This is a genomic window from Marinobacterium lacunae (assembly GCF_000705555.1).
GTDB classification, from domain to species: Bacteria; Pseudomonadota; Gammaproteobacteria; order Pseudomonadales; family Balneatricaceae; genus Marinobacterium_D; species Marinobacterium_D lacunae.
The window spans coordinates 287,748-376,880 of sequence record NZ_JMQN01000013.1 but is presented as its reverse complement, the minus strand read 5'-3'; the positions used below and the strand labels follow the sequence as shown (position 1 = coordinate 376,880).

At 59.3% G+C, this 89,133-nt stretch carries 85 protein-coding genes and 1 riboswitch (1 of these 86 cut by a window edge); of the genes, 46 read left to right on the top strand and 39 right to left on the bottom strand.

Annotation, left to right across the window (positions count from 1 at the left end; translation table 11 throughout):
- A partial coding sequence (locus ADIMK_RS04585; protein WP_036184114.1) for an amino acid ABC transporter substrate-binding protein occupies positions 1-682 on the bottom strand: 682 nt, incomplete at its 3' end.
- A 395-nt stretch (positions 683-1,077) separates the two neighbouring features.
- Here ADIMK_RS04585 and glnE point away from each other — a divergent pair.
- On the top strand, positions 1,078-3,984 hold the full coding sequence (glnE, locus tag ADIMK_RS04580) for a bifunctional [glutamate--ammonia ligase]-adenylyl-L-tyrosine phosphorylase/[glutamate--ammonia-ligase] adenylyltransferase (protein ID WP_036184111.1): 2,907 nt from the start codon (positions 1,078-1,080) through the stop codon (positions 3,982-3,984).
- 69 nt (positions 3,985-4,053) lie between these two features.
- Here the strand turns inward: glnE and ADIMK_RS04575 are convergent, their stop codons facing one another.
- Positions 4,054-5,049 (bottom strand): branched-chain amino acid aminotransferase, encoded by a 996-nt coding sequence (locus ADIMK_RS04575; protein ID WP_036184109.1) that lies wholly within the window; start codon positions 5,047-5,049, stop codon positions 4,054-4,056.
- 289 nt (positions 5,050-5,338) lie between these two features.
- On the opposite strand from ADIMK_RS04575, the gene ADIMK_RS04570 reads away from it, so the two are divergent.
- Genes ADIMK_RS04570 through ADIMK_RS04535 form a run of 8 tightly spaced genes read left to right on the top strand, consistent with a single transcriptional unit; the run spans position 5,339 to position 13,281 of the window.
- Positions 5,339-6,229, top strand: a complete 891-nt coding sequence (locus ADIMK_RS04570) for a mitochondrial fission ELM1 family protein (RefSeq protein ID WP_036184107.1) — start codon at positions 5,339-5,341, stop codon at positions 6,227-6,229.
- Positions 6,226-7,524, top strand: a complete 1,299-nt coding sequence (gene tviB / locus ADIMK_RS04565; protein ID WP_036184104.1) for a Vi polysaccharide biosynthesis UDP-N-acetylglucosamine C-6 dehydrogenase TviB — start codon at positions 6,226-6,228, stop codon at positions 7,522-7,524. The genes ADIMK_RS04570 and tviB overlap by 4 nt, the downstream gene beginning before the upstream one ends.
- Positions 7,525-7,526: 2 nt before the next feature.
- Positions 7,527-8,822 carry an O-antigen ligase family protein gene (locus tag ADIMK_RS04560; protein ID WP_036184103.1) on the top strand — a complete coding sequence of 432 codons (1,296 nt, stop codon included), beginning with the start codon at positions 7,527-7,529 and terminating at the stop codon, positions 8,820-8,822.
- A 5-nt stretch (positions 8,823-8,827) separates the two neighbouring features.
- Complete coding sequence (locus tag ADIMK_RS04555) at positions 8,828-9,919, top strand: glycosyltransferase family 4 protein (protein WP_036184272.1); 1,092 nt, start codon at positions 8,828-8,830, stop codon at positions 9,917-9,919.
- Complete coding sequence (locus tag ADIMK_RS04550; protein ID WP_051692459.1) at positions 9,912-10,685, top strand: hypothetical protein; 774 nt, start codon at positions 9,912-9,914, stop codon at positions 10,683-10,685. The genes ADIMK_RS04555 and ADIMK_RS04550 overlap by 8 nt, the downstream gene beginning before the upstream one ends.
- 6 nt (positions 10,686-10,691) lie before the next feature.
- The gene (locus ADIMK_RS04545) at positions 10,692-11,393 is read left to right on the top strand and encodes a sulfotransferase family 2 domain-containing protein (protein ID WP_036184099.1); all 702 of its coding nucleotides are present in this window, start codon (positions 10,692-10,694) and stop codon (positions 11,391-11,393) included.
- A gap of 45 nt (positions 11,394-11,438) precedes the next feature.
- Positions 11,439-12,230: a hypothetical protein gene (locus tag ADIMK_RS04540; protein ID WP_197027471.1), complete on the top strand. Its 792-nt coding sequence runs from the start codon at positions 11,439-11,441 to the stop codon at positions 12,228-12,230.
- Positions 12,220-13,281, top strand: coding sequence for an ELM1/GtrOC1 family putative glycosyltransferase (locus ADIMK_RS04535; protein ID WP_036184097.1), 1,062 nt, complete (start codon positions 12,220-12,222; stop codon positions 13,279-13,281). Before ADIMK_RS04540 ends, ADIMK_RS04535 begins: the two co-directional genes overlap by 11 nt.
- Here the strand turns inward: ADIMK_RS04535 and ADIMK_RS04530 are convergent.
- From ADIMK_RS04530 to lpxL, 3 genes are read right to left on the bottom strand one after another with little or no spacing between them, the layout of a single operon-like run.
- Positions 13,247-14,329, bottom strand: a complete 1,083-nt coding sequence (locus ADIMK_RS04530; protein WP_197027470.1) for a glycosyltransferase — start codon at positions 14,327-14,329, stop codon at positions 13,247-13,249. The two genes, ADIMK_RS04535 and ADIMK_RS04530, sit on opposite strands and share 35 nt — an antisense overlap.
- Before the next feature lie 13 nt (positions 14,330-14,342).
- Positions 14,343-15,155, bottom strand: a complete 813-nt coding sequence (locus ADIMK_RS04525; RefSeq protein WP_036184094.1) for a hypothetical protein — start codon at positions 15,153-15,155, stop codon at positions 14,343-14,345.
- A complete protein-coding gene (lpxL, locus tag ADIMK_RS04520) occupies positions 15,152-16,084 on the bottom strand; it encodes an LpxL/LpxP family Kdo(2)-lipid IV(A) lauroyl/palmitoleoyl acyltransferase (protein WP_036184265.1) in 933 nt (310 codons plus the stop codon). Before lpxL ends, ADIMK_RS04525 begins: the two co-directional genes overlap by 4 nt.
- A gap of 145 nt (positions 16,085-16,229) precedes the next feature.
- Here lpxL and msbA point away from each other — a divergent pair, with 145 nt between their 5' ends.
- Positions 16,230-17,987: a lipid A export permease/ATP-binding protein MsbA gene (msbA, locus tag ADIMK_RS04515; protein WP_036184093.1), complete on the top strand. Its 1,758-nt coding sequence runs from the start codon at positions 16,230-16,232 to the stop codon at positions 17,985-17,987.
- 12 nt (positions 17,988-17,999) lie between these two features.
- Positions 18,000-19,271 carry a lipid IV(A) 3-deoxy-D-manno-octulosonic acid transferase gene (gene waaA, locus ADIMK_RS04510; protein WP_036184090.1) on the top strand — a complete coding sequence of 424 codons (1,272 nt, stop codon included), beginning with the start codon at positions 18,000-18,002 and terminating at the stop codon, positions 19,269-19,271.
- Positions 19,272-19,274: 3 nt separating this feature from the next.
- Here waaA and ADIMK_RS04505 read toward each other — a convergent pair whose 3' ends face one another.
- Together ADIMK_RS04505 and cyaY are read right to left on the bottom strand one after the other, a co-directional pair.
- The gene (locus tag ADIMK_RS04505) at positions 19,275-20,282 is read right to left on the bottom strand and encodes an NAD-dependent epimerase (protein ID WP_036184088.1); all 1,008 of its coding nucleotides are present in this window, start codon (positions 20,280-20,282) and stop codon (positions 19,275-19,277) included.
- Positions 20,283-20,400: 118 nt separating this feature from the next.
- A complete protein-coding gene (cyaY, locus tag ADIMK_RS04500; protein WP_036184086.1) occupies positions 20,401-20,727 on the bottom strand; it encodes an iron donor protein CyaY in 327 nt (108 codons plus the stop codon).
- A 177-nt stretch (positions 20,728-20,904) separates the two neighbouring features.
- On the opposite strand from cyaY, the gene lptM reads away from it, so the two are divergent.
- Genes lptM through ADIMK_RS04475 form a run of 6 tightly spaced genes read left to right on the top strand, consistent with a single transcriptional unit; the run spans position 20,905 to position 25,463 of the window.
- Positions 20,905-21,018, top strand: coding sequence for an LPS translocon maturation chaperone LptM (gene lptM, locus ADIMK_RS21920; RefSeq protein WP_156042786.1), 114 nt, complete (start codon positions 20,905-20,907; stop codon positions 21,016-21,018).
- 8 nt (positions 21,019-21,026) lie between these two features.
- Complete coding sequence (gene lysA / locus ADIMK_RS04495; RefSeq protein WP_036184083.1) at positions 21,027-22,283, top strand: diaminopimelate decarboxylase; 1,257 nt, start codon at positions 21,027-21,029, stop codon at positions 22,281-22,283.
- A gap of 2 nt (positions 22,284-22,285) precedes the next feature.
- A complete protein-coding gene (gene dapF / locus ADIMK_RS04490; RefSeq protein ID WP_036184080.1) occupies positions 22,286-23,116 on the top strand; it encodes a diaminopimelate epimerase in 831 nt (276 codons plus the stop codon).
- Positions 23,113-23,814: a DUF484 family protein gene (locus ADIMK_RS04485; RefSeq protein WP_036184078.1), complete on the top strand. Its 702-nt coding sequence runs from the start codon at positions 23,113-23,115 to the stop codon at positions 23,812-23,814. Before dapF ends, ADIMK_RS04485 begins: the two co-directional genes overlap by 4 nt.
- Before the next feature lies 1 nt (position 23,815).
- On the top strand, positions 23,816-24,724 hold the full coding sequence (gene xerC, locus ADIMK_RS04480) for a tyrosine recombinase XerC (protein WP_036184075.1): 909 nt from the start codon (positions 23,816-23,818) through the stop codon (positions 24,722-24,724).
- A 4-nt stretch (positions 24,725-24,728) separates the two neighbouring features.
- Positions 24,729-25,463 carry an HAD family hydrolase gene (locus tag ADIMK_RS04475; RefSeq protein WP_036184072.1) on the top strand — a complete coding sequence of 245 codons (735 nt, stop codon included), beginning with the start codon at positions 24,729-24,731 and terminating at the stop codon, positions 25,461-25,463.
- A 9-nt stretch (positions 25,464-25,472) separates the two neighbouring features.
- On the opposite strand, the gene ADIMK_RS04470 is transcribed toward ADIMK_RS04475, so the two are convergent.
- From ADIMK_RS04470 to ADIMK_RS04425, 10 genes are all read right to left on the bottom strand, one after another.
- Positions 25,473-27,335, bottom strand: coding sequence for a methyl-accepting chemotaxis protein (locus tag ADIMK_RS04470; protein ID WP_036184069.1), 1,863 nt, complete (start codon positions 27,333-27,335; stop codon positions 25,473-25,475).
- Positions 27,336-27,392: 57 nt separating this feature from the next.
- Complete coding sequence (hemW, locus tag ADIMK_RS04465) at positions 27,393-28,535, bottom strand: radical SAM family heme chaperone HemW (protein WP_036184067.1); 1,143 nt, start codon at positions 28,533-28,535, stop codon at positions 27,393-27,395.
- Positions 28,532-29,140, bottom strand: coding sequence for an RdgB/HAM1 family non-canonical purine NTP pyrophosphatase (gene rdgB / locus ADIMK_RS04460; RefSeq protein WP_036184065.1), 609 nt, complete (start codon positions 29,138-29,140; stop codon positions 28,532-28,534). Before rdgB ends, hemW begins: the two co-directional genes overlap by 4 nt.
- A gap of 6 nt (positions 29,141-29,146) precedes the next feature.
- A complete protein-coding gene (locus tag ADIMK_RS04455; RefSeq protein ID WP_036184063.1) occupies positions 29,147-29,599 on the bottom strand; it encodes a DUF4426 domain-containing protein in 453 nt (150 codons plus the stop codon).
- 17 nt (positions 29,600-29,616) lie between these two features.
- On the bottom strand, positions 29,617-30,207 hold the full coding sequence (gene metW, locus ADIMK_RS04450) for a methionine biosynthesis protein MetW (protein WP_036184061.1): 591 nt from the start codon (positions 30,205-30,207) through the stop codon (positions 29,617-29,619).
- Positions 30,197-31,387: a homoserine O-succinyltransferase MetX gene (gene metX, locus ADIMK_RS04445; protein ID WP_051692454.1), complete on the bottom strand. Its 1,191-nt coding sequence runs from the start codon at positions 31,385-31,387 to the stop codon at positions 30,197-30,199. Before metX ends, metW begins: the two co-directional genes overlap by 11 nt.
- Before the next feature lie 110 nt (positions 31,388-31,497).
- Positions 31,498-31,797 carry a DUF167 family protein gene (locus tag ADIMK_RS04440; protein WP_036184059.1) on the bottom strand — a complete coding sequence of 100 codons (300 nt, stop codon included), beginning with the start codon at positions 31,795-31,797 and terminating at the stop codon, positions 31,498-31,500.
- Positions 31,798-31,800: 3 nt separating this feature from the next.
- Positions 31,801-32,343 carry a YggT family protein gene (locus tag ADIMK_RS04435; RefSeq protein ID WP_036184057.1) on the bottom strand — a complete coding sequence of 181 codons (543 nt, stop codon included), beginning with the start codon at positions 32,341-32,343 and terminating at the stop codon, positions 31,801-31,803.
- Positions 32,344-32,441: 98 nt separating this feature from the next.
- Positions 32,442-33,281, bottom strand: a complete 840-nt coding sequence (proC, locus tag ADIMK_RS04430) for a pyrroline-5-carboxylate reductase (RefSeq protein ID WP_036184054.1) — start codon at positions 33,279-33,281, stop codon at positions 32,442-32,444.
- A 15-nt stretch (positions 33,282-33,296) separates the two neighbouring features.
- Complete coding sequence (locus ADIMK_RS04425; RefSeq protein WP_036184050.1) at positions 33,297-33,995, bottom strand: YggS family pyridoxal phosphate-dependent enzyme; 699 nt, start codon at positions 33,993-33,995, stop codon at positions 33,297-33,299.
- An 87-nt stretch (positions 33,996-34,082) separates the two neighbouring features.
- Between ADIMK_RS04425 and ADIMK_RS04420 the strand changes: the two genes are divergently transcribed.
- Together ADIMK_RS04420 and ADIMK_RS04415 are read left to right on the top strand one after the other, a co-directional pair.
- Complete coding sequence (locus ADIMK_RS04420; protein WP_036184047.1) at positions 34,083-35,117, top strand: type IV pilus twitching motility protein PilT; 1,035 nt, start codon at positions 34,083-34,085, stop codon at positions 35,115-35,117.
- Between the two features lie 22 nt (positions 35,118-35,139).
- Positions 35,140-36,303: a PilT/PilU family type 4a pilus ATPase gene (locus ADIMK_RS04415; RefSeq protein WP_036184044.1), complete on the top strand. Its 1,164-nt coding sequence runs from the start codon at positions 35,140-35,142 to the stop codon at positions 36,301-36,303.
- A 65-nt stretch (positions 36,304-36,368) separates the two neighbouring features.
- Here ADIMK_RS04415 and ADIMK_RS04410 read toward each other — a convergent pair whose 3' ends face one another.
- The 10 genes from ADIMK_RS04410 to metK all read right to left on the bottom strand — a co-directional run bounded on the left by ADIMK_RS04410 (position 36,369) and on the right by metK (position 46,549).
- Positions 36,369-37,643 (bottom strand): dihydroorotase, encoded by a 1,275-nt coding sequence (locus tag ADIMK_RS04410; protein WP_036184041.1) that lies wholly within the window; start codon positions 37,641-37,643, stop codon positions 36,369-36,371.
- Positions 37,644-37,657: 14 nt separating this feature from the next.
- Entirely contained in the window at positions 37,658-38,671 is a 1,014-nt protein-coding gene (locus tag ADIMK_RS04405) for an aspartate carbamoyltransferase catalytic subunit (protein WP_036184039.1), read from the bottom strand.
- A 21-nt stretch (positions 38,672-38,692) separates the two neighbouring features.
- On the bottom strand, positions 38,693-39,202 hold the full coding sequence (pyrR, locus tag ADIMK_RS04400) for a bifunctional pyr operon transcriptional regulator/uracil phosphoribosyltransferase PyrR (protein ID WP_036184037.1): 510 nt from the start codon (positions 39,200-39,202) through the stop codon (positions 38,693-38,695).
- A complete protein-coding gene (gene ruvX / locus ADIMK_RS04395; RefSeq protein ID WP_036184035.1) occupies positions 39,183-39,659 on the bottom strand; it encodes a Holliday junction resolvase RuvX in 477 nt (158 codons plus the stop codon). The genes pyrR and ruvX overlap by 20 nt, the downstream gene beginning before the upstream one ends.
- Before the next feature lie 14 nt (positions 39,660-39,673).
- A complete protein-coding gene (locus ADIMK_RS04390; RefSeq protein ID WP_036184033.1) occupies positions 39,674-40,246 on the bottom strand; it encodes a YqgE/AlgH family protein in 573 nt (190 codons plus the stop codon).
- Between the two features lie 54 nt (positions 40,247-40,300).
- The gene (locus ADIMK_RS04385; RefSeq protein WP_051692452.1) at positions 40,301-41,260 is read right to left on the bottom strand and encodes an energy transducer TonB; all 960 of its coding nucleotides are present in this window, start codon (positions 41,258-41,260) and stop codon (positions 40,301-40,303) included.
- 7 nt (positions 41,261-41,267) lie between these two features.
- Positions 41,268-42,221: a glutathione synthase gene (gene gshB / locus ADIMK_RS04380; protein ID WP_036184029.1), complete on the bottom strand. Its 954-nt coding sequence runs from the start codon at positions 42,219-42,221 to the stop codon at positions 41,268-41,270.
- A 20-nt stretch (positions 42,222-42,241) separates the two neighbouring features.
- A complete protein-coding gene (locus tag ADIMK_RS04375) occupies positions 42,242-42,970 on the bottom strand; it encodes a 16S rRNA (uracil(1498)-N(3))-methyltransferase (protein WP_036184027.1) in 729 nt (242 codons plus the stop codon).
- A gap of 62 nt (positions 42,971-43,032) precedes the next feature.
- Positions 43,033-45,198 carry an EAL domain-containing protein gene (locus tag ADIMK_RS21225; RefSeq protein ID WP_081849655.1) on the bottom strand — a complete coding sequence of 722 codons (2,166 nt, stop codon included), beginning with the start codon at positions 45,196-45,198 and terminating at the stop codon, positions 43,033-43,035.
- A 160-nt stretch (positions 45,199-45,358) separates the two neighbouring features.
- Positions 45,359-46,549 (bottom strand): methionine adenosyltransferase, encoded by a 1,191-nt coding sequence (gene metK / locus ADIMK_RS04365; RefSeq protein WP_036184025.1) that lies wholly within the window; start codon positions 46,547-46,549, stop codon positions 45,359-45,361.
- A 264-nt stretch (positions 46,550-46,813) separates the two neighbouring features.
- On the opposite strand from metK, the gene tkt reads away from it, so the two are divergent.
- The 8 genes from tkt to ADIMK_RS04325 all read left to right on the top strand — a co-directional run bounded on the left by tkt (position 46,814) and on the right by ADIMK_RS04325 (position 58,990).
- A complete protein-coding gene (tkt, locus tag ADIMK_RS04360) occupies positions 46,814-48,808 on the top strand; it encodes a transketolase (protein ID WP_036184024.1) in 1,995 nt (664 codons plus the stop codon).
- Between the two features lie 88 nt (positions 48,809-48,896).
- On the top strand, positions 48,897-49,916 hold the full coding sequence (locus ADIMK_RS04355) for a type I glyceraldehyde-3-phosphate dehydrogenase (protein ID WP_036184022.1): 1,020 nt from the start codon (positions 48,897-48,899) through the stop codon (positions 49,914-49,916).
- 65 nt (positions 49,917-49,981) lie between these two features.
- Positions 49,982-51,148: a phosphoglycerate kinase gene (locus tag ADIMK_RS04350; RefSeq protein ID WP_036184020.1), complete on the top strand. Its 1,167-nt coding sequence runs from the start codon at positions 49,982-49,984 to the stop codon at positions 51,146-51,148.
- Between the two features lie 78 nt (positions 51,149-51,226).
- Positions 51,227-52,291: a class II fructose-bisphosphate aldolase gene (gene fba / locus ADIMK_RS04345; RefSeq protein ID WP_036184018.1), complete on the top strand. Its 1,065-nt coding sequence runs from the start codon at positions 51,227-51,229 to the stop codon at positions 52,289-52,291.
- A 115-nt stretch (positions 52,292-52,406) separates the two neighbouring features.
- On the top strand, positions 52,407-53,279 hold the full coding sequence (locus ADIMK_RS04340) for an EamA family transporter (protein ID WP_036184016.1): 873 nt from the start codon (positions 52,407-52,409) through the stop codon (positions 53,277-53,279).
- 117 nt (positions 53,280-53,396) lie between these two features.
- Positions 53,397-54,782, top strand: coding sequence for an HD-GYP domain-containing protein (locus tag ADIMK_RS04335; RefSeq protein WP_036184014.1), 1,386 nt, complete (start codon positions 53,397-53,399; stop codon positions 54,780-54,782).
- A 25-nt stretch (positions 54,783-54,807) separates the two neighbouring features.
- Positions 54,808-55,863, top strand: coding sequence for an efflux RND transporter periplasmic adaptor subunit (locus tag ADIMK_RS21220; RefSeq protein ID WP_051692447.1), 1,056 nt, complete (start codon positions 54,808-54,810; stop codon positions 55,861-55,863).
- Positions 55,853-58,990, top strand: a complete 3,138-nt coding sequence (locus tag ADIMK_RS04325; protein ID WP_036184012.1) for an efflux RND transporter permease subunit — start codon at positions 55,853-55,855, stop codon at positions 58,988-58,990. Before ADIMK_RS21220 ends, ADIMK_RS04325 begins: the two co-directional genes overlap by 11 nt.
- A gap of 109 nt (positions 58,991-59,099) precedes the next feature.
- Here the strand turns inward: ADIMK_RS04325 and ADIMK_RS04320 are convergent, their stop codons facing one another.
- Positions 59,100-59,285 (bottom strand): RSP_7527 family protein, encoded by a 186-nt coding sequence (locus ADIMK_RS04320; protein ID WP_036184010.1) that lies wholly within the window; start codon positions 59,283-59,285, stop codon positions 59,100-59,102.
- A gap of 94 nt (positions 59,286-59,379) precedes the next feature.
- On the opposite strand from ADIMK_RS04320, the gene gcvA reads away from it, so the two are divergent.
- Both gcvA and ADIMK_RS04310 read left to right on the top strand, forming a co-directional pair.
- A complete protein-coding gene (gcvA, locus tag ADIMK_RS04315) occupies positions 59,380-60,324 on the top strand; it encodes a transcriptional regulator GcvA (RefSeq protein ID WP_231517000.1) in 945 nt (314 codons plus the stop codon).
- 14 nt (positions 60,325-60,338) lie between these two features.
- Positions 60,339-61,058, top strand: coding sequence for an alpha/beta fold hydrolase (locus tag ADIMK_RS04310; RefSeq protein WP_036184008.1), 720 nt, complete (start codon positions 60,339-60,341; stop codon positions 61,056-61,058).
- A 50-nt stretch (positions 61,059-61,108) separates the two neighbouring features.
- Here the strand turns inward: ADIMK_RS04310 and ADIMK_RS04305 are convergent, their stop codons facing one another.
- On the bottom strand, positions 61,109-61,750 hold the full coding sequence (locus ADIMK_RS04305; protein ID WP_036184006.1) for an NAD(P)-dependent oxidoreductase: 642 nt from the start codon (positions 61,748-61,750) through the stop codon (positions 61,109-61,111).
- Between the two features lie 110 nt (positions 61,751-61,860).
- Here ADIMK_RS04305 and ADIMK_RS04300 point away from each other — a divergent pair, with 110 nt between their 5' ends.
- The gene (locus ADIMK_RS04300) at positions 61,861-62,748 is read left to right on the top strand and encodes a LysR family transcriptional regulator (RefSeq protein WP_036184004.1); all 888 of its coding nucleotides are present in this window, start codon (positions 61,861-61,863) and stop codon (positions 62,746-62,748) included.
- 84 nt (positions 62,749-62,832) lie between these two features.
- Here ADIMK_RS04300 and ADIMK_RS04295 read toward each other — a convergent pair whose 3' ends face one another.
- From ADIMK_RS04295 to ADIMK_RS04285, 3 genes are all read right to left on the bottom strand, one after another.
- The gene (locus ADIMK_RS04295) at positions 62,833-63,345 is read right to left on the bottom strand and encodes a P-loop NTPase family protein (RefSeq protein ID WP_036184000.1); all 513 of its coding nucleotides are present in this window, start codon (positions 63,343-63,345) and stop codon (positions 62,833-62,835) included.
- Between the two features lie 208 nt (positions 63,346-63,553).
- On the bottom strand, positions 63,554-64,783 hold the full coding sequence (locus tag ADIMK_RS04290) for a cystathionine gamma-synthase family protein (protein WP_036183996.1): 1,230 nt from the start codon (positions 64,781-64,783) through the stop codon (positions 63,554-63,556).
- 158 nt (positions 64,784-64,941) lie between these two features.
- A complete protein-coding gene (locus ADIMK_RS04285) occupies positions 64,942-65,868 on the bottom strand; it encodes a LysR family transcriptional regulator (RefSeq protein ID WP_036183992.1) in 927 nt (308 codons plus the stop codon).
- A gap of 117 nt (positions 65,869-65,985) precedes the next feature.
- Here ADIMK_RS04285 and ADIMK_RS21910 point away from each other — a divergent pair, with 117 nt between their 5' ends.
- From ADIMK_RS21910 to ADIMK_RS04275, 3 genes are all read left to right on the top strand, one after another.
- The gene (locus tag ADIMK_RS21910; RefSeq protein WP_156042780.1) at positions 65,986-66,159 is read left to right on the top strand and encodes a hypothetical protein; all 174 of its coding nucleotides are present in this window, start codon (positions 65,986-65,988) and stop codon (positions 66,157-66,159) included.
- A 34-nt stretch (positions 66,160-66,193) separates the two neighbouring features.
- Entirely contained in the window at positions 66,194-67,117 is a 924-nt protein-coding gene (locus tag ADIMK_RS04280) for a sodium-dependent bicarbonate transport family permease (RefSeq protein WP_036183989.1), read from the top strand.
- Positions 67,118-67,306: 189 nt separating this feature from the next.
- Positions 67,307-68,170, top strand: a complete 864-nt coding sequence (locus ADIMK_RS04275; RefSeq protein ID WP_036183986.1) for a PA4780 family RIO1-like protein kinase — start codon at positions 67,307-67,309, stop codon at positions 68,168-68,170.
- Positions 68,171-68,180: 10 nt separating this feature from the next.
- On the opposite strand, the gene ADIMK_RS04270 is transcribed toward ADIMK_RS04275, so the two are convergent.
- The gene (locus ADIMK_RS04270; protein ID WP_036183983.1) at positions 68,181-68,534 is read right to left on the bottom strand and encodes a hypothetical protein; all 354 of its coding nucleotides are present in this window, start codon (positions 68,532-68,534) and stop codon (positions 68,181-68,183) included.
- A 156-nt stretch (positions 68,535-68,690) separates the two neighbouring features.
- Positions 68,691-69,461, bottom strand: a complete 771-nt coding sequence (locus ADIMK_RS04265) for an EAL domain-containing protein (protein WP_036183981.1) — start codon at positions 69,459-69,461, stop codon at positions 68,691-68,693.
- A gap of 222 nt (positions 69,462-69,683) precedes the next feature.
- On the opposite strand from ADIMK_RS04265, the gene ADIMK_RS04260 reads away from it, so the two are divergent.
- The 8 genes from ADIMK_RS04260 to ADIMK_RS04225 all read left to right on the top strand — a co-directional run bounded on the left by ADIMK_RS04260 (position 69,684) and on the right by ADIMK_RS04225 (position 80,887).
- Positions 69,684-72,548 carry an HD domain-containing phosphohydrolase gene (locus tag ADIMK_RS04260; RefSeq protein ID WP_036183979.1) on the top strand — a complete coding sequence of 955 codons (2,865 nt, stop codon included), beginning with the start codon at positions 69,684-69,686 and terminating at the stop codon, positions 72,546-72,548.
- A 46-nt stretch (positions 72,549-72,594) separates the two neighbouring features.
- The gene (locus tag ADIMK_RS04255; RefSeq protein WP_036183977.1) at positions 72,595-73,167 is read left to right on the top strand and encodes a DNA-J related domain-containing protein; all 573 of its coding nucleotides are present in this window, start codon (positions 72,595-72,597) and stop codon (positions 73,165-73,167) included.
- Between the two features lie 156 nt (positions 73,168-73,323).
- Complete coding sequence (trkA, locus tag ADIMK_RS04250; protein ID WP_036183975.1) at positions 73,324-74,697, top strand: Trk system potassium transporter TrkA; 1,374 nt, start codon at positions 73,324-73,326, stop codon at positions 74,695-74,697.
- 15 nt (positions 74,698-74,712) lie between these two features.
- The gene (locus ADIMK_RS04245; RefSeq protein WP_036183972.1) at positions 74,713-76,161 is read left to right on the top strand and encodes a TrkH family potassium uptake protein; all 1,449 of its coding nucleotides are present in this window, start codon (positions 74,713-74,715) and stop codon (positions 76,159-76,161) included.
- On the top strand, positions 76,161-77,609 hold the full coding sequence (locus ADIMK_RS04240) for a sensor histidine kinase (RefSeq protein WP_051692445.1): 1,449 nt from the start codon (positions 76,161-76,163) through the stop codon (positions 77,607-77,609). The genes ADIMK_RS04245 and ADIMK_RS04240 overlap by 1 nt, the downstream gene beginning before the upstream one ends.
- Entirely contained in the window at positions 77,606-78,307 is a 702-nt protein-coding gene (locus ADIMK_RS04235) for a response regulator (RefSeq protein ID WP_036183969.1), read from the top strand. Before ADIMK_RS04240 ends, ADIMK_RS04235 begins: the two co-directional genes overlap by 4 nt.
- Before the next feature lie 67 nt (positions 78,308-78,374).
- Positions 78,375-79,367 carry a serine/threonine protein kinase gene (locus tag ADIMK_RS04230; protein WP_036183966.1) on the top strand — a complete coding sequence of 331 codons (993 nt, stop codon included), beginning with the start codon at positions 78,375-78,377 and terminating at the stop codon, positions 79,365-79,367.
- 56 nt (positions 79,368-79,423) lie between these two features.
- Positions 79,424-80,887, top strand: a complete 1,464-nt coding sequence (locus ADIMK_RS04225) for a helicase HerA-like domain-containing protein (RefSeq protein ID WP_036183963.1) — start codon at positions 79,424-79,426, stop codon at positions 80,885-80,887.
- 61 nt (positions 80,888-80,948) lie between these two features.
- Here the strand turns inward: ADIMK_RS04225 and ADIMK_RS04220 are convergent, their stop codons facing one another.
- Together ADIMK_RS04220 and dbpA are read right to left on the bottom strand one after the other, a co-directional pair.
- Positions 80,949-81,281 carry a YegP family protein gene (locus tag ADIMK_RS04220; RefSeq protein WP_036183960.1) on the bottom strand — a complete coding sequence of 111 codons (333 nt, stop codon included), beginning with the start codon at positions 81,279-81,281 and terminating at the stop codon, positions 80,949-80,951.
- 162 nt (positions 81,282-81,443) lie between these two features.
- Positions 81,444-82,823: an ATP-dependent RNA helicase DbpA gene (dbpA, locus tag ADIMK_RS04215; RefSeq protein WP_036183956.1), complete on the bottom strand. Its 1,380-nt coding sequence runs from the start codon at positions 82,821-82,823 to the stop codon at positions 81,444-81,446.
- A 165-nt stretch (positions 82,824-82,988) separates the two neighbouring features.
- Between dbpA and ADIMK_RS04210 the strand changes: the two genes are divergently transcribed.
- Positions 82,989-83,444, top strand: a complete 456-nt coding sequence (locus ADIMK_RS04210; protein ID WP_036183954.1) for a c-type cytochrome — start codon at positions 82,989-82,991, stop codon at positions 83,442-83,444.
- Positions 83,445-83,450: 6 nt separating this feature from the next.
- Here the strand turns inward: ADIMK_RS04210 and ADIMK_RS04205 are convergent, their stop codons facing one another.
- Positions 83,451-84,101: a 2OG-Fe(II) oxygenase gene (locus tag ADIMK_RS04205; protein ID WP_036183951.1), complete on the bottom strand. Its 651-nt coding sequence runs from the start codon at positions 84,099-84,101 to the stop codon at positions 83,451-83,453.
- Positions 84,102-84,206: 105 nt separating this feature from the next.
- Between ADIMK_RS04205 and ADIMK_RS04200 the strand changes: the two genes are divergently transcribed.
- Positions 84,207-84,641, top strand: coding sequence for a 3D domain-containing protein (locus ADIMK_RS04200; RefSeq protein ID WP_231516999.1), 435 nt, complete (start codon positions 84,207-84,209; stop codon positions 84,639-84,641).
- A 103-nt stretch (positions 84,642-84,744) separates the two neighbouring features.
- Positions 84,745-85,221: a peroxiredoxin gene (locus tag ADIMK_RS04195; protein WP_036183945.1), complete on the top strand. Its 477-nt coding sequence runs from the start codon at positions 84,745-84,747 to the stop codon at positions 85,219-85,221.
- 56 nt (positions 85,222-85,277) lie between these two features.
- On the opposite strand, the gene fghA is transcribed toward ADIMK_RS04195, so the two are convergent.
- A complete protein-coding gene (gene fghA / locus ADIMK_RS04190; RefSeq protein WP_036183942.1) occupies positions 85,278-86,135 on the bottom strand; it encodes an S-formylglutathione hydrolase in 858 nt (285 codons plus the stop codon).
- A gap of 76 nt (positions 86,136-86,211) precedes the next feature.
- Complete coding sequence (locus tag ADIMK_RS04185; protein WP_036183939.1) at positions 86,212-87,321, bottom strand: S-(hydroxymethyl)glutathione dehydrogenase/class III alcohol dehydrogenase; 1,110 nt, start codon at positions 87,319-87,321, stop codon at positions 86,212-86,214.
- Between the two features lie 183 nt (positions 87,322-87,504).
- On the opposite strand from ADIMK_RS04185, the gene ADIMK_RS04180 reads away from it, so the two are divergent.
- Together ADIMK_RS04180 and ADIMK_RS04170 are read left to right on the top strand one after the other, a co-directional pair.
- Entirely contained in the window at positions 87,505-88,410 is a 906-nt protein-coding gene (locus tag ADIMK_RS04180; protein ID WP_036183937.1) for a LysR family transcriptional regulator, read from the top strand.
- A 71-nt stretch (positions 88,411-88,481) separates the two neighbouring features.
- Positions 88,482-88,722: riboswitch (cobalamin riboswitch) on the top strand.
- Between the two features lie 118 nt (positions 88,723-88,840).
- Positions 88,841-89,133, top strand: the 5' portion of a protein-coding gene (locus tag ADIMK_RS04170; protein ID WP_036183932.1) for a TonB-dependent receptor domain-containing protein. Its footprint extends 1,537 nt past the window's final position; only the first 293 of its 1,830 coding nucleotides appear in the window; its start codon is at positions 88,841-88,843; the stop codon falls past the right edge of the window.

The window sequence follows — 89,133 nt, the reverse complement described above, 5'->3', positions numbered from 1 at the left end:
GCGGCTCTTTGGAGATCACCTCGGGCAGTGCCACCACGGAGTCCGGATCCTGCATGCGGGTACGCAGACCGTAGGCCTGTGACAGGTCGGTGGTGAAGGCATCGCAACGACCGGTATCGAAACTGGTGGCGGCCTGTTCGTTGGTGTCGAACACCACCGGGGTGTGCTGCAGGCCGTGGGTGCGGAAGTAGTCGGCCATGTTCAGTTCGGTGGTGGTACCGGACTGTACGCAGATGGTGGCGCCATCCAGATCCTTGACGCTGGTCAGGCCCAGATCCTTTTTGACCAGGAAGCCCTGACCGTCGTAGTAGTTGACGCCGGCGAAGTTGATCCCGAGCTGGGTGTCGCGGGTCAGCGTCCAGGTGGTGACACGCGAGAGTACATCGATCTCACCGGATGCCAGCGCAGTAAAGCGCTCCTTGGCGTTGAGCGGGGTGTACTTGACCTTGCTTGCATCGCCAAGCGCGGCCGCCGCCACGGCACGGCAGACATCCACGTCCAGACCTTTCCAGTTGCCCTGCTCATCGGGTACGGAGAACCCGGGTACACCAGAGGTCACACCGCACTGCACGTAGCCGCGTTCTTTGACAGCATCCAGCGTGCCGTCGGCCTGTGCCTGACTTGCGACGCCGGCCAGTGTGACCGAGAGAGTAGCGGTGGCTAGTAAGGTTTTTCTCAACATTATGTACGTCCTCATTGGTGAGTGTTTTCTCCAGGCCTCTATGCAAAGGCTTGGGTATCCCTTTAATTGACTGTTTGATCAAATAGCAAAACCTGTTCCAGACCGGCAAGGAGATCAGCCTTGCACAAGAGCCTCCTCTCCAGCTGAACCCTGTTCAGTGCCATTGAGGTTGGCGTAGCGGTCAGGTTGTCGGTTGTTATATGTGTAGTCGGAAAATAACAAAACAGCCAGATCTTCAATGACTTCTGTGTGCCTCAACGTTATGTGAGAGGGTGCCCTGCGCAACGAACATGCCCTGTATAGGCGCTTTTTGCGCACTTTTGGTGCACCTGTTCGTTTCTGCTGCTTCTGGTTTAAAGTAGAGGGTAAATCAAGGCTTTCAGGAGATCTGCCTCATGTTTGATCCACACCACGCGTCTGTACCGGCCGGCTTGCATGCCTGTCTGGAGCGTAACTGGAAGCGGGTCACGTCTGCCGTGGAAGGGGTGGCTGGCTGTTCCCAAGCGCTTCTGGATGATCTGCCGGCGGTATTGATCGGCAGCGACTATGTGAGTGAACAGCTTGAACGGCATCCGGATCTGCTCGCGGCGCTGGTCAGCAGTGGCGAGTTGGCCGAACCGTACCGCACGGGCCAGATGCGCCAACGTGCGTCAGCGGCACTGGAGGGTTGTGATTCGGAGGCTGAGCTGCATCGCCGCCTGCGTCTGTTCCGGCGACGTGAGATGGTGAGGATCATCTGGCGTGACCTGAGCCGACGCGCGGATCTGGCGGAAACCACCCTGAGCCTTTCGGAGATGGCCGATGCCCTGATCGACCTCACCCTTGCCTGGTTGCACGACGACGCAGTGAAGCGCTGGGGACGCCCGATGGGACCGGATGCCGCGGGGAGTCCAGTTGAGCAGCATATGGTGGTGTTGGGCATGGGCAAGCTTGGCGCGTTCGAGCTAAACCTGTCGTCTGATATCGACCTGATCTTCACCTACCCCGAAAACGGGGAGACCGACGGCAGTAACCGCACCCTGTCCAATCAGGAGTTCTTTACCCGTGTTGGCAAGAAGCTGATTCAGGCACTGGATAACACCACGGTCGATGGCTTTGTGTTCCGCGTCGACATGCGTCTGCGCCCGTTTGGCAGTGTTGGGCCGCTGGCGTGCAGCTTCGACGCCATGGAAACCTATTATCAGGACCAGGGGCGGGAGTGGGAGCGCTATGCAATGGTCAAGGCCCGTGTAGTGGCCGGTGATCAGGTTGCCGGTGCCGAACTGCTGTCACTGCTGCGTCCGTTCGTCTACCGCAAATATATCGACTTCAGTGCGTTCGAATCCCTGCGCGAGATGAAGGCGTTGATCAACCGGGAGGTCAAGCTCAAGAACCGGGATCAGAACGTCAAGCTCGGTGCCGGGGGCATCCGTGAGGTGGAGTTTATCGCACAAGCGTTCCAGCTGATCCGTGGTGGACGTGACCCGCGCCTGCAGCAACGTGAACTTAGCGCGATACTGCCGCTGTTACCCGATTGTGTGGGTATGCCGCAGGAGGTGGTCGAGGAGCTGCTCGCGGCCTATCGATTCCTGCGCGATACCGAGCATGCATTGCAAGCGTTGGCGGATCGCCAGACGCAGGAGTTGCCTCAGGATGAGGTGGCTCAGGCGCGACTGGCCTTTGTGATGGGCTTTGACAACTGGAGCGACTTTACGCAGACGCTAAGTGCACACCGCCAGAGCGTGTCACGGCATTTTGCCGAGGTGATCGCGCCGGTTGAACAGGAGCAGGCGGGCAGCGATCAGGAGCAGCACAGTGCAGATTGGCACGCCCTATGGGATGCAGAGCTTGAGAGTGAATCGGGTGTGCAATATCTCAGGACCCTGGGTTTCGAAGACCCGGAGCGTGCCCTGCAGCAACTGCGGAATCTGCAGCAACTGCGCACCGTCCAGATGTTGCAGCAGGTGGCTCAGACGCGGTTGCAGGCGGTCATGCCGAGACTTCTGCCGATGGTCGGGCGTACCGAAAACCCTGAAGTGACGCTGGAAAGGGTTCTGCTGCTGGTTCAGGCGGTACTGAGGCGCTCGGCGTATCTGGTGCTGCTGCATGAAAACCCCGGGGCGCTGAAGCAGCTGGTGCGCTTGTGTTCCGCCAGCCAGTGGTTCGCCGATCAGATCTCCCGCCAACCCGGTTTGCTCGATGAACTGATCGACCCGCGCACCCTGTTCACGCCGCCCGACAAAGCTCGGCTGAATGATGAGCTGCGTCAGTTGCTGGTTCGCATCCCCGAAGAGGATACCGAGCAGCAGATGGAGGCGCTACGCTACTACAAGCATGCGCATGTGTTGCGCGTGGCCGCGTCCGATATTACCGGTGCCCTGCCGCTGATGAAGGTCAGCGATTACCTGACCTGGCTTGCCGAGGTAATACTGGATGCAGTGCTCGAGATCGCCTGGCGCGATATGACCGCCAAGTACGGTGTTCCCCAGCGGGTAGCGGGAGAACCCTGCGATCCGGATTTTATTATCGTGGGCTATGGCAAGCTCGGCGGTATCGAACTCTCCTACGGTTCGGATCTCGATCTGGTATTTGTCTACGAAGCCGATGGCAACCTGATGACTCAGGGCGGACAGCGCGAGCTGCCCAATCCCGTGTTCTTCACCCGCCTCGGGCAGCGCATCATCCATATCCTGAGTACGCTGACGCCCTCCGGGCAGCTGTACGAGGTCGATATGCGCTTGCGACCCTCGGGCAATTCGGGGTTGCTGGTCAGCTCGCTACAGGCGTTCGAGCAGTACCAGCAAAACGATGCCTGGACTTGGGAACATCAGGCACTGGCACGGGCCCGCGTGGTCAGCGGCAGCGACCGTTTGAGCGAACGGTTTGCCGCGGTGCGTGAAGCGATCCTCGGGCGAGAGCGGGATATCGAGGCGCTGAAGACTGAAGTGCGTGAGATGCGCGAAAAGATGCGGCAGCAGTTGGGGACTTCCGCGGCGAAAGGGGGAAGCGAGTTCAACCTGAAACAGGATCGCGGCGGTCTGGTCGATATCGAATTCATGGTGCAGTACCTCGTACTGGCCCATGCCCACCGATACCCCTCGCTGATGCGCTGGAGTGATAACATCCGGATGCTGGAGTCTATCGAGCAGGAGGGGCTGCTCTCGCCGGAGCAGGCCGAGGAGCTGCGCGAGATCTATAAGGCCTATCGGGCCTTCAATCATCGTCAGACCCTGCAGAACCAGCCTACCGTGGTCAGTGGTGACCAGCTCAGCGAATACCGTGAGCGGATCAGTGGTTACTGGGCCGACCTGATGGAGCACTGATCGGCGCGAACAGGGATCAATAAAAAAGCCGGGCACAAGGGCCCGGCTTTTTCATAATGGCGCTACCGGTCAGATATCGCGCAGCCAGCCGAATTTGTCTTCGCTGCGGCCCCACTGAATGTCGTTGAGTGCACGGCGCAGTTTCAGGGTGGTCTCGCCGATTCCGCCGTTGCCGACGTTGTACTCTTTACCGTTGTGAATCAGTGTACCCACCGCCGTCAGAACAGCCGCCGTGCCGGACAGAGCGGCTTCGCAGCCGGGCTTGCCTGCGCGCTCGAGCAGCTCGTCCACGGACAGCTGACGCTCGGATACCTTCATGCCCATGTCCCGTGCCAGCGTGAGAATGGAGTCGCGGGTCACGCCGTGCAGGAAGGTGGAATCCAGCGCCTTGGTGATGATTTCGTCACCGTCGATCAGCAGGAAGTTGGCCGCGCCGGTTTCCTGAACATCGCCACCGGGGCAGAACAAGACCTGATCGGCCTTGAATTCGGCGCGTGCCTTCATGGTCGGCTGCAGCGCGCCGGCATAGTTGCCACCGCTCTTGACCATGCCCATGTGCGGCGGGCAGCGCATATTTTTGTCATCGATCAGCAGGCGCAGGGCGCGATCGCCGCCGGAGAAGTAATCGCCCACCGGGGAGAGCAGAACATAGAAGCAGGACTCCAGTGTCGGTACCGCGGCCTTGCCGATGGCGGGCTCTGTACCGATATGGGTCGGGCGGATGTACATGGATCCCGGCGGTTCCGGCACATCGGAGGCGAAGCGTGCGACGATGGAGGTGATCATCTGAGCAGCCTGCTCCTGATCCAGCTTCGGCAGGGCCAGCAGTTCAGAGCTCTGTGCCATGCGGGCGATGTTGCGGTCCATGCGGAATATCTTCACCGACCCGTCTTCGTGACGGAAGGCTTTCAGCCCTTCGAAACAGGTGCTGGAGTAGTGCAACACATGAGCACCCGCGTGCAGGTTCAGGCTGTCGCTCGGGACGACCTTGCTCTCGCTCCAATTTGAACCATCAAACCAAGAGATCGCCATTTCAGGCATGAAAACGGAGCCGAACGCGGACATAGCAGACCACCCTACCTACACAGTGAACGGGACGGAGCGCCGGACTCGGCAGCAATAGCCGGCAGCGCACGCACAAACAAGAGAGTAGATTGTATGCATCCACAGCAAAAATGGAATTGCTCAGTGTGGAAATAGTGTTCTGCTGTTCGCTACTAACAGGCGCTCATGTCGAATTTCGTGCCTGTTCCGGGCACGACCAGAGTGCCGGAATATCCAGCACAGGCGGAATTGTTTATCATGGACAGGCTTGAGATAGCGGCACGCAGGCGGCGGAGATTTAGGGGTAGAGTTGGCGCAGATTCTCATCATCGGTGACGGTAAGGCCGGCCATCGCAATCAGTCGCTTGGTCTGGCGGAGGCGTTACTGCGTCTCGGCGTCAGTGCGGAGATTCGCGAGATGGCACCGTTGTCCCGTCGAGAGGCATTAGTCGGTCTGATAACCGGTCGCTGTGCGCGATTGCCTGTTGAACCTCCCGCTTTTCTGATTGGAGCCGGCCATGCGACACATCTGACGCTGCTGGCGCTCAAACGTATCTGGGGTGTGCCCGCCGTCGTATTAATGAAGCCGACACTGCCCACGGCCTGTTTCGATCTGTGCCTTGTTCCAGAACATGACTCGCCTCCTGTGCGCGCCAATGTGGTCGTAACGCAGGGCGCGCTGAACCGCATGCGCCCCGGGCAAAAAGTACCGGGTAGCGGCATGATACTGATTGGCGGCCCATCGAAAGGCAACGACTGGGATGAAGTCGGGCTGCTCGATCAACTCCGTAGTATCATTGCGCACAGTGCGGATACCCGTTGGTGTCTGACGACGTCTCGACGCACCCCCGAGTCGACCCTTGCTCAGCTGCGCACCCTCGATTCGCTCGAGGTGGTGCCGGTGGCGGCGACCGGCGATGGCTGGCTGCCAGAGCAGCTAGCCATAACGGAGCAGTGTTGGGTCAGTGAAGACAGCGTTTCGATGGTTTACGAGGCACTGACAGCCGGCTGTGCTGTCGGCACACTGACCGTGCCCTGGCGCCGCACCGGACGGTTGTATCGGGGGCTTGAGTCGCTGGTGCAACAGGGTGTTATCACACGTTATAAACCGGGCCAGCCGGTTGAGCTTGCTCGGCCCGCCACGGAGTTCGACGAGGCGAGTCGATGTGCCGAATTGATTCTGAATAGAGGATGGTTATGAGTCTTCCCACACAGGGCCAGGTTTCATTGGACGGGATAAAGATTGGCATTATCGGCCTGGGTTACGTCGGCCTGCCGCTGGCTGTCGAGTTCGGCAAACACTACCCGGTCGTCGGTTTCGATATCGATCTGGATAGAATCCGCGAACTGAATGCCGGGCATGACGGTACGCTCGAGGTTGATGACGAGGAGTTGCGTCAGGCGACACAGTTGAGTTTCAGTGCCGATGTGGATCAGTTGAAGGGCTGCAATGTCTATATCGTGACCGTCCCGACACCGATCAACGGCCAGAAACAGCCGGACCTGACACCGCTGATCAAGGCCTCGGAAACGCTGGGGCAGGTCATCGCCAAAAACGATATCGTGATCTACGAGTCCACGGTGTACCCCGGTGCCACCGAGGAGGATTGCATCCCGGTCATCGAACGCGTGTCGGGGCTCGTCTTTAACCGTGATTTCTTTGCCGGTTACAGTCCCGAACGAATCAACCCTGGTGACAAGGTACACCGCGTTACCACGATCAAGAAGGTTACCTCCGGCTCGACGCCCGAGATTGCAGAGCGGGTCGATCATCTCTATCGCACCATCATCACCGCCGGCACGCACAAAGCCAGCAGCATCCGTGTGGCAGAGGCGGCTAAGGTAATCGAGAACACCCAGCGCGATCTCAATATCGCGTTGGTGAATGAACTGGCGATTATCTTCAACAAGCTCGGTATCGATACCCTCGAAGTGCTAGAGGCTGCCGGTACGAAATGGAACTTTCTGCCTTTCCGTCCGGGTCTGGTGGGGGGGCACTGCATCGGTATCGACCCCTACTATCTGACCTACAAGGCCCAGTCTGCGGGCTATATTCCCGATGTGATTCTGTCCGGGCGGCGCATCAACAGCAATATGGGCGCCTATGTCGCCGATGAGATGGTCAAGGCGATGCTCAAGCGCCGCATACATGTGGCCGGCGGGCGGATTCTGATTCTCGGATTGACCTTCAAGGAAAACTGCCCGGATCTGCGCAACACCCGGGTTGTGGACATCATCCTTGCCCTGAACGAATACGGCGCCGATGTGGATGTGTATGACCCCTGGGTCGACCCCAAGGAGGCCGAGGAGGAGTACGGCATTACGCCGCTGAAGGAGATCGAAGCGGGCCGTTATGATGGCATTGTGCTGGCGGTGGCCCATCAGGAGTTCCACGCACTGGGTGCTGAAGCGATCCGCCGCTGGGGTCGGGCGGAGCATGTACTCTACGATCTGAAGTATGTTCTGGCAGCCGGTGAGGCGGATCTGCGACTGTGATCATGGATGAGAAGTTTTCAGTGACAGAGGCGTCACAGTTTTCCGTCAAGACCAGTGGGTCGCGACTTGAAAAACTCGCGATTGCGAGCGTCTATCTGGTCATCGGCTATGTCACCAATCTGATGTTCTTTTTCCCGGTTGGGGATCGTTACCTTATCTCGGTGATGATCCTGTCGACCCTGATCTGTCTGGTCTATCGCAAGTCGGTATCGACCTGGAAAGTGATCGGGCTTAAATCGCTCTTGCTGCCGATGTCCCTCTATACGTCTATTCTGGTGCTGTCTTACCTGATCAACGACGGTTACATGAGCACCATCAGGATGTTTCTTTACTGCAGCCTGTTTGTATATGCAGCATCGCTGATCAGGCTTCAAGCGCGTTATGTCGGTATCTTGTGTGCCGTTGCCGCACTCGAAATGCTACTGCTGATACTCTACGTTTGCGGTTGGCAGACATGTTCCCGGTTTGGCGGATTCACCAACCCGATCTTCTTTGGCATGTTTTCAGTATGCATGGCGGTATTTAGCACCTATCTGGCCTGCGCGCTGAACAAACAATGGCAGCGCTGGAGCCTGTATCTGTCGGCGGTGGTTTTCTGTGCAGCGGCTGCACTGACGCAGACCCGAGGCGTCATGCTGGCGTTTGCACCGTTATTGCTGATCTATGCGTTTTATCTTTACCGGCATAAAGTGTTTTCTGCCAAGCGGGCGTTGTTGACCTTGACCGTGGTCGCACTGATTGGCGGTGTGGCCGGGTATGAGTCAGGCGCCTACAAACGTTTCCTCAAAGTGGATGATGAACTGGCCCCCGCGTTATCGGACACCGCTAATGGACATGCCTACCGCAGTTCGGTGGGTTTCCGTGTCTTGATGTGGAAGTACGCCGTGGCGGTGGCACAGGAGCACCCGCTGTTCGGTGCCGGAAAAGAGCGTTTCCAGCAATACAAAAAGGACTGGATCGAGCAGGGTCGATTCCCGCCCGCGTTAGTCGAGTATCTTCCAGGCGCGCATGCTCACAACCAGTATTTTCAGGAGATCGCAATGCGCGGCCTGATCGGGCTGAGCGCTTTGTGTGCGCTGCTGATCGTGCCGGCCGTGCGATCTCTCCAGGTAATCAGAGCACGGGGGGCCGAGTGGGCTGGGTACATAAGTCTGAGCCTCGTTGTGGCCTTTGCCACGTTCAACCTGACTGAGGTTGCGATGAAGCATCCGGAAAAGATTGCGATCTTTACCGTACTTGTTTTCGTGGCCTTAAACCTTGGGCGTGACCGCCAGATACCGGCAGGTGATTCGGCGTGAAAGTGATGCAGGTCCTGCCCTCGCTGGACGGCGGTGGTGTCGAGCGCGGCACGCTGGAAGTTGCGCAATACCTGGTGCAACAGGGGCATGAGTCGGTTGTGTTGTCCGCAGGCGGCGAGCTGGTCGCGCAACTTGAGCGTGAGGGCAGCCGGCACATACAACTGGATATTGGACGAAAGTCCCCGTTTACGTTCCGCTGGATTTGGCACCTGAGGGCGCTGCTGCGCTCTGAAAAACCGGATATTCTGCATCTGCGCTCGCGCATGCCCGCATGGGTCTGCTGGCTGGCCTGGCGCGGGCTTAAGGCCGAGGAGCGACCACATCTGGTGACTACCGTACACGGGCTCTATTCCGTAGGGCGCTACAGCAGCATCATGTGCCGGGGCGAACGCGTGATTGCCGTGTCCGAAACCGTCAGTCGCTATATCGCACAAAACTATCCGCAAACGGATTTCAGTCGGGTGCGCCTGATATACCGTGGCATCGACACCGAGGTGTTCAAGCGTGGTTTCAGCCCAAGCGCAGAGTGGCTGAAAAGCTGGTACGAGCAGTATCCGCAGCTACAAGGACAAAAGGTGCTGACGCTGCCGGGGCGGCTTACCCGTCTGAAGGGGCACCATGATTTCATCGACCTCATCGCGTCGTTGCGTGGCGATGGCTTGGTGGTACATGGGCTGATCGTTGGTGGCGAAGACCCCAAGCGCAAGGCCTATGCTAACGAGCTCAGGGAGCGTGTGCGCAACGAGGGGCTTGAAGACGCGATCACCTTTACCGGATCGCGCCCGGATATTCGTGAAATCTACGCGGTGTCCGATCTGGTGCTCTCTTTATCCAACAAACCCGAGTCTTTTGGGCGCACGGTCGCCGAAGCGCTCAGTCTGGGGGCCTCCGTGGTGGGCTATGCACACGGTGGCGTCAACGAAATACTCGAGGCGGTTTTTCCGGCGGGCAAGGTGCCCTGTCAGGATAGGGTCCGGTTGAAGGCGGTCGTCGTCGATCTGCTGACCACGCCGCAAGAGCCGGACGAGATGCCGTTTCTGCAGCACAATATGCTGCAACAAACGTTGAGCTGCTACAGAGAGTGTCTGGATGGTTGAGAGTACAGATAACGCAGGTCAGGTGAATGTGCGGGGCGGCGATCCGGTTGTCAACGTCGTGTGTCTCAAGTGGGGCACCAAATATCCGGCCGAATATGTAAACCGACTTTACCGGATGGTCAGTCGTCATCTTCACCGGCCGTTCCGCTTCTTCTGCATGACCGAAAACGACAGCGGGTTGACACAGGGGATAGAAACCCTGCCGTTGCAGGAGACTGGTCTGCATGGCTGGTGGTACAAGCTGTCGCTGTTCCGGCGCGACTTTTATGGCCTTCAAGGTGATCTGATCTATCTGGATCTCGATGTGGTTATCGTTGATGAGATCGATTTTCTGGTCGATCAGCCCGGCGATTTCCTGATTATTCGCAACTGGTCGCGTAATGCCATGTGGAACAGTTCGGTTATGCGCTTTCGCATCGGTCAGTACGCCGAGATCTGGGAGCGTTTTCTTGAACGTCAGGACGAGATCATGCAGACACTCAACGGCGACCAGGAGTGGATCTATGCCTGTGTCCCCGAAGCCGGCAACTGGCCTTCTGCGCGGGTGTTGTCCTACAAAAAGAGTCTCGATTCCAAAGCCTGGCGATGGGCTGAGAAACTGGGGCTTGGTCGTCTGGGACTGAAGGTGCCGGACAGTCTGGATACGCCGTTGCCGCCACATGCATCAATCATTATTTTTCACGGTAAACCCGATCCCGAAGATGTTGTCGACGGTGCCTACGGATTCTGGAAGCGCGCCTCGTTTATTCGCGATGCCTGGAGATAAGGTTTCATGCTGTCGTTGTTGTGGAAAACGCTGCCCAAGGCCCACCGTGAGCTGATGCTGAGCTTCATGACCCAGGAGCAACGGCAGCTGTTCAAAAAGCTTGTCAGTGGGCGCATCGGTTACTGCCAGGCCTATGACGACAAACACTGTATTTTCGTACATGTGCCTAAAACTGCAGGTCTCAGTGTCTGCAAGGGTTTGTTTGATCTGCCCGCGGTGGGCCACATGTCACTGGCCTACTATCAGAATGTGCTTGGGCCGGAGAAATTCAACGCGTACTACAAGTTTGCCTTCGTCCGTAACCCCTGGGACAGATTGTATTCGGCATACCACTATCTGCGTAACGGCGGGGTCGGTAAAGATGACCGGGTCTGGACAGAGGCTTTGCAGCGTTTCGCAGATTTCAACGACTTTGTGAATCGCTGGGTGGATGAGGACAATATAGGCCTGCAGTTGCATTTCATGCCACAGAGCCGGTTTCTCAAGGATGCGCGCGGCATGATCAGTCTGGATTTTATCGGACGTTTCGAGTCGTTGGAGCAGGATTACAATACAATTCTGGAGCAAGTCGGCGGCGCGCCGATGCCCAAGATCAATGTAACGCGTAACAGTGGCCGCTATATCGACGCGTACTCCCCGCGCTCCCGGGAGATTGTGGCGCGCGTATACCGGCGGGATATAGAGCTGTTGGGATACGAATTTCAATAAACTGGCAGGGGCTCGGGTTGCCCTGTCCGAATACGAGTGGATGGTATGAGTGGTACGAAGCAAGTTATCTGCATGAAGTGGGGTACGCTGTACGGCGCCGACTACGTCAACCGGCTGTATGCCATGGTGCGTCAGCAGGTGAGCGGCCCTCTCCGCTTCGTCTGCCTGACCGACGATCCGAACGGTATCCGGCCGGAGGTGGAGTGCCATGGCTGTCCTACCATCGACCTGCCTGAGCCCAAATGTCGGTTGGGCTGGCGCAAGCTGACCCTGTATCGACGCAGTGAGCACCTGTTTGGACTCGACGGCGACTGGCTCTATCTGGATCTGGACGTGGTGGTCAGCGGCTCACTCGATCCGTTTTTTGAATACGAGCCCGATAAGACCTTTATCGTCATGCAGAACTGGACGCAGCCGGGCAAGGGAATCGGCAATACCTCGGTGTACCGTTTTCGGGTCGGTGCCGATGAATACCTGTTCGACAACCTGATCGAAAATCAGGCCAGTATCTTCGAGCAGTTCCGCAACTCCCAGACCTACATCTCGCGTACGGTAAAAGAGATCACCTTCTGGCCGGATGACTGGTGTGTGCTGTTCAAGACTCACTGTGTGCCGGGCTGGCCCGCTCGATTCTGGCAAGAGCCGGTATTGCCGGCCAGCGCTCATGTGGTGGCATTCCCCGGTGATCCCAACCCACACGATGCGGTGAGGGGTATCTGGCCGGTCAAGAAGGCTTACAAGAAGCTGTACAAGCAGATTCGGCCGGCACGCTGGATTCAGCGTATCTGGGACGACGCTGAAGCCAAAGCCAAGGGCAGCGTACAGGGTGGCGCTTAATATACTGATCCTTGATGAGGGCTCCCCTGGCCATTGTGCCCAGTCCGAGGGCATCGTTGCACTGCTCGAACGCCAGGGGCTTGAGATCCGGCGCGACAAGATCCGGGTGCGTAACCGCCTGCCGGGTGTGCTCCGTGGGCTGATGCGCAAGCTGATGGCAATCCCCTCATATTGGCTGAACGAAGGTTGCCTGCGCCTGTGCTGCCAGTTTGAAGCGGATCCGGTCCAGAGGCCTGATCTGATCATATCCTCCGGCGGCAAGAGCGCCTTTGCCAGCCTGATACTCAAGCGTCGTTATGGCACGGCGAATATATTTGTCGGCGTACCGGAGCCTTTTCCTGATCGCTGGTTTGATCTGATTATCTCGCCCGTGGCGCGAGCGTTCCGAACACGATCGCTGGTCAGTGGCCTGATTCCCAATTCGGTTACGCCCGAGCGTGTTGCCAGCGCCGGGGCCGAATACTGGCAGCAGGGGCTGCCGCCTCAGCCCTGCTGGGCGTTGTTGATTGGCGGCGACAGCAAGAGCCACCGCTATAGCGAACGTGATTGGGAAGGGCTGGTTTCTGGCGTCAACGCGCTGTCAGCGCGGTTCGGTGTTTGCTGGCTGATCACGACCTCAAGGCGCACCCCCGAGGCGGTTGAGGCGATGCTGGAGGCAGGTCTCAATCGGCAGGCCGTGGTCGATCTGGTGCTGTACAACCGTGAGCCGAGACGGGTCATGCAACCGTTTCTCGCAGGTGCTCAGCGGGTGCTGGTGTCACAGGATAGCCTGACCATGGCCAGCGAAGCGTTGTGCAGCGCGCGGCCGGTCACGCTGTTGACGCCGGAGGTGCTGAAACTGGATCCTGGGTCGTTTTTCGAAGAGATGATTGAAGGCTTTCCCCATCTGCCGGGGGTCGAGCGCTGTGCAATGGCACAACTGAATGACTACAGCCCTGAGCAGGTCGATAGCGATCCAGGTGCCATCCTCAGCCTGGACCGGATGGCGCCTGAACTGCTCTCCAGCATACAACAGCTTACTGAGGCGTGTAGCCGGCGATTACCTCTCTGAACATGGCGACATATTCAGCCGATATCGCCTCGCGGGAAAACTTCTCCTGATAGGTGCGGTAGCCTGAACTCACAAGCTGCTCGGCCAGCTCAGGGTTCTGCACCAGACGGTTGATCGCCTGTGCCAGTTCTTCACTGTCATCCACCGGTACCAGCAGTCCATCCTCTTCGTGACTGATCAGCCACTCAGGCCCGGCAGAGGCGGCCGCAATCAGTGGGCGGCGCTGCGCCCAGCTTTCGACCACGACATTACCAAAAGGCTCGAAACGGGACGGAAAGACACAGATATCGCAGGCCTTGAACAGGTAGCCCGTATCCCGACGCCAGCCCAGCAGGTGCACACGGGTCTGCAAACCCAGGCGTTGGACCTGCTCCTCCAGTGTTGCCTTCAGGGGGCCATCTCCGGCGATAAGCAGGGTGGTGTTGTCGGTTTTGCTTAATGCATCGATCAGCGTGTCATGGGCCTTGGCTTCGTGCAGACGGCCCAGAGCCAGCAATACCTGATGCTCTGCCGGGATCTTCAGCTCTGCTCGCAACTGCTTGCGTGCGCTGTCGGTATCCATCTCACAAGGTGCAATCTCACCGAAATTGGGGATGCATTGGGTCTTCTCAGCGGCAATCCCCTCTGCCTGTAGATAGCGGACGATATCGGGTGTGTTGCCGATTAGCCGATCACTTTTGCGATAGCGCTCTACCCGGTAGTACCCGCCTAAGCGTGCAACCAGTGGGCAGTAACCGGTTGGGGCCCGCTTGATCGCACGACTCATCCAGGTGAGCATCAGCTCGGGACGCCAGCGGCGCATCAACAGATGCAAACGCACGCGTCCAAGCGGTTCGTGAAGCCCCCTGAAGCGCAGTGTTTGTACGTCGATGTTGGGATGATCGGCGAACAGCGCTTCGCGCCGAGCGTCGGGCTCGATCACCACGCACTGGCGAACACCGGCATCGGCGAGCGCCAGCGTCAGTTTTTCGAAAAAGGTTTCGGCGCCGCCGTTTTGGCTGGACAGCATCAACTGCATCAGGCGCAGCGGTTTGTCATCGATCATCATCCATGGGCTCCGATTAGCGCCAGTGTTCCTTGATCCAGTCCGCCGGTAGGAAAAAGCGTTTCAGGAAGCGGTATCGACTGCCGTTACAGTCGCCGGACAGGGCCGCCTTGAGATGTGCCAGACGCCCGCGAACCGGTACTTTGTCAGACCAGCGACCCAGCATGGCGTCCGACGGGTCGGGCTTGCCGGGGAAGATCACGACACGGCAGTTCTTCGGCAGGCGAGGCGGTCGCAGGTATCGAAGCGGCCAGGGACCGAGGCAGTCCATCCGGAAGTGGCGCACCCAGCCGCGGGGCCAGAACTTGATACCACCCTCGACGCAGTTGGTCACGTAGCGCTGCTCAAACTGGTATTTGCCGGCAATCCCTTCGGGATCCTTCTGGAAGTTCTCCAGCATGTAGGCGTGGCGGCCGATCTCGAAACGGAAAATGGAGGTTTGTCCCAAGCGCTCCAGCGGCTTGACCCAGTTGCGGGCGAGAATGACATCCTCGGGCTGACCGAAGCTGAAGAACTCATCCAGATCACCGGTAATGATCACATCCAGATCGATAAACAGCACCACACCTTCGATATCGAATAGTGTTTTGCCCCAGAGTGCGGTCTTGGGCCATTTGCCCGGTGCATTGGTCGGTCGTGGGCAGCCCAGCTCCGGCAGCCCACGGCAGACGACCTCTTCACGGATGCCTTCGGCATCGTCGGTCAGGCAGATTACGCGAAAGGGTGGCGTGATGTTGCGCTCGACCATGGAGTAGATGCGGTTGACGTACTCCGGCCCGTAACGGGTGCCCCACTTAATACAGATGACCTGTTTGACCTGCTCGCTCATTGAGAGTCGCCTTGTCGGTAGAGATAGTTCTTGCCCTTGGGGTGGGTTTTGAAACGCCGATGTACCCACATGTACTGTGCAGGGTCCTTGCGGATCGCCCGCTCAAGTTCGGCGTTTACGCGCGCAGCGTCTGCCTCGGCATCCTTGCTGGGAAAATCTTCGATCGCCGGGAAGAGCTCAAGCTCGTAACCGGCGTCATCCGGCAGTCTGTGCTGAGCCAGCATCATGATGGGCGAGTCATTCAGCTTTACCATTCGGCTGGTGGCGGTAATCGTCGCGGCCGGAACACCGAAGAAGTCGGCGTACACAGAATTACGCGAGCCCATATCCTGATCCGGCGCATACCAGACGATACGGTTTTTACGCAGTGCTCGAATGACCGAACGGATGTCGGAGCGCTCGATCGCCTGACCGAAGTAGCGGCTGCGCCCCTTGCGGATATAGCGGTCCATCAGCGGATTGTTGTGTGGCCGGTACATCGCATCCACTTCATAGTATTGCGAGAACAAAAGCCCGCCGAGATCGAGTGTGGAGAAATGAGCACCGAGCAGTATCACGCCACGGCCTTTGGCCAGAGCCGCATCCAGATGTTCCCGCCCCTTGAGCGTGATGTTTTGCGGCAGCCGCTTGACCGGCATCCACCACGCCATGGAGGTCTCCAGCAACCCTATTCCGTTGTGCCGGAATACATCCCGCACCAGCCGGTCGCGAGAAGCAGCGTCGAGGTCGGGGAAAATGAGCCGGATATTGGTGGCGGTCACATGGCGCCGATGACGGTTGAAACGGTACAGCAGTGCACCCAGGGTAGCGCCTATCTTCAACTGCACCCGATAGGGCAGCAGGCAGACGAGGCGCAGGCTGGCCAGCGTCAGCCAGGTGGGCCAGTATTTCGGGTGCAGGAAGCTGCTAGTGGCTGATTCCTTGGGCAAGGTCGATCCAATCATTGATTGCGAATGAGTCGGTGGATTGTACCGTTTTTTTGGCTCACGGTGTCAGTGCCCGGTTTGGGCGGACCATGGCGCTTGCGGCGCCTCGCCCTGTACAATGCCGGTTCAGTCCAAGGTGTCCGATTGCATGAGTGATTCAGAGAAAACCGACAACCGGAACAGCGGTTGGTATATCTACCGCCGTATCCTGATCCATGTAAAGCCGCTCTGGTACGGTTTTGTCGCCAGTTTTATCGGCTATGCGATTTACGGTGCCGGACAGGCGCTGGCGGCGAAATGGCTCGAGATGGTCGTCGACGCGGTGCAGCGCAATGCATTTGACCAGCGTCTCTGGCTGGCACTCTCGGTCATTGGCATCTTTCTGATGCGGGGTATCGGCGCTTTCATCGGCAACTACAGCATGAGCTTTGTCGCCCGGGAAACCGTGCATACCCTGCGTACACGGGTGTTCGAGAGCCTGTTGCGCCTGCCCACCCACTATTACAACCAGAATCCCAGCGGTGAGATGCTCTCCCGGCTGACCTACAACGTCGAGCAGGTCACCGGTGCCGTGACCAACGCCATCAAGATCTCGATCCGTGAGGGACTGACGGTGGTCGGTCTGCTCGGGTACATGGTCTACCTGAACTGGAAACTGACCCTGATCTTCCTCGCGGCCGGTCCACTGATCGGCATTGTAGTCTCCATCGCTTCGAAGCGGATGCGTAGGCTGAGCCGTCGGCTACAGTCGTCAGTGGGGGATATCACGTCGGTGGCCTCCGAGGCGATTCGGGGGTTTCAGGTGGTGAGGATATTCGGCGGCGCGCCCGCCGAGCAGCAGCGCTTTCATCGCGCCAGTGAACAGAACAAGCGCCAGTCGATGAAACTGGTGGTGACGCAGTCACTGAATACCCCCGCTGTACAGTTGCTGATCTCTCTGGCGATGGCCTCACTGCTGTTCATGGCCATGGATCCGGTGGTGCTAGGCGGTATGACCACGGGCGGCTTTGTCGCTTTTCTGACGGCAGCCGGCATGCTGACCAAACCGGTTCGCCAGTTGACCGAGGTGAGCCCGATTATCCAGAAGGGGATCGCGGCGGCGGAGAGCCTGTTTGGCGTAATTGACGAGCCCAGTGAAGAGGATGCAGGACATATCGAGCTTCAGTCAGTACGCGGTGAGGTGGCGCTTCGTCACCTCAGTTATGTCTATCCGGGTACGCAAAACAGGGCGCTGGATGATATCAACCTGACCCTGCCAGCCGGTAAAACCGTGGCGCTGGTGGGCCGCTCCGGCAGTGGCAAGTCCACACTGGCGTCGTTGTTGCCGCGCTTCAACGATGGCTGGGAGGGTGAAATACTGCTCGATGGCACCCCGCTGCAGGATATTACCCTTGCCAGTCTGCGCCAGCAGATCGCGTTGGTGAACCAGCAGGTGGTGTTGTTCAACGGCAGCATCGCCGACAACATCGCCTACGGCGCCATGGCCGGTGCCAGCGAGGCGCAGATACTGGCCGCGGCTGAGGCGGCCCACGTGACCGAGTTTATCGAACGTATGCCGGAGGGGATCCACACGCTGGTCGGCGAGAATGGTGTGCTGCTCTCCGGAGGGCAGCGCCAGCGTATAGCGATTGCCCGGGCGATTCTCAAGAACGCCCCCTTGCTGATTCTCGATGAGGCTACGTCGGCGCTGGATACGGAGTCTGAGCGTCATATTCAGGCGGCCCTGACCGAAGTGGTGAAAGGGCGTACGACGCTGGTGATTGCGCATCGTCTATCCACCATCGAGAACGCCGATCTGATCGTAGTGATGGAGGCGGGCAGAATCGTCGAGCAGGGCTCGCATCAGGATCTGCTCGCCCAGGGCGGCGCCTACGCCAGGCTGCACGCCATGCAGTTCCAGGATTAACGGAGCGTCGAATTGGCCCGTCTGCTCTATACCCTGCTGTTCACGATTGCGCTGCCGCTGGTGCTGGCCCGCATAGTCTGGCGCGGGCGCAAGGCGCCCGCCTACCGCGAGCGGGTACTGGAGCGGTTTGGCCGCGCCCCCGATGCCGGCTTTGCCGCGCAACCGATCTGGATTCATGCTGTGTCGGTGGGGGAAACACTGGCCATCGCGCCGCTGGTGCAGCGTCTGCTGGAGGCGTACCCACAGTATCCCGTCTTGATGACAACCATGACGCCCACGGGTGCTGAGCGGGTGAAAGCCCTGTTCGGGGGGCGGGTCGTGCATCGCTACTGCCCCTGGGATCTGCCGTGGTTCTGGCGACGCTTTCTCAAGCGCAACGATCCCCGTCTCTGCATCGTTGTCGAAACCGAACTCTGGCCCAACATGCTCAGTGCCTGCTTGGGGCGTGATATTCCGGTGTTGCTGGCCAATGCGCGACTGTCCGAACGCTCGGCCCGTGGATATGCTCGCTTTGCGGCACTGACCAGGCCGATGCTGGAGCAGTTGACGCTGGTCGCGGCACAGTCTCATGCCGATGGTGAGCGCTTGCTTCGGCTTGGACTTTCGGAAGATAAGCTAAGAGTGACCGGCAGTATTAAGTTCGATATAGAGCCGGAGACCGCCGACAAGGTGGCCGGTGCTGCCTTGAGAGTGCAGATTGGCGAGAGCCGCCCGGTGCTGATCGCCGCGAGTACCCACGAAGGTGAGGACGATCTGCTGTTGCGGGTCTGGAAGCGTCTGTGTCTGGACTGGCCCGCGCTGGCGCTGATTCTGGTTCCCCGGCATCCCGAGCGCTTTGCGTCCGTCGCGGCACTGGCCAGGCGTTACAGCGATGCAGTGTGCTGTCGAAGCGCGGCGCAGACGCCGACGGTCGAGACCGAAATCTATATCGGCGACACCCTGGGTGAAATGATGCAGATGTATGCCGCCGCTGACATCGCTTTCGTCGGCGGCAGCTTCAGTGGCACCGGCGGACATAATCCACTTGAGCCTGCGGCGCTGCAAAAGCCCGTTGTCATGGGGCCTGATACCTTCAACTTCGCGCAGATCACACAGGCGCTTGTTGAGCGGGGCGGGCTGGTGCAGGTTTGCGATGAGCACTCGCTGGAGCGGGAGTTGCGCACGCTAATCGGTAATGAGGCGCGCCGTGATGAGATGGCCCGTGCCGCGAGCCGCTTTGTCATCGAAAATCGAGGTGCGCTGGACAGGCTGCAGCAGCTGGTGGACGGCTTGCTGGCGCGCTAAGCCCTAGCGTCGATAGTAATCGCAATACCAGCGGGCAAAGCGCTCGATTCCTTCCTCGATTTTGACCTTCGGCTGATAGCCGGTATCCCGCATCAGATCGCTGACATCGGCGTAGGTCTGCTCGACATCGCCAGGCTGCATCGGCAGCATCTCCTTCTGTGCGCGGGCACCGAGTGCCTGCTCCAGCAGTTCGATGTAGTAGAGCAGCTCGACCGGTTCGCTGGCGCCTATGTTGTACAAACGCCAGGGGGCTCGTGATGAGCTGGGGTCGGGTGAGGCGCCGGACCACTCGGGATTGCCGGCAGGTACGTGGTCAAGGCAGCGCACTACACCCTCTACGATGTCGTCGATGTAGGTGAAGTCCCGCTTGTGACGGCCGTAGTTGAACACCTTTAACGGCTTGCCCTGAGTGATGGCATCAGCGAACAGCATCGGCGACATGTCCGGCCGCCCCCATGGGCCGTAAACCGTGAAGAAACGCAAGCCGGTGGCGGGCAGGCCATAGAGGTGACTGTAGCTGTGCGCCATCGCTTCATTGGCACGTTTGGTGGCGGCGTAGAGCGATACCGGATGGTCCACGTTGTCGTGTACGCTGAATGGCGTTGTTTCGTTGGCGCCGTACACCGAGCTTGAAGAGGCGTAGACCAGATGCTCGATGGCGTTGTGGCGGCAGCCCTCCAGCACATTGAGAAAACCGACCAGGTTGGATTGGCCATAGCTGAGCGGGTTTTCGATGGAGTAGCGCACCCCTGCCTGTGCGGCGAGGTGGACGACACGCTGGCAACCCGATTGTGCGAACAGCGTCTGCATCTTGGCGCTGTCGGCGATGTCGGCGTGAACGAAACTGAAGCCGGGGTGAGACTGAAGACGCTCGAGGCGAGCCTGTTTGAGGCTGACGTCGTAATAGTCGTTCAGGTTATCGATGCCCACCACTTCATCGCCGCGTTGCAGCAGGGTCTGGGCGAGTTGGGCACCGATAAAGCCGGCCGCGCCGGTCACCAGAATACGCATCGCTCTTGTTCACCTGTATCGAAGGCGCGGGTCTAGGGCCACGCCGGATATTCGCTATAAAACCGGGGTCAGAGTATACCGGCAGTTTCGTGACAGTTCGCGTAATCGCGGTTACCAATCAGATATCGCTGAAGTCGAGCTGCTCATCGGCCTGTGCCGCAAAGGCGCTGCTCAGCACATCGGCAAGGGCTGCGCCGTCGCTGTCACGCACCCAGCCGTGTGACTCGGTACTGTAATCGAAATGGAAACCACCTTCCCGGGTTGCCAGCCAAAGCTGTTTCAGCGGCGGTTGGCGGGTGAAGATGATCTGGCTGCCATTTTCACATTTGACGGTCATCATGCCGCCGTTGGTTTCGCAGTCCAGATCCGACTCGGCATCGTCGAGGATCTCTTCCACACGTTCCAGTGTTTCATCGACCCGGGCCATAAACTCCGATTCGGTCATCGCTCTCTCTCCAGTGCTACAGATGGGCGACCAGTATAGCGCTCTTTTCGCCGTCGGTATTCTGTCTCCCCGGTACTCATCGGGCCTTGGCTCAGGGTATAATTCTGCGTTTATCACAATTGAGTGCGCCTGAAGCTGCCGTCGGCAGGTTGGGTGTGGATGCGAGGAACCACCGTTATGAAACGCTGCTGGCCGATTTTGATACTGGGAACGTTGCTGCTGGTGGGCTGTGGCCAGAAAGGGCCGCTGACGCTTCCGCAGGACGACACCACCGAACAACAGGCGCAATGAGAGAAAGAATGGATAGTTTTGAATACCGCAACGGCGGCCTGTTCTGTGAAGAGGTTTCGCTGAGCCGCATCGCCGACGAGATCGGCACACCGACCTATGTATACTCCCGTGATGCGCTTGAGAGCGCCTACATGGATTACGCCCGTGCCCTCGAAGGGCGCGATGCGCTGGTTTGTTTCGCCGTAAAAGCCAACTCCAATATCGGTGTATTGAATCTGCTGGCTCGACTGGGTGCCGGTTTCGATATTGTCTCGTTGGGCGAGCTTGAGCGTGTGCTGCGTGCCGGTGGCGATCCCGCCAAGGTGGTGTTCTCCGGACTTGGCAAGCAGCCCCACGAGATCAAGCGTGCGCTGGAAGTGGGTATTCACTGCTTCAATATCGAGTCTGATGCCGAGCTGGATCGTGTCAATGCGGTCGCCGCTGAACTGGGCCAGGTGGCGCGGATCTCCTTCCGCGTCAATCCGGATGTGGATGCCAAGACCCACCCCTATATCTCCACGGGGCTTAAAGAGAACAAGTTTGGCATCGACATCGATCACGCGCTGGATGTCTATCGCCGCGCCCATGCCCTGTCCAATGTCGAGGTGGTCGGTATCGACTGCCACATCGGCAGCCAGTTGACCGAGCTGAGCCCCTTCCTGGATGCGCTCGATCGCCTGCTGATCCTGATCGATCAGTTGGCCGAGGAAGGTATTACACTGCGTCATCTGGATCTCGGTGGCGGTTTGGGCGTTTGCTACACCGACGAAACGCCGCCGACGCCGGCTGACTATATCGCCGCTATCGTCGAGCGTCTGGGTGATCGCGAGCTGGCGCTGGTGTTTGAGCCGGGGCGCTCCATTGCCGCCAATGCCGGTGTGCTGCTGACCCGTGTCGAATTCCTGAAGCAGACCGGCGAAAAGAACTTCGCCATCATCGACGGCGCCATGAACGATCTGATCCGTCCGTCCCTGTACGGCGCGTATCAGGAGATCATCCCGGTGGAGCTGCGCGAAGAGGGCGAGATGAAAAACTGGGATCTGGTCGGTCCGGTCTGCGAGACCGGCGACTTCCTGGGCAAGGACCGGGCATTGAACCTGCAGCCGGGCGACCTGCTGGCGGTCTGCTCTGCCGGTGCGTACGGCTTTGTCATGGCGTCCAACTACAACACCCGCACCCGCCCTGCGGAGGTGATCGTTGATGATAACGAGTATTGCGTCGTGCGTGAGCGGGAGAAACTCAGCGACCTGATGCGCGGCGAACACCTGTTGCCGAAGGATCGCTGATCATGTTGGTGCGTTTTACCAAGATGCACGGATTGGGCAACGATTTCATGGTGATCGATGCCATCTCCCAGCGTATCCGTTTCAATGCCGATCAGGTGCGTGCATTGGCCGACCGTAACCGGGGTATCGGGTTTGACCAGCTTCTGCTGGTCGAGCCGCCGACCCGTCCGGAGATGGACTTCCGCTATCGCATTTTCAATGCCGATGGCTCGGAGGTCGAGCATTGTGGCAACGGCGCGCGCTGCTTTGCACGTTTCGTGCGCGACAAGAAGCTGATCATGCGGGATCGTATTGCGGTGGAAACCGCCCGCGGTGAAGCAATGCTGAACATCCGCGAAGACCTGCAGGTCGAGGTCGATATGGGCGCCCCGGATCTGATTCCGGAGCAGGTTCCGTTTATCGCCGATGCGCAAAGCGCAACCTACAGTGTCGAGGTCAACGGTGAGCAGGTCGAACTCAGCGCTGTTTCCATGGGCAATCCCCATGGCGTGCTGGTGGTTGACAGCGTCGACACGGCACCGGTCGAAACCCTGGGCCCTGCGCTGGAGTGTCATCCGCGGTTTCCGAAAAAGGCCAATATCGGGTTCATGCAAGTGGTTTCGCGCAACGAGATACGGCTGCGCGTATTCGAGCGCGGTGCGGGCGAAACGCAAGCCTGCGGTACCGGCGCTTGTGCGGCGGTCGTGGCGGGTCGGCTGCGTGGCCTGCTGGATGAGCGGGTGCAGGTACACCTGCCCGGAGGCGATCTGGAGATCAGCTGGGCGGGCGAGGGTACACCGGTCATGATGACCGGACCTGCAACAACGGTTTTCGAGGGGCAGATCTACCTATGACGGACGAGCTGGCAAAAACGGCGGAAGAGGCGCTGAGCGCCGAACAGGTGGCGGACTATCTCGGGCGTCACCCCGACTTCTTCACCGAACATGTGCATCTGCTGGAGAAGCTCTATGTACCGCACCAGCGCGGCAGTGCGGTATCGCTGGTGGAGCGTCAGACATCGCTGCTGCGTTCGCGCAACGAGCAGCTGCACGGCCGCTTGTCCGAACTGATTGAAGCTGCGCGATACAACGATGGCCAGTTCGAGAAGACCAAGCGCATGGTGCTCGGGCTGCTCGAGGCGGAAACGCTGGACGAGGTTGCGGTACAGATCGAGGAGAGTCTGTGCCGCGACTTTTACGGTAACGAAACCGTGCTGGTGCTGTTCAGCGAGAACAAGCTGGAGTGCAACGGCTTGCGGGTGCTCTCACGTGGCGAGTGCAGCATCGTTCAGCCGCTGATCGACACCAACCTGCCCAGCTGCGGTCAGCTGTCCGAGCCGATGAACCGTTTCCTGTTTCAGGATGCAGCGGTGCGGGTGCAGTCATCGGCGGTGGTACCGCTGGTCAAGGGCGAAACGCTCGGTCTGCTGGCTATTGGCAGCTACGATCCGAACTATTTCCAAAGCAGTCAGGGCACCCTGTTCCTGAGTTATGTCGGCGAAGTGCTCAGCCGCATACTGGCACGCCTGCTGCGTCAGCAGGGCCAGATCTGAGATGCGTAGCGGGGATGAACGCCTGGTGGCGGGATTCCTGCGTTACCTGCAGAGCGAACGTCAGCTATCCCCTCACACCCTGAACAACTACCGTCGCGATCTTAAACGTCTCGAAGCGCAGCTGGAAGAGCTTCAGCTGGCGGGCTGGAAAACGCTGGATGAACGGCGCCTGCGCCGTGCGGTCGCACAGTTGCATGGCAACGGGCTCTCCGGCCGATCGCTGGCACGGCTTCTGTCCGCCACCCGCTCGTTCTATCGCTATCTCAGCCGTGAAGGTGAGGTGAGCCAGAACCCCGCACTGGCGGTTCAGGCACCGAAGGCCTCGCGCCGTCTGCCTCAGACCCTGGATGTGGATCAGCTCGGTGCCCTGCTCGATCAGAACAGTGATGATCCGCTGGTGCTTCGTGATCTGGCCATGATGGAGTTGCTGTACTCGTCAGGCTTGCGTGTGTCGGAACTGGCCAGCCTGAACCTGATGGATCTGGATCTGCGTGATGCCAGTCTGGTGGTGACCGGCAAGGGACGAAAGACGCGGATGCTGCCGATCGGTCGCAAGGCGATCGAAGCGCTGCAGCGCTGGATGAAAGCACGCAATACACTGGCATCGCTGGATGAGAGTGCCCTTTTTGTCGGCCAGAGGGGGCGCCGGCTGGGCGTGCGTGCCATCGAACAGCGGTTGCGCCAGCAAGGCGAGCATCAGGGCGTGAGCGGGCGGGTGTACCCACACCGTCTGCGCCACAGCTTCGCCAGCCATATGCTGGAGTCCAGTGCCGACCTGCGCGCGGTTCAGGAGCTGCTTGGGCATGCCGATATCGCCACCACCCAGATCTATACTCATCTAGACTTCCAGCACCTGATGGAGGTGTATGAACAGTCTCACCCCCGGGCCAAACGCCGAAAGGAGAAGTAACGCCATGCTCAAATGCATCACCTTCGATCTCGACGATACGCTCTGGGAGGTGGATCCCGTTATTCGTCAGGCTAACCTTACGCTCTGGCAGTGGCTGGAGCAGAACGCCGGCACCTTTACCCGGCTGCATGAGCCGGCCGATCTGGTTGAAGGCTCGCGGATGCGGGCGCAGTTGCTGGCCGAGTACCCCGAGATTGCTCACAGCATGACGCTGGTGCGCCTGCGTTTGCTTGAACGAGGGCTGCGCAACTCGGGATTTTCCGAGCAGGAGGCCGAAGCACTTGCCGCACAGGCGTTTGAGGTGTTCATGCAGGCACGTCATCAGGTGGAGTTGTTCGAGCACGCACGCAGTATGCTCGAAGCGCTGAGGGCGCAGGGGTTGGTAATCGGCGCACTGAGTAACGGTAACGCCGATGTTTCGCTGACCGGCCTTGCCGATCTGTTTGATTTCCAGTTCAACGCCGACAGCGTCGGTACCGCCAAGCCTCATCCCCTGATGTTCGAGCGCGCGCTGGAGCACACGGGGCTTAGGCCCGAGCAGGTGGTGCACATCGGCGACCACCCGATCAACGATGTGCAGGCCGCGCGAGAGGTGGGGTGCTGGACGGTGTGGGTGAATCTGCCCGGTCAGACATGGCCGGAGCCCGCCCGCGCCGACGAGACCGTCACCTGCCTGTCGCAGATTCCACAGGCGCTTGAGTGCATATCAGACAGGGCGGCGAAACGCGCCACCCTGTGATCTCGGGCTTCAGCACTTGAACTCGGTAACGGCCAACTGCAGCTGCTGTGCCTGATCGGCCACCATCTGGCTGGCCAGTGCATTCTGTTCCACCTGACCGGTGGCTTCTTCGATTATCAGGCTGATCGATTCGACATTGCGGGTAATCTCCGCGGCGACGGCCGCCTGCTCCTCGGTGGCCGATGCGACCTGTGTCGTCATATCGACGATACTGCCCGCGCCACGGGTGATAGCACCCAGCGCTTCGATGGTCTCGTTTGCACGCTCAACCCCTTGTTCACTCTCGTTCACGGCGGCATCCATCAGCAAGCCTACAGTCTGGGTGCGACTGTGCAGGCGGGTGACCAGCTCTTCGATACGCTCCGCTGACTGTTGGGAGCGTGATGCCAGGGTGCGTACCTCATCAGCGACCACAGCAAAGCCGCGGCCGTGATCGCCGGCTCTGGCCGCTTCTATCGAGGCGTTGAGGGCCAGCAGGTTGGTCTGGTCGGAGATATCCTTGATCACATCCAGCATGGTGCCGATTTCATCGCTATCGCTGCGCAATTGGGCAACCGATTCAGCGGTTTCGCGGGCTTTGCGTGCCATCTGGTGCAGGGCTTCCATGTTCTCCGACACTTTCACGCCGCTCTCGCTTGCACCTTCATGGGCATTGCGAGCGGCACCGGCGGTCTGTTCCGTATTGCCCGCAATGTCCTGCATCGCACTCTCCATCTCCTGAATGGCGGCGGCCACCTGCATCACTTCGGTGCGTTGGTGACCAAGGCCTGTGGAGGTTTCCTCTGTGTTGGCTGAAAGCTCTTCTGCCGCGCTGGCCAACTGCCCGGCTGTCATGACGACCTGCCCAATCAGTGCCTGGAAGGCGTCCATCATGGCGTTGTAATCCTGCGCCATATGGGCGATCTCATCACGCGCACTGGTGTTGAAGCGAAGCGTTAAATCCTTTTCATCACGGGCTTTACGCATGGTGGAGGCCAGCGCGGAGATTGGATGGATAATGCTGCGGCCGATGACAAGGGTCGGTGCGATTATCAGCACCAGTAGCGCTATGATACAGAGAACCGTTACCAGCTTGATCCGGCTCTCGGTGCTGTCCAGATGTTCGGTCATCTGGCGAGTCAGCAGTGCCATCACCTCGTTGGTACCGGCCAGCTCCTCGTGCATCTTGGCCAGCACGCCCTGATTATCGCTCAGGCCGATTTGCTTTTGTATATCCACCAGCCGCTGGAATCCGCTGCGATAGGTATCCAGCCCATTCAAGAGTGCGTTCTTTTGACTCAGGTCGAGGGAGGTATTATTCAACTGCTTTATCAGACGGACGTGGGTGTCCTCCCACTGGTCCACGTATTTGAGATCCTGGCGCAGCTGGAAATCCTTCTCATGGCGTCGAAGTTGCAGCATGCTGACCAGCAGTGAATCCTGGCCAAGCGCTTCAAACAGGCCCTCGACCTCATGAATGGCGGTACGCAGCTCTCCCTTCAGGCCGCTTTGTGCCGTCAGGCCAATCTGTTGTTTCAGGCCTATCAACGCAGTGAAGTCGTCAGCATATGCTTTCAAACCCGATTCGAGTTCGGCAATATGGCTGACATCGATGCCGCTCTCCCCCATGTGTTCGCGCAGCGCCCGAACATCTATTAGCAGAGATTCGTGTAGCTGCTCATAGCGCTGGACGCTCTCAAGCGTGGGTGCGCTTAGAAAGGTCTTCTCGATCAATTGCAGAGAGAGCTTGTCGATGTTGATGTGGTCGAGGTCTTCGCGCACCTCGGCCAGCAGTGTGTGTTGTTGGGTGGAGTAGAGCTGAATGAGTGTCATTGCACCCAGAGCCACCACGATAAGGACGATCTGGAGCGTCAGCTTGTTCTTTATGGTCATGTCACAGGCCTCTTTCAGCATAAAAAGTAGCGCCGGACACTTTTCCCTGGGCTCTGCTCATTCGAGAAAGAGCGCCAGCAGATCGTTCAGAAAGAGACGCCCATGAGTACTGGGTATGATCTTTGTGTCGGTTTCTTCCAACAGTCCTTTGTTTCGGGCTTCTTGCATTATTGGATAAATGTCACAAATGTCAACTGATATCCGCTCAGTCAATAGGTCTATATCAACGCCATCCACCAGTCTTAGCGCATTCATCATGAACTCAAAGGGCTGGTCCTCCTTCGCCACTACCTCATCACCCGCTATTCGGCGTGCGGGATCCATATAGGCGGCAGGTTGTCGCATCTTGTGACGACGGATTATACGCAACCCGCATGGGGTTGGTTCACTGAGCTTGCCATGTGCGCCTGCGCCAATGCCGATGTAATCGCCAAACTGCCAGTAGTTCAGGTTATGGCGCGCCTGATGTCCCGGCTTGGCATAAGCGGACACCTCATACTGGCGATAACCGGCGTCGGCCAGTCTGGCTTGTCCGCGCTCCTGTATCTCCCACAAGGCCTCGTCCATCGGAAGAGTGGGGGGGCGTGAGTAAAATTCAGTATTGGGCTCAATCGTGAGCTGATACCAGGAGAGATGATCAGGCGCCAGTTCGATCGCTTGCGCCAGATCAGCCAGCGCACCTTCCGGCGACTGTCCCGGCAGGCCGTGCATCAGATCCAGGTTCAGCTCCGGGAATATCTCGCGTGCGGCGCTGGCGGCGGCGATCGCTTCATCGGCGCAATGGATGCGACCCAGCGCCTTGAGCGCCGCGTCATTAAAGCTCTGGATGCCGATGGATAGCCGATTGACGCCCGCCTTGCGGTAGTCGGCGAAGCGCTCGCGTTCAAAGGTACCGGGATTGGCCTCCATGGTGATCTCGATGTCATCGACAAACGCGAGGCGCTTATTGACCCCCGCCAGAATGCGATCGATTGCACTGGCGCTGAACAGGCTCGGCGTTCCGCCACCGATGAAAATCGACTGCAGTGGTCGGTCAGCAGCCGCTGCGAGTTCCGAATCCAGATCCTCCAGCAGGGCCTCGACATACTCCGTTTCCGGCAGTTGCTCGCTGCGCACGGCATGGGAGTTGAAGTCACAGTAGGGGCATTTGCGCACACACCAGGGTATGTGCACATATAGACTCAGCGGCGGCAGGTTCATATGCGGGTCAGATAGGGGGATATCGCGCTTATCAGCTGCTGTACGGCCTTGCCACGATGGCTCAGGGCATGCTTCTCTTCCGGCGTCAGTTCCGCGCTGGCACAGTCGCGCTCGGGAACGAGGAACAAAGGATCATAGCCGAAACCGTTTTGGCCACGCGGTTCATGCAAAATATAGCCTTCCCAGCTGCCCTGGCAGATCAGAGGGGTAGGGTCTTCGGCGTGACGCATGAACACCAGTACGCATTGAAAGCGCGCTGTCCGTTCGGCATCCGGCACATTGGCCAGTGCCGTTAGCAGCTTGCGGTTGTTCTCCTCATCGCTGGCGCCTTCGCCTGCATAGCGGGCGGAATAGATACCGGGCGCTCCACGCAGGGCGTCAACCTCCAGTCCCGAGTCGTCTGCCAGTGCCGGGAGACCGGTCACCTGACAGGCGTGTCGGGCCTTGATGATCGCGTTTTCGACGAAGCTAAGCCCGGTTTCGGCGGCATCGCGAACAGCGAAATCGGATTGTGGCACCACGCTGACATGAAGCGGGGACAGAATCTGATTGAATTCGTTAAGCTTGCCGCGATTGCCGCTGGCCAGAACGATACGGTCGATCATAGCGCCTCAATTGGTATAGAAGGTTTGCTCGAACTGGATGTTGTAGGGCTGGGCATTGGCATCGGGCTGAACATCCAGCGTGATGATCTGCTTCTCCTCTTCGGTGAAGCGAAAACTGCCGATGTAGTACAGTGCCTGACCTTCGTCGATCAGCTGAAACTCCAGCTGTTGCGCCTGTTGCAGCAGGTTGGCGGCCTGACCGCGGACCTGGGCGCGCACGGGGGTTTTACTGCCGTCATCACCGATTTTCAGCACGGTAACATTAACCAGCGCTCGCACCGAACTGCGGGTCAGGTTGTACTGCTGAGCGACTTCGGGCGTGACGAACGTCGAGTTGAAGGCGTTATAGTGAATCTCGTATTTGCCGTCCGAGATCGACTGCTCGGCGTTAGCCGAGACCGCCAGCAGACTCAGAATCAGGGCGCTGCCAAGATGTGTCAGCGTGCGTAGTAGGGCCATGTTCATGCTCCTTGTTATCAGCGCGTGATGCGGTAGATCGCGATCTCGCCGAGCATGTTGGGCCAGAGTCTGATCCACCAGCGGTCACGCAACGTGTGATCCACTACTGTTCGGTCGAGGATTTGGATGTTGCGCTCCACGCATAGCTTCTCGAAATCATCGAAGGTGCAGAAGTGGATGTTCGGCGTGTTGTACCAAGTATAGGGCAGGAACTTGGATACCGGCATTCTGCCCCTGAAAGCAAGATAGAAACGGGCGCGCCAATGTGCAAAGTTCGGGAAGGTGACAATACACTCCTTGCCGATGCGCAGCATCTCGTCGACGATCTGATCCGGCCGGTGCATGGTCTGAAGCGCCTGAGTCATCACCACCGAGTCGAAGCTGTTGTTGCGGATGGACGCCAGACCGTTGTCGATATCCTGCTCGACCACATTGACGCCTTTTTCGATGCAGGCGGTGATGTTATCGTGGTCGATCTCCAGTCCATAACCCTGAACACCCTTTTCCTCGGCGAGATGAGCCAGTAGCTCGCCGTCACCGCAGCCCAGATCGAGGACACGGGTGTTGGGCTTGATCCATTCCTGAATGATCTCCAGATCAGCGCGCATTGGCCGTCTCCTTCTGTTCCTGCTGGGCTTTCCCGATACCGACATCGCGTGCAACCCGCTCCATGTATGCACCGAAGAGCTCCATGTAACGGGGGCTCGGAATCAGGAAGGCATCGTGGCCATGGGCCGATTCCACCTCGGCATAGCTGACCTGTTTGCCGGCCGCCACCAACGCATCGACGATCTCCCGTGAGCGCTCGGGCGAGAACCGCCAGTCGGTGGTAAATGCGACGACCAGAAAGCGGCAGCTGGCGTGGCTGAGTGCCTTGACCAGATCGTCGTCATAGTCGGCGGCAGGGTCGAAGTAATCCAGCGCCTTGGTCATCAGTAGGTAGGTGTTGGCGTCGAACGCGGTGGAAAAACGCTCGCCCTGATACTGCAGATAGGACTCCACTTCAAACTGCGGGTTGAAATCGAAGCTCAGTTTGCCCGCGCGCATCTCGCGGCCAAACTTCTCACGCATGCCGTCATCCGACAGATAGGTGATGTGTCCGACCATGCGTGCCAGTGCCAGTCCCGTCTTGGGCACGACCTCCTGCTCGTAGTAGTGCCCCTGATGGAATTGCGGATCCTTGGAGATCGCCTGACGCGCGACCTCATTGAAGGCGATGTTCTGCGCCGACAGTTTTGGCGCCGAGGCGATTACCAGACTGTGAGCTACCCGCTCGGGGTAGTCGATCGACCACTGCAGCGCCTGCATGCCGCCGAGACTTCCGCCGACGATTGCAGCCCACCGCTGTATGCCCAGATGATCGGCGAGCCGGACCTGAGAGTTGACCCAGTCCTTGACAGTGACGATGGGGAAATCGGGGCCATAGGGCTTATGGGTGTCCGGGTTGATGCTGGTAGGCCCTGTAGAGCCGTGGCAACCGCCTAAGTTGTTCAGTGCGACCACATAGAAACGGTTGGTGTCGATCGCCTTGCCCGGTCCAATGGCCGAGTCCCACCATCCGGGTTTGCGATCATCCATGCTGTGATAGCCGGCGGCGTGGTGATGGCCGGACAGGGCGTGGCAGATCAGCACCGCGTTGGAGGCATCGGCGTTCAGGGTGCCATAGGTTTCGATGACGAGGTCGTAGTGCTCCAGCACACGGCCACAGGCCAGTGCCAGAGGTGTATCGAAATGGATAGTCTGTGGAGTAACCAGGCCGACCGAATCGGCGGGAATGACGCTGGGCATGGATAGGCTCTCGATCAGGTTGTCAGGGGCGAACGGGTCCGTGTAGAGATGAGCGTCACATCTCGTAATAGAGCCCTCGACAGTGGATCAGGAACTTGCTTGCGTACACCTTAGTCTCTCTCTATCGGCAGCGTATCGGGCAGCCGCGAAGGGTTTTCAATTCTGACTCGCTTGGCGCGGCCCAGCTCACCGCTGATGATGGTGACATCGCTTTTCGGCACGCCGAACAGCTTCGCCAGATACTTGATCAGGTGCGCGTTGGCGCGCCCCTCTATCGGCGGTGCGGTGATGCGAATCTTAACACTGTCCGCGTGCAGACCCGAAATCTCGTCTTTAGACGCCTTGGGCTGAAGGTGGCAGCTGAGGATCAGCGCACCCTCGTCCCAACGGTAAAAGCGGCTCTGTGTCACGGTTCAGAAGGTGAACGGTGCCAGCTGCGACCGCACGATCTGGATGATCAGGAAGATCAGGATCGGAGAAAGATCCAGCCCGCCCAGCGACGGAATCACCTTGCGCGAGAGCCGGAACAGCGGCTCGGTGATCTGCAACAGCAACTGTGGCGCAGGGTGGTAGCTGTCAGGTGCAATCCAGCTAATGATGACTGCGCCGATGACCGCCCAGAAGTAGATCAGCAGGATAGAGTCCAGCAGTGTTGCCGCCGAGAATAGCAGAATCGCCGGTATGTTGGGGTCTACGCTGCGCACCAACATGATCGCAAGGAGCACAAGGATGTAGACTCCATACGCCAGCAACAGCGGCGATAGATCGATGCGCCCCGCCCGCGGCAGCAGTTTCTGCAAAGGCTTGAGCGGCACAGACGTGGCGCGGACCACGGCCTGAGAAATCGGGTTGTAGTAATCCGCACCAGCCACCTGCAACAGAAAACGCAGGATAAGAATGAAGGCATATATCTGGCCGACGGTGTGGATAATCAGAATGATCGGATCCTGTGCCATGTAAAGTCCTGTTGCGGTCACTCGGTAGTTAGGGCGCTCAGTATAGAGGCTTTACCCTAAGGGTTGAACCTTGGGCGCCCTTCCTGTGGGTGTTGACGTCAGTTCTGGCAGAGCTCTTCGCTCAACCCTTCGGCGCGGTCGCGGCAGGCTTGCATCGCCTTGAGCACCATCGCCTCGTAACCCTGTGCCTGGAAGCTCAGAATCGCCTGCTCGGTGGTGCCTTTCGGCGAGGTCACCTGAGCCCTGAGCTGTGCGGGCGAGAGGTTGCTCTGGCTGGCCATTTTGGCCGCGCCGAGTGCTGTTTGCAGCGTTAGCTTCAGGGCTGTGTCAGCATCGAGACCCAGCTGTTCGCCGGCCTTGGCCATCGCTTCCATCATTAGGAAGTAGTAGGCAGGACCAGAGCCCGAAATGGCGGTTACGGTGTCGACCTGCGCTTCCTGTTCGACCCACAGCGCAATGCCGACAGCTGCCAGAATAGCTTCTGTCTGCTCTTTCTGTGTCGGGGTCACCTTGCTGTTGGCGTAGAGTCCGGCAGCGCCTGTCTGCACCAGCGAGGGTGTATTGGGCATGCAGCGTACCACCGCCAGATCACCGCCGAACCAGCGCTCCAGCGCCTCGGCGGTGATGCCGGCGGCAACCGAGATCAGCAGCGGACGTTTCTGCTGCACGCTGTCACGATGCGCCTCGCCCAGCGCCTGCATGCCCTGGGGCTTGACCGCGAGGACCACGATATCGGCGTTGAGTATGGCGTTATCGTTATCGGCGGTGGCGTGAAGCCCGCGCTCGGCCAGATCGGACAGCTTGTCCGGGTTGCGTGCGGTGACCCACAGGTGATCGGCCGGATAGCCGGTGGCCAGCAGGCCCCCGATAATGGCGCGGGCCATGTTGCCGACGCCGATAAATGCGATGTTGGGTGAGGAGTTAGGCGTAGAAGTCACAAATATTTCCTGTTGCTAGACATTCTTGGGGATTCGGGCGCCGAAGAGGGCCGTGCCGATACGCACGATTGTCGCGCCTTCGGCTACGGCGGGGACAAGGTCGCCGGACATGCCCATCGACAGGGTGTCCAGACCCGGCACATCGGCTGCCAGTTGTTCCAGCAGTTGGCGCAGGTCGGCAAAGGCGCGGCGTTGTTCCTGTTCATCGTCGGTTGCTTTTGGAATCGCCATCAATCCGCGCAGGCGGATACCCGGCAACTGGCTCAACGCCTTTGCCAGTTCAGGTGCTTCCTCGGGCAGACACCCCGATTTGCTCTGTTCACGGGAGATGTTGACCTGCAGGCAGATGTTCAGAGGCGGCATCGCTTCCGGGCGCTGGTCCGACAGACGCTGACCGATCTTGAGCCGGTCGACGCTGTGTACCCAGTGAAAATGTTCGGCAATGGGGCGCGTCTTGTTGGACTGGATCGGGCCGATGAAGTGCCACTCCAGATCCAAATCCGATAGCGCGTCGATTTTGTCCAGCGCTTCTTGCAGGTAGTTCTCGCCGAAACGGTTCAGACCACAGGCGTGGGCGGCGCGAATATCCTCCGCCGGACGGGTCTTGCTGACCGCCAGCAGGCTGACGCTTGCGACCGGGCGACCTGCGTGTCGGCAAGCGTCTGCGATCTGCTCCGTAACCTGGGCGATGTTCTCTTCTATACTTGCTTTCATTACCGGCTTTTAACTAATGTCATTGGAATGTCCGGGCGGTTCTGCTAGAACAGGAGTTTGAACGTTACAAGTCCCGGGCCCTGGATTATGGATATTACCGAACTTCTCGCCTTTGCCGTACAGCAGGGCGCTTCCGACCTTCATTTGACCGCTGGCATGCCGCCTCTGATCCGTGTCGATGGCGATGTCCGCCGTATCAAGTTGCCTGCACTTGAGCACAAGCAGGTGCATACGCTTGTCTACGATATTATGAATGACAAGCAGCGCAAGGAGTACGAGGAGAACTACGAAACCGACTTCTCCTTCGAAGTGCCCAAGCTGTCACGTTTCCGTGTCAACGCCTTCAACCAGCATCGCGGCGCGGCGGCGGTGTTCCGTACCGTACCCAGCAAGGTGCTGACGCTGGACGATCTGGGCATGGGCAAGGTATTCCGAGACCTGTCCGATCAGCCCCGCGGTCTGGTACTGGTGACCGGCCCTACCGGTTCCGGTAAGAGTACCACTCTGGCCGCGATGATGGATTACGTCAACGATACACGGTCCGATCACATCCTGACCATCGAGGATCCGATCGAATTCGTCCACGAGAGCAAGAAGTGTCTGGTCAACCAGCGAGAGGTGCACCGCGATACCCACAGCTTCGCCAACGCTCTGCGCTCGGCGCTGCGTGAGGACCCGGATATCATCCTGGTCGGTGAGATGCGAGACCTGGAGACAATACGTTTGGCGCTGACCGCGGCGGAAACCGGTCACCTGGTGTTCGGTACCCTGCATACGACCTCGGCGGCGAAGACGATAGACCGTATAATCGACGTGTTCCCGGCAGCGGAGAAGGATATGGTCCGCTCCATGCTGTCGGAATCGCTGCAGGGCGTTATTTCCCAGACCCTGCTTAAGAAGCCCAAAGGGGGGCGTGTGGCGGCCCACGAGATCATGATCGGTACGCCCGCGATCCGAAATCTTATCCGTGAAGACAAGGTGGCGCAGATGTACTCTGCAATTCAGACCGGGGCCGCCTACGGAATGAAAACGATGGATCAGGCGTTGCTCGAGCTGGTCAATAAGGGCCTCATTTCGCGCGATACCGCGCGCGAGAAAGCGAAGAACCCCAGCTCGTTCTGATGTGCTGAAGGAGAGATAAAGAGTGGATTTCACGCAACTGTTGAAGGTGATGCATGAGCGCGGCGCATCGGACCTGTTCGTCACCGCCGGTGCCGCACCTTCTATCAAAGTGGACGGAACCATCAAGCCGCTGACACGGGAAACGCTCAAGCCCTCTCAGGCCAGAGCGTTGGTCTACAGCACCATGAACGACAAGCAGCTGGCCGAATTCGAGGGCACCAGCGAGTGTAACTTCGCGATCAGCGCGCCGGGCATCGGACGTTTCCGTGTCAGTGCGTTCATGCAGCGCAACTCGCCGGGTATGGTGCTGCGTTCGATCAACGATTATATCCCCTCGCTTGAAGAGCTGAACCTGCCGCCGGTGCTCAAGGATCTGGCGATGACCAAGCGCGGCCTGATCCTGTTCGTCGGTGGTACCTCGACCGGTAAGTCCACCTCTCTGGCGTCGATGATCGATTACCGTAACAACCATCATGCGGGGCACATCATCACCATCGAGGACCCGATCGAGTATATCCACTCGCACAAGAAGAGCATCATCACCCAGCGTGAAGTGGGGATCGATACCGAATCCTTCGAGATAGCGCTGAAAAACACCCTGCGTCAGGCACCGGACGTGATTCTGATGGGTGAGATACGTTCGGCCGACACGATGAAGTTTGCGCTGCAGTTTGCCGAGACCGGTCACCTGTGTCTGGCCACACTGCACGCCAACAACGCCAACCAGGCGTTGGACCGTATCATCTCCTTCTTTGGTCCTGAGCATCACAGCCAGATCTGGATGGACATGTCGCTGAACCTGAAAGCGATCATCGCCCAGCAGTTGCTGCCGACCGTTGACGGCAAGGGGCGTCGTGCCGCCATCGAGGTGTTGATCAATACACCGCTGATTCAGGACCTGATTCGCAAGGCCGAGGTACACGAGATCAAGGAGGTGGTGAAAAAATCCACCAACCTGGGGATGCAGACTTTCGACCAGGCGCTCTATACCCTGTATCGAGATGGCATCATCACCTACGAAACGGCGCTGGGCCATGCGGACTCGGCGAACGACCTGCGTCTGATGATCAAGCTCAACTCCGATACCAACCCGGATCTGGAGACCGACGACATGCCGTCATTCACGCTCCAGGATACCGAGGACGATCTCAACATCCAGGGCAACATGGATGTGAAAGGGATGTAAGCGCGCGGGTGTTGTGCAAATAAAAAAGGCCGCTGGGATCAGCGGCCTTTTTTATTTGCTGTGAATCAGGTGCGGTAGACGATCTGTCCGCCCAGCAGGGTGGTGTGTACCCGTCCCTTGAAGGTGCGGCCGGCAAACGGCGTGTTGTGACCACCGGAGCGCATCTGCTCGGGCTCCAGAGTCCACTGCTCCTGCGGATCGAATATGCAGATATCCGCCTGGGTGCCGATCTCAAGCGTGCCGTCGTCCAGACCCAGAATGCGGGCCGGGCCCAGTGTCAGCTTCTCGATCAGCTGCGGCAACGCCAGAAGCTGTTCGTCGACCAGTTGCAGACACAGCGGCAGCAGGGTTTCCAGATTGCTCATGCCCGGCTCGGTCGCTGCGAACGGGGCCTGCTTGGCGATGGCCTCATGCGGCTGGTGGTCCGAGCAGATCGCCTGAAGCGTATCGGTGACCAGTCCCTGACGTAATCCGGCGCGATCGAGCTGCCCGCGCAGTGGCGGCATCAGGTGATAGTCGGCATCGAAGCCGTTGACCTGTTCGTCGGTGAGCAGCAGGTTCTGGATTGAGACATCGGCACTGACACGCAGTCCACGCTCTTTGGCAGCTTCAATCAGACGCACCGAACGCTCGCAGGATAGCTGGCCGAAGTGAGCACGCACACCGGTCTGCTCCACCAGCATCAGGCAGCGCGAGACCTCGATCGTTTCCGCCGCTTCCGGGATACCGTTGAGGCCCAGTCGGGTGCTGGTGGCACCCTCATGCATACAACCGTGCAGGCCGAGAGAGGCATCCTGTGCCTGAAAAATGACCAGCAGGTCGTGGGTGGCGGCGTATTCCAGTGCCCTGAGCAGGACCAGTGTGCTGGCCATTGGCAGGCGGGCGTTGGTGAATGCGATACAACCGGAGCCGGCCAGTGCGTGCATCGGAGCCAGCTGCTCACCCTCAAGGCCACGGGTCAGCGCGCCCATGGGCAGCACACGTGCCAGACCCTGCTCTGCCGCGCGGTCCTGTATCAGCTCGGCGACGGCGGGTGTATCCACTACAGGTTTGGTGGTCGGTGGGGTGATTAGCGTCGTGATACCGCCGGCGGCGGCCGCGGCGCTCTCCTTGGCGATGCTGCCCTTCTGGGTATAGCCCGGCTCGCGGACATGGGCGCAGAGATCGATAAAGCCTGGGCAGACCACCTTGCCGGTGGCGTCGATGGTCTCGTCGACTTCAAAACCCTCCGGTTGCTCACCGATCGCCAGGATCTGCTCGCCGCTGATGTACAGGTCGCAGACCTGGTCCAGCTGCTGGGCCGGATCGATTACCCGGCCACCCTGAATCAGAATGTTCATTGTCTTCTCGATCCTTATGCGTTGAGGTTGTCGGCGTCGGGCTTGGCATTCTTGTCGGCCAGCTGGCCGCTCATCGCCATCGACATGACCGCCATACGCACGGCGATGCCGTTGGTGACCTGATCCAGGATGACAGAACGCGGGCCGTCGGCCACCGCGGATTCGATCTCCACGCCGCGGTTGATCGGGCCCGGATGCATGACGATCGCCTCAGGGTGGGCGAAAGCGAGCTTGTCGGTGGTCAGACCGTACAGTTTGTAAAACTCGGATTCGCTGGGTAGCAGGGCGCTGTCCATACGCTCTTTCTGCAGCCGCAGCATCATCACCACGTCCACATCACGCAGCCCCTGAGCCATATCGGTGAAGACTCTCACACCGAGCGACTCGATATTGCGTGGCAGAAGCGTCAGTGGTGCGATAACACGAATCTCCGCCGCACCGAGCGTGCGCAGGGCATGAATCTGTGAACGGGCTACGCGGGAGTGCAGGATATCGCCGACGATGGCGACCTTGAGCGGTTCGAAATCGCCCTTGTGGCGGCGAATGGTCAGCATGTCCAGCATCGCCTGAGTCGGGTGAGCGTGACGCCCGTCACCGGCATTGATGACCGCCACATCGGGGGTAACCTGACTGGCGATGAAGTGTGCGGCACCGGAATCGGAGTGACGTACGACAAACATGTCCGAGTGCATGGCGCGCAGGGTCATCAGGGTGTCTTTCAGCGTCTCGCCTTTCTTGGTCGACGAGGTGCTGATGTTCAGGTTCAGCACGTCAGCAGAGAGGCGCTTGGCCGCCAGTTCGAAGGTGGACAGGGTGCGGGTGCTGGCCTCGAAGAACAGGTTGACCACCGTCTTGCCGCGCAGCAGCGGTACCTTCTTGACCTGCTGCTCGCTCATGTCGACGAAGGAGTCGGCGGTATCGAGAATCTCGGTCAGCAGATCGCGTGGCAGCCCTTCCGTGGTCAGGAAGTGGCGCAACTGACCGGTAGCGGTCAGTTGAATCGGACAGGTATTCATAGGATCGGACATGTCGGTTTCTCGCTCTCGGCGTCAGTCGCGTTGGCGGATTGTCAGGGTCAGCGGTTCGGGGCCGTTCAGCTTGATCGACTGGTCGGCGCCCAGAGCCAAGGTACCGCCGACTACATCGGCCTGAATCGGCAGTTCACGGCGTTGCAGATCAAGCAGGGTGATCAGCATGACCGAGGCGGGCCGGCCGTAGTCAAACAGCTCGTTCATCGCGGCACGGATGGTACGGCCGGTCATCACGACGTCGTCCACCAGCAGGATGTGACGGCCTTCGACCGCGCAGGGCAGCTGCGATGGCTGCACCTTGGGGTTGAGGCCAACCTGTGTGAAGTCGTCCCGGTAGAAGGAGATATCCAGCACGCCAAGCGGCGTTTCCAGACCCAGCTCCCGGTGCAGATGCTCGGCGATCCAGGCGCCTCCCGTACGGATGCCGATCATCAGCGGATTGTCGATATTGCGCTGGGCGATCTGCGCCCGGGTTTCACTGCAGATTCGCTCCAGTAGCGCGTCAACGCTAAGGGTTCCCGATAGCATAGAGATCCTCCAGTCGGGTATGACTTGGTATGCGGGTATCGCTGGCGAACCAGTCCTCCAGCAGCAGGCGTGCTGCAATGCCGTCGACCGATTCCTGTTTGAAGTTGGTGCCACCGCCTGCGTCGAGATGGATGCGTTTGGCTTCGGCGGTGGTGAGGCGCTCATCGATCAGAAAGCAGGGGCGTTGGTAACGATCCTGTATGCGGTTAGCGAACTTGCGGGAGCGTCGCGCCATTTCGCTGATGCTGCCATCCATGTTCAGTGGCAGACCGACCACCAGTGCATCGGGCTGCCATTCCTGAATCAGCGCATCGAGTCTGTCCCAATCGGGTTTGCCCTCCTGCGCACGTAGCGGATCGAGGGGCGCAGCGGTACCGGTGAGAGACTGTCCGATCGCCACGCCGATACGGGTGGTGCCGAAGTCGAACCCCATCACCTGCTGGTTGTCACTGCTCATGTAATTGTGTGCGCTCAGGCATGTCCGGCATGTGCCGTCAGTAGACTTAGGTTGATTCCGAGTACGGATGCGGCAGCCTGGAGTCGATCCTCGGGCGGCATCCGGAACATTATATCGAAATTGGACGGACAGCTTAACCAGAGGTTTTCACTGAATTCGGCTTCGAGTTGACCTGGGCCCCATCCGGCGTAACCGAGCGCGACCAGATAGTCGGCAGGTCCCTCACCGCGGGCGATCGCTTCGAGAATATCAAGGGAGGTAGTCAGGCTGATATCGGGGGTGATTTCATGGCTGCATAACCAGCCGCCTGTGGCCGGCTCGGTTCCGTGCAGGACAAAGCCGCGATCCTCGTGGACAGGGCCGCCGGTATAGACCGGTTGCTGACATCGCAGCGGAACGTCCACCTTGAGGTCGAGATGACTGAGCAGCTCCTGAATCGGCATGCCAGCGCTGCGATTGATGATCAGACCCATAGCACCGTATTCGCTGTGGTCACAGATGTAGGTAAGGGTCTGCGCGAAGTTGGGATCTTCGAGGTGGGGCATCGATAGCAGAAACTGATTGCGCAAGCCGTGTGTGAGCGCCATATACTGTCCCTGGCTTGGGGGTGTGTCTAAGCTGTTTGTTTTCACACTTAACAATTAGTACACACGGGCCTGTTTCTCAAATTTCCAGGTACGTATTACCTCCAATCGATCTGTACGTTTTCTCATCTCGACCGGGAAAGGTTGGAACGGCGCGGCCAGCTGAACGATGCGGATCGCGGCATCATCCAGTATCGCGTGGCCTGAGGATTCCAGTATCTCTACGTTTTCGACGCTGCCGTCGGGCTTGATCGCCACCAGCAGGCGCAGGACGCCGTAGATACGTTCACGACGTGCTTTTTCCGGATAGTTGAGGTTACCCACCTTTTCGATACGCCGACGCCAGTTGTCGAGGTAGATGGCGTCTTCATGGGAAAGGGTCGACGCCGCACTGAGGCGTCTTACCCTGGGGCGTTTGGAATAGGCCTGGCGCTCCATGTCGAGCTGTGCCTGCAGGTTGGCGATCTCCAGACTGCGCGCCATCAGAGAGGTGGAGCTGCCGGTCTTGGGCTGTGGTTTGGCGGCGGCCTTCTGCTGAGTATCGGCGGACGCCTCGGGTTTTACCTTCTGCGTTGTAGTGACCACCTGTTGTCCGCCGGAACGCTTGACGGCGGCCGGCTCCGGCGCCGGAGGCTCGGGTGTCGGTGGCGTCGCTTCGACCGGTTGGGGTGCGGGTGTGGGTGGCAGTGGGGCCGCCTGAGCCGATTGAGGCTTGGGCTCGTTGCTGGTGAACGGCGCCTCTTCGGTTGTAGTGGGCACGCGCTTTTCATCGCTTGTTCCGCTGCCCTGCTGATTGCTCTGGGCGATGAAATCCGCTTTGTCAGGCGCCTTGTCCTGATGGAACTGTGCCAGTGTAATATCCAGTGTCTGCTGGGGCGGCGGCGGGTCCGGAAACTCGAAGCTCAGGGCCAGCAGGAGCAAACCGTGCAGGGTCGCCGCCATGAACAGCAGGAAACCGAAGCGCTCCAGACTGTGTGAGCGCCAGTCGATCATCTCCGGAATATCCCGCTTCTTCATCGTGCTGTCAGGACTCGGCGAGCGTCTGCTCGATCACATCCATCAACTGCATACCGATATCCAGTCCGAACTGGGCGTCAAGCTCGCGCAAGCAGGTCGGGCTGGTGACGTTGATCTCGGTGAGGTAGTCGCCGATGACATCAAGCCCCACAAACAGCAGTCCCTTTTCACGCAGGGTCGGGCCGACCTGCTCGGCAATCCAGCGGTCCCGGTCCGTTAATGGGCGGCCTTCACCGCGTCCGCCTGCTGCCAGATTGCCGCGGGTTTCGCCCGCCAGCGGCACGCGGGCCAGTGCGTAGGGTACAGGCTCGCCGTTGATCATCAGAATGCGCTTGTCGCCGTCGACGATCTCCGGGATGTACTTCTGCGCCATGATCGTCTGGCTGCCGTGAGCAGTCAGGGTTTCGATAATGACACCCAGGTTTACGCCGTCTTCGGTGATGCGGAAGATGGACGCGCCGCCCATGCCGTCAAGCGGCTTGAAGATCACATCCTTATGCTCGGCGTGGAAGTCGCGCAGCAGCTGCGCATCCTTGGTCACCAGCACTGGCGGGCAGCACTGCGGGAAATGGGTGGCGAACAGTTTCTCGTTGAAATCGCGCAGCGCCTGGGTACGGTTTACGATCAGTACGCCATCGCGTTCAGCCAGCGCCAACAAGTGAGTGGTATAGATGAACTCGTTGTTGAAGGGTGGGTCTTTGCGCATCAGCACGACATCGAGGTCGGCCAACGGGCGGGTCTGGTATTCGCCGCGCTCGAACCAGTCGTTCGGGTCCATCGATACGCTCAACGGCGCCATTTGGGCCTGTACGGTGCCATCCCGCATGAACAGATGGCGCTGCTCCATGTAGTGCAGTTCCCAACCCTTGCGCTGAGCCGCCCAGAGCAGTGCCAGCGAGGTGTCCTTCTTGAAGGTAATGGACTCGATCGGGTCCATCACGATACCGACTTTGATCGTCATCTGTTCATCCTGTTTCTGTGTTAGCCCAAGTCGCCCCAGAGATACTGTAATACGGCAGCGGCGGCAACCGGGGCGGTTTCGGTGCGCATCACACGGGGCCCAAACGCGACGGGTCTGAAGCCAGCCACCATCGCCTGCTCGACTTCATCTTCTGTCAGGCCGCCTTCGGGGCCGATCAGCAGTGCCACCGACGAGGGGCGGGGCAGGCTACCCAAGGGCTCTGCCGTGTGATGATGCAGTACCAGTTTAAGTTCCGCGTCGATACCGGAGAGCCAATCGGTCAATGTGCTGGGCTCCTCGATCTCAGGGACGCGGCATCTGAAGCTCTGCTCGCAGGCGCTGATGGCGATCTGTTGCCAGTGGCGCTGGCGCTTCTCCTGACGCTCCTGATTCAGGCGGACTTCGCAGCGCTCGGTAAACAGGGGGTAGATGCGTTCCACCCCCAGTTCGGTAGCTTTCTGGATTGCATAATCCATTCTCTCGCCGCGGGAGATCGACTGCCCGACGAGCAGGCGCAGCGGCGACTCCCGTTGTGGAGAGCACGCCTCACCGATCTCGACCATCGCCTTTTTCTTGGAAACATCGCACAGCATTGCCGGAAACTCGTGGCCATCGCCGTTGAACAGAACCAACGATGCCCCTTCACCAAGGCGCAGCACTTTGACGCAGTGATTGAAGGCGTTTTCGTCCAGTTCTATCCGGGTACCGCTGGTCAGCGCGCCCGGATGGTAAACGCGGGGGATTCGCATAGGCTAATGTGTATCGTCAAATAGGGGGATTATGCCACAGGCCTGAGCATCAGCGGAGCTTGTCAGAGGATGTCGGCGTCGATCTCCAGATCCTCGTTCAAAAGCGCTTCGTAGTCGGCTCTCTCCAGCGGTCGACTGAGCAGGTAACCCTGCACGAGATCGCAGCCCATCTGCCGCAGTTCATGCAGCTGCGCCTCAGTTTCCACGCCCTCGGCGACCACCTTCAGTCGCAGCCCGTGAGCCAGGTGCAGAATCGCCTCGATGATCTTGCAGCTTTGTGGGCTTGACTCGATATCGTCGATGAAGCTGCGGTCGATCTTGATGTGATCGATAGCCAGATTACGGATCCGGCTCAGCGAGGAGTAGCCGGTGCCGAAGTCGTCAATTGCGATCTGGACGCCGAGCTGGCGGATCGAGTCGATTCTGTCCTGAATCCGCTCCATATCTTCGATCAGCACACCCTCTGTCAGCTCGAATTCGAGATGCTTGAGCAGTGCAAAGTCTTCGGAGAAAGCGTTGTTCAGCATCAGCTCGAAATCGGGCCGCAGAAAGCTGATGCCGGAGAGGTTGAGGGCCAGTCGAGGCATGCTCAAACCCTGTTTCGACCACTGTCGTAATTGACGGGCGACGGCATTGAGTACCCACAGGTCGATGCGCTTGACCAACCCTGTCTGCTCTGCAAACGGAATGAATACGGCTGGGGAGATCAACCCCTGTTGGGGGTGGCGCCAGCGCAATAAAACCTCGGCCGAGACCGGCTGGTTGCTGCTCAGGTTGTAGATCGGCTGGAAGGCGAGGAAGAATTGGTTTTCCTCCAGAGCGACTTGAATGTCCTGCCAGAGGGTCAGTCGCTGATCGACCGCGGTGGTGGTCAGCGAATTGAACCATACCCAGTCGCGCTCTTCACGTCGGGCACCGCGTAGGGCTTCCTCTGCGCGTCCGATCAGCTGGAACTCCTGATCGCCATCGCCTGGATACAGGCTGACACCGATGCGCCCGTGCAGGGAGAAGGGCTGGCCATCGATCGATACCGGCAGGGCAATGGTCTCGAGCAGCTCGCGCAGCAACGCGCGAACCTTGTCATCGTCTCCCGCTTCGGGGCGTACCAGTGTCAGGGTGTCTTCTCCGTGGCGGGCCAGTACGTCATCGACCCGCAGATGCTCGCGCAGGCGTTCGACGATCAGATTCAACACCCGGTTGCTGCATTCCCTCCCCCAACGGGTGGTGATTTCGCGCAGCAGCACCAGACGAATCACCAGCACGGCGAGTCTGCAGTCATGACGCTGTTGCCGGCTAATTTCGCGCTCGAGCGCTTCACCCAGCGCCTGACGGTTATAGAGTCGGGTAACAGGGTCGAACTCCTCAAGGAAGCGGGCATGATCGCTAAGCTTGCGCAGTCGGAGGTTGTCCTGAGCTTGGCTCTGCAGCAGCGCAATGGCACGCGCCAGCGTGCCCAGTTCGTCGCGCCGTTCGATGCCGCGCACCTCGCCTTCGAGCTGCCCTTCGCCCAATCGGCGGGCGGCCTGACACAGTTGAGTGATCGGGCTGCTGATGTTGTGGGCGATAATCAGCGCTACGGCCAGCGTCAGCAGCAGTAGCGTCAGCATGACGATTGCCAGCGTCAGCAAGCGCTCTATCAGTTGCTGGTCGATATCCTGAACATGTACACCTGACCCCAGCACCCAGTCACTGCCGGGGACGCGCATGACGTAGCTGATCTTGCTGCTCTCCAGCCCCAGGTGGCCCATCCCATCACTTTCAGCCCAGTGATAGCGCCAGAACGTGCCGTTGCGGTTGTCGAGCTGCGTCAGCAGATCGGAGAGCAGGCCGACGCCCTGGCTATCCTTTAACGTCTTGATATCCTGCCCTTCGAGTTCGGGGCGACCGGCATTGCTGATCATGGTGCCGAAGGCGGTGTCGATCAAAAACAGATAGTTGCCCTGACGGTACCGGGAGATATCCAGTTGCTTGCGCACCTGAAGAATCAGCTCGTCGCGGCTAAGCCGGCTGTCGGTGTAAAGAGAGTGAAGTTCGGCGACGGGGCCTGCTGCCAGTTCAACGATGCTGCGAATCTCGTTTTTGCGTGCGTCGATGAGGTCGTTTCGGTGCAGAAGGGCGGCAAGCGCAGTGGAGATCAGAATGCTGAACAATGACAGAGAAACCAGCAACAACAGCTTGCGCCGGATGCTGAAGTGGCTCAGAGATAGCATTGATCTGTCGTTACGCATCGGCGGTAAATTGACTCCTGCAGGTCGGTTTGGCGACCTGAAAAGAGGCTGGCTGATCAGCCCCTCGATCCATTCTTGTTATGCGCCCCGCATCCGCTGGCGGCGGGATAAAAAACCCGGCGCTTTGGCCGGGTTCGTAGCAGTCTAGACTGAAGCGGGCTTAGAGGCCAGCCTCCTGACGCAGGAGATCGGCACGGTCCGTTTTTTCCCAGGGGAAAGCGGTGAAAGTGTCGTCTCCGACAGTCATTTCAAAGGGTTGGCGACCAAAGTGACCGTATGCAGCGGTCTGCTTGTACATCGGATGCAGCAGGTCGAGCATACGGGTGATCGCATAGGGGCGCAGGTCGAAGTGCTCGCGCGCCAGTTGGATGATCCGCTCGTCGCTGATCTTGCCTGTACCGAAGGTGTTGATCGAGACGGAGGTCGGCTCGGCAACGCCAATGGCGTAGGAAACCTGAATCTCGCAACGGTCGGCAAGACCTGCTGCGACAATGTTTTTGGCCACGTAGCGACCGGCATAGGCAGCTGAACGGTCAACCTTGGACGGGTCCTTGCCGGAGAACGCGCCGCCACCGTGGCGTGCCATGCCGCCGTAGGTATCGACGATGATCTTGCGACCGGTCAGACCGCAGTCGCCCACCGGCCCGCCGATGACGAATTTGCCGGTTGGGTTGATATGGTATCGGGTGCCCTTGTGCAGCAGTTCAGGCGGCAGCACGTGCTTGATGATCAGCTCCTGCACGGCTTCCTGCAGATCGGCCTGGGAGACTTCCGGGTTATGCTGGGTGGACAGCACAACGGCGTCGATCGCCACCGGCTTGCCGTTTTCATAGCGGCAGGTGACCTGAGATTTGGCGTCCGGGCGCAGCCAGGGCAGCAGACCCGACTTGCGCGCTTCGGCCTGACGCTCGACCAGACGGTGAGAGAAAGTGATCGGGGCCGGCATCAGTACGTCGGTTTCGTTGGATGCATAACCGAACATCAGACCCTGATCGCCCGCGCCCTGGTCTTCCGGCTTGCTGCGGTCGACGCCCTGCGCGATATCCACCGACTGCTTGCCAATGATATTGATGACGCCGCAGGTTTCGCCGTCGTAGCCCACGTCGGATGATGTATAGCCGATATCGCAGATCACGCCACGTACGAGGGCTTCCAGATCGACCCAGGCGGAGGTTGAAATCTCGCCGGAGACGATGGCAACGCCGGTCTTGACCATGGTTTCGCAGGCCACGCGGGCGTGCATGTCCTCGGCGATGATGGCATCGAGTACGGCATCGGAGATCTGGTCGGCGATTTTGTCCGGATGTCCTTCGGAAACGGACTCGGAGGTGAACAGGCTGTATTCGCTCATCTGTACACAGGACCCTTAAAACGTGTGTGTTTACGGCGCGCGTGTTGCGCCGTATGCGTCATTCGAATCGGCCATTTTAGCGGCCTTGGAAGCGGAAAGCATAATCGGATAACGCAATCCGGCTGAAAATTTTGCGGTGTAGGCATGAATTTGGCTCAAATCGGGACAATTCGATTTGAAGCTGAGTGTTTTCTGCGCGAAAATTGCGCCTTTCACTTTTGATCTTCTCACCCGCAGATTGGGCCAGGCCCAGGAGTAGAGTAAATGTCCTCTCGTCGAGAACTTGCCAACGCGATCCGCGCGTTGAGCATGGACGCCGTACAGAAAGCCAAATCCGGTCACCCCGGTGCCCCGATGGGGATGGCGGATATCGCCGAAGTGCTGTGGAACGATTTCCTCAAGCACAACCCGAGTAATCCGCACTGGTTCGATCGCGACCGCTTTGTTCTGTCCAACGGCCACGGCTCCATGCTGATCTACTCCCTGTTGCACCTGACCGGCTATGACCTCAGCATCGACGATCTGAAGAACTTCCGTCAGCTGCACTCCAAGACGGCGGGTCATCCGGAGCACGGCTACGCGCCGGGTGTGGAAACCACTACCGGCCCGCTGGGTCAGGGCATCACCAACGCCGTGGGCATGGCGATCGCCGAGAAGGTGCTGGCAGCGCAGTTCAACCGTGACGGCCACGATATCGTCGATCACTACACCTACGCCTTTATGGGCGATGGCTGCATGATGGAAGGTATCTCCCATGAAGCGTGCGCACTGGCCGGTACACTGGGTCTTGGCAAACTGATTGCGTTCTGGGACGACAACGGCATCTCCATTGACGGTGAGGTCGAAGGCTGGTTCACCGATGACACCCCGGCCCGCTTCGAGTCTTATGGCTGGAATGTGATCCGTGGCGTAGACGGCCACGATGCCGACCAGATCCGTGCGGCGATTGAGCAGGCGCGCGGCAACCACGAGCAGCCGACCCTGATCTGCTGCAAGACCATCATCGGCTTCGGTTCACCCAACAAGCAGGGCAAAGAGGATTGTCACGGCGCCCCGCTGGGTGATGACGAGATTGCACTGGCACGCAAGGAGCTGAACTGGAACTACCCGGCGTTTGAGGTTCCTGAGGAGATCTACGCCGAGTGGAATGCCACTGAAGCCGGCTCCCATGCCGAAAACGAGTGGAACGAGCGTCTGGCCGCGTACCGTGCTGCCTATCCTGAATTGGCGGACGAGCTGCTGCGTCGTCTGTCCGGCGATCTGCCTGCCGACTTTGTCGAGAAGGCCGATGCCTGGATCAAGGAAGTGGCCGAGAAGGGCGAAAATATCGCCTCCCGTAAAGCGTCCCAGAACTCACTGAATGCCTTTGGTCCGATGCTGCCTGAGTTCCTCGGCGGTTCTGCCGACCTGGCCGGCTCCAACCTGACCCTATGGTCCGGTGCCAAGGGCGTCAGCCGCGAAGATGCCAATGGCAACTACCTCTACTACGGCGTACGTGAATTCGGTATGAGCGCGATCATGAACGGTATCGCGCTGCACGGCGGTTTTATCCCCTACGGCGCGACCTTCCTGGTCTTCATGGAGTACGCCCGTAACGCGGTGCGCATGGCCGCACTGATGAAGCAGCGCGTGATTTTCGTCTACACCCACGACTCCATTGGCCTGGGTGAAGACGGTCCGACACATCAGCCGATCGAGCAGATCGCCAACCTGCGTCAGACTCCGAACATGAATACCTGGCGTCCCTGCGATGCGGTTGAATCCGCCATCGCCTGGAAGGCGGCCGTGATGCGCACCGACGGTCCCAGTGCGCTGATCTTCTCCCGCCAGAACCTGCCGGCCCAGCCGCGCACCGAAACCCAGCTCGATGACGTACTGCGTGGCGGCTATATCCTCAGCGATTGCGAAGGCGAACCGGAAGTGATCCTGATCGCGACCGGTTCTGAAGTGGCGCTGGCAGTTGAGTCTGCCGAGGCGCTGCGCGCCGAACAGCGTCGTGTGCGTGTTGTCTCCATGCCCTGTACCGAGCGTTTCGATGCCCAGGACAAGAGCTACCGTGACAGCGTATTGCCGCCGAGCGTGAAGGCCCGTATCGCCATTGAAGCGGCCCATGCCGACTTCTGGTACAAGTACGTGGGTCTTGATGGTGCCATCATCGGCATGCGCAGCTTCGGTGAATCGGCGCCTGCCGGTGAGCTGTTCAAGCACTTCGGCTTCACCGTCGACAAAGTGGTTGGCAAGGCAAAAGCGCTGATCTAAGCCGACGTGGCTGTCTGATGCAACGGGGTGGCGCTGGCCGCCCCGTTTCTGCTCCATCCTTTATTCATTCGGGTTCGGTACATACGGCATGGCATATCGGGTTGCGATCAATGGCTACGGGCGTATAGGTCAGAGCGTACTGCGTGCGATCTATGAGCGGGGTCTGCAGCACAAGCTGCAGGTTGTAGCGCTGAACGAACTGTCCGATATCGACACGCTGACCTACCTGACCCGTTATGACACCACGCACGGTCGCTTTCCGTTGCCGGTGGACAATGATGGCGAGCACCTGTTGGTTGCCGGTGACCGCATACGCGTGCTGAACCAAGAGGATCCGCGTCAACTGCCTTGGGCGGAGCTTGATGTGGATCTGGTGATCGAGTGCTCGGGTTCGTTCAGCAGCCGGGCGATCGCCGAGCAGCATCTACAGGCCGGTGCCAAGCGGTTGTTGTTCTCTCAACCGGCGCAGCCCGATGTGGATGCGACCATCGTCTTCGGCGTCAATCAGCAAAGTCTGAAAGCGTCTGATCGCATCGTGTCGGCAGCATCCTGCACCACTAACTGCGTGATCCCGATACTGGATCTGCTGGATCGCCATTTCGGCATCGAGCAGGGGCTAACCACGACAATCCACTCGGCGATGAACGATCAACCGGTGATCGACAGCTACCATCGGACCGACCTGCGGCTGACGCGCAGCGCACTGCAGTCGATTATTCCGGTGGATACCGGCCTCGATCGCGGTATTGATCGCTTGCTGCCGCAACTGGCCGGGCGTTTTCGCTGCCTGCACGTGCGCGTGCCGACGATCAACGTCTCGTTGATGGACATGTCGTTGAACCTCCGGCGCGAAACCGATGCCCAAGAGGTCAATGCGATCATGCGCGAGGCGGCTGAGAGCGGTCCATTGGTGGGACTTCTGGGTTATACCGAGGAGCCGCACGCTTCTGTAGACTTCAACCGCGATCCCCGCTCGGGTGTGGTGGACGGCACCCAGACCCGGGTGGCCGGCGGTCAGATGCTGAAGCTATTGAGCTGGTTCGACAACGAGTGGGGCTTTGCCAACCGGATGCTGGATGTGGCCTACCATTGGCTGACTTTGCGCTGAGCCGTGCGAACATGGCTTGGCCGATACCTTATACAACGATTTAAATAAACTTACGGGAAACTGCGATGAGCGTACTGAAGATGACCGATCTGGATCTGGCAGGCAAACGCGTGCTGATTCGTGAAGATCTCAACGTTCCGGTTAAGGATGGTCAGGTAACCTCCGACGCGCGTATCCGCGCTTCGCTGCCGACTATCGAGATGGCGCTGAAAGCGGGCGCTAAAGTGATGGTGATGTCTCACCTGGGCCGTCCGACCGAGGGCGAGTACGAAGAAAAGTACTCTCTCGCACCCGTTGCTGCGCATATCGGCAAGCTGCTTGGCCGCGAAGTACCGCTGGTCAAGGATTGGCTCGACGGCGGTTTCGAGCTGAGCGAAGGCGAACTGGTCCTGCTTGAGAATGTGCGCTTCAATCCGGGCGAGAAAAAGGACAACGAGGAGCTGTCGAAAAAGATGGCCGCGCTGTGCGATGTCTACGTCATGGACGCTTTTGGTACCGCGCACCGCGCCCAGGCCTCTACTCACGGTGTCGGCAAATTCGCGACGGTGGCCTGTGCCGGTCCCCTGCTGGCCAATGAGCTGGAGGCCCTCGGCAAGGCGCTGGACAACCCGGCACGGCCGATGGCGGCAATTGTGGGTGGTTCCAAGGTTTCGACTAAACTTGAGGTCCTCAATGCGCTGTCAGAGACATGTGATCAGCTGATCGTCGGTGGCGGTATCGCCAACACCTTTCTGGCGGCGGCCGGCAAGCCGGTGGGCAAGTCGCTGTGCGAGCACGATCTGATCGACACCGCCAAGGCGTTGATGGCCAAGGTCAGCATTCCGCTGCCGGTGGATGTTGTGGTGGCGAAAGAGTTTGCCGAAACCGCAGAAGCGACCATCAAGTCGGTGGATGATGTGGCCGAGGATGACATGATTCTCGATATCGGCCCGCAGTCGGCGGCCAATCTGGCCAGCCTGCTCAAGGGTGCTGGTACCATTATCTGGAACGGCCCGGTGGGCGTGTTCGAGTTCGACCAGTTCGGCGAAGGTACCAAAACCCTGTCGCTGGCGATCGCCGACAGTGAAGGTTTCTCCATTGCCGGTGGCGGTGACACGCTGGCAGCGGTGGACAAGTACGGCATCGCTGACAAGGTCTCCTACATCTCCACCGGTGGCGGTGCGTTCCTCGAGTTTGTCGAGGGCAAGACGCTGCCAGCGGTTGCGATGCTGGAGCAGCGCGCAGCACAGTAAGAAAACGAGCGAGCTCCGGCCTGACCGGAGCTTTCGCAAACAGTTATACGGAAACAGACAATCCAAGGGTGAATCGATATGGCACTGATCTCCATGCGTCAGCTGCTGGACCATGCTGCCGAACAGGGCTATGGCATTCCGGCGTTTAACGTCAACAACCTCGAACAGATGCGTGCCATCATGGAAGCGGCGGCTCAGACCGACTCGCCGGTGATCGTGCAGGCCTCTGCAGGCGCGCGTAAATACGCCGGTTCTAACTTCCTCAAGCACATGATTCTGGCGGCGATCGAAGAGTTTCCGCACATCCCGGTGTGTATGCATCAGGATCACGGCACCAGCCCGGCTGTCTGCCAGCGTTCCATCGCACTGGGTTTCTCCTCTGTGATGATGGACGGCTCGCTGGGCACGGATGGCAAGACGCCGACCAGCTATGAGTACAACGTGGATGTGACCCGTCGCACCGTCGAAATGGCGCATGCCTGCGGTGTCTCCGTCGAGGGTGAGCTGGGTTGCCTGGGCTCTCTGGAAACCGGTATGGCCGGTGAAGAGGACGGTATCGGCGCCGAGGGCGTCCTGTCCCACGACCAGATGCTGACCGATCCGGACGAAGCGGCCGAATTCGTTAAGGCCACCAATGTGGATGCGCTGGCGATCGCCTGCGGTACTTCACACGGTGCCTACAAGTTCACCAAGCCACCCACCGGTGACACTCTGGCGATCGGCCGGATCAAGGAGATCCATGCCCGTATCCCCAACACCCATCTGGTGATGCACGGCTCCTCCTCCGTACCTCAGGAGTGGCTGGCGATCATCAACGAGTTCGGTGGCGAGATTCCGGAAACCTACGGTGTTCCGGTCGAGCAGATCGTTGAAGGCATCAAGTACGGTGTACGCAAGGTCAACATCGATACCGACCTGCGCCTGGCCTCCACCGGTGCGGTGCGCCGTTTCATGGCGCAGAACCCGTCCGAATTCGACCCACGCAAATTCCTCAAGGAAACCATCTCGGCGATGCGCGATATCTGTATCGCCCGCTATGAAGCGTTCGGTACCGCCGGGAATGCCAGCAAAATCAAGGCGATCTCGCTGGAAGATATGGCGGTTGCCTACGAAGCGGGTAAGTTGGACGCCAAGGTCAACTGATCGGCATCCATCAGTAAAAGGGCGGCCCGATGGCCGCCTTTTTTCATTGTCACCGCCCCCGTTATGGATTGAGTCGTCGCGTTCGGCGGGCGCGACATGAATAAAGGAGTAGAAGGTGCGATACCTGATTTTCGTCACGCTGCTTTGGGCGTTCTCGTTCAGTCTGATCGGTGAATATCTGGCCGGTCGGGTCGACAGCTATTTCGCCGTGCTGACCCGTATCGTGATCGCCGGTGCACTGTTCCTGCCATTGCTGCGTTGGCGGGGTATGGCCGCAGGCCTTGTCGGCGGCATCATGCTCACCGGAGCCCTGCAGTTCGGTATCACCTATGTGTGTCTCTACCTCTCGTTTGAACATCTGACGGTGCCCGAGGTGCTGTTGTTCACAATTACCACGCCGCTCTACGTGGCGATGATTGATGAGGGGCTGAAAGGGCGTTTCAGCCTCGGGCCTCTGGCCGCGACGGCACTGGCCGTTGTCGGTGCGGGGATCATTCGTTACGACGGTATCTCGGATGACTATTTGCTGGGCTTCATGATTCTTCAGCTGGCCAACGCCGCCTTCGCCGCCGGGCAGGTGGGGTATGCGCATCTTGTGCGGCGCTACGCGGTAGAGGGGCCTCTGTATCGCAGCTTCGGCTTCTTCTATATCGGTGCGCTTGCCGTCGTGCTGCCCGCCTTTCTGCTGCTGGGTAACCCGGAGCGTCTGCCGCAGACGCCGGTGCAGTGGGGTGTTCTGACATGGCTCGGGCTGGCGGCATCGGGGCTTGGCTTCTACCTCTGGAACAAGGGCGCCACACTGGTCGATGGCGGCACGCTGGGGATCATGAACAATGCACTGATCCCGGCCGGGCTGGTGGTCAACCTGGTGCTGTGGAATCGCGACGCTGATCTGCTGAGACTGGGGTTAGGCGGGGCGGTTATCCTGCTATCACTCTGGCTGAACCGGCAGTGGAGCGTAACGCCTGTTGGCAGGCGTGCAGCCTAACTCCGTTACCGCTTCCCTGACGTCACCGCCTCAGGCAGGATAACGGGAAAGTGGTCCGATACGGCATTGTGCGACTACAAGTAGTAGGGGCAGGTAGCTGGATCTGAGGAGAGGCATATGCAGCGATTCGATACCGTCGGCGGGCTTAAGCTGGCCGAGCTGATAGCGGCATTGAGTCATGCGCTGGACATGACCGAGGGCCAGCCGGCGGGACACTGCATGCGCTGTTGCTGGATCGGAATGGGGATCGCCGATCAGTTGGAGTTGGACGCCGGGCAGCGCTGGGAACTCTATTACACGCTGCTGCTGAAAGATCTTGGCTGCAGCAGCAACGCGGCACGAATCTGCGAGCTGTATCGCACCGACGACCTGCGTTTCAAGCATGATTTCAAACAGGTGGACGGCAGTCTGTCGCAGGTGGTGCGCTTCGTACTGGGGCATACCGGCCTCAGCGCAGGCGTCGCCGAGCGCTTTCGTACCCTGCTCACTATCATCCGTAACGGCGAGGAACTGGCCACCGAGTTGATCCAGACCCGGTGCGAACGCGGTGCGGCCATCGCGCGCCAGTTGCGCTTCCCCGAGCCTGTCGCGCTGGGCATCCACGCCCTCGATGAGCACTGGAACGGTGGCGGCAAGCCCGACGGCCTCGCGGGCGAGGCGATCCCGCTGTACGCACGCATTGCGCTGCTGGCGCAGGTTGTCGATGTGTTCCAGTTCGCAGGGGGTGTCGACGCGGCGGTTCGTGAAGTTCAGGCCCGTAGCGGCAGCTGGTTCGATCCGGTGCTGGTGGATGCGATGACACGCCTCGCAGACGATCGCGCGTTTTGGGCAGTACTGGCCAGCGATGCGTTGTCGAGCCGCGTATTGTCGCTGGAACCGGCCGATGCCGAGATTGCGCTCGATGACGATTATATGGATGAGATCGCCGCCGCGTTCGGTCAGGTGGTCGACTCCAAAAGCCCGTACACCGCAGGCCACAGTGAGCGGGTGGGGCTGTACACTGACCTGATCGCCGAGTCTTTGGAGATCGAGCCTGCGCGCAGGCGCTGGTTAAAGCGTGGGGCGCTGCTGCATGATATCGGCAAGCTCGGCGTCAGCAATTCAATACTCGACAAGCCGGGCAAGCTGGATGAGGCGGAGTGGGTCGCGATGCGCGATCATGCGCGCTTTACCGAAGAGATACTCTCGCGCATCAGCGCCTTTTCGGAATTGGCCAGAGTATCGGCGGCCCACCACGAACGTCTGGATGGCAAAGGCTACCCCCGAGGGGTGTCCGCCGATGAGATTGCACTTGAAACACGCATCATCACGACGGCCGATATATTTGATGCGATCACCGCCGATAGGCCCTACCGGGCGCCGATTCCGGTGCCCAAGGCGCTTGAGATCATGGAGCGGGAGATCGGTACGGCCATTGATGGACGTTGTTTTGAGGCACTCAAGCGTGCCCTCAAGCGGTTGGAGATGGATCAGGAACTGCCCGCATTGGTGGCGGTCGGATAAAGGCTTATCCAGGGAGCCCCTTTAGATGAATATGAAAGCTGTGCTGTTGGTGCTGGCGGGACTGCTGGTCGTTGGCTGCACTCAGGAGGAGCCAGCGGCCACAGGCCGCTCGGGCGGGCCCAGGGTGCATCTGGTCGAGACGATCGATGCCAGGCTGTCGACGGTATCGCTTGAGCGCAGCCGCAGCGGCACACTGCGTTACCTCCGTGAAGTGGAGATCCACACTCAGGAAGCCGGTCAGATTACACAGCTACCCGGGTATCCGGGTGACAGGGTGAAATCCGGTGAATTGCTGGTCAGGCTCGATGACCGACTGCTGCGCTCGGAGTACAACCGTGCCCGGGCGAGCCTTCGCGAAGCGCAGCAGAATCTGGCACGGCTGCGTGAGCTGGCGGCCAACCGACTGGTATCGCGCGAGGAGTTGCTGCGTCGTGAAACGGAAGCGGAAGTGGCCGCGGCGGATCTTGAGTTGTTACAGACACGGCTCTCCTACACCGAGATCAAGGCACCCTTTGATGCGGTGATAACGGCACGGTTGAGTGAGCCGGGCAACGTGGCCGAGCGCTATGACCATCTGCTCACGCTGGCCGATCCGGCGGGGCTGGTGGTCGATGTCAGCCTGTCCGAGTTGGTGCTGGCGCAGATGAGTGTGGGCGATCCGGTGGAGGTGGTGATTGATGCGCTGGGGCCTGCAGCCCAAACGGCGCTGGTCAGCCGAATTTATCCACAGGTCGACCCGATCACCCGGCGTGGCACGCTGGAGATCCGGTTGAGTCCCATCCCTGATGGCGCCCGGGCCGGTCAGTTTGTGCGTGTCCGCCTGCAGACCGCCGCGCGTGAGCGCCTGCTGGTGCCGTTCAGTGCACTGCGCTTTGACAATACATCCTTCCTCTATGTGGTGAATGCCAGCGCTCAGGTTGAACGGCGCGATGTGGTGACCGGCAGCCGTCTGGCTGACCGTATCGAGATACTCGACGGGGTGGCGCCTGGTGAGCGTGTTGTGACGCGTGGCTTCCTCGGTTTGGTGCCGGGGCAGAGCGTTGAGGTGGTCAGTCTTGAGGGTGAGCCGAATGAGCCCTAACCCACTGAGGCACGGCGGCGGACTGGCCGGCTGGTCGATTCGCCACCCCGTCGGCGTCACCATGATTGCACTGGCGGTGATCGTGCTGGGGCTGTTCGCGTTGGGACGATTATCGGTGGACCTCTTACCCCATCTGATCTATCCCGAGATCCGGGTGCGGGTGACCGACTCGGGCGTACCGGCGCGGGTGATGGAAGATCAGGTGACCAAGGTGCTTGAGGAGCAGCTGGCGATCACCGAGGATGCGGTCTCAATCGAGTCTGAAACGGAGCAGGGACGCAGCTCCGTGGACCTTGCTTTCCCCTATGGCAAGGATATCGATATTGCGTTGCGTGATGCCAGCACCCGACTGGATCGCGCCCGGCGTCAGCTGCCGGACAGTGTCGATAACCCGGTGATCTACAAGCTCGACCCGGCTCAGATACCAGCATTGGAGTTCGCCATCAGCTCACCGCTGCGCGACCCGGTGGAGCTGCGCAGCTGGAGCGAGGACACCTTCGCCAAGTGGTTTATCAACCTGCCGGGCATCGCCGCGGTCGAGGTGGGTGGAGGGCTGGTCAGGGAGATCCAGATCCTGCCCGACCAACAGCGGTTGGCGGGTCTGGGCCTTGAGATGCAGGACATCGTCGATGCGGTCGAGCGTGGCAACCGACAGGATCCCGCCGGTCGTTTGCGCATGAGCCGTCAGGAGCTGGCTGGTCAGATCAGCGGACGTTTCGAATCGGTTGAAGCGCTGGCGCGATTGCCGCTTCGGCTGCAGGACGGCACGACGGTGGCGCTGGGCGAGGTGGCTCAGGTACTCGATACCCATCAGGAGGAGCGCATACGGATTCGTGCCGACGGCGTGCCGGCGGTGAAGCTGTCGTTTCAGAAGCAGCCGACCGCAAACACGGTGGCTGTGGCGGATGCGGTACTCTCCCAGCTTGACTGGCTGGCCCGCAACAACCAGCTGCCCAAGGATATCCAGATTACGCCGGTATCGGATCAGTCGGTCTTTATCCGGCAGGCGCTGAACAACTCCACGCTGGCCGTGATCAGCGGTGCGCTGCTGTCGATGGCGGTGGTGTATATCTTCCTGGGCAATGTCCGTCGGACGCTGATCATCGGCAGCGCGATCCCTATCGCGGTGATGGTGACCTTCGTGCTGATGGGGTTTGGCGGGCTCACGCTCAATATCATGACCCTCGGTGGGCTGGCGCTCGGTGTTGGCATGCTGGTGGACAACACCATCGTCATGCTTGAGAACATCTACCGTCACCAGCGTCAGGGTGAACACCGGGGCCGGGATGCCGCCGTCGCGGCGGCCGAGGTTAATTCAGCGATCATCGCCTCGACCAGCACCAACCTGGCGGCGGTGCTGCCGTTTCTGTTCATCGGTGGGCTGATCGGCCTGCTGTTCCGTGAGCTGATCTTCACCATATCGGCCGCCATTCTGGCGTCCATGGTCATAGCGCTGACGCTGGTTCCGGCGCTGGCGGCCCGCGTACACACCGTCAAGGAGGGGCGCGTCCGGCGTTTTATCGATGGCCTGATGGCGAAGCTCGGCGAGGGGTATGCCCGCGTCGTGGGTCTGATCCTGAAGGTGCGCCTGCTTGTGGTGTTGGTGTTCCTGATACTGCTGGGACTGTCGCTGCCAACCTTCATCAGTGGCCAGCAGGCGTTTCTGCCGCCACTGGATAATGGCGAAGTGTACATGTGGATAACCGCCGATCCCGGTACCCGTCTTGATGAACTCGATAAACGTGTACTGCGTATTGAAGCGCTGGTGCGGGCCCAACCCGAAACACGCTCGCTGTTCACGACCAGTGGTGGCGCGGTGTTTGGCAGCTCAGCCAGCGAGCGCAGCAACAGTGCACGTATACAGGTTCAGCTGGTGCCGCTGAACCAGCGTGAGGTCAGCTCCGACCAGTGGATACGGCGGGTCAGCCAGGAGATCGGCGAACTCAAGTTTGCGGGCCTCAAGGTGCGTATGCGTCAGCGGGGTATTCGCGGCCTGCGCACCAGTGGCGGTGACGACGATGTCAGCCTGAGAATCAGTGGTCCGGATCTGGAACGGCTCGATCAACTCGCGCGCCAGACCGTGGATCGACTGAAGTCGCTGGAGGGGTTACGCAACCTGAGCTGGTCCAGTGAAGAGACGCAGCAGGAGCTGGAGATACGTATCGATCGTGACCGTGCCGCTGCACTTGGATTTGAGGTGGAAGATCTCACCGACGCCATGGCGATTGCCCTGGAAGGGCGGGTGATCACCGATTTTATCGACGGAGACAGCAGCTACGATGTACGCCTGCGTCTGCCGCGCGAGGAGGCGTCCACGCCTCAGGATCTGGAGTCGATACTGCTGTTCCCGGGCAGTGCCGGTCAGCCCCCCGTCTATCTGGGCAGCGTGGCCGATCTGCAATTGACCCGCACGCCGGCGGAGATCAAGCGTGACCGGCAGATGCGAATCGTCGAAATCAGCGCAACGTTGGCCGAGGGGGCGACACTGGGAGGTGTGTACGGGCAGATACAAGCCCTGACGCAGGATCTGGAACTGCCCGCCGGCTATACGCTCTATGACGGTGGTGGGCTCGAAACTCTGCAACAGGGGCAGCAGACAAGCCAACTGCTGTTGGTGCTGGCCCTGTTCCTGGTGTTCGTGGTGATGGCGGTGCAGTACGAGTCGCTGCGTAATCCGCTGGTTATCATGACCAGCGTGCCGTTCGGCCTGATCGGTGTCGCGCTTGGGATCAACCTGCTGGGCCTGCCGTTGTCGATGCCGGTATGGCTGGGCCTGATCATGCTCGCCGGGATTGTCGTCAACAACGCCATCGTCTTGGTGGAGTATGTGGAGCTGGCTCGTGACCGGGGGATGCGCTGTAACGATGCCATCGTGGAAGCTGCGCGCTTGCGGTTGCGGCCGATTCTGATGACAACGCTGACTACGGTGGTTGGTATGTTGCCGCTGGCAATCGGTTTCGGGGAAGGTGCCGAGATGCTAAGGCCTCTGGCCGTGAGCATTGTTTGTGGGCTCAGCTTTTCGATGCTGGTGGTTTTGCTGCTGGTACCGGTCAACTACTCGCTGCTGGCACGCGGGGACAAGATAGATGGGCGCTCTGCGGCGGGCGCAGAAAAGGCGTCTGGGTAAACCCAGCGTTGTTATGGAGTTTTCGCCGATCTTTTCTGGTTGGCAGAGGACTCTGCCGGAGAGGTCAAGCTGCGCGGGCGGAGTCTATGACCGCCTCGCAATCACAGGCTTAAACGGCCGGTGATTGCTGGATGTTGTAGGCAACGCGAGTCTTGGCGCCCTTTTCGGACTTCTTGAAGAAAACGTTGCGGAACAGCTGGGCAACATAAGCAGCGCGCTCTTTACGGGCCAGTTCGATGTAGTAGTCGACATCGACACGGTTGAACTGGTCATATTTCACTTCGAAATTATCCATGGTGTACTCCTGAACGATTATTGAACATCGATTTATGGAACTCATACTAAGGTTGTATTGGACACTGGGCAAACGACCCTTTTTCAGTCTATAGTTGAAAAAAACTAAACACTCTAAGGAGCGCATCATCAGACGCTTACCCCCACTCAACGCCCTGCGCGTGTTTGAAGCGGCTGCGCGTAACGGGAGCTTTAACAAAGCCGCCGAGGAGCTGTGTGTGACGCCCTCGGCGGTTAGTCATCAGCTGAAGTCGCTTGAGGAATTCTTGGGGCTTAAGCTATTCCGCCGCGAGAAGCGACAGGTCTATCTCACCAGCGTCGGCGAGCGTTATCTGGGCTCGGTTCAGATGGCGCTTGATGAGCTGGAGAGCGCAACGCGCAGGATGATGACGTCGACCAACACCTCAGCGGTCAACCTCAGTGTGGCGCCGTTTTTTCTCACCCGTTGGCTGGTACCGCGCATCACGCATTTTCAGGAGCGCTTTCCCGATGTAGAGCTGCGGTTCAGCTCAACCACCGGTTATGTCGACTTCGAGCATTCGGATACCGATATGGCGGTGTACTATGGACGTGGCAATTGGGAGGGGGTTGAGGAGTTCCTGCTGCGTAACATAGTACAGACCCCGGTATGCGCGCCCTCATTTCTGGAAGGACGCAAGCCGCTGCAAACCCCAAAGGATATCGTCAAGCACACACTGATCTACATCACCGGTCGACGTCACGAGTGGAACCGCGCCCTGCGTGAGATTGGTATCAGCCTCTCCGACGCCACCCGGACCATCTCCTTTTCGAGCACCGCACTGGCGGTGTCCGCCGCGACCGAGGGCATCGGTATCGCCCTTGCCGATAGGGTGCTGGTGGAGCGCGAGATTGAGTCAGGCAAGCTGGCGGCGCCTTTTGATCTCTCGTTTGATACCCAAAACGCGTTTTATCTGGTCTACAAGAAGAACCGGGCGCTGACCTATGGTATGACCGCCTTCAGGGACTGGATCATGGAAGAGATGCAACAGGATATCGCTGCGCACTTGGCAGCCAAGTAGGACCGATACTCAGTATGGCAGAGACACATACCAACACCCTTATGTTGTTGCCGGGACTGCTGTGCGACGACGCTGTTTGGCGGGAGCAGGCAGAGGCGCTGGATAACTGGCACTGCCAAATCGTCGATTACGGCAGCGCTGACACAATTACTGCCATGGCCGATATTGTGCTGCGTCAGGCGCCTGCGCGTTTTGCGCTGGCGGGCCACTCCATGGGCGGGCGTGTAGCGCTTGAAGTTATACGCCAGGCACCCGAGAGGGTGAGCCGTATTGCCCTGCTCGATACCGGATATGAGGGGCGACCGAGCGGTGAGGCCGGTGAGCCCGAGCGCACCAAGCGCATGGCTCTGCTGGCGCAGGCTCGAACAGAGGGGATGCGCGCCATGGGCGAGGTCTGGTCCCGTGGCATGGTTCATCCGGATCGGCTATCCGATACCGCGTTGATGGAATCGATTCTGGCGATGATCGAGCGCAAAACGCCGGATCTGTTCGCCGCGCAGATAAACGCGTTACTTAACCGGCCGGATGCGACGGCCGTGCTGCGGGCACTGCGCTGTCCGACATTGTTGATGGTCGGGCGGCAGGACAGCTGGAGTCCGGTGGAGCGTCACGAAGAGATGGCCAGACTTGCACCGGACAGCGTGCTGCAAGTCATCGAAGACGCCGGTCATATGAGCACCATGGAGCAACCTCAGGCGGTGAGCGCCATGCTCCGGCAGTGGCTGGCATCATAGACGGCATCGGCAGAAAGCCCGGATAGACCGGGCTACTGATTCATGCTTATTTATGCGTATGCCAGCGTAAAGCGACTGTTGATGTGCTGCGGTGACTCCAGCTCGTCGATCAGCGCCTTGGCGTAATCCTCCACGGAGATCTGGCTGTTGCCTGCCGTGTCAGTTAACAGCTGATCGGTGCCGAGCTGATAACGGCCTGTGCGCTCGCCCGGGGCGATGACTGCAGCGGGGGAGAGCATGGTCCAGCTGACGTCGCTCTGCGCGCGCAGGGTGTTCAGCGCGTAGCGGGCGCCCTCAGCGGTTTCCTTATACTCGGCGGGGAACTCGGGCGTATCGATCAGCTGTACACCGGGCGCAACCTCGAGAGAACCGGCACCCCCTACCATCAACAGGCGCTTTACCCCTGCCGCCTTGGCCGCGCTCAGTATGCTGTCGACCCCGTTGCTGTAGTAACCCAGCACGTTCTGTTGGGCGTGGCCGGAGAACGCGCTGACAACCGCGTCGAAGCCCTGCAGACTCTTGCTCAGGGCCGCCGTATCCTGCACGTCAACCTTGCTGGCGCTGAGGCCTGGCTGAGCTGCGAGTTTTTCCGGTCGGCTGACCAGTGCGGTAACGCTGTGGCCGCGGCTCAGGGCCTCTTCACGCAGGGCTGAACCGATAAAACCGCTGGCACCGATAAGGGCGATATTCATGTTGATCTCCTCATGCATCATGATTGGTGAGTGCTATTGTGCGAGCGGTTATTGATTTGAAAAATAGCCCGATTGATAATTGATTGTTATTAATATTATGACAATCTCCCATGCTCGATGAACTGGATCTCAACGCCCTGCCGCTGTTCATGGCTACTGCCGAGGCGGGTTCGTTTACCGCGGCGGCCGACCGACTGGGCTGTACCAAGACCAAGGTCAGTCTCAATATCAAGGCGCTGGAGAAACGGCTGGGTCTGGCCCTGTTCAACCGCACGACGCGGCAGGTGACACTGACCGATGCGGGCCAGCAGCTCTACATGGCCTGCCAGCCACTGCTGGCCAAACTCGGCGAGACGTTGAGCGAGGCTGGCACCAGTGCACGAACATTGACCGGCACCCTGCGCATGACCGCGCCGGTGGATCACGTGGCGCAGAGTCTCGCTCCAGCCGCCGCTGCATTCGGCGAGCGTCACCCGGATCTGCTGATCGAGTTGCGCAGCGGCGACCGGGTGGCGGATATGGTGCGGGACGGGATCGATGTGGCGATCCGCATCGGTTGGCTGAAGGATTCCACTCTTCGCGCCCAGAAACTGGGCGAGTTCGAGCAGTGGGTAGTGGCCTCGCCTGGCTATCTGAAGCAGATGGGTACGCCGGACCATCCCGGCGAGTTGAGCCGCCACCGCTGGATTGAGTTTTCCCCACTGCCCAGCCCCCTGACCTGGCGTTTCACACGCGGTGACGAGCAGCTTCAGGTGCAGATGCACAGCCGCTTTCGGGTCGACAGTACAGGCGCCCTGCGCAGCCTGCTTAAAAGCGATGCCGGTGTCTCGGTGATGGCCAGCTATATCGGTCAGCAGGATGAAGAGCTGGTTCGGCTGTTACCACAGTGGCATCTGCCGAGCGGGGGTATCTATGCGGTGTTTCCGCCGGGGGCGTTTATTCCCGCCAAGGTGCGCGCCTTCGTGGACTTTTATCGACAGTGGTTGGCTGACACTTAGCCACTCTGGCTATCGCCAGCTGGACCTTGACTCCAGAAGGCACAGGGGGCCGCACCAGACAGAGTGCTGGTACGACTTTACCGCCTAGTCAAAGCAGTTCAGAAACGCCCTGATCGCGTTTGGCGAGGTCAGGTGATAGACCTGTTTGGTGTGTTTGGCTTCGGTCACCAATGTGCGGTAAGCCGGTGTCAGTTTGGTATGACACAGCCAAAGCACCCGGTAGCTGTTCAACGACCCCTTCAGGATGGGGCTGTTCTCGGGCCAGCCCTCTGGGTTGACGAACAGCCCTTTGATCATGCGTTTGGTGATCCAGGCGCCATGTCGTAGCAGGGGCAGGTCCACGTAGATCAGCGTATCGGCCACGGCAAAGCGCTCCCAGGCGGACGCCATGCAGCCGAAGCCATCGATGATCCAGGCATCCCGTGATATCAGGTCGGAATGCAGGCGTAGATACTCATCCTGAGGGATCTCATCACCACCGGCACGGTATTTGATCTTGTCCAGCGAGTAGAGGGGCAGATCCGTTTTGGCCGCCAGTTGCCGAGCCAGAGTGGACTTGCCGCCCCCGGCATTGCCGAAGATTGCTACTTTCTTCATCACGCTTCCTTGGTCGAGTGTAAAAGCCCAAGAAACCGATATGAAAAACCCGCCTCTTGGGCGGGTTGTAAATGCTGTCTACGCAGTGACACCCACCATTCCTAGGGAATGATGGTAATAATCTGAAAAAGTCGCTGCGTCGATGTCATGTTCATCCGATTAACCTAAACACGATGTCTGCGCCCGTCAAGCATGAATGGCGCAGGTGTTAAGCCAGTGCCTGTGCAAAGTCTTCCAACAGGTCGGCCTGATCCTCGATACCCACGGATATGCGAATGGTGCCCTCTGAAATACCCATTGATGCGCGGCGCTGTGGGCCCATCTCGAAGAAGATGGTATGCGCAACCGGTATCGCCAGTGTGCGGTTGTCGCCCAGATGGCTGGAGAGCACCACGCACTTGAGCTTGTTCAGCACCTTGAAGCAGGCGTCATCGTCGACCAGATCGATACTCATCAGTGCGCCGAAACCGCAGAATAGCGCTTTGGCGCGTTCGTGTTGCGGATGGCACGGCAGGCCCGGGTAATACACCTGCTTGATTGCCGGATGCTGGTCGAAAAATTCCGCCAGTGCCTGGGCGTTGCTGCAGGCTTTTTGTACACGCAGGGCCAGCGTTTCGGCACCGATGGCGATGCGGTGGGCGGAATCTGGTGCCAGCGTGGCGCCCATATCGCGCAGCCCCTTCTTGCGAATCTGCTGCAGGCCCCATTTCTGAGGATCTCCCTTGCGATAGGACTCGTTGATATTGGGGTATTGGCTCCAGTCATAACTGCCCAGATCGGTGACCGATCCGCCCAATACTTCGCCGTGACCGGCGATGATCTTGCTCAGCGAGTTGATGCTGAGGCTGGCACCGACCGATTTGGGCTGGAACAGGGCCGGAGAGCTCATGGTGTTATCCACCACGTACACCAGCTGTTGTGCGTGGCAGAACGCGCCGATCGCTTTCAGGTCGGCAATCTGGGTGCAGGGGTTGGCGATGGTCTCGACAAAGACCATGCGGGTATTGGGCTGCACGGCGGCTTTGACGTTTTCCACGTCGGTCGCATCGACGAAGCTGACCTCGATACCGTACTGTGTCAGCGTCTGGAAAAAGCTGTTGGTGTTGCCGAACAGGAACTGGCTTGATATCAGGTGATCGCCGGTTTTCAAAAGCGTCAGGCAGGTCGCGCTGAGCGCGGCCATGCCGGTGGCGAAACAGATAGTGTCGATACCCTGTTCCAGCCGGCTGAGCTTGCTTTGCAGCGCGGTGGTGGTGGGGTTGTTCTGCCGACCGTAGGAGTAGCCCGGCTGTCGGTTTTGGAATACCGCGGCGAGCTCTTCAGCCGTTTCATAGCCGTAGAGCACGACATTATGCACGGGCTTGTGTACGGATCCATGCTCGATCGGTGACTCTCGATCGCCGTGGACGATGCCGGTGGTAAAACCCTTCTCTTTCATCTGATCACTGCCTGAATAGAAACGTCAAAATCTTCGAAACCTGCCTGGATGCCGGGAGCCTAGAGGCGAACGGGCCGCTGACCATGATAACGCGAGCGCACCCCTGAGGGCACGGGGTGTCGACATGGAATGCATCGTCTTTACAGGAACCTCTGCCCCTAGGGTAACAACAGAGTGGATAAGCGGTCCTTCTGCGCCTGCACATAATCGAGGAAGGTGCTGGCAATAACCGACATCTCCTTGCCTGCCAGACGTGCAAGATACCATTGGGAGCGGATTGGCAGATGCTCCACATCGAGCTCCTTCAAACCCTCGCTGCCGCCCAGAGCGAGTGTGTGCCGCGACAGGATGGATACGCCGAGTTCCGACATGACGCAGTGCTTGATCGCCTCGTTGCTCTCTATTGTCATGCGAACATTGAGATCCAGTCCAGCGTTCTTCAGATGCTGTTCGATGGCATGGCGTGTGCCTGACCCCATCTCCCGAATCAGAAACGGCTCCCGGGCGAACTGCTCGAAGGGGATTTTTCTCTGCCGGGCCAGCGGGTGCGATTCCGCGGCGATAGGTACCAGAGGGTTGGCTGCCAGTGGAATAACATCCAGCTCGAAATTCGAGGGCGGATGACTGAACACGTAAAAGTCGTACTCGGCCCTCTCCAGCTGCTCGATGATCTGTTGACGGTTGGCCACTTTCAACACGATATCGATAGCCGGGTAGGCCTTCACGAACTCGCCGAGAAAATGCGGTATCAGGTATTTCGAGGTGGTCACCACGGCCATTTTCAAAGTACCGGCCTTTAATCCCTGTAGGTCGGCCAGTTTCATCTCAAGACGGTCGAAACTGTCCATGACCTCCCGCGCGCCCTTGATCAGCTCAAGCCCCGCTTCGGTAAACATCAACCGTCGGCCGATCTGCTCATAGAGCGGTACGCCGACATCGTCAGCGAGTTTCTTGAGCTGGCCGGATACGGTGGGCTGGGTCAGATGCAGCTGTTTCGACGCTTTGGTAATCGATCCGTTGCGATAGACCGCGAGCAGAATCTCCAACTGCCTGATGGTACCCACGCGTGCATGCAGACGCGCCATCGCTGCCTCCAACATAGATAAATGACTATTTATAGCATAGATATTATCGATTTTTAGCTATGTGTCGATTGAGGCACACTGCCCACACCTTACAATCCCGACCGAGAGAATTGACGCATGATCGATAAACAACTGGCCTTTGAGCTCTTTACCATACTTCTGCTGCTAACCCTGGGGACTCTGGTGATCATGGCAGGCCTGCCGGGATGGGGCCTGATTACCGTTGCTTGCCTGATCGGTGGCAGCTCCATTGTGATGCGTACTGTGCAGTTGAGTGCGTCGTCCGTCTGAGCCAGTAAGCGTGAGTGGAGCTAGAGAATAGATCATGGGATTGGATATCGTTGCCGCGTTCTTTCTGTTCGGTGCAGTCGCGCAACTGCTGGGCGCACCGATCAAGATGCCGAAAGGCTTGTATCAAAGCCTGACGCTTTTCCTGCTGATTGCCATCGGTCTTAAAGGTGGTATCGCACTGTCGAAATATGCGAGTTTGTCGCTGCTGTGGCAGTCGATGGCGGTGGTGGCCTTCGGGGCGATACTGCCGCTGATCGCCTTTCCGATACTGTGGAAGATCGGTGGGCTGTCGAGGGTCGATTCCGCGTCCGTGGCAGCGCACTATGGCTCGGTCAGCGTCGCTACCTTTGCTGTCGCCCTGGCCGTACTCGAAGCCAACGATGTGGCCTATGAGCCCTATTTTGCCCTTTTCGTTGCGTTGCTCGAGGTGCCGGCGATCGCCGTGGGACTGTTCTTGGCACGCGGCGCCGGTGTCGGCAAGGATCTGAAAAAACTCAGTCACGAGATGTTTTTGAACCAGGGCGTTCTGTTGCTGATCGGTTCTATTCTGATCGGGTGGCTGGGGGCCGGGCAGACGTCGAAGCTGATGCCGTTTTTTGGCACGCTGTTCCACGGTGTATTGGCACTCTTCCTACTGGAGATGGGACGTCAGGCGGCGTCGCGTATCGGCTTGATCCTCAAGTTCGGATCTTTTATAGCCAGCTTCGCGGTGTTGATGCCACTGATTGGCGCGGCGCTTGGTGCGGCACTGGCCAGCGTACTGGGGCTTTCAATCGGCGGCACCGTATTACTGGCGACACTCGGCGCCAGTGCCTCCTACATTGCGGTACCGGCGGCTCTGGCCAACGCGCTGCCGGAGGCGAATCAGAGCCTCTCCATCACTGCATCGCTCAGCATCACCTTTCCCTTTAACGTGCTGGTCGGCATTCCGCTCTATATGGCGCTGCTGTCGCTGTAATCACACGCCGGTGGCTGGCACAGAGAACGCTCAGCCACCAAGTGCTGAATCAGAAGCCGCGTCCGGTATCCTAGTGCCCTGCTCAACACGTAGAATGCCGGTATGAGCATGCCAGGCGATCGGGTTGACCTTCTGTCCGCCCAGAATCGCATGACAACCAATACCGACTACGTGGGGATACTGTGAACCATGAAAGCCCCTAAGCGCCTGCTTCCGCTGTTGGAAGATGGGTTGATCGATGAGGTTCTGCGCCCCCTGATGAGTGGCAAAGAGGCCTCCGTCTACGTCGTGCGCTGCGCAGACGAGGTCCGCTGTGCCAAAGTGTACAAGGATGCCGAAAAGCGCAGCTTTAAGAAGGCCGTGCTGTATCAGGAGGGGCGAAAGGTACGCAACTCACGCCGCGCCCGTGCCATGGAAAAGGGTTCGCGCTTTGGCCGCAAAGAGACGGAAGATACCTGGCAGAACGCCGAGGTGGATGCGCTCTACCGTCTCGCCGCCGCCGGAGTGCGCGTGCCCGAGCCCTACGGCTGCTTCGACGGCGTGTTGCTGATGGAGCTGGTCACCGACGATGAGGGGCGTGTTGCCCCGCGACTCAACGATGTCAGCATGTCCGCCGAGCAGGCACGTGAAGATCACCTGATGGTGATGGAGTACGTCAAGCGGATGCTGTGCGCCGGCCTTGTTCACGGCGATCTGTCGGAGTTCAACGTACTGGTGGACGATTACGGCCCGGTGATCATCGATCTGCCCCAGGCGGTGGATGCGGCGGCCAACAACAACGCCCGCGCCATGCTGGAGCGGGATGTGGATAACATGACCCGCTACTACGCCCAGTACGCCGAGGAGTTGCTGGAAACTCGCTATGCTGCTGAGATGTGGGCGCTGTTCGAAGCGGGTGAACTGACCCACGAATCCGAGCTGACCGGGTTGGTCATTGAGGATGAACATTCAGCCGACGTGGATGCGGTGATGGCTGAGATCCAGCAGATCCTACGCGACGAAGAGAAACGGCGGGAGCGCTTGCGGGCGGATCTACAGGGCGAGGAGCCGTAACCTATCCTGATCAGTGCTCCCCCAATGCCATCAAGGTGGCCAGGCCAATCACTACGGCCACCAGTGCCGCATAGTGCGGGACATTCCATTTCTGAAAGTCGCCACTTATAACCGCGACACCCGCAATGGTGGCGGCAAACCAGAGCAGTGTCTGCAGCGTGGAAGAGGAAACGCCGGCCAGTGTTAAAAAGCGTACCGAGTAGAGATAGATCGAAACACCGGTAAGGAAAAACACCAGCGATAGTGCGCCCTGCTTAAGCGCGACATGCCCGCCAGCGCTCCAGGTTTGCGTAGCATATTGAAACCCCTTGGCATCGAACCAGGCCGACAGCATCAGAAGTATGAAGGAGATGGTCATGTTCATGGGGCAAAGGTCGTCTTTCGTCGTTAGGCCTGAAGGGGGCCACACTACGAATGCTGGACGGTTTGGGGCTATACCCCTTGGGGGGTAGGTGCGAACTGTGCAGGTTTCGCCTAAAGGCGAAACTGGAATTCGATCTGCCCGCCACAGCACTACCGTTTATAAATCGAACGCCTCAGGATCGATCTCGGCAAGCGACTCGAAAGAGGGTTTGGCAAAGTAGTAACCCTGATAGAGGTGGATGCCCAGATCGCTGAGGCAGCGCAGTTCGTCTTTGCTCTCTAAGCCTTCGGCCATCAGGGTGATGTGAAGCTCGTCGCACAGTGATAACAGCGAGCGAACGATCGCCCTGCGCACCGGGTCGGCGTGTATATTGCGGATCAGCGCCATGTCGATCTTCAGCATGTCAGTCTGGATATCGGCAAGCAGGCCCAGACCGGAGTAGCCGGAGCCGAAATCGTCGATAGCGGTCTGGAAACCGATATCGCGGTAATAGTCCACAATGCCGCTTAGATGCTCGGGGTTATCCACATGGTCATTCTCGGTAAATTCGAAAATGATGCGCTCGGAGGGGAAACCGTAGATCGATGCCGCTTCCAGTGTGGTGCGTATGCACACCTCCGGTCGATAGACCGCGGTAGGAATGAAGTTGATGTTAAGGTAGCTGTCGATGCCGAGTTGCGCCGCCAGTTTGACCGCCTTGACCCTGCAGGCCTGATCGAATGCGTACCGGTTGCCCTCATGGACATGCCTGAATATGGATGCTGCGCTTGATCCGTCTACACCTCTGACCAGTGCCTCCTGCGAGTAGATACTGCGATCGCGGATATCGACAATCGGCTGAAACGCCATGGAAAACTCGAAATCGAGTTTCGCGCCGTCGGCACACTGTGCGCAGGTCATTTTGGGAATGTCGCAGGTGATGGTCATGGGCCGCCTCTTTCGAGTCCTTTTCGAACGGTACAGCATTGAGCATAACAGCAATGGTGCGATAGCGTGAAAGCGCACCTGTTCGGGGGTGAACATGCTGGCTGTAAAGGCCGGGATTGACGGCAAAGAGGCATGTAACTCACCTGTTTGGGAGGCGCTTGCCATCAAACGGGCGGCAGGTCATAGTGTCGACTTCATCGAATTTTCATTCGGATTAAGCCGATGCAAGGAAAGCGTCTCGGGTTACCGCTTCAGTTGTGGGTCAGCGGCACTATTGTGCTTTGTATGCTTGTACTGGCGCTGACGCTGATTGCAAAGTTCTACTCCGAAAACCGGAGTACGCTGATTGCGGCATCAGCCACCAATGCCCGTCAGTTAGCGGAAAATCTCGACACCCATCTGCAACGTCTGCTTGATCCCATCGAAAGTACCCTTCAGATTCTGGTGCTGGACCCTCTGACGCAGGGACGGTCGCTGGAGCAGCGTCACGCCCGGTTGCCCGTGTTGGCCGAGACGCTCAAGGCGAACCCCGTTCTCAGCGCAGTTTATGTCGGTTATCCCGATGGCAGCTTCATGCTGCTGCGCCATCTCGACAGCGAGGTGGCGCGACAGGCCGTGGACGCCCCGGCGGGGGCTTACTACATGCTGCAGAGCGTTGAGCGAAGTGGTCGGGATGATAGGGGGCGCGGCGCTTGGCAGTTCTATGACAAGCAGTTGCGACTGCTCGAATCACGTGACAAGCCGGATTACCACTACGACCCTCGCGTGCGACCCTGGTTCAAGGAAGCATCCGTTACCGACAGGACCGTTTTGACTAGCCCTTACGTCTTTTACACCACGGGTGAAATAGGCGTGACGCTGGCGCGCCGTAATCCGGCGAACGGGGGTGTCATCGGTGTAGACGCCTCGGTGGATGACCTGTCCGAGGTGATCGCTGCGTTGCAGCCGACACCGGGCATTCAGATGGCGGTAATCAACGGTAACAACCGGGTGGTGGCCTATCCCGATCTGAGCCGCATCATCAGCATGGATGCGCAGCAGGGGCTTTCGCTGATATCGCTGGACGAGTTGGGTGAGCCGGTACTCAACGAGGTTGCCCAAATGGGCAGCGATGAAAAGAGCATGGGCGAATTCAGCACCGAGCAGGGCAACTGGTACGGCTTGAAGGTCACCATGGGGCGCGAACGAGACGTCGATCTGCAATTGCTGTTTGCCGTTCCGGAAGCTGAGCTGTTGGCCGATGCCAAGGCGAACGGTATTGAGCAGCTGATCTGGTCGGCGGGTATCATGCTGGTGCTGATGGTGGTCGGTTGGCGACTGGGGCGTGCCGTGGCCAGACCGCTACGAGAGCTGTCAGACGCGATCGGTGCGCTGGCGGCATTCGATTTCAGTCACAAGGTTGAACTGTCATCGTCTGTCAGTGAGGTTAACCGGTTGAGCGATCTGATCGGCCAGATGTCGGGCGCCATCAACAGTTTTCAAGCGATCGCCCGGACGCTGGCGCGCGAGCCGGATCTGGATTTGATGCTGTCGCGGGTAACCGATCATCTGGTCACGATTACCGACGCCCAGGCGGGCGTGGTGTATCTGCTCGACCCCGATAGCGGTCAACTTGAGCGTGCAGCCAAGGCGCGGCTCAATGGTGTACCCGAGCGTTTGGAGGTGACCAGTCAGGGGGTGGCGGATCTGCGTGAGGCTGTCCGTGCTGCGCTGAGCAAGGATGGCGAAAAAGTGATGACAACGCCGCTTTTCGATCGCGACGGCAATGCATTGGGCGTGTTGGCCCTGCGTCTGTCTGTCGATGGTGTGCGACGGGAGGAGGCGTTTCGCCGCTTTGTCGATGAAGTCTCGGGATCGGCCGCCACCGCCATTGAAACCCGCCATCAGGTTGATGCACAGCAGGCGCTGATCGACGCCATCATTCGGCTGCTGGCCGATGCGATCGATGCGAAATCACCCTATACCAGTGGCCACTGCGAGCGCGTACCTGAACTGGCCGAAATGCTCGTAGACGCTGCACAATCGGCGAGCAAGGGCGAGTTCGCGAGCTTCAGCATGAGTGACACTCAGCGGCGAGAGTTTCGTATCGCTGCCTGGTTGCACGATTGCGGCAAGATTGTGAGCCCCGAGCATGTCGTCGATAAAGCCACCAAGCTCGAGACAATCTACAACCGGATCCATGAGATTCGCACCCGCTTCGAGGTGCTCTGGCGTGATGCCGATATCGCCTATCTCAAGGGTGTGGTGACCGGAGAGCCCGAGAGTGACCTGCGTGCGCGGCGCGAGCGAACCCAGCAGGAGCTCAGGCGTGACTTTGCCTTCGTGGCGCAAGCCAATATCGGGGGCGAGTCGATGTCCGAGGAGGATATACAGCGACTGGCCCAGATCGCCAGACGTCGCTGGGTCCGTCATTTCGACAAGCGTCTGGGTCTGTCACGCGATGAGTTTGAGCGTCTCACCGAGCGTGAAGAGGAGCTGCCGGTCATCGAACATTTGCTGTCCGACAAGCCGGAGCACCTGATCGCCTGGGGTGACAGACGCCCGCCGGTTGAGCGGGGTAACCCCGATAACATCTGGGGTTTCGATATGGCCGTGCCCGATCAGGCCTCCAATCTTGGTGAACTCTACAATTTGTCGATACAGCGCGGCACGCTCACGGATGAAGAGCGTTTCGTAATCAACGATCACATCGTGCAGACCATTCGCATGCTCAGCGCCTTGCCGCTGCCCCGGGATTTGCGCCGGGTGCCCGACATCGCCGGTAACCACCATGAGAAGGTGGATGGCAGCGGTTACCCCCGAAAGCTGGAGGCAAGCGGCTTGAGCGTGCCGGAGCGGGTGATGGCGCTGGCCGACATATTCGAGGCGCTGACGGCGGCCGACAGGCCGTACAAAGAGGCCAAGACCTTGTCGGAATCGATGCGCATACTCGCGTTCATGTGTAAGGACCGTCATATCGACGGCGAGTTATTCAGGCTGTTTCTGGAGTCCGGCACCTATCTTCGTTACGCTGAGAAGTATCTGAAACCCGAACAGATCGATGCTGTGGATAAGCGTCAGCTCCTGACGCTGGCGGGACTGCGCTAACGGTTCAGTCACCGTCTGCACCGTGTCGATACACGACGAGGAACCGATGGCGGATAATCCTCTGCTTGCGCCCATCGCCCGCCTGCTCCACCAGCATCCGGGTGGATTGAGTGAATACGCCTTGATGAAGCAGCTCGAGTTCGACGGGCTCGCACTGGATGACGAGCCTGATGTGACATCCGAGCTGCTGCTGTTCCGTAAACATTTCCTGATCATGAATGCGTTGTACCGTTTGGAGCCTGTGCTGTACGAGGAGGGCTTCGAGTTGTCCATATCGGCCCTGCATATTCAGATTCATCCGCTTGAACCGCTTATCGCCTCGGAACAGCAGGCACTGGCGAAGTCTAACCCCCTGCGCGAGTACTACCTGGACTGGCGTGAGTTCGAGAAGAGCAGCAGTCAGTATGTGCGACAGCTGCTTAACGGCTTCTGGCGTCGTTATTGCGGTGATAGCCGTATTGAACAGGCCTGGCAGACACTCGGTATCGCCCCCGGCACTGAGCCGGAGGCTGTACGCCGCGCCTATCGGCGACTGGCAGCACGTCACCATCCGGACCGGGGGGGCGATGTGGAGCAGTTTCGACGGGTGCGCGAAGCCTATGAGCTGTTGATGGCCTGACGGCCTAAACCCTGCGGCCATACATTGATCGTAATCGGCAATTTTTACGCAATATTTACGCGCTAGCTGGCCTCCCGCACTCGAATTTTTACACCGAATTGGTCGACAATAGCGGACAGTTATCCTGAAAGGCCGATCAGTCGGCGGTGTTGCATCATGCGAATCATTATTCTCGGAGCCGGGCAGGTCGGTGCCGCGCTGGCGGAGAAACTGTCCAGCGAAGCCAACGACATCACTGTTGTCGACAACGAGCCGGAACGCCTGCGCCTGCTGCAGGACCGGCTCGACCTGCGTACGCTGGAGGGGGAGGCCTCCTATCCCGGCGTGCTTGATCAGGCCGGTTGTGCCGATACTGATATGCTGATTGCGGTGACCAGCAGCGACGAGGTCAACATGGTTGCCTGCCAGATCGCCAGTACGCTGTTTAATACCCCACGCAAGATCGCCCGCATTCGTTCCCCTCACTACATGGCACACGCCGACCGGCTGTTCGCCAGCAGTGCCGTACCGGTGGACGTGATGATCAGCCCTGAACAGCTGGTCACGGCGTATATCGAGCAGTTGCTCCAGTACCCTGGGGCGATCGAGGTGCTCGACTTCGCCGACGGTTTGGTCAAATTGGTGTCGATACGGGTTGCCGCCAAGTCGCCGATCTGTCGGCGGCGGCTCAGCGAACTGAGCCGCCAACTGCCCGATGTGCGTATGCGAGTGGTCGCGATCTACCGGCAGGGGGAGGCGGTCGGCATCTCGGGGGATACGTTGATCGAGGCCAACGACGAACTGTTGTTTGTGTCGGTGGCGGAGCAGATGCCCCGGGTGATGTCGCTCTGCTGCGGTGAGCGGCCACCCTATCAACGGATCATCATCGCCGGTGGCGGCAATATCGGTAAAGCCTTGGCCGAGCGGCTGGAGGGGCGGTACAGCGTCAAGGTGATCGAGCGCAACATTGCCCGTTGTAACCAGATCTCGGCCGAGCTGACGCAAACCGTGGTGATCAACGGTGGCGCATCCGAGGCGAACCTGCTGGAAGCTGAGGGGATCGAACAGACCGATCTGTTCTGCGCGCTGACCAACGATGACGAGGCCAATATCATGGCGTCGATGCTGGCCAAACGCCTCGGCGCGCGTAAGGTAATGACGATCATCAATAATCCCGCCTACATCGAGCTGATTGAGGGTGAGGGCATCGATATCGCCATCTCGCCGCAACAGGTCACCATCGGCAGCCTGCTGACCTATGTACGCCGCGGTGATATGGCGCGAGTCTACTCTCTGCGCCAAGGTAACGCCGAAGCGCTCGAGGCAGTGGCGCGAGGGGGGCGCAGGTCGCGGCTGGTTGGCCGTCGAATATCCGAGCTACCCCAACCGGACGGCGTTGTACTCGGTGCGGTGGTACGTGATGGTGGCGTGTTGATAGCGAAAGGCGATCTGCGGATTCAAGAAGAGGATCACCTGATCTTTATCATGGCCAACAGGCAGAGCCAGGGCGCAGTGGAGAAGATGTTCCAGGAAGGTTTGGCACTGTTCTGAGGGAGGAGGGCCGCTATGCTCAGGCTGTTTCGTCCGATACTGTTTATCTGCGGTATCCTCGCGCTGGTCATGGCGGGCCTGCTGTTGGCGCCAACCCTGTATGGCTACGCGATTCAGGATCCGGAGTACCGGGCGTTCGGATTTGCGGCCGGTATAGCGCTGGTCTGCGGTCTGGGACTGATCCTGCTCGGTCGTGAGGAGCGTTTTAACCTGAACTCGCGTCAGCTCTATCTGCTGACCAGTCTGAGCTGGCTGATGCTCTCCTTTGCCGGCGCTCTGCCGCTGGTGTTGATCGATCATCCGCTGACGCTGACCGATGCGATCTTCGAAACCGTGTCCGGCATCACCACCACCGGGTCGACCGTGCTCTCGCATCTGGATCACGTTCCCCGGCCTATTCTGCTCTGGCGCTCGATTTTACAATGGGTCGGCGGTCTGGGTGTGATCGGTATGGCGGTCTCGATTCTGCCTTTCCTGCGCGTCGGTGGTATGCGCCTGTTCCAGACCGAATCCTCCGACTGGTCGGAGAAATCGATGCCCCGCTTTCACGAGATGGCACGCGGGCTTCTCGCCGTCTATCTGCTGATCTCGGTGCTCTGTGCGCTCAGTTACTGGGCTGCGGGCATGACCCCCTTCGACGCGATCAACCACGCCATGACGACCGTATCGACCGGCGGTTATGCCACCGACGATCGCTCCATGGGCCGTTTCAGCAACACCATTTTGTGGATCTCGGTGCTGTTCATGATGCTCGGCAGCCTGCCGTTTACCCTCTATGTGCGTTTTCTGGCGCAGCGGCGTCTGCGGGTGCTGGTTGATCAGCAGGCCAAGGGGTTTATCTATATCGTCCTCTTTCTGGTGCTGCTGCTGACCATTGAGCAACTGGTGGTGGGTGAGCGGGGGCTGTTCGAGGTGTTGACCCATGCCGCGTTCAACATCGTCTCGATCATCACCACCACCGGTTATGCGTCCACCGATTACACACTCTGGGGCGAGTTCAGCATCGGCATCTTCTTTATGGTCACCTTCATCGGCGGCTGCTCCGGCTCCACTGCTGGCGGTATGAAGATTTTCCGCTTTCAGCTCTCATACCTGTTTCTGGCGGACCAGATGCACAAGCTGGTGCATCCGCGCAGCGTCTCGGCGATCCGCTACAACGGTAAGCCGATTCCGGACGATATCATCTCTTCGGCGGTCGCCTTCTCCTTCCTGTTCTTTATCGTACTGGCCGCCACCACCCTGGCGCTAACTTGGATTGGCGTCGACTTCCTGACCGCCTTTACCGGTGCGATCACTGCGCTGACCAACGTCGGTCCGGGGTTGGGCGAGACCATCGGCCCGGCCGGCAACTTCGCGGCGCTGCCGGATGCCGCCAAGTGGCTGCTCAGCTTTGCCATGATCCTCGGGCGGTTGGAGCTGTTGACCGTCATGGTGCTGCTCTCGCCGGTGTTCTGGAGAGGCTGATGTTCGATCTGACGCGTATCGAGGTACGGGCATCGCCGCAGCATTGGCTGCTGGCGTTGCTGGTGCCGATGCTGGCGACGCTGCCCTGCCTTTGGCTGCAGCAGCTGTTGCCGGTGCCGAGCCTTGCGATGTTCTATCTCGGTGCTGTGCTGCTGACCGCCGTTTACACAGGCTCCGGGCCTGCACTGCTGGCGGCCTGTCTGAGTTTTCTGGCCTACAACTTCTTCTTCACCGAGCCGCACTACACCCTGTTTATCCTGCACCGGGAGGATCTGCTCACGGCTGCACTGCTGATATTGGTGGCGCTGGTTACCGGCCACCTGACGGCGCGGTTGCGGGAAAAGGTTGATGCACTGGAGATTAGCAGCCGCTGGAGCCGAGAGCAGATGGCGATGGCACGACGGCTCTCTTCCTGTGTCTCGGCAAACGATCTGATCGAGGTATTCGCCGCGCAGTTGCGCGAGGGTTTTAACACCGAGGTTCGACAGCAGACGCCACCTTTCGAATCAGTGCCGCCGTTAGAAGGCGATACCGTCAGAATCGCCTCTGACGAGGGTGGCGTGCGCATACTGTTCTGTGATCGGCAGGCGGTGCGCGGTGTTTTGTCGCTGCCGCTGACAACCGGACTCGATGCCGTGCGTCGCCTGCAACTCGATGCGTACTCAGAGCTTGCACGGCTGGCCTGGAGTCGGGTGCTGCTGGTCGAGTCTCTGGGACAGGAGACGCTGGTCAAGGAGCGCGAACAGCTGCGCTCGGCACTGCTCTCCTCCATTTCGCATGATCTGCGCACGCCACTGGCGGCGATGATCGGTTCGGTGTCCACGTTGATCGATCTGCATGACAGTCTATCGGCATCACAGAAGGATGAACTGCTCAGCAACACCTTGAGCGAAGCGCGCCGTCTGGACCGGTATATCCAGAAACTGCTGGATATGACCAAACTGGGCCAGGGTGAGCTGAAGCTGGAGCGGGACTGGATCGGCATCGATGACATCCTGAATGTCGTCATCCGACGCGCCAGACCCTTACTCAGTGAGCATCAGCGGATTGACGTCGAACTCGCCGATGAGATGCCGCTGCTCTACGTGCATGCGGCGCTGCTGGAGCAGGCGATCTTCAACGTGTTGGAAAATGCGATCCGTTTTTCGCCGCCTGACGGGGAGATCAGCCTCAGCGTTGCGCTCAGGGATGCCCGACTGGAGATCGATATCCGTGATCAGGGGCCCGGCATGCCGGAGGCACTCTGGTCGCAGATATTCGACATGTTCTTCACCCTGTCGCAGGGCGATCAGCAAAGCGGGGGTACGGGCCTTGGGCTGGCGATCTGCCAGGGAATTCTCGGTGCCCACGGTGGGCAGGCCCGCGTACTTTCAAGCTCGCCCGAGCACGGCACAGTGCTGAGGCTGACGCTACCGCTCGATAAGGCCCAGCCCGGAGGAGGGACATGACACGTATACTGGTCATCGATGACGAGCCGCAGATCCGCCGCTTCCTCAATATCAGCCTGAGCTCTCAGGGCTACGAGATTCTGGAGGCTGAGAGCGGCCGGGAAGGGCTGCAAAAGGCCGCACTGGAAACCCCTGATCTGATCATTCTCGATCTGGGTCTGCCGGATATGGACGGACAGCGGGTGCTGCGTGATCTGCGCATCTTCTACAGCGGGCCTGTGATCGTGCTGTCGGTACGCAACAGTGAGCGTGAAAAGGTGCAGGCGCTCGATAGCGGGTGTAACGACTACGTGGAGAAGCCGTTCGGGGTCAAAGAGCTACTGGCTCGTATCCGTGCGGTATTGCGCACCTTCTCGACCATTGAAGTGGCACCGGCTGGCTATGAAGATCAGCACCTTAAACTGGATATCCAGACCCGCCGCGTGCTGCTCGATGGCGAACCTGTGCACTTCTCGCGCAAGGAGTTCGATCTGCTTGCCGAGCTTGTCAGCTACCCCGGGCGCATCCTGACCCAGCAGTATCTGCTGCGTAAATTCTGGGGTGAAACGCATATCGATGACACCCACTATCTGCGCATCTTCATTCGCCAGATCCGCAACAAGCTGGGCGATCGTGCCACCGCGCCTGTCTATATCGAAACCGAGCCCGGCGTGGGATACCGTTTTATCGGCGGCGAGGGCTCCGGTTCCGAAAGCTGAGTATTGCTCCTCGCAAGAGCTTGGCCCCAAGGCTAGAATGCCGCATACGACATAACGCGGTGCCCCCATGACAGATAATCCGAGCCAGCCCTTCTATCAGCTTATGCCTGACACCGTCATCGACGCGGTGGAGTCGCAGGGCTACCTCAGCGATGGTCGAATCCTGGCCCTCAACAGCTATGAAAACCGTGTCTACCAGGTGGGCATCGAGGAGTCACAACCGCTGATAGCCAAGTTCTACCGCCCCCGGCGCTGGAGTGACGAGCAGATACTCGAAGAGCACGCCTTCTGCTTCGAGATGGCAGAGCAGGAGCTGCCGGTGGTGGCGCCGTTGCGCAACGAAGCGGGTGAGAGTCTGTTTAACTTCGGTGACTATCGCTTTGCACTCTATCGCCGCCATGGCGGACGGGCGCCGGAGCTGAGTGATCCGGACCATCTCTATCAGCTCGGGCATACGCTGGGACGCATCCACCTGATTGGGGCGGTGCGCGATTTCAAGTACCGTCCGCGGCTCGATATTCAGAGCTACGGTCACGACAGTGTTGAGCTAATCGCACGGGACTTCATCCCCGCGTCGTTGCGCGAGGCCTACGTCAGTTTGACCGCCGACCTTCTCCGTGAAGTGGAAGCCGCGTTCAAGCGTGCCGGTAACGTGCGTTATATACGCGCCCACGGCGATTGCCACGGCGGCAATATCCTCTGGCGTGATGACACGCCGAACTTCGTCGATTTTGACGATGCCTGCATGGCACCGGCCATTCAGGATCTCTGGATGCTGCTGACCGGCGATGACCGCAACGAGTTGCAGTTGCAGCTGTGCGAGGTGATCGAGGGGTATAACGAGTTCGCCGAATTCGATCCCCGGGAGCTGCATCTGGTCGAGGCGCTGCGCTGCCTGCGCATGCTGCATTACTCGGCGTGGCTGGCGCGGCGCTGGGAAGATCCGGCGTTTCCACACAATTTTTCCTGGTTCAATACCGAGCGCTACTGGGGCGAGCACCTGCTGCAGCTGCGTGAGCAGTTTGCCAAGCTGCGCGAGCCGGTACTGGAGCTGTTGTAAAACCTGCGCGTGATGCCTGCGCGCCGGTAAACGCCTTATCTCAGGGGGAGTGATCGATGTCAGCAACGATGTTGATAGGGGGCGCAAACGGCGAGCAGTTGGCGCTGAATCCGCGTTATGCCAACCGTCACGGGTTGATAGCCGGGGCGACCGGGACCGGTAAGACGGTTACGCTTCAGGTATTGGCTGAAGGGTTTTCGCGCCTGGGCGTGCCGGTCTTCATGGCGGATGTGAAGGGCGACCTGTCCGGATTATGTTGCGCCGGTACGCCGCATCACAAGATCGACGAGCGGCTGCAACGAATCGGCATTGCGGACTACCGCCAGGCGCCGAGTCCGGTCGCCTTCTGGGATCTGTTCGGCGAGCGTGGCATACCGGTGCGCAGTACCATCTCCGAGATGGGGCCGCAGCTACTGGCCGCGTTACTGGAGTTGAACGAAACTCAGGAGAGCATTCTCACACTGGCTTTCGAATTCGCCGATGATGAAGGTTTGCTGCTGGTTGATATCGATGACCTGCGCACCACGCTCAACTACCTGGCCGAGCATGGGCGCGAGATAGGTACCCAGTTCGCGGTATCGAAGGCGTCGGTCAATGCCATTCTGCGCCGGTTGTTGATGATCGAGCGTGAAGGCGGCGAGCTGTTCTTTGGCGAACCCGCGCTGTCGTTGAACGATCTGCTGCGCACCGATCGTACCGGGCGCGGGATGATCAACATCCTGAGCGCCGAACGGCTGATCCAGTCGCCGCGGCTGTACTCCACCTTCCTGCTCTGGCTGCTATCGGAACTGTTCGAGCAACTGCCGGAGATCGGCGATCCGGACGTGCCGGTTCTGGTGTTCTTCTTCGATGAGGCACATCTGCTGTTTAACAGCGCACCCAAGGCGCTGCTGGAGAAAATCGAGCAGCTGGTGCGGCTGATCCGCTCCAAGGGGGTGGGTGTGTACTTCATTACCCAGTCTCCAGCGGACATACCCGACTCCGTGCTCGGGCAGCTGGGCAACCGGATTCAGCATGCGCTGCGGGCCTATACGCCGAAAGAGCAAAAGGCGGTACGGGTAGCGGCACAATCGTTCAGGCCCAATCCTGAGCTGGATACAGCCGAGGTGATTTTCCTGTTGGGTGTGGGCGAGGCGTTGGTATCGGTACTGGATGAAGGAGGGGTTCCGACACCGGTGCAGCAGTTGCTGATCGCACCGCCTGCCTCGCGTATCGGTCCTGCGCAGGCGGATGAGCGTGAGCGCGTGCTTGGGGATAACCCCTTACTGCGTCAATATCGCGAGGCATACGATCCGGACTCTGCACATGAAGAGTTGCAGCGGCGGGTTGAACAACAGGCGCTCAAAAACTCGAGCGCTCAGGCTGATCGCGTGCGCGAAAGCCCGGCTACCAAGCGCGGTAGTCGCGGCCGCAGTCGTGAATCGGTCGGTGAAGCCTTCCTGAAGAGTGTTGCCCGCAGTCTGGGCAGTTCGGTCGGACGCCGGCTGTTACGCGGATTATTGGGCTCCCTGCTCAAGTAGCGTCATACCGAACAGGTAAAGCGCAAGGGCGTTGAGCCCCTGCGCTGCATCGGATTGTGGTTTACTCCACCTCTACAACGGGCGCATCAGGCGCGTGGCGAGAGACCGATTCACAGCCGTTTTGCGCACCTTGCTCACTTTCATACCCTTGAGAGCTGAGGATAACCTGTCCATTTTTGGCTTTCAGATTGAAGTAATACTTGCCGCTTTTACCCTCGAATATCGTATATCGATTCATGTCGGTGCAGTTGGTTTTAACCGACTCGATGCCGTTTTCGGCACCGCTTTTAGCCGTGTATCCTTCAGACGCACCTATAGCCTGACCGTTCCCGGCCTTGAGGCGAAAACGGTACTCACCGGCTTTGTCGCGATATAGCTCGAATTTCCCTGCCATCGATAAATCCTCATCTATGGATAACTGCGATCAAAACGATCCGCCTAACTATAGGTGAGGATTGCGCAATGTGCCGTTGCAATGGAGGGCGGTGGACAAGGCATCCGGGTCAACAATGTCAGCTCCAGTATCATCGCCACGCCCACGGAGCCTGCCAGCGACCTACAGCTTGCGCACGCGGTAGCTCTTGCCCTTGATGGTACGTGACTTCAGCTTATCCAGCGCGATCTCCGACAGTTCGCGTTTGACCGCCACATAGGCGGTGAAGTCGCCGATATCGATACTGCCGATATCATCTCCTGTAAGCTCGCCACCGGCGGTCAGGGTGCCGACGATATCGCCGGGGCGCAGCTTGTTCTTGCGCCCGCCTGCGATCGCCAGGGTGCGCATCGGCGCCCGCGGCGGACGGTGATCATGGTTGGGTGTCGGCAGTTGTTCAATCACATCGATCGGTGCTTCTTGAAGGGCGTTAATACGCTCAAGCTTGATGCTCTCTTTCGGACCGACCAGACTCAGGGCCACGCCGCTGCGCCCTGCACGCCCCGTGCGGCCGATGCGGTGCGTATACACCGCGGGCTCGCGGGGCAGATCGACATTGACCACCAGATCCACCGCATCGATGTCCAGACCGCGGGCGGCCACGTCGGTGGCGACTAGCAGTGTCAGGCTGCGGTTGCTGAACAGGGTGATACGCTGGTCGCGTTCGCGCTGTTCCATATCGCCGTGCAGAACACCGACCTGAAAACCGGCGCTTTTCAGCGCCTCGGCGTACTCGTCGCAACGCCCCTTGGTGTTGCAGAAGATAACCGCTGCCTCAGGCGCCTGCTGTTGCAGCAACGCGATCAGGGTATCGGCCTTGTAGGGTTCGTCACACAGATAGGCGCGCTGTTCGATCGCCACCGAGCTGTGTTGCTCCGCTGCGGTCACGCGCTGGGGATCGCGCTGGTAATGCGCGGAGAGCTGCTCAATATCCTGAGGGTAGGTGGCCGAGAACAGCAGTGTCTGTCGGCTGGACGGTGTGCTGTCGATGATGACGCCTATATCCTCGGCAAAGCCCATATCCAGCATGCGGTCGGCTTCGTCGAGCACCAGACAGCTAACCCGATCCAGCGTCAACGTGCCTTTGCGCAAATGGTCCTTGATCCTGCCCGGTGTACCGACGACGATATGCGCCCCATGTTCGAGCGAGCCGATCTGCGGGCCAATCGGAGTACCGCCACACAGGGTGACGATCTTGATATTCTCCAGATAGCGCGCCAGACGGCGAAGCTCCTTTGCCACCTGAGTGGCCAGCTCGCGGGTCGGGCAGAGTACCAGCGCCTGGGCTGCGAACAGCCGGGGTTTCAGCGTTGTCAGCAGGCCGATGCCGAATGCGGCGGTTTTGCCACTGCCGGTCTTGGCCTGGGCGATCAGGTCCTGACCGGCCAATACCACCGGCAGGCTCAGTTGCTGGATCGGTGTCATCTGCTCATAACCGATCGATGTCAGGTTTTCTATCTGGGCGGCGGGCAGGTTCAGGGTGCTGAAACGTGTCTGGGTCACGGGCGTTCCGGGAAGTCGGGTTCTGGGATATCCACAGGCGTGGGGATGGTCATCGAAGGCGCGCAGTATAGCAGATTCGCGTGCAATCCGAGCAGTGGTGAACCGCCGACTTTGACCGCGGTCGAATGGGCGCGGTAAGCGTACAGGCAAGATGAAGGATTTGAGATGAAAAAAGCGTGGATATTGGGTGTACTGCTAGGTCTGGCAGTACCCGGTTGGGTCATGGCCGCCAGCGGTGACGATGCGATCGAATATCGTCAGGGACTGTTTCGGGCGCTGAAGTGGAACTTCAGTGATATGGGCGCAATGATACAGGAGCGCAAGCCGTTCGATGCCGCCCGTTTTGCGCAGGAGGCCGACCGGTTGGCTGCATTGGCCCCGATGCTTGGCGAGGGGTTCATCAAGGGCTCTGAAAAGAGTGAAACGGTGCCCACCCGTGCCGCATCTGAGCTTTGGTACCAGCGAGATCGATTCGACCAGCTGATGCAGCAACTCGAGGAGAAGACAGCCGCACTTGCCGAAGCGGCCAAACATGAAGATCGAGACGGCCTGCGGCCCTACTTCGGACAGGTAGCGCAGGCCTGTAAGGCGTGTCACGACCGCTACCGCGAACGTGACTGAGCAGCTTCAGCGCGGTGGGTCGATCTGGTTGCCGATGCTGGCGTTAACGCGGAACCAGCCCGCGATACTGTAGCGGTCGACCTTCGCCGGTAGCACCTCATGCGGGAAGCGGTCGCTGAGGAATACCACCAGCCGACCCGCTTTGGGCTCAACCTGTTCGAGCACAGTGCCCTCGTGGTCCGGGTAGATCAGCAGTTCGCCACCGTCGCCGGTCTGCCAGTCGGTATTGAGATAGAACACGGTGGTGAGAATACGGTTGGTTTGACCGCGAAACGCGTCCACATGGCGTTTGTAGAAGGCACCGGGCGCGTAGTGGGCAAAGTGGCACTCGTAATCGAACAGCCCCATGAACAGGCGGCGGTTGAGGCCGTGGCGTAACTGATCCATCCACGCCAAGTAGGCCGCCTCGCTGGCGTCGTGGACGTCGAGCCAGCGAATCTGGTCGCGACGGATCTGCGCGTTGAGTTGTTGGTCCTGCTCGCGACCGACCCCCGCGCGTTGGAAGGCATCGTCATCCAGACGCTGAATGCGCTGGTAAAGCGCAGCGGTCAGCGCCGGGTCGATGACGCCGTCGCAGATGATGTAGCCTTGCTCGACCAGTTCATCGGCGATCCGGTCAAGCCAAAGCTCGTTCGGGGTGTTCGGTATAGTGTTCATGAGCGCTCGTGACGACACTCCAGGATGGGGTGCTTTATATAGACCTAAATTGAGCTCAAGTCACGCGAATTGTTTTTAACCGGTAACGAAATGGGAGTAACTGCCTTGAACGAGCAATCTCGAGCAGGTGGTGGCAAAGTGCGCAGGAACCTGGGGTGGCTGCTGTGTGCAATACCGATGCTGATAGCGATGCGTTGCGCGGCAGATACCGAGCCGATGACGATGACGGTGACCGCCTCGGCCTACAATTCGCTTGCCTCGCAAACCAGTGGCGATCCTACGCTGGCGGCCTGGGGGGATGAGTTGCGCCCGGGTATGAAGGTGATTGCTGTCTCCGATGATCTGGTCAAGGAGGGGCTGACCTACGGCACCGAGGTACGGATCAAGGGGCTCAAGGGGCGCTATACGGTAATCGACAAGATGCATTCGCGTTGGGAGCGCAAGATCGACATCTACATGGGCGAAGATGTGGATGCGGCGCTTGAGTGGGGCGTACGCAAGGTGCAGATCAGTTGGGTGATGGCGGAGAACGACCCCTGATCGACATGGCGTAATTAGATGAATTGATTAGTCAGTGTCTCTGGGGGCTGCTAGAATTCCGAGTAATCAAGTCAACAATTGATCTAATCAAGGAGATCTCTCTATGGCTATTCAGGTTGGCGATAAACTGCCGTCGGTCACGTTCAAGGTGATGGGCGAAAATGGGCCGGAATCGGTGACAACCGATGACCTGTTTGCGGGCAAAAAAGTGGTTCTGTTTGCCGTTCCCGGTGCGTTTACGCCGGGCTGCACCATAACCCATCTGCCGGGTTTTGTGGTCAATGCCGACAAGATCAAGGCCAAGGGTGTGGACAGCATTGTCTGCCTGGCGGTAAACGACGCATTCGTCATGGATGCGTGGGGTAAGTCCCAGAACGCTGAAGAGATCATCATGCTTGCTGACGGTAGCGCTGTGTTCACCAAAGAGATCGGACTGGAGAAAGATCTGACCGAAGGCGGTCTGGGTATTCGCAGCCAGCGCTACGCAATGATCGTGAACGACGGCACTGTCGAGTTGCTGAATGTCGATGACAAGGGCGTCGACAAGAGTAGCGCCGAGACGATTTTGGCTGCTCTCTGATCGATCTGTGGATGAAAAAAGGCGGGCTTAAAGCCCGCCTTTTTTGTGCCTGTCGTTTACGACAGCCCCAGCGCCTTAGCATGGTGGCGCAGATGGTCGTCGATAAAACTGGCGATGAAGAAGTAGCTGTGGTCATAGCCCGGCTGCATTCTCAGCTCCAGCGGATGTCCTGCACTTTCGCAGGCATGCAGCAGTGCGCCCGGGTTGAGCTGTTCGGCAAGGAAATTGTCGGCTTCTCCCTGATCCACCAGCAGTGGTAGGCGCTCCTCGGCGTTGGCGATCAGCGCACAGCTGTCCCACTCCTTCCAGCTTTCACGATCCGGACCCAGATAGCGGCCCAACGCCTTCTCACCCCACGGGCAGTTGATTGGGTTGCTGATCGGGGCAAAGGCGGACACCGACGTGTAGCGGCCGGGGTTCTTCAGCGCACAGATCAAGGCACCATGCCCGCCCATGGAGTGGCCGCTGATCGAGCGTGCGTCAGTAACCGGGAAATGCTCCTCCACCAGTGTCGGCAGTTCGGCGACCACATAGTCATACATGCGGTAGTGTTCCGCCCAGGGGGCCTGCGTGGCGTTGACATAGAAGCCGGCACCCGAGCCGAAATCATAGCTTTCGTGTTCACCGGGGTGGTCGGTGCCGCGCGGGCTGGTATCGGGGCAGACGATCGCCATGCCCAGCTCTGCCGCCATGCGAAAGGCACCGGCTTTCTGGGAGAAGTTCTCGTCGGTGCAGGTAAGGCCTGAGAGCCAATAGAGCACCGGGACCGGCTTGTTCTGCGCCTGAGGTGGCAGGTAGATGGCGAAGACCATCTCCGTGCCCGTACTACTGGATTGATGCTTGTAGCGCTTGAGCCAGCCGCCAAAGCACTTGTTGCTGGCGATCAGCTCCGGGGTTGTGGATAACTCTGACATGTAGCGAGTCTCCTTGAAAACGCGTTCGGATGAAGCGGCACCGCCCGAGATCATCGGTTGATGCCGCGGTACGAGATCAGTAGATGATGACCGAACGGATGCTCTTGCCTTCGTGCATCAGGTCGAATGCCTTGTTGATGTCTTCCAGGCCCATGGTGTGGGTGATGAACGGATCGATCTCGATCTTGCCGTTCATGTAATCTTCAACGTAGCCCGGCAACTGGCTGCGGCCCTTGACGCCACCGAAGGCAGAGCCTTTCCAGACGCGGCCTGTTACCAGCTGGAACGGACGGGTGGAGATCTCCTGGCCGGCACCGGCAACACCGATGATGACCGACTCGCCCCAACCCTTGTGGCAGCACTCCAGGGCTGCACGCATCACCTGCACGTTACCGATACACTCGAAGGAGTAATCAACACCGCCGTCGGTCATGTCGACGATCACCTGCTGGATCGGGTCAGAGAAGTTCTTCGGGTTAACGCAATCGGTGGCACCGAACTGCTTGGCCATCTCGAACTTGTCTTCGTTGATGTCGATGGCGATGATGCGCTCGGCACCGGCCATACGGGCGCCCTGAATGCAGGACAGACCGATACCGCCCAGACCGAAGATCGCAACGGTGGAGCCCGGCTCGACCTTGGCGGTATTGAGCACCGCGCCGATACCAGTGGTGATGCCGCAACCCAGCAGGCAGACCTTCTCGAGTGGCGCATCAACGTGGATCTTGGCCAGAGAAATTTCCGGTACCACGGTGTATTCGGAGAAGGTAGAGGTGCCCATGTAGTGGTAAATAGTTTCGCCGTTGAGGGAGAAACGGCTGGTGCCGTCCGGCATCAGGCCCTGGCCCTGAGTCGCGCGTACGGCCTGACACAGGTTGGTTTTGCCGGAGAGGCAGAATTTGCACTTGCCGCACTCGGCGGTGTACAGCGGAATCACGTGGTCGCCCGGCTTCAGTGTGGTCACGCCCGGACCCACCTCTTCCACGACACCGGCGCCTTCATGGCCAAGAATCGATGGGAAGATACCCTCGGGGTCGGCACCGGACAACGTAAACGCGTCGGTATGGCAGACACCGGTCGCAACGATGCGAACCAGAACCTCGCCCGCTTTCGGGCCCTGAACATCCACCTCTTCGATAGTGAGCGGTTCGCCTGCTTTCCAGGCCACGGCAGCGCGTGATTTCATGATCAACTCCTCGGTATGTAAAGGATGTACGGTATCCCGCAGGCGCATGGGGGCAAGAGCGGGAGCGAATGTAGAGGCATAGTTTAGTTAATGGCTCGGATTTCATCTCGGCACAGATAGAAAATCATTTTTGCCATATAGCAATAATGATGGCATAAATCTGATTTTTGGCAGGAGTCTGGCGTGCGTCGGTGGGATGCTATAGAGGCCTACGTGGCCGTAGTACAGGAGGGCAGTTTCTCCGCGGCGGCTGAGAAACTTGGGGTGTCGGCTTCTCATATCAGCCGCCGGGTGGCGGAGCTGGAGGCCCATCTGGGCACGCCGCTGATTTTTCGGACCACCCGTTCTATCCGTCTCAGCGAAGCTGGCGAGCAGTATTTCCAGCAGTGCCATCACCTGCTAGAGGGCTTCCTGAGTGCCGAGGAGCAGATCAGCCGTCAGCAGTCCGAGCCTGCGGGGCAGTTGAAGCTGACCTGTGCTGCCACCTTTGGTGAGCGCTTCATTGCGCCCCTGCTGCCGGAGTTCATGCGCCGATACCCCAAGCTTGAGATCGAGCTGCACCTGAGTAACCAGCTGGTCGACCTGATTCGCGATGGCTACGACCTGGCGATACGCCTGGGCACACTGGAGGACTCCAGCCTGTTGGCAAGGCGGCTGTGTGATCGGCGTGAATACCTCTGCGCATCGCCTGACTATATCGAGCGGCACGGCATACCCCATACCCTCAGCGAGCTGTCGCTGCACAACTGTCTGGTCGGAACCAGCCCCACCTGGCTGTTCCAGGATCGCGGGCATCGGCGGGAGCTCCGGGTGCAGGGTAACTGGCGCAGTAACTCGGGCCCCGCCGTGCTCAGTGCCGTGCAGTGCGGGCTGGGGATTGCACAACTACCTGATTATTACGTCGAGCCGCTGATCGAGCGGGGCGAGCTGATCAGCCTGCTGACTAACTATCGCTACCCGCACTCCGGCGTCTGGCTGGTGTATCCCAAGGTTCGCCAGCAACTTCCCCGGCTTAAACTGCTGTGTGACTACCTGATCGAAGCGTTTGAAACGCTGCCCTGGCGAAGCACGGCGAGGGCCGACCGGTAGAGGTGACAATCAAATTCTGCTCATACCTGGACGAGTACGACTTGTTTGACCCGTTACTGGGCCAGCTCTAGAATTGCGCCCATGCTTTTGGTGAGCCAGGCCTTTGCAGAGATGCAGGTCTGGAACTTAATCGGGAAGCCGGTGCGTGAAACCCCAGGGTTTCGCAATGCCGGCGCTGCCCCCGCAACGGTAGAGGAGTGGGAACAGCCTAAGCCACTGTATCGCAGGATATGGGAAGGCGCTGTTCTTGGATGCAGGCGATGCCTGAATCGACTCCTGAGCCCGGAGACCGGCCAGAAGCGTTAGCAGTCGGCATTGCGGAGGGCAGTCGAAACTGGATCAGGCATTCTGTGCCCTGTCCTTTCTTTCCCTTTGCATGCCGTTTTACCCATGACTATGTGCGGGCGGCACGCTAAGGGCATCCAGAACCATGAACACATTTTACATTCCGGCAGCCATTCTGCTGGGAAGCTGCGCTGTTTCTGCCGTTCAGGCGGAAACCATCCCCTCCACCATTCTGGTTACTGCAAGTCGCAGCGCCGAGACCGTCGATGAAACACTGGCCGCGGTAACCGTTATCGACCGTGAAGAGATCGAACGCAAGCAGGCACAGTCTGTGACCGAGCTGCTGGGCAGTGCGCCGGGCATTATGGTGACCAACAGTGGCGGTCGGGGCAAAAGCGGGTCGGTTTTTCTGCGCGGTGCCAACGCTGATCAGGTGTT

Coding starts and splice junctions, on each gene's coding strand:
- ADIMK_RS04530 (WP_197027470.1), bottom strand. CDS start 14,329: ATGATGATCGATGACAAACCGCTGCGCCTGATGCAGTTGATGCTGTCC.
- tkt (WP_036184024.1), top strand. CDS start 46,814: ATGTCCTCTCGTCGAGAACTTGCCAACGCGATCCGCGCGTTGAGCATG.
- trkA (WP_036183975.1), top strand. CDS start 73,324: ATGCGAATCATTATTCTCGGAGCCGGGCAGGTCGGTGCCGCGCTGGCG.
- gshB (WP_036184029.1), bottom strand. CDS start 42,221: ATGACGATCAAAGTCGGTATCGTGATGGACCCGATCGAGTCCATTACC.
- ADIMK_RS21225 (WP_081849655.1), bottom strand. CDS start 45,198: ATGCGTAACGACAGATCAATGCTATCTCTGAGCCACTTCAGCATCCGG.
- ADIMK_RS04355 (WP_036184022.1), top strand. CDS start 48,897: ATGGCATATCGGGTTGCGATCAATGGCTACGGGCGTATAGGTCAGAGC.
- ADIMK_RS04230 (WP_036183966.1), top strand. CDS start 78,375: ATGACAGATAATCCGAGCCAGCCCTTCTATCAGCTTATGCCTGACACC.
- metX (WP_051692454.1), bottom strand. CDS start 31,387: ATGCCCAGCGTCATTCCCGCCGATTCGGTCGGCCTGGTTACTCCACAG.
- ADIMK_RS04470 (WP_036184069.1), bottom strand. CDS start 27,335: ATGACCATAAAGAACAAGCTGACGCTCCAGATCGTCCTTATCGTGGTG.
- lptM (WP_156042786.1), top strand. CDS start 20,905: ATGAAACGCTGCTGGCCGATTTTGATACTGGGAACGTTGCTGCTGGTG.
- dapF (WP_036184080.1), top strand. CDS start 22,286: ATGTTGGTGCGTTTTACCAAGATGCACGGATTGGGCAACGATTTCATG.
- ADIMK_RS04320 (WP_036184010.1), bottom strand. CDS start 59,285: ATGGATAATTTCGAAGTGAAATATGACCAGTTCAACCGTGTCGATGTC.
- msbA (WP_036184093.1), top strand. CDS start 16,230: ATGAGTGATTCAGAGAAAACCGACAACCGGAACAGCGGTTGGTATATC.
- ADIMK_RS04485 (WP_036184078.1), top strand. CDS start 23,113: ATGACGGACGAGCTGGCAAAAACGGCGGAAGAGGCGCTGAGCGCCGAA.
- ADIMK_RS04390 (WP_036184033.1), bottom strand. CDS start 40,246: ATGGCGCTCACACACGGCTTGCGCAATCAGTTTCTGCTATCGATGCCC.
- ADIMK_RS21910 (WP_156042780.1), top strand. CDS start 65,986: ATGATCGATAAACAACTGGCCTTTGAGCTCTTTACCATACTTCTGCTG.
- ADIMK_RS04425 (WP_036184050.1), bottom strand. CDS start 33,995: ATGAAAGCAAGTATAGAAGAGAACATCGCCCAGGTTACGGAGCAGATC.
- fba (WP_036184018.1), top strand. CDS start 51,227: ATGGCACTGATCTCCATGCGTCAGCTGCTGGACCATGCTGCCGAACAG.
- ADIMK_RS04385 (WP_051692452.1), bottom strand. CDS start 41,260: ATGAAGAAGCGGGATATTCCGGAGATGATCGACTGGCGCTCACACAGT.
- xerC (WP_036184075.1), top strand. CDS start 23,816: ATGCGTAGCGGGGATGAACGCCTGGTGGCGGGATTCCTGCGTTACCTG.
- hemW (WP_036184067.1), bottom strand. CDS start 28,535: ATGAACCTGCCGCCGCTGAGTCTATATGTGCACATACCCTGGTGTGTG.
- ADIMK_RS04255 (WP_036183977.1), top strand. CDS start 72,595: ATGGCGGATAATCCTCTGCTTGCGCCCATCGCCCGCCTGCTCCACCAG.
- ADIMK_RS04260 (WP_036183979.1), top strand. CDS start 69,684: ATGCAAGGAAAGCGTCTCGGGTTACCGCTTCAGTTGTGGGTCAGCGGC.
- ADIMK_RS04280 (WP_036183989.1), top strand. CDS start 66,194: ATGGGATTGGATATCGTTGCCGCGTTCTTTCTGTTCGGTGCAGTCGCG.
- ADIMK_RS04550 (WP_051692459.1), top strand. CDS start 9,912: ATGGTTGAGAGTACAGATAACGCAGGTCAGGTGAATGTGCGGGGCGGC.
- ADIMK_RS04405 (WP_036184039.1), bottom strand. CDS start 38,671: ATGTCCGATCCTATGAATACCTGTCCGATTCAACTGACCGCTACCGGT.
- ADIMK_RS04240 (WP_051692445.1), top strand. CDS start 76,161: ATGTTCGATCTGACGCGTATCGAGGTACGGGCATCGCCGCAGCATTGG.
- ADIMK_RS04300 (WP_036184004.1), top strand. CDS start 61,861: ATGCTCGATGAACTGGATCTCAACGCCCTGCCGCTGTTCATGGCTACT.
- fghA (WP_036183942.1), bottom strand. CDS start 86,135: ATGTCAGAGTTATCCACAACCCCGGAGCTGATCGCCAGCAACAAGTGC.
- ADIMK_RS04410 (WP_036184041.1), bottom strand. CDS start 37,643: ATGAACATTCTGATTCAGGGTGGCCGGGTAATCGATCCGGCCCAGCAG.
- metK (WP_036184025.1), bottom strand. CDS start 46,549: ATGAGCGAATACAGCCTGTTCACCTCCGAGTCCGTTTCCGAAGGACAT.
- ADIMK_RS04325 (WP_036184012.1), top strand. CDS start 55,853: ATGAGCCCTAACCCACTGAGGCACGGCGGCGGACTGGCCGGCTGGTCG.
- ADIMK_RS04350 (WP_036184020.1), top strand. CDS start 49,982: ATGAGCGTACTGAAGATGACCGATCTGGATCTGGCAGGCAAACGCGTG.
- cyaY (WP_036184086.1), bottom strand. CDS start 20,727: ATGACCGAATCGGAGTTTATGGCCCGGGTCGATGAAACACTGGAACGT.
- ADIMK_RS04335 (WP_036184014.1), top strand. CDS start 53,397: ATGCAGCGATTCGATACCGTCGGCGGGCTTAAGCTGGCCGAGCTGATA.
- ADIMK_RS04290 (WP_036183996.1), bottom strand. CDS start 64,783: ATGAAAGAGAAGGGTTTTACCACCGGCATCGTCCACGGCGATCGAGAG.
- ADIMK_RS04560 (WP_036184103.1), top strand. CDS start 7,527: ATGGATGAGAAGTTTTCAGTGACAGAGGCGTCACAGTTTTCCGTCAAG.
- ADIMK_RS04295 (WP_036184000.1), bottom strand. CDS start 63,345: ATGAAGAAAGTAGCAATCTTCGGCAATGCCGGGGGCGGCAAGTCCACT.
- ADIMK_RS04435 (WP_036184057.1), bottom strand. CDS start 32,343: ATGGCACAGGATCCGATCATTCTGATTATCCACACCGTCGGCCAGATA.
- ADIMK_RS04420 (WP_036184047.1), top strand. CDS start 34,083: ATGGATATTACCGAACTTCTCGCCTTTGCCGTACAGCAGGGCGCTTCC.
- ruvX (WP_036184035.1), bottom strand. CDS start 39,659: ATGAGCAGTGACAACCAGCAGGTGATGGGGTTCGACTTCGGCACCACC.
- ADIMK_RS21220 (WP_051692447.1), top strand. CDS start 54,808: ATGAATATGAAAGCTGTGCTGTTGGTGCTGGCGGGACTGCTGGTCGTT.
- ADIMK_RS04305 (WP_036184006.1), bottom strand. CDS start 61,750: ATGAATATCGCCCTTATCGGTGCCAGCGGTTTTATCGGTTCAGCCCTG.
- rdgB (WP_036184065.1), bottom strand. CDS start 29,140: ATGATCGACCGTATCGTTCTGGCCAGCGGCAATCGCGGCAAGCTTAAC.
- ADIMK_RS04245 (WP_036183972.1), top strand. CDS start 74,713: ATGCTCAGGCTGTTTCGTCCGATACTGTTTATCTGCGGTATCCTCGCG.
- ADIMK_RS04210 (WP_036183954.1), top strand. CDS start 82,989: ATGAAAAAAGCGTGGATATTGGGTGTACTGCTAGGTCTGGCAGTACCC.
- ADIMK_RS04455 (WP_036184063.1), bottom strand. CDS start 29,599: ATGGCCCTACTACGCACGCTGACACATCTTGGCAGCGCCCTGATTCTG.
- ADIMK_RS04505 (WP_036184088.1), bottom strand. CDS start 20,282: ATGCGTATTCTGGTGACCGGCGCGGCCGGCTTTATCGGTGCCCAACTC.
- ADIMK_RS04525 (WP_036184094.1), bottom strand. CDS start 15,155: ATGAGCGAGCAGGTCAAACAGGTCATCTGTATTAAGTGGGGCACCCGT.
- glnE (WP_036184111.1), top strand. CDS start 1,078: ATGTTTGATCCACACCACGCGTCTGTACCGGCCGGCTTGCATGCCTGT.
- ADIMK_RS04265 (WP_036183981.1), bottom strand. CDS start 69,461: ATGACCATCACCTGCGACATTCCCAAAATGACCTGCGCACAGTGTGCC.
- ADIMK_RS04195 (WP_036183945.1), top strand. CDS start 84,745: ATGGCTATTCAGGTTGGCGATAAACTGCCGTCGGTCACGTTCAAGGTG.
- ADIMK_RS04545 (WP_036184099.1), top strand. CDS start 10,692: ATGCTGTCGTTGTTGTGGAAAACGCTGCCCAAGGCCCACCGTGAGCTG.
- ADIMK_RS04225 (WP_036183963.1), top strand. CDS start 79,424: ATGTCAGCAACGATGTTGATAGGGGGCGCAAACGGCGAGCAGTTGGCG.
- ADIMK_RS04220 (WP_036183960.1), bottom strand. CDS start 81,281: ATGGCAGGGAAATTCGAGCTATATCGCGACAAAGCCGGTGAGTACCGT.
- tviB (WP_036184104.1), top strand. CDS start 6,226: ATGAGTCTTCCCACACAGGGCCAGGTTTCATTGGACGGGATAAAGATT.
- ADIMK_RS04270 (WP_036183983.1), bottom strand. CDS start 68,534: ATGAACATGACCATCTCCTTCATACTTCTGATGCTGTCGGCCTGGTTC.
- ADIMK_RS04275 (WP_036183986.1), top strand. CDS start 67,307: ATGAAAGCCCCTAAGCGCCTGCTTCCGCTGTTGGAAGATGGGTTGATC.
- ADIMK_RS04285 (WP_036183992.1), bottom strand. CDS start 65,868: ATGGCGCGTCTGCATGCACGCGTGGGTACCATCAGGCAGTTGGAGATT.
- ADIMK_RS04375 (WP_036184027.1), bottom strand. CDS start 42,970: ATGCGAATCCCCCGCGTTTACCATCCGGGCGCGCTGACCAGCGGTACC.
- ADIMK_RS04235 (WP_036183969.1), top strand. CDS start 77,606: ATGACACGTATACTGGTCATCGATGACGAGCCGCAGATCCGCCGCTTC.
- ADIMK_RS04310 (WP_036184008.1), top strand. CDS start 60,339: ATGGCAGAGACACATACCAACACCCTTATGTTGTTGCCGGGACTGCTG.
- lysA (WP_036184083.1), top strand. CDS start 21,027: ATGGATAGTTTTGAATACCGCAACGGCGGCCTGTTCTGTGAAGAGGTT.
- ADIMK_RS04540 (WP_197027471.1), top strand. CDS start 11,439: ATGAGTGGTACGAAGCAAGTTATCTGCATGAAGTGGGGTACGCTGTAC.
- ADIMK_RS04205 (WP_036183951.1), bottom strand. CDS start 84,101: ATGAACACTATACCGAACACCCCGAACGAGCTTTGGCTTGACCGGATC.
- pyrR (WP_036184037.1), bottom strand. CDS start 39,202: ATGCTATCGGGAACCCTTAGCGTTGACGCGCTACTGGAGCGAATCTGC.
- metW (WP_036184061.1), bottom strand. CDS start 30,207: ATGCGCGCTGATCTGGAGATCATTCAGGAATGGATCAAGCCCAACACC.
- ADIMK_RS04555 (WP_036184272.1), top strand. CDS start 8,828: ATGCAGGTCCTGCCCTCGCTGGACGGCGGTGGTGTCGAGCGCGGCACG.
- ADIMK_RS04185 (WP_036183939.1), bottom strand. CDS start 87,321: ATGAAATCACGCGCTGCCGTGGCCTGGAAAGCAGGCGAACCGCTCACT.
- ADIMK_RS04475 (WP_036184072.1), top strand. CDS start 24,729: ATGCTCAAATGCATCACCTTCGATCTCGACGATACGCTCTGGGAGGTG.
- ADIMK_RS04575 (WP_036184109.1), bottom strand. CDS start 5,049: ATGTCCGCGTTCGGCTCCGTTTTCATGCCTGAAATGGCGATCTCTTGG.